Genomic DNA, 93539 nt, shown 5'->3' with positions numbered 1-93539 from the left:
TTGTGCGCCAGTGACTTCCCAAAGACAAGTCGTGTTATTAAAAGTAGCGGTCTCCCAGCATTCTAAGCCTGTAGGCATGGGCAATCCTTGAGTTATTGTTACTAAATATTCATTAGAAAATGTAACACATAAATCATTACTTAAACTAGCAGTGCTTTCACCTATTTTAGTCCTATAGTAACTAGTAGTTGATGTTGATATTATTGTACTTTGATTTATCTGACCAGCAATATCACTCCATGTTATGCCATCTGCACTGACTTGCCATTGATAAAAATAAGAGCTGTAAACCGAGCCATCTGGATCAGCTGTTAATGTAGTTGAATATGTTGTACTTGGAGCAATACATACATTAGCAGAACTAGCATTTGAAGAATCTGTAACTTCTGCATTATCGCCACAGGATTTAAATGCTATATCATCAATGGCCAAATCATTACCACAACCACCTCCTCCATTATTTATCATCCTTAAGATTACCGAGGTTTCGCTTCCTGTATTAAACACAATAGCATATTGATTCCAAATTGGAGTCGAAGTCTCATCTACATTTCCTGTATCGCCTGAACCTAGGGTTACAGTATCTAAACCATTTCTAATTTCAAATCTTACATCAATAGGTATGGCTCCTGCTCCACAAAACGTATTTTCCCTGACTAGATTTATTACCCATGCTGAAAACTCATAAGTTGTATTACGGCAAAGACCAGAAATTGTGGTTTCGTAAAATTCTCCTGCAGAAGCCGCCGCATTTACAACAAGCATTTTGCCATTAGTATCCCCTGAAGTATGGTCTTCTATTTGATGCCAATCAAAACCATTCCCAAATGTACCATCGGAGACGGTATACAATCCATCAAGAGGATAACCACTACTATATCCATAAGTAGTTGTTCCTACAGGCAATGCATTAAAACCAATCCCTGTTCCAAAATCTTCAGTAAAAATGGGGTCTCCTGAATTTCCATTGCAAAAACCCAATTGAGCTTGTACTTTAAAAATAGAAAAACCTAAAAAAACAAATAAGTATATGAGGGTATTCTTATTAATGGCTTAAAATTTTAAACTATTCATAATTATATAAACGTAATAATATGAATATGTTGATTTCTTGAAAACTAAATAAATTAAATGAATAAGAGGTAATTATTCACCCATACAAAAACAATACTAAATGTTACAAGTATTGCATCTGAGCCTATGAAATCTGTAAATAAACTAATTAATAGTACAACAAAATGATTTAAGGTGTTTTTGATATTGAATGTAGAGAAAAAAACTATCGTTTTAAAGCAAAATGAGCTTTAAACTCTTTTCTTAATAGTGAATTTGGATCAGTATATTCAACAACAAACCAATAATCATCACTAGACATGTTAGATCCATTGTAAATACCATTCCAACCTTCGCCAGTTGGATCAATTTGTTTTAATAATTTTCCATATCTATCAAATATATAAATCTTTGCAGATGCTAGAAAATTTATAGGGCTAGTAGGCGCAACAATATTCCAAGTCTCGTTATAACCATCTCCATTGGGAGTAAAATATTTAGGATAGCCAATAACAAATACAGTTCTACTACTTTCGATACAACCCCTTTTATCTCTAACTGTAACTATATGTTCTCCTATAGAAACATTATTAAAAATAGATTCGTCCTGCCATGGGCCAGCATCTAATTGGTATTCAAAATCGCCAATACTTATTGTTGTAACTTGTATAATTTGATTTTCTGAAAACGGATCCGTGGTAACTTCTGCTTCAAATTCTGGTTCTGTTAATACAGTTACTGTTGCTAGCAAACTACTTTCACACATTGTCATTGCATTTTGCACAATAACTTCATATTCACCTCCTTCTACAGGCATATAACTTCCTTGATTAGCACCTACTATGGGGACACTATTTAATAACCATGTGAAATTATATATAGGTGTATTTAATCCTGTATCAATAGTTGTAGGTAATATTATGACACTATTTGTATCAAAACAAAGAAAGTATTCATTTTCCAAAGTAAAATCAGGATCACCAAACACTTCAATAGTTAAACTAACGGGAGATGGACAAAATCCAGGATCTGGTGTAAACGTGTATGTAGTGGTAGCCATATTATTCAATGCAGGACTCCAAGTACCTGGCACACCATTATCTGAAACTGTTGGTAAAGGTGCTAACATATCTCCAATACAAACAGGAAGTATTTGACTAAATATAGGTGCCTGATTAGGGTTTACGGTAATAGTCATGGTCTGGACCGTGGCACACTGCCCTATGCTTGGTGTAAATGTATATGTTGTTGTGATGGTATTATCTAATGCAGGATTCCATGTTCCTGTAATCCCTTCATTGGATGTAGTTGGCAGCGCAGTCAAAGTATCGCCACTACAAATAGCTGCTACTTGATTAAAGGTTGGGATTATTATTGGGTTAACTGTAATGGTCATGGTTTGTTCTATTACACATAGTCCTGAACTTGGTGTAAATGTATAAACAGTTGTCGTTGTATTATCTAGCGTGGGACTCCAGCTTCCCATCACTCCTTCGTTGGATATGGTTGGTAGCGCAGCTAAAGTATCGCCGTTACAAATAGCCGGTACTTGAGTAAAGGTTGGGGTTGTTATGGGGTTAACCGTAATGGTCATGCTTTGTCCCACTGCACATTGCCCCGAATTTGGAGTAAATGTATATGTAGTTGTCATTGTATTGTCTAACGCGGGGCTCCATATTCCCGTTATCCCCTCGTTGGATGTTGTTGGTAGTTCAGCTAAGGTATCACCATTGCAAATAGCAGGTACTTGAGTAAAGGTTGGGGTTGTTATGGGGTTGACCGTAATGGTCATGATTTGTTCAACGGCACACTGCCCCGAACTTGGGGTAAAGGTGTATGTAGTTGTCATTGTATTATCTAATACAGGGCTCCAACTTCCCGTTATCCCTTCGTTGGATGTTGTTGGTAGTACAGCTAAGGTATCACCATTACAAATAGCAGGTACTTGAGTAAAGGTTGGGGTTGTTATGGGGTTGACCGTAATGGTCATAGTTTGCTCTATTACACATTGCCCTGAACTTGGTGTAAATGTATAAACAGTTGTCGTTGTATTATCTAGAGCGGGGGTCCAGCTTCCCATTACTCCTTCGTTGGATATGGTTGGTAGCGCAGCTAAAGTATCGCCGTTACAAATAGCCGGTACTTGGGCAAAGGTTGGGGTTGTTATGGGGTTGACCGTAATGGTCATGCTTTGTCCCAATGCACACTGACCAGAATTTGGAGTAAATGTATATGTAGTTGTCATTGTATTGTCTAACAAAGGGCTCCAGATCCCCGTTATCCCCTCATTGGATGTTGTTGGTAGTGCAGCTAAGGTATCACCATTACAAATAGCCGGTACTTGGGCAAAGGTTGGGGTTGTTATGGGGTTGACCGTTATAGTCATGCTTTGTCCCACTGTACATTGCCCCGGATTTGGTGTAAATGTATATGTAGTTGTCATTGTATTATCTAACGCGGGACTCCACGTTCCCGTTATCCCTTCGTTGGATGTTGTTGGTAGCGCAGCTAAAGTATCGCCGTTACAAATAGCCGGTACTTGAGTAAAGGTTGGGGTTGTTATGGGGTTAACCGTAATGGTCATGCTTTGTCCCACTGCACATTGCCCCGAATTTGGAGTAAATGTATATGTAGTTGTCATTGTATTGTCTAGCGCGGGGCTCCATATTCCCGTTATCCCCTCGTTGGATGTGGTTGGTAGTGCGGCTAAAGTATTGCCACTACAAATAGCAGGTACTTGAATAAAGGTTGGGGTTGTTATGGGGTTGACTATGATGGTCATGGTTTGAGGCATTGCACATTCTCCAGCATTCGGAGTAAATGTATATGTAGTCGTTGTAGTATTATTTACAGCTGGGCTCCAGGTTCCTACTATTCCTTCGTTAGAAGTGGTTGTCAATGCAGCTAAACTTTCACCACTGCAAATCGGTCCCACTGTTGTAAAGCTTGGTAAGGCTATAGGTTCAACTGTTATAGTAACTTCCTCTGTAGTAGTCTCTCCACAAGCATCATTAATAGTAACTGTATAATCGGTAGTGGTAGACGGCGTAAATGTAGGGTTAGCAATATTTGGATCACTAACACCCGCTGTAGGACTCCAAGAATATGAAGCTCCACTAGGCACTGTTGCATCAAGGCTAACGGTTTCCCCTAAACAAATCGTTTCATTTTGTAATGTTAAATTTTCAACAAATGTAATACTGTTAAAGCATAATTGGTGCAAGTTAGAAGACCCTCCAGTTGACCCTACAAATCCAAAAAACACATCATTATCTCCAGAAAATATTGTGTTTTTAATATCACTTGTTAAGCTTGCCCTAAGGACACAATCAAAAAAAACATTAAAAGTTTGAGCCAAAGCATTCCATTGTATTTTAATTTCATGATCTACCCCATCTTCAATATTGGTACTTGTGGCGCTGGCTTGTATAGGTCCAACAAGGCTATTAAAAGTGCTACTATGATTTGAATTACCATCTCTTATAATTGAAATGTGATCCCATGTTGGATCTGCGTTAACTATATTTTGCCAAGTGTCAAATTCAACTATTAGCGACGGTGAGATGCCCTGAAAACCTAAACCTCCACCAACGCCACCTATTTCCGGGTTTGAGTTTCTTTTAAAAACCAAGGCCATACCGTCTGCCCCATTAACATCATTTGTGCCAAAATTATTCTGATAGTATATCGTAAAATCTTCTGAAAAATCTATAGGGTTATTGAACCAGATACCACCTGATTGATTAAGCTCATTTGGGGTTATTATAAAGCAATTACTGCCTTGATTTACAGCGCTTCCAATTGTTGTTGCATTAAGTTGCCCAAATACCTGTGTAGCACTAGTCATAATTAAAAAAACTATAACTAAATTTATAAAGTTTGCTAATGCACAATACTTACTTCTCATTATATAATAAATCAATAATTTATATTTTGTCCAATATATATATAAAAAAGAGATTATATATAATTTAGAACCTATTCAAAACCTATACAAGCAAAAAAATAAGGAAAAAGCCAAAACATGAAACTCATTAAATGATTACTTTCTAACGAATTTTTTAACAAACCTTAACCCAGCTAAAACGTAATTATTATATGGTGATAATATTAATTACATGGAAATAGATTTTAAAATTCAAACATTATCTTAAAGGAAACCCTTTAGCCGCCCACCACGGATGAATTTCAATTTGCAAACGCCCAGCTTTAACCATAGGGTCTGAATTAGCTAAACTATCTGCTATTTTTAAGGTTGGTACGTTGTAAATGGTTACACCCCTTATCTCGCTATCATCGCCAAAAGGACCAGAAATATCGGCATAGCCTAAGTCGTACATTTTGGTTAAATGCTCTAAATGTAATTCTTGAAGTTCTGCAGATTCTTCTTCGTTTTGTCCACGAATGGGACCTTTTTTTAAAAACGCCATAAAATATTGTTGCATTAAAATAGTGTCTTTTGTTTTTTTATCAACAAAATCAAACACTTTATAACCATTGGAAGTTAATTCTTCTTTTAATTGTTTTGTTGATTTTTTTATAGGAACTTCAACAACTTCGGTTATTACTGAATCTATAACTTCTTCAATAGTTTCAACTGTGTCTTTACCTATATCAGAAATGGGTGCTTTAGCCTCTTCTTTACAAGAAAAAACAAGCATAGCGAACAAAAAGGATAACATTATTTTTTGCATATTACATGTTTTAAATTATTACCAATTTATATAAGGGTGTTTACTTAATTGTGAATTATAATATTTTATATCACCTGTAACTTCTTCTCCCAACCAAATGGGTTTTTCAAAAGTTTCATGTTCTGTTTTTAGTTCTATTTCTGCAATTACTAAACCTTGATTATCTCCATAAAATTCATCTACTTCAAAAATATGCGTTCCTGCTTTTACTTCATAACGTACTTTATCAATTATTGTTGGCTCACAAAGTTTTAAAAGTGATTCTGCTTCTTGTTTTGAAATTTCTTTTTCCCATTCAAACCTTGATAATCCATTGCTAGATGACTGTCCTTTTACTGTTATAAAACCTTTTTCACCTCTCAACCTAATACGAACTGTACGTGCTTTATGGGTGTTTAAAAACCCTTGGGTAATTCTTGCTTTTCTGAATGCTTGGTCTTTATAGATTTCAGAGTTTACCAAAAATTTACGTTCTATTTCTATCATTAAAAACCAATTTCAAATGAATACTAAACTTCAATTTAGTAAATAATATTTAATGTCTAAATTTACACTATGTTAATTGATTTACCAATACGAAAAATTATTCATGTTGATATGGATGCGTTTTATGCATCTGTAGAACAATTGGATAATCCTGAGCTAAAGGGCAAGCCCATTGCTGTTGGCGGTGGTGGTAAACGTGGTGTAATAAGTGCAGCAAGCTATGAGGCCAGGAAATTTGGAGTTAAAAGTGCTATGGCTGGGCGCTTGGCTATAAAACTTTGCCCTGAGCTTATTTTTGTGAAAACAAATTTTGATAGATACATCGAAATTTCTAAAAAAATTAGAAAAATATTTTATGATTATACGGATTTGGTTGAACCGCTCTCACTTGATGAGGCGTATTTAGATGTTACTGAAAACAAAAAAGGAAACCCAAGTGCTTCTTTAATTGCTGAAGAGATTCGAACGCGCATTTTAGATGAAGTTGGATTAACTGCCTCGGCAGGAATTTCTATCAATAAATTTATTGCTAAAGTAGCTAGTGATTACAACAAACCTAACGGGCAAAAAACGGTAAATCCAGAGGAAGTTCTTGCGTTTTTAGAACAGTTAGATATCAGAAAATTTTATGGTGTTGGTAAAGTTACTGCTGAAAAAATGTATCAAAAAGGCATTTTTACTGGCATGGATTTGAAGCAGAAATCTTTGGAGTATTTAGATGAGAACTTTGGAAAATCTGGAGCTTCCTATTACTACATTGTAAGAGGTATTCATAACAGCGAAGTAAAACCCCATAGAACTAGAAAGAGTTTAGCAGCAGAACGTACATTTAGCGAGAACCTATCTTCTGAAGTATTTATGCTTGAAAAATTAGAGCGCATTGCAGAAGAGATATCGCGTAGGTTGTTAAAAAGTAAAATTGCAGGTAAAACCGTGACTTTAAAAATCAAATACAGTGATTTTACATTACAAACACGAAGTAAAACATTGCCTTATTATATAAGTGATAAAGATGTAATTTTAGAAACCGCCAAGGATTTATTATATCAAGAAAAGCTCAATAATTCTGTTAGGTTATTAGGAATATCAATGTCTAATTTAAATACTGAAAAGAAGAAAAAACCTGAAATAAAAAAGAGCATTAGTATGCAGTTGCGATTTGAGTTTTAAAATCGTCCATTGTGTTCTTTAATCGATTTATCAATTCATAAATTTCTTCTTCGTTATACGTTGCAAAACCAATTCTTATACAATTATGCTTCAACTTAGCACTATCATAACGCTGCCAATCACCAATTTCTAACTTATGCTTTTTTGCTACTTTAGATATATTCCCCCATGAATACTTTGAATCCAATTTTACCCAAATTGCCATTCCGCCTTTTGGAATTTCAAATTCAAATAAATCCCCTAATTGAGCTTTTAAAAGATTACAAAACAAATCACGTCGTTGTTTATAAACCTTCATTACTTTTCGAATATGTCTATCTAAATCGCCAGATTTTATAAAACTGGCAAAGGTTAATTCTAGTAGTGCATCACCTTGCCTATCTATATAACCTCTTAGTTTAGAAGCTTCATCTACAAATTCTTTTGAAGCTATTAAATACCCAATTCTAAAAACTGGTGCTACCGTTTTACAAACTGAGCCTATATAAATCACGTTTCCGTTTGTATCGTGGCTTGCTAGTGGCAAAATTGGAGCATGATTATAATTAAAATCGTAATCATAATCATCTTCAATAATCGCAAAATTATATCGTCTTGAAAGGTTTAAAAGATAAATTCTTCTTTTTGCTGAAAGCGTTACTGTTGTTGGGTGATGATGATGTGATGTTACATAAACTGCTTTAATTTGTTTTTGTTTACAAAGCTTTTCAATATCATCAGTTACCATTCCGTTTTCATCAACCAAAACACGTTCTATTTTTGCTTTTTGGTATAAAAAAGTTGAATCAGCAGATGTGTAATTGGTGTTTCCAATAACAACAATATCATTATTCTTAAGTAACAATTGCGATGATAACCAAATGCCCATTTGACTACCACGTGTAATCAATACGTTTTCTTTAGTAATATGTAAACCTCTAGTAGTATTTAAATAATCTACCAAAACAGTTCGCAATGTATCATTGCCATATGTTGAGCCATAAGACAAATGATCAAATACATTTTTTTTAGAGGAAACTCTTCTATATGTTCTTGCTATTTCATCTATTGGTGTTAATCTACTATCAGAAACACCATCATTCAAGAACATAAAACCATCAATCTTTTCAATAGTTTTTTTAGATAAAATACTATTCTTATAATAGGAAAAACCTGTTTGAATTTTAAAATCAGAAACTGCAGAATTATCTAATTTTTGTTGATGTAATACAGGTAAGTTACTAAGTACAAAAGTTCCCTGTTTTGGAATGCTTTCTACCCATCCCTGCATCAATAACTCATCATAACAAGCAACAATTGTTTTTCTATGCACATTTAACTGTTCTGCTAAAACCCTACTCCCTGGAAGTTTGGTGTTAGGGATTAAAGTTTGATTTTTAATATATTGTATAATTTGATTTGATAATTGTAAATACAATGGCTGACTACTTTTTCTATCAAATTGAATACTGGTCTTAAACGGAAACATCTGGACTACTTAATATATTTATTCTGGACGACTATAGCGGTCCACAAATGTAGTATTTTTGATATAAATATTTACATATAAATAATATGCTAAAAATAAGACCAAATTGCGAGCACTGTAATAAAGATTTACCAAATACTTCCACTGAGGCTATGATATGCTCATTTGAATGTACGTATTGTAAAACATGTGCTCTCGATGTGTTTGAAAATGTATGCCCGAGTTGTTCAGGAAATTTTGTTGAACGTCCTATTAGACCACAAAGAGAAATTGAAAGAAATCCAGCTTCAATTAAACGCATTTTTAAACCAAAAGATTTAAAAGAGACTAAAATAAATTCGGATATGTTTAAAAATACTTCTCCTGAAAATAGATAGATCATGATAGAAATAAGAAGAGCAACTCCATCTGATGCAACTTATATTGCTTTGTTAGGAAGAATTACCTACTCAGAATCTCATGGAGAATATATAGAAAATAAAAAACATTTACTTGATTTTTTTAATCAACACCATTCGGTTTCTAAAATAAAGGAAGAACTGAATGATGACGATGTCTTATTTTGGATTGTTTTTTCTGATGAATTACCAATTGGTTTTGCAAAACTTTGTTTGAACATGAAACACCCATTAAAATTAGATGTTAATTCTTGCAAACTAGAAAGACTTTATATTCTGAATGATTTTATTGGTTTAAAAATAGGTTCTAAACTACAAAACATTGTATTACAAAAAGCAATGGATTTAAAATACAAAGACATCTGGCTAACTGCTTATTATAAAAATAAAAGAGGGATTAATTTTTATAAAAAAAATGGCTTCAAAGATATTGGAACCATTAATTATTTTGTTGGAGACAGTAATTACCCAAATCAAATTTTTGCTAAAGAATTATAACAATGAAAGACTATTCAAAATCAAAACTAAACAGAATAAAACGTGGGCAAATTAGAGCTACCTATGATGTTGAAAAAATCAATTCAATATTAGATGCTGGTTTTATAGCTTATGTAAGCTATATGTACCAAGATAGAGCCATTACGCTACCAATGGCTTATGGAAGAAAAGAAGATAAAATTTACTTACATGGCTCTCAAGCTAACAGGATGCTTTTAGCATTATTGGAAGCAAAACAAATGAGTATGACTGTTATGCATTTAGACGCTTTAGTTTTAGCACGCTCAGGTTTACACCATTCGGTAAATTATCGTTCAGCTACTTTATTTGGTTCTATTAAAAACCTTGAAGATCCTAAAGAAAAAGAAGATGCTCTTGCTTGTTTTATGGAACATATGATGACTGGGCGTTGGGATGGCATTAGGCCTATGCATAAAAAAGAGTTAGACAGAACTATGGTTGTTGAAATGACTATTGAAACGGCTTCTGCAAAAATTAGAGATGTTGGTGTTGGGGACGAACCAGAAGATTATAATTTAAATGTTTGGGCTGGTTTAGTACCCTTAAAACAGGTAGCTGAATATCCAATACCAGATAAAGGGTTACCACAAAAGATGGAAATTCCGAAACATGTTTTAAATTATTACCAGCAAAATAAATATGACGCTTAATACTTGAAACAAAAGTTAGCAAAAAGGTGCGTTAGCGATTGAAACGACATCCTTTTAAATAGAAAAACTGCCCAAAAGCAGTTTTTCTATTTAAAAGATATAGAGGAAAGCGCGACTATTGTGGTAACGCCCATATATTTATAATAATTTTAAAAGTTACAAGTTTCAATTTCTGTAACACGTAGTGTATTTACCATTCCTTTGGCTTGAATTGGCATGGCTGCTAAACTAATTAGCATATCGCCAACTTCTAAATAACCCATTTTACAGGCTATGCCATTTACATCTTCAATAGTTTCATCTGTACTAACAAATTTATCATAGTAAAACGCTCGAACGCCCCATAACAAACTTAATCTCGTTAAGATACGCTTGTTTGATGTAAATACTAAAATATGACAAGATGGTCTCCATGCAGAAATTTGAAAAGCTGTATATCCACTATTTGTTAGTGTTGAAATGGCTTTGGCATTAATTTCGTTTGCCATATTAGCAGCATGGAAACATATAGATTTTGTGATGTAACGGTTGGTACGAATATGTGGTGGTAGTTGAGGAACTTGGATTAATTTTGAGTTTTCAACACTCTTTAAAATGTCAGACATTTGCCTAATCACCTCAACAGGATATTGACCTACAGATGTTTCTCCAGAAAGCATTACGGCATCAGCACCATCCATAACCGAGTTTGCAACATCGTTAACTTCGGCTCTTGTTGGTGTTAAACTAGAAATCATGGTTTCCATCATTTGTGTCGCTATAATTACCGGAATTCTAGCTTTTTTAGCACGTAGCACCAATTGTTTTTGAATAAGAGGCACTTCTTCGGCTGGTACTTCTACACCTAAATCGCCACGAGCCACCATCAAACCATCACAATGTGCAACAATTTTATCTATATTTTCTACAGCTTCTGGCTTTTCAATTTTTGCGATGATAGGAATTTTATGTTCGCTATGCTTGGCTATTAAATCACGTAATTGCATTAAATCTTCAGCATGACGCACAAAAGAAAGGGCAATCCAATCTACATCTTGACTAATGGCAAAAATAGCATCTTCAATATCCTTTTCTGTTAAAGCAGGTTGTGAAATATCTGTATTTGGAAGGTTTACTCCTTTTTTAGATTTTAGTGGTCCACCTTGAATAACTTTTGCTTTTACCTCTTGTTTTTTGTCAGTTGAAACAACCTCAAAAAGTAATTTTCCATCATCTAAAAGGATGCGCTCTCCTGGTTTTGCATCTTGCGGAAACCTATCGTAGGTCATGTAAACACGCTCTTTTGTGCCTTCAAAACGCTCTCCTGTTGCAAATATTATTTCATCACCTGGATTTACAACAACCTCTTCTTTCATAACACCTACACGCAATTTTGGACCTTGTAAATCGGCTAAAATAGCTGCTGTAAAATTATACTCTTCATTAAGTTCGCGTATCATCTTTATACGCGCCTCTACATCTTTATAGTCGGCATGAGAAAAGTTAATTCTAAATACATTAACACCTTCCTCAAGCATACCTTTTAAAACGTCTTTAGTGCTTGTAGCTGGTCCTAGGGTTGCTACTATTTTGGTTTTTTTTGTTGCTGACATTAGTTAAAAATTAAATTGTCTTTTGATTTTAATTGGTTGGAATCTATACTATAAGCGGTTGCAATTTGTGGTATGGTTAATATACTATCTAAAATATATTTTTCTTTACCAAAACTAAACGCGCTATCTATTTTTAAAAAATAATTTACCGTTTTATATTCTGTCAATAAATAATTTGTTTTTATAATATTTTGTTGTGTGTCGAATAAGGACTTATAATCTATTGTTTGAAGCGTTTCGGTTTTACTTATGTTTGAAACTAAACTCCATGTTACTAACTGCTTTTCATCTTCCCATTCATAAATTGAATATGATGCCTTTCCGTTATCATAGTCTAAATCTAATACTTTTCTAGCAAGTGTAACACCTAAATATTTATTTAAAAGGTATGCTAAACGATAATCTTCTAGCGTGCAATGTATTCCGATTAAAGTGTATAAAACTTCATCAAAAGCATCGTCAAGAATAAGTTTGTGAACCGCCATACCTTGTATTTAAACTTGGTAAATATAGTATTTATAATATTGAGTTGTATTACGTTTATATTAATCTTGATAAGAAATACAACTAAAACGTTGTAGTTGATTGGTTTGAATTTAAAAGGCTTAAATCATCTTGGACATCCTGCTCTGAAATACAAAAAAAGCTCGTTTTGAAGCTTTTTCTTCTGCTTTTTTCTTTGAAGTAGCTCTGGCTTTTGATACAATTTTTTCGTCTATAGATAGTTTTACAGAAAAATGCCTAACATCATCATTTCCAGTATCTTCATAAACATTATAACCAAAAGTTTTCTTTTCTTTTTGGCACCACTCAATAAGTAAGCTTTTGTAACTAATGACTTTACCTTCTAAAGTTTCAATATCTACATAAGGAATGATAACCCGTTTAAAAATAAACTTCTCAGCATATTTATAACCTTTATCCAAAAAAATAGCACCAATCAAAGCTTCAAATAAATTGCCATGGATATTATCTCCAAACTGACCTTGAGGAATCTTACTTTCTACTAAATCAATTAATTTTAAGTCTTTCCCCAATTCATTTAAATGCTCTCTACTGACTATTTTGGAACGCATTTTTGTTAAATACCCTTCATCGCCACTCGGTACTTCAAGATATAAATGGGACGCTATTACTGAACTTAACATAGCATCTCCTAAAAACTCTAATCGTTCATAATTAAAAGGGTTGCCTTTACTATCCTTAATGTTCATAGAACGATGTGTAAAGGCTTTTTTGTAGTATTTTAGTTTTTTAGGCTTAAACCCAAGTATCTTAGCTAATTCCATAAAAAAATTCCCGTTGCGTTTAAAACGGGAATTTAGTATGTTACGAATGCTATTCATTCGGGATTTAGTCTATTTTCTTGAATAATACACAAGCGTTGTGACCGCCAAATCCAAATGTATTACTCATGGCTACTTTTACGTCGCGCTTTTGAGCCTTATTTAAGGTTAAATTTAACTCTGGATCAATGTTTTCATCTACTGTTGAATGGTTAATGGTTGGCGGTACTATACCGTTCTCCATAGCCAATATAACAGAAATAGCTTCTATAGCCCCAGCAGCACCCAAGAGGTGTCCTGTCATTGATTTTGTTGAATTAATATTTATGTTTTTAGCATGACTTCCAAATATCTCTGAGATTGCTTTAAGTTCTGCAACATCTCCTAAAGGTGTAGATGTACCATGTGTATTAATATGGTCTACATCTTCCGGCTTTAGGCCTGCATTTTCTAAACAATTCTTCATTACTGCAATAACACCAATTCCATCTGGGTGTGGTGCCGTCATGTGATAAGCATCAGAAGATAAACCTCCTCCAATAAACTCAGCATATATTTTTGCACCTCTTGCTTTTGCATGTTCATATTCTTCTAGAATTAGTGCTCCTGCACCTTCTCCTAAAACAAAACCATCTCTTGTGCCATCGAATGGACGAGATGCTGTTTCTGGGCTTTCATTTCTAGTAGATAGTGCATGCATGGCATTAAACCCGCCCATACCTGCTATGGTTACTGCTGCTTCGCTACCTCCTGTAACAACAACATCACAATGTCCTAAACGTATTGAGTTTAAAGCATCGAACATCGCATTAGCAGAAGATGCACATGCAGAAACCGTTGTGTAATTTGGCCCCATAAAACCATGTTTTATAGAGATATTTCCTGGCGCAATATCAGCAATCATTTTAGGAATAAAGAATGGGTTAAATCTTGGTGTACCATCACCATCAGCAAAGTTTAAAACTTCTTGCTGAAATGTTTCTAATCCACCAATACCTGCTCCCCATATAACACCAACACGCAGTTTGTTAACGGTTTCTAAATCCAGTTTAGAATCTAAAATAGCTTCATCTGCTGCCACCATGGCGTATTGTGCAAACTTATCCATTTTACGAGATTCTTTCCTGTCAATAAAATCGGTAACAGTAAAGTTTTTCAATTCGCAAGCGAATTTTGTTTTAAACTTTTCGGTATCATAATATGTTATAGGCGCAGCACCACTTTTACCACTTATTAAGCCATCCCAATATTCGTCTTTGGTATTGCCTATTGGTGTTAAAGCCCCTAATCCTGTGACTACAACTCGCTTTAGTTCCATAAAATTTAATGCTTATTTAGCAGCTTCTATATACGATATAGCTTGACCTACTGTTGCAATGTTTTCAGCTTGGTCGTCTGGAATTTGGATATCAAATTCTTTTTCGAATTCCATAATTAATTCTACAGTGTCTAAAGAGTCTGCTCCTAAATCGTTTGTGAAGCTCGCTTCTGTTACAACTTCGTTCTCATCTACTCCTAATTTGTCCACGATAATGGCTTTTACTCTTGATGCAATGTCTGACATAATCTTTTAATTTTAAGTTTTAATTAGTTGGCAAAAATAAAAAACTTTATTTTTAAAACACATCTTTACTTTAAAAATGTGGTTGTAATTTACTAAAATTACTTTTAAGTATTTAGATTTTACCTTCTAATTGTTAATAATTATTCTTTTTTTTGTTTGAATAATATTAACACTATAGTCTGTAAAATGAAACGTATTGTAATTTTTGCGTCCGGAAGTGGTACTAATGCTGAAAATCTAATTAAGTTTTTTCACAACAGCGATAATGCGTCTGTTATTCAAGTACTCAGTAACAATCCCCATGCCAAAGTTTTGGACCGTGCTAAAAAATTAAAAGTTAGTGCGCTTTCTTTCAATAGAATAGCGTTTTCTAAAACAAATGATGTACTTAATATTTTAAAAGCATCCAACCCAGATTTAATTGTTTTAGCAGGATTTTTATGGAAACTTCCGGAACATATTTTAAATGAATTTCCTAACAAAGTCATAAACATACACCCAGCATTATTACCAAAATATGGTGGAAAAGGTATGTATGGCATGAACGTTCATGAAGCCATTGTGGCAAATAATGAAACCGAAACAGGTATAACAATACATTATGTAAATGAACATTATGATGAGGGAAATATTATTTTTCAGACAAAATGTAACGTAAATTCATCTGACATGGTCGAAGATGTAGCTGCAAAAATTCATAAATTAGAAATGGAACACTTCCCTAAAGTGATTGAGAGCTTGTTAAAAAATTAGATTTTTCAAACTAAATTCAAAAGATTCCTTCCTTTGAGGGGATTACAAAAATGTCAAAGAAAAAAAAGAAATATTATACTGTTTGGAAAGGGCATCATACTGGTGTTTTTGAATCATGGGATGATTGCAAGGCTCAGATAAAAGATTTTCAAGGTGCTCAATACAAATCATTTTCAACGTTTGATGCTGCAAAAAAAGCGCTTAAAGGAAACTATAAAGATTACGTTGGAAAAGCAACTAAGTTTAAAAGTGAATTATCAGAAGTTCAACTTAAAAAAATAGGACAACCTAATTACAATTCCATTTCAGTTGATGCCGCCTCTAGTGGTAATCCAGGAAAAATGGAATACCGTGGTGTTGATACAAAAACCAAAAAACAACTCTTTATACAAGGCCCTTTTGAAGAAGGCACTAATAATATAGGTGAGTTTCTTGCACTTGTGCATGGGTTAGCAATACTTAAAAAGAATAACAGCAATCGTATTCTTTATACCGATTCTAGAACCGCTATAAGTTGGGTTAAAAAGAAAACATGTAACACTAAACTTAAACGTAACGACACCAACAAACCTGTTTTTGATTTAGTGGATAGAGCCATAGATTGGTTAAAAAGCAACACTTTTAATACCGTAATTGTTAAATGGGAAACCAAAGCCTGGGGTGAAATTCCTGCCGATTTTGGAAGAAAATAACCTGTATACAATCCTATAAAAGCAATCAAAAAATATTCTTGAATTAGTATTTAAAAGACTTATATTTGCAGCTTAATTTCATGCTTTTTTTATGAGTAAACTAGTAATTGTTGGCACCGTAGCTTTTGATGCTATTGAAACGCCTTTTGGTAAAACCGATAAAATCCTTGGTGGTGCTGCAACTTATATAGGTTTATCTGCTTCTCATTTTAATATTGATGCTGTTGCAGTATCGGTTGTTGGTGGTGATTTTCCACAAGAGTACTTAGATTTATTATCTAACAAAAATATTGACACTTCTGGAATAGAAATCGTAAAAGAAGGCAAAACGTTCTTTTGGAGCGGTCGTTATCATAACGATATGAATTCTCGTGATACTTTAGCAACAGAATTAAACACACTTGCAGACTTTAATCCTGTGGTTCCCGAAGTTTATAAAGATGCTGAAGTGGTTATGTTAGGAAATTTACACCCTATCGTCCAATCTAGTGTTTTAGATCAAATGAGTAGTAAGCCAAAACTGGTTATTTTAGATACCATGAATTTTTGGATGGATTGCGCCTTAGATGATTTGCATAATGTTATAAAACGTATAGACGTCATTACCATAAACGATGAAGAAGCCAGACAACTTACAGGAGAATACTCTTTAGTTGTTGCTGCTAGAAAAATACATGAAATGGGACCAAAGTATGTTGTAATTAAAAAAGGAGAGCACGGCGCATTATTATTTCATAATGAGCATGTGTTTTATGCACCAGCCTTACCACTAGAAGAAGTATTTGATCCCACGGGAGCAGGAGATACTTTTGCAGGTGGATTTGCTGGCTATATTGCTAAAACAGGTGATGTTTCTTTTGAAAATATGAAAAATGCTATCATATACGGTTCAACATTGGCATCCTTTTGTGTCGAAAAATTTGGAACTGAACGTATGCAAAATTTATCAAGTGATGAAATACATAAACGCTTGCTTCAGTTTAAGCAACTAACGCAATTTGAAATAGAATTAACATAAACCAACGCGCTCTAAAATAGAGTGCGTTTTTGATTATAAAATAATTTTAAAGAATAAAGCGAAAATATTTATAATATGAGTGATGCTTTAAAACACGAATGTGGAATAGCCATGATTAGACTTTTAAAACCATTAGAGTTTTATAAAGAAAAATATGGCAGTGCATTTTATGGTGTAAACAAAATGTATTTAATGATGGAAAAACAGCATAATCGCGGTCAAGATGGTGCTGGTTTTGCAAGTATAAAATTAGATACTAAACCTGGTGAACGTTATATAAGCCGAGTCCGTTCTATTGCCCAGCAGCCCATTCAAGATATTTTTGGGCAAATTAACGATAGAGTTAATAAAGAACTCGAAGCTAACCCAGAATATAAAAACGATGTTGCAGCACAAAAAAGAAACATTCCATACATCGGTGAAGTTTTATTAGGGCATGTGCGTTACGGTACTTTTGGAAAAAACAGTGTAGAAAGTGTACATCCTTTTTTAAGGCAAAACAATTGGATGCATAGAAACCTAATTATGGCTGGAAACTTTAACATGACCAATGTTAAAGAATTATTTGGCAATCTTATTGATTTAGGGCAACATCCAAAAGAGTATACAGACACCATTACTATAATGGAAAAAATTGGTCATTTTTTAGATGACGCCGTTAGTAAGATCTATAAAGATTTAAAAAAAGAAGGTTATAATAAACAACAAGCATCGCCACGTATTGCTAAACGTTTAAAAGTTTCCAAAATTTTAAAGCGGGCTGCAAAAAATTGGGATGGCGGTTATGCTATGGCAGGCCTTATTGGTCATGGTGATTCGTTTGTTTTGAGGGATCCCGCAGGTATTCGCCCAGCATATTATTATCAAGATGATGAAATTGTTGTTGTAGCATCAGAGCGCCCTGTAATTCAAACCGTTTTTAACGTTAAGTTTGAAGATGTAAAAGAATTAGAACCAGGACACGCTATTATTACTAAAAAATCTGGACAAGTTGGTATAAAAAAGATACTAGAGCCTTTAGAAAGAAAAGCTTGCTCCTTTGAACGTATTTATTTTTCGCGAGGCAGTGATGCCGAAATATATCAAGAACGTAAAATGCTTGGTAAATTATTAATGCCTAAAGTCCTTGAAGCAATTGATAACGATACCAAAAACACGGTATTTTCATATATTCCTAATACAGCCGAAACCTCCTTTTTTGGAATGATAGAAACGGCAGAAGCTTTTATTAATAAAACAAAAACTTCTGCTATTTTAAATGGGCAACGTTCTTTATCGGCCGCTAAGGTTACCGAAATTTTATCGGAACGTGCCAGAATTGAAAAAATAGCTATTAAAGATGTAAAGCTTAGAACGTTTATAACAGAAGACAGCAGTAGAGATGATTTAGTAGCCCATGTTTACGATGTTACCTATGGTGTTATTAAACCAACTGACAACTTGGTTATTATTGATGATAGTATTGTTCGAGGCACAACTTTAAAAATGAGTATTTTAAAAATGCTGGATCGTTTAAATCCTAAAAAAATTATTGTAGTGTCTTCTGCACCACAAATTCGTTACCCGGATTGTTATGGTATTGATATGGCAAGACTTGAAAGTTTAGTGGCCTTTAGAGCAGCTTTAGCATTGCTTAAAGAAGCGAATAAATACCATATTGTAAAAGAGGTCTATAATAAATGTATAGAGCAAACGGATTTAGACGATAAAAATGTTCAAAATTTTGTTAAGGAAATATATGACCCGTTTACAAATGAACAAATCTCTGATAAAATTTCAGAACTACTTAGTGATGAATCGATTAAAGCTGAAGTTAAAATTATTTTTCAGCCTGTAGAGAATTTACACAAGGCCTGTCCAAAGCATTTAGGCGATTGGTATTTTACAGGAAACTACCCAACAGTTGGAGGAAATAGAGTTGTAAATAGAGCCTTTATTAATTTTTATGAAGGCAATAACGAACGTGCTTATTAATTGTCAAATTGTTATTTTTTTTTAGCTTATCTAACAATAATACATTTAATCCGATAAAAATGCTGTTTGTCTAAAAAATAAGCAGAATATCTAAATTACACATAAATTGGTCTCACCATAACATAAGTAGGTTAAGTTCATGGTAGATTTGGGGCAAAAAAAGGTGAACATCTGTTCGCCTTTTTTTATGCTTTTTAGTTTCGTGATTTATTTTTACGCAGACAAACCTTTTTCTTTCTAAAAAATAAGCTCAATTCCTTTTAAGCCAATATATGAGCCGTTTAACTAAAAAATTTTAGCAATCTGTTTTACGATTATATATTTGTTTCACCATAACATAAGTAGGTTAAGTTTATGGTAGATTTGGGGCAAAAAGGTGAACGACTGTTCACCTTTTTCATTTTATATGCTTTTCCCTCTTTCTCTAAATGTTAAGCATAAAAAAATCGTCTAGAAAAAAGATCTAGACGATTTAATATTTTAAAATATAAAACGCTTTATTTCGCTTCTGCGTAACGTTTTTCAATTTCATTCCAGTTGATTACATTAAAGAATGCCTTTATATAGTCTGGTCGACGGTTTTGATAGTTTAAATAGTATGCATGTTCCCAAACATCAAGTCCTAAAATTGGAGTACCACCACAGCTAACACCTGGCATTAACGGATTGTCTTGATTTGGTGTTGAACAAATTTCAACCTTTCCACCTTTATGAACACATAACCAAGCCCAACCTGATCCAAAACGTGTTCCTGCAGCTTTAGAAAAAGCAGCAATAAATTCGTCTTTAGATCCATAAGCTGCCTCGATAGCTTCTTTTAAATCGCCAGACAAATATCCTCTATCTTCAGGATTCATAACACTCCAATATAATGAGTGGTTATAAAATCCACCACCATTATTTCTAACAGCAGCATTTTCCATATCTAAATTTAAAAGAATATCTTCAATGGATTTTCCTTCTAAATCTGTTCCTTCAATAGCATTATTTAAATTGTTAGTATATCCTTGATGATGTTTTGAATAATGTATTTCCATAGTTCTAGCATCTATATGAGGTTCTAGAGCATCATAAGCATATCCTAATTTCGGTAATTCGAAAGCCATAATTTTTTGTTTTATATTATTAGTATTTATTTTCATTCAAATTTACGGATAAAACAGGTCAATTAAAAATAATAAATTGTTATGAACTCATTGATAGTTTTTATCTTGTAAACAAATTCTACGACATGCAAACCAACCATGCTTTTACTATTTATAACGCCTCTGCAGGTAGTGGGAAAACCTATACACTCGTAAAAGAGTATTTAAAGATTTTGTTTCGTTCTAAAAATCCTGAACAGTTTAAACGCATACTTGCCATAACGTTTACTAATAAAGCTGTTGCCGAAATGAAAGAGCGTATCATTGAAACACTCAAAACGTTTTCAGATAAAGCTATTTTAGAAGCTCCAGATAGTATGTTTAAAACCATTTGCAATGAGCTTGAAATAAAACCTAAATCACTTCACCAAAAATCCAAAAAAACACTAAACTCCATTATACATAATTATGCTGCCTTTGATATTTCAACTATTGATGGTTTTACACATAAATTAATCAGAACTTTTGCTTACGATTTAAAATTGCCTTTAAATTTTGAAGTCGAATTAGACCAAGATGTACTTTTAAATGAAGCTGTTGATAGTCTGATTTCAAAAGCTGGAATTGACAAAGAACTTACCAAGGTTTTAGTAGATTTTGCTATTGAAAAAGCCGATGATGATAAAAGTTGGGATGTGGCTTTTGATTTTAATAAAATCGCCAAACTTTTAGTAAACGAAAATGACATTCCTTTTATTGAAACACTAAAAGACAAAACTTTAGACGATTTTAAAACACTTAAAACACAGCTAAAAAAAGAGTTTTCCGTTTTAGAAATGAATATTGTTCAAAAAGCACAAACTATTTTAACTTTAATTCAAGAAGCTGGTTTGGAGTTTAACGACTTTTCTGGAGGTTATTTGCCTAAACATTTTAAAAAATTAGCTGACAAAATTTTTAATGTCAATTTAGAAGCCAAATGGCAAGAGGATATTGAAACCAAAACCTTGTATCCAAAACGTGTTACTGATGCTATTGCTGGCATTATTGAACAAATCCAACCTCAAATAGCTTCTGCTTTTATGGAAACCAAACAGGCTATTTTTCATCTTAAATTTTTAAAAGGGGTTTATAAAAACATTACACCACTTTCTGTTTTAAATGCCATTAATAAAGAGCTTTCTTTTTTGAAAGAAGACCAAAATAAAATGCTGATTTCAGAATTCAATGCTATTATCAGTAAAGAAATAAGAAATCAACCAACACCCTTTATTTATGAGCGAATTGGAGAAAAGTTCAATCATTATTTTATTGATGAATTTCAAGACACTTCAGTTATGCAATGGCAAAATTTAATTCCGTTGTTAGAAAATTCACTTTCCACAAAAACAGGAAGCACTATGTTGGTGGGCGATGCAAAACAAGCCATTTACAGATGGCGTGGCGGCAAAGCAGAACAGTTTATTGGATTGTTTAATAAAGACAATCCGTTTTACATAAAAAAACACATTAAAAATCTTCCTTCAAATTTTAGAAGCTTTAAAGAAATAATCCATTTTAATAATGGTTTCTTTAAGTTTTTAGCAACCCAAGTTTTTAAAAATGATGAATATAAAACCCTTTACGAAAATGCCCATCAAGATATTACTAAAAAAGATGAAGGCTATGTCGAGTTATCCTTTTTAGATTTTGAAAAAGACGATGATAGAGATGATATTTTTCCAAGTGAAGTTTTAAAAACAATTCGTAAAAGCTTAAAAAACGGTTTTGCATTAAAAGATATTTGTGTTTTAGTAAGAAAGAAAAAGGAAGGTATTGCAGTAGCTAATTATTTGAGTCAAAATTACATTCCTATTATTTCATCAGAAACCTTACTTATTAATAATTCGCCAGAAGTTGTTTTTATAAATGACTTATTGGGACTTTTAATCCAACCAAAAAACAACGAACTAAAAATCAAGGTTTTAAATTTTTTAGCCACGCTATTCAATATTAAGGATAAGCATGATTTTTTTACGAATCATATAAGCTTACCCACATCGGAACTATTCAAAAGTTTTGAGGTTTTTAATATATCCGTATCAAATACCATGTTATTACAACTTCCGCTTTATGATTTGGCAGAAACTATAGTTAGATGCTTTGATTTAGTGAAATCATCAAACGCCTATATTCAATTTTATTTAGATATTGTTCTAGATTTTTCAAAAAAGAAAGGCTCTAATATTTCTGGCTTTTTAGACTATTTTGAAAAGAAAAAAGAAAGTCTAAGTATTATATCTCCTAAAGGCCAAAATGCCGTTCAAATCATGACCATTCATAAATCTAAAGGTTTGGAATTCCCCGTAGTTATATTTCCTTATGCCGATCTAGATATTTATAGAGAATTAGAACCCAAAGAATGGTTCCCTTTAAACAAAGAAAAATACAATGGTTTTTCGCATGCACTTCTAAACTATAATAAGGATTTTGAACACTATGGAAATGAAGGCAAAAACATATATAACAAACATCAATCTGAACAGGAATTAGACAATATTAATTTATTATATGTAACCTTAACTAGAGCTGTTGAGCAGTTATATATTATTTCAAAAAAAGATATTTCATCAAAAGGCGAGGTTAATAGTAAAAAATATTCTGGTTTGCTTATCAATTACTTGCAGCATTTGGGGTTGTGGAATGATTCAGAATTAACATATCACTTCGGAAACCCTATAGCTATAGAGACTAAAAGAACATCTTCTTCAAGAGAAACACATATCCAAAACCAGTTTATTTCTACAGCCAAAGAAAAACACAATATAAAAGTCGTTACTAAATCTGGTTTACTATGGGACACCAATCAACAGAAAGCTATAGAGAAAGGTAATCTTATTCATAATATCATGTCGCACATCAAAACAAAGGATGATATTGATTTTGTGATTAGTGATTTTATAAATGCATCATTAATTAATAACGAACAAGCTTCAGCATTAAAATCAACGGTACTAAAAATTGTTGAACACCCAAAACTTAAAACGTATTACAGTTCAAATAACACCATATATAATGAACGTGATATTATTACAAAAGATGGTGTTATTTTAAGACCAGACCGCGTGGTTATCACTTCGGAAAACAATACTGTAATTATAGACTATAAAACTGGAGCTGAAGACAAAAAACACCAACAGCAATTACAATTATACCAAGATGTATTAGAAACCATGACATTAAACATAAAAAAGAAAATTCTTATCTATATAAATGATGATATTTTAGTTAAAGATATTTAAATTTGCATAAAACGCAAAAATATGTATGGAAAACTGAAAAATCATCTAAAAGCAGAACTTCAAGACATAAAAATTAACGGTCTTTATAAAGAAGAGCGTATTATAACTTCAGCTCAAGGAGCAGAAATTACTCTAAACACAGGAGAGACTGTTTTAAACTTTTGTGCTAATAACTATTTAGGATTGTCATCGCATCCAGATGTTATTCAAGCGGCAAAAGATATTATGGACACCCATGGATTTGGCATGAGCTCGGTTCGTTTTATTTGTGGCACCCAAGACATACATAAAGAACTAGAGGAAAAGATTGCCGATTTTTATAAAACGGAAGACACTATATTATATGCTGCAGCTTTTGATGCCAATGGTGGTGTTTTTGAACCTTTACTTGGAAAAGAAGATGCTATTATATCAGATTCATTAAATCATGCTTCAATAATAGACGGGGTACGTTTATGCAAAGCAGCACGCTATCGTTACCAAAATAGTGATATGGTAGATTTAGAAAAACAACTTGTTGTTGCAAATGAAAATGGAGCACGTTTTAAAATTATAGTTACAGATGGTGTGTTTTCTATGGACGGATTAGTAGCGCCATTAGATGAAATTTGTAATTTAGCCGACAAATATGATGCCCTAGTAATGATAGATGAATGCCATGCTACAGGGTTTATAGGTAAAACAGGGCGTGGAACATTAGAAGAAAAAGGTGTTTTAGATAGAATTGACATTATAACTGGGACTTTAGGCAAAGCTTTAGGCGGCGCTATGGGAGGCTACACTACCGGAAAAAAGGAAATTATTGATATGCTACGCCAACGTTCCAGACCTTACTTATTTTCAAACTCACTTGCGCCAGCAATTGTAGGAGCATCAATAAAGGTTTTTGATATGCTTACCAGTAACACAGAATTAAGAGATACTTTAGAATGGAATACTAATTATTTCAAAAAAGGTATGAAAAAAGCAGGTTTTGATATTATTGATGGCGATTCAGCAATCGTACCTGTTATGTTATATGATGCAAAACTATCTCAAACTATGGCAAATATGTTATTAAAAGAGGGTATTTATGTTATTGGCTTCTTTTTTCCTGTCGTTCCAAAAGAAAAAGCAAGAATACGGGTACAACTCTCTGCAGCTCATACAAAAGCACATCTAGACAAGGCTATAACAGCTTTTACCAGCGTAGGAAAAGCGTTAAACATTATCTAAATTCATTCTAGACTATCGACCAACTACCAATATGTTCTATTTTTTTTTATATTTGTCTTTGTTAATAACATTTAACAACTTACTTTTGTTCACGATTAACACTTAAAAATTAAACTTTTGAATATGAAAAATCTTAGCAGATTATTGTTCGCTATGTTGCTTGTACTTGGTTATAGCAACGCTAATGCGCAAGACCAAAACAACCCATGGCAAATTACTATTGGGGTAAATGCAGTTGATGCTTATCCTTCTGGAGATGGCGTTGTAAATAATGCCTCATTTGGTGATACTTTTGGAGATGAATTCTTTAATGTAGAAGATCACTGGAATATTCTACCTTCTTTATCTTCAATCTCTGTATCTAAGTATTTAAGCGATGGTTTCTCTTTTGGATTAACTGGATCTTTAAATAAAATTAGTAAATGGGGTGATGTACCTGGATTAGCAGCTGGCGTTCCTGAACAAACTAATGAAGTTGATGATTTGTCTTACTACGGAGTTGATGGTACTATTAAATATAACTTTAGAGAAAATAAAACTTTCGATCCTTTCGTAGGCGTAGGAGGTGGATACACTTGGATTGATGAAATTGGAGCTGGTACTTTAAACGGAACTTTAGGTTTCAACTATTGGTTTAGTGACAATATTGGTTTAACTGTTCAAACAGCATACAAACATGCTTTTGAAGATTATTTACAAACACATTTCCAACATACTGCTGGTGTATCAATCAAGTTTGGTGGAACTGACACTGATGGCGATGGCATATACGATAAAGATGATGCTTGTCCAGATGTTGCTGGTTTAGAGGAATTCAATGGATGTCCTGATACTGACGGTGATGGTATTGAAGACAGTAAAGATGACTGTCCTAACGAAGCTGGTTTAGCTGAACTTAATGGATGTCCTGATACTGACGGTGATGGTATAGCTGATAAAGATGATAACTGTCCTACAGTTGCTGGTTTAAAAGCTTTAGCTGGTTGTCCTGATGCTGATGGTGATGGTGTAACTGATGCTGATGATAAATGTCCTAACACTGCAGGTCCTGCTGCTAACAACGGTTGCCCTTGGCCTGATACTGATGGCGATGGTGTTTTAGACAAAGATGATAAGTGTCCAGACGTTAAAGGTACTGTTGCTAACAACGGTTGTCCTGAAGTAACTGAAGAAGTTCAAAAAACACTTAATGAATATGCTAAAACGATTTTATTTGATACTGGTAAATCTTCTATCAAATCACAATCTGAAGCTGTATTAGGTGATATCATAGGTATCCTTAAAGAATACTCAACGGCTAAATTTACTATTGAAGGTCATACAGATAGCGTTGGTAGCGAAAAATTAAACCAAAGATTATCTGATTCTAGAGCTAACTCTGTAAAAGAATATTTAGTTACTAACGGAATTGATGCTTTCAGATTATCTGCTCTTGGATATGGAGAATCTAAACCAATTGATTCTAACAAGACTAGAAAAGGTAGAGCTAATAACAGACGTGTTGAAATTAACTTAGCAAAATAAGCTAATATAATTTTAAAAATAAATAAGTTTAAAAAAACGCTTCGGATATCCGAAGCGTTTTTTATTTTTAGGGCATGGCTACTTTCATTTTTGATGTTTTAAAAGATTTACAAAACAACAACACAAATCTTTCTCAAGTAACCTTTATATTGCCGAGTAAAAGAGCAGGGTTGTTTTTAAAGCATGAACTTCCAAAAGTTATACAGCAAACCGTTTTTTCTCCTCAAATTAATAGTATTGAAGAGTTTGTTCAAGAATTATCCCAGTTAAAACCTGTACCAAATACAGAACTCATTTTTGAATTTTATGATGCCTATGCGCAATTAACAAAAAAAGAGAATCTTGACTCATTTGAATCCTTCTCAAAATGGGCACAAATACTATTGCAAGACTTTAATGAAATAGATCGATATCTTATTCCACAAGAAAACATTTTCAATTACCTAAGTGCCATTCAAGATTTAAATCATTGGTCCTTAGAAGAGCAAAAAACAGATTTTGTTAAAAATTATTTAGCATTTTGGAATAAGCTCTATAACTATTATACACATTTTACTGAACAGCTTTTAAACAAAAAAATAGGCTACCAAGGTCTAATTTATAGAGAGGCCGTTGAAAATTTAGAATCATACATTCAAAGTAATCCCAAAAAACAACATGTGTTTTTAGGGTTTAATGCCTTAAACACTTCCGAAGAAACCATTATACAAGAATTACTTCAAAACAACTTAGCAAAAATCTATTGGGATATTGATAAGGTTTTCTTAGATAACGAAAAACATGATGCTGCATGGTTTACCAGACAGCATAAAGCCCATTGGAAATACTTTAAAAACAATCCCTTTAAATGGATTACATCACATTATTCAAAAGAAAAAAACATATCCGTATTTGGTGTTCCAAAAAATATTGGACAAGCCAAATACATCGGGTCGCTTTTAAACACACTACAAAAAGACAACCAATCATTGCAAAACACGGCAGTTATTTTAGGCGATGAAGACTTGTTGGTTCCCGTACTTAATTCAATCCCTTTAAGTATTAATGCCTTAAACATCACTATGGGGTTTCCGCTAAAGTCTATCCCACTGGCATCGCTTTTTGAAGCCCTTTTTCATTTACACAAAACACCTTCGAACGCCTTTTACTATAAAGATGTTATAAACATTATATCACATCAATTTATAAGGCCTTTACTTTATATCGAAAACATAGATTACGCATCTAAACTCATCGAAACCATTAATAATAATAATCATGTTTACTTAAATAAAGACCGTTTAAGAGATATTGCCGACAAAGCAGGCGATGTTATTGATTTGTTGTTTTCAAGCTGGGAAACATCTGTTAAAACAGCATTAGGCAATTGCTCAAAGCTTATATTAGCTATTAAAAATTATTTAGACATAGAGAAAGCTTCAAATTTACTTTCATTGGAATATATATTCCGCTTTAACGAATTGTTTAATGAGCTTAACCGATTAAATTCAGAGTACCATCACATAAAAGATATTTCAACGCTCCATGGTGTATATAAAGAATTATTAAGTACGGAAAATTTAGATTTTCAAGGCGAGCCCCTAGAAGGCTTACAAGTTATGGGTATGTTAGAATCTCGTGTTTTAGATTTTGAGACCATTATTATTTCTTCAGTAAATGAAGGCGTGCTTCCTGCTGGAAAAAGCAATAATTCTTTTATCCCTTTTGATGTTAAAATTGAAAACAACCTACCTACTTATAAAGAGAAAGACGCTGTTTATACCTATCATTTCTATAGACTTTTACAACGAGCTAAAAATATTTTTATAATATATAATACAGAGGCAGATGTATTAACAGGTGGTGAAAAAAGCCGATTTATTACACAACTGGAATTAGAAGGCATCCATCATCTAAATCATCAAATTATAGCACCTCAAGCACCGATTATCGAACCTATTTTAAATGTTGTTAAAAAAACAGAAGCTTTACAAAAACAACTCATAAAGGTGGCTCAAGAAGGTTTTTCGCCATCCTCATTAACCAACTATATAAGAAATCCCATTGATTTTTATTATCAGAAAATATTAAAAATTAAAGATCACGATGATGTAGAAGAAACCGTTGCTGCAAATACCTTAGGTACCGTAGTGCATAATACGCTTGAGGATTTTTATAAGCCTTTAACTGGTCAGTTTTTAACCGTTGAAATTCTTAATAATTTAAAATCTAATATCGAAGAAAGAGTAACGTTTCATTTTAAAAATGAATATAAAGAGGGCGATATAACCAAAGGCAAAAACCTAATTATTTTTGAAATTGCAAAACGCTACGTTTCCAATTTTTTGAATTTAGAACTAAAAACTATAAGAGATGGCAATGAGATAAAAATTATAGCCATAGAAGCAGATAATGCCATTTCTATTCATATTCCTGAGCTTGACTTCCCTGTTAAAATTAAAGGTAAAGTGGATAGGGTGGATGAATGTAATGGCATGATTCGTATTATCGATTACAAAACAGGTAACGTTCAACAAAATCAGGTTGAAATTTTAAATTGGGAAGACCTTACTAAAGATTATAAAAAGTATAGTAAAAGTTTTCAAATTCTAAGCTATGCTTATATGATGCAGCTTTCAAAAGAAATAAAACTACCTGTCGAAGCCGGTATTATATCTTTTAAAAATTTAGGGGCTGGGTTTTTAAAATTTGCCAAAAAAGATAAACCCGGTAGTTATGCAAAGAAACATACATTAATAACTCAAGAAACCATGGATATGTTTAGTGTAGAATTAAAAAACCTTATTCTCGAAATTTGTAATCCAAAGGAGGATTTCATCGAAAAAGAACTTTAAAAAATGACTGTTTCTAAAAATATAATAATTAAAGGGCAACATAGCAAACCCATACTAACTGATGTTTTTTATATTGAAAACAATCAGTCAAAACCCATTATCATTTTTTGTCATGGCTATAAAGGTTTTAAGGACTGGGGTGCATGGAATATCATGGCAAAATCATTTGCCAAAGCTGGCTTCTATTTCATAAAATTTAATTTTTCACATAACGGCGGAAACGTTGAACAGCCGATTGATTTTCCAGATTTAGAAGCTTTTGGCAATAATAACTACACTAAGGAATTAGATGATTTGCAATCTGTAATGGATTGGATGGATTCAAATTCTGAATTAAAAAAAGAAGCAAATAGTAATAACATTTCACTCATTGGCCATAGTAGAGCTGGTGGTATTGTAACTATAAAAGCTGAAGAAGATAATCGTGTTAAAAAAGTAATTAGCTTAGCCGGAGTTTGCGATTTTGGAAAAAGATCATCCACAACAGGAGATTTAGAACAATGGAAAAAAGATGGTGTTAAATATGTTTTAAATGGCAGAACAAAACAGCAGATGCCTCATTATTACCAATTCTATGAAGATTTTATGGCTAATGAAAATAGGTTAACAATTAAACGAGCCGTTTCAAACTTAAAAATACCATATTTGATTTTACATGGTCATGCAGACACCAGTGTTCTCGTTGAAGAAGCATATCAACTCCATCAATGGAATTCTAATAGTAGGCTAGAGATAATTGAAGGCGCCAACCATGTTTTTGGAGCTTCACATCCATGGAATAGTAAAAGTATACCAGAACATTTAGAATTTGCGAAGACTAAAATTATTGATTTTATTGATAGTAAACTGAATAATAGTTAAATCAATGCCTTTTTTAAAACACTAACTGGATGCTGTGCAATACGCTTAGTGCCATCAAAAACCTGATGGCGACAACTCGTGCCTGATGCAGCAATAATTACAGAAGCTTCCATAGTTCTTATCTTTGGAAATAAACTGTCCTCTCCTACTTGCATACTCACATCATAATGTTCTTTCTCATAACCAAACGAACCTGCCATACCGCAACAACCTGAATTGATGACACTAACAGCAAAGTTTTCAGGTAAATTCAACATAAAAAAAGTAGGCTCCGTGCTACTTAATGCTTTTTGATGACAATGTCCATGTATTTTAATAATTGATGGTTGACTAGTAAATTGACTAGAATGAATATCTCCTTTTAATATGGCATTCTTTAGAAACTCTTCAATAGTAAAAGTGTGTTCAGCAATTTTTTTTGCTACATCTTTGGATTCTGCCAAACGTAAATATTCATCTCTAAATGATAAAATAGCTGAAGGTTCAATACCAATTAGTGGTGTGTTTTTAGAAATTAGAGATGCAAAAATTGAAATGTTTGTATTGGCAATTATTTTAGCTTCATCAAGAAAACCTTTTGAGAGGTGGCTCCTTCCACTCTCTTCATGGTCAATAATGTGTACTTTATATCCCAGTTGATTTAGCAATTCAAAAGTGTCTATCCCAATTTGAACATCATAATAATTAGTAAACTCATCTACAAACAAATAGAGTTCTCCCTTATACAATGATGTGGTTTGGAATTTATAACGGTTAGCACTGTGCCATGCTCTAAATGTTTTAGAAGCAAGTTTAGGAAGGCTTCTTTTTTTAGCAATGCCCAATACGTTTTTTGCTAAAAGCGTCTTTAATAATGTATTGGTTACATGAGGAAAAAGGCTTGCTATTTTATTATATTTTACATTATTTGCCAACATTTTGGTTCTTAATGATGGTGGATTTTCTTTTTGATATTGGTATAAAAACTCAGATTTAAAACTTGCGACATCTACATTACTTGGGCATTCACTTGCACAAGCTTTACAACTTAAACACAAATCGAAAACGTCTTTTAGTTCAGCATGATTGAATTTATTATCCTTATTCGAATTAGTCAAAAATTCTCTTAAAGTATTAGCCCTAGCACGTGTGGTATCTTTTTCATTTCGAGTAGCGCGGTAACTCGGGCACATGGTTCCTCCTGAAGACGATAATTTTCGGCAATCGCCAGAACCATTGCATTTTTCAGCGGCTCGTAATAATCCCTTTGAATCAGAAAAATCCATGAGTGTTTTAATATCTGGTTCTTTTCTGTCAATGGCATAGCGTAACGACTTATCCATGGGATAGGCGTCAACAATTTTACCTTTATTAAATACATTATCAGGATCAAAAGCATGCTTTATACGCTTTAACAAGGCATAGTTTTTTTCTCCAATCATAAGTGGTAAAAATTCACCACGAACAATACCATCACCATGTTCTCCGCTAAATGAGCCTTTATATTTTTTAACAAGTTTTGCTGTTTCGGTAGTGATTTCCCTAAAGAGCGCTACGTCTTTATTTTCCTTTAAATTTAATATGGGCCTTAAATGTATTTCGCCCGCTCCAGCATGCGCATAATAAACGGCCTTTTGCCCATAACGGTCCATCATATTTGTGAATTCGGAAATGTAATTGGGTAAATCTTTTAAATCTACTGCAGTGTCTTCAATACAGGCTACAGCTTTAGCATCGCCAACAATGTTTCCTAATAGCCCAAGACCTGCTTTTCGTAATTCAATACCTTTTGTTATATCTTGATCATATAGTTTTGGAAAGGCATAACCTAAATGGTGCTCTTTTAAATCTTGAATTAAACTGTTAGCCAAAACCTCCACTTTTTCTAAGGACACATCTCTAATTTCCAGCATTAAAATAGCTTGTGGGTCGCCATCAATAAAAAACCTATTTTTTTCTTGCTCCCTATTGTTTTTCGTGCAATCTAAAATGGTTTTATCCAATAACTCACAAGAATAAAGATTATGCTCCATGGCTATTAAAGTGGCCTCTAAACTTTCTTGAACACTATTAAAGTGCGCTATTACAAACAATTCTTCTTTTGGTGGCAATACATCTAATTGTAATGTTATAGCTGTTGTAAAAGCCAAGGTTCCCTCACTGCCGCAAAGTAGTTTTGCAATATTTATATCTTCAGATAATCCATTAGACGAACCTTTATCTAAAAAAGTATCAACAGCATATCCAGTATTCCGTCTATGGATAGATGCTTTTGGGAAGGCTTGATGTATTTCAGATTGAATTTTTGGGTTTGTTAATTCTTCAAAAAGGATATTATAAATAACACCTTCAACGCCGTTACTTAATTGCTTTGCTTTAAACGCTTCAATAGAAAGTGAATTAAATACAGCTTCCGATCCATCAGACAATATCGTTTTTATTTCTATGACTTTATCTCGTGTTACACCATACTTAATGGATGTAGACCCTGAAGAATTATTACCAACCATCCCACCTAGCATACAACGGTTACTGGTTGATGTATTGGGAGAAAAAAACAAACCAAAAGGCTTTAGAAAATGATTCAATTCATCTCTTATAATACCAGGTTCTATAACTACTGTTTTTTGATCTTCATTGAATTCTATAATTTTAGTAAAATGCTTAGATACATCAACAACAATACCTTCTCCAACACATTGTCCAGCTAAAGAGGTGCCTGCTGCTCTAGGAATAAGTGTTATGCCATAGTTTTTAGCAAAATCTATCAGCTTTTTAATATCACTCTTGTTCTTAGGATACGCAACAGCCAAAGGAATCATTCGGTAAACCGAAGCGTCTGTAGCATAAATACTTTTGTGTAACGCATCATAAAAGAGTTCGCCCTTCAATTTTTCCGAAAGTGCTTTTAGGTCGTTTTTAGTTATTAATTCTGGCATGAAGTTTTTATCTGCTACTTGAATTGAATTGGACTAAGGTATTAAACATGTTTTTAATATGAATAAATAATTCTATCTAATTAAACCTATTTTAGATGTAAATTAAAAATTCTGACTTAGAATCTTAACTGTTTTTTATAGATTTTGAAATTGTATAAATTAATTTTATTTATCAATAAACCAATTAGTTAATATAATTACGGAAATTCCATTAAAAGTATTTTATATCTGCAGTAATAAAAACAAAAAAGACTTCCAATTTTCCTGAAAGTCTTTCTATTATTTAGTGGAGAAGATCGGATTCGAACCGACGACCTCTTGACTGCCAGTCAAGCGCTCTAGCCAACTGAGCTACATCCCCTTTTACTGTATCTATAGTGTTTACAATGGTTTCTCCTCTTTTATGAGAAAATGCATTTGGTTGCAAAACTACGCAAATGTATACATTTTAGTGCAAAAACCCACCACCAAAACCCACCACCATTTTTATAATAATTAGAAACTTTATACTAATTCTAGATTCCTAAATAAATAATACATTTAACCCCTTTATATTTGTGAGTTATTTCTGTATATTTGATATAATAGAAATTACAACAAATAACTATGGTAAACATATACAGCCTTAATTTAGTATGTTTTTGATATATAGTTTAAATGGTTTTGAATTAACATATTTCATTATATGGTGGTTTTTGCCAATTTTTGCTTCAATATTTTCAAATTCAGAATTAGGAAAACTATCCTTAAACATTGTATCTAATGTAATAGCATCATTATTACAATTACAGCCTAAACTAGTATTTCCATATTTTAAACTGCCTGGTCCAAATATTTTCTTCCATTTCTTTTTTAACACTAAATCGTCCTTATTATATATCACTGTTAATTTATAATTATCATTCGTTTTAAAATCTTCATTCATTGTTGTTCTTTCATAATATTCAGTAAACAAGTCACTAGAAATAGCTGGAGCAATGAGGCAAACATTAATTTTTTGTTGAGTAGGGGTTTCAAAACTTAACTTGAAATTCTCTATATCTGAATCTTTTAGGTTGAATAAAGATGCCGATACCACCCGAGTACCTAAACTATGACCTATAATATTAATTTCATTAGCTTTTATTTTGGACAACAAATTTCTCAAAGAATAACCCACTTTGTTAGCATTTCCTATTGCCTGATTTTCAAAAAGCTCAAATATTCTCTTATTCGTTTTTAAATTTCTACCAACACAGCAGTCATAAGTAGCATCCCAATAAATTTCTATGAATTTAATATCAGAACCAAGGGCTGCCTGTTCAAGTATTGCCTCTTTTAAAAATTCATTGTCCTCCTGAGAAGAACTGCCGCCATACCTTGAACTTATGGGCTTTCTAAAACCGTGTGTCAGGACAAACACTTTAGAATTTGAATTAATTTTATTATTTAGTAATTGTAAATTTTCATTCACTAAACTAGTTTGAAACGCTCTATAATTAGCTTCTGTAAAACTCTTAAAATCATGATTTAAACCTCTTGCTATTTTTACAAATTTCAATTGATTATTTGAATAATACTCTCTTAATGTAGACTCATTAATAATCATATCTTTATTTGAAATAAACTCTTCGGGGTATAAGCCTCCTTCCTTATCAAAAAACACCCTAAATGTATTCTCAGATGGTTTGAAATAATTAATTTTTTCACCGTATAAAACATTTTGATTTAACTTAATACTGGAATCTTCTGCATCAACGTTATGAGCTTTCCTTTTTAAATTAAACAAAGGGATATCAACATTTAATCCTATTGTGAATCTCAATACGTTTTCATCATTAAACTCATTAGCTTCATTTTCAATATTCCTTAATAAAGGCGCAAATTGAGCACCAAATGACAAGGCAAATGGGGATTTTTTAAATCCTTTGATAAAATATAGCCCAGGAGCAAAAACTTGACTCCATTTTATATTTTCAGGAAGACCTTCAGCGCTATCGTCCTTAAATCGATAACTAAAGGGAGCGCCTAAATCTATTGCTGAAAGAAAAATAGTATTCGAATTTGTTTGTGTATTAATATCCTTTGTCTTGTCTACTTTCCATGAATATGAAAACCCTATAGGTGCAGTAATACCAAAACTGAAGCTATCACTTTCATTAATTTCATATCCACCAAAAATCCCAGGGTAAGCACTAACGTCCCAAGAGTTACTAAATTGCCGTTTTATTCTATATGAACTAACTGGCAGAGCATAAGTATTCATTATATCCTTTACTTCAACCTTGCTTCCCTCTTTAGATGCATTTATTATATCTACCAAAAAGTTACCATAGAAAACAATATGCTTTTTTATTTTATCATTTGTTTGATTATCTATCAAAAACTTATCCAATAATCCAATAGTAGTTAAAAGTGAATTACCATAATCTTTAGAAGCCATAGAATTATATATAGCATTGAAAGAAATAGTTAACTCTTTAAGTTTTGCGGTATCAAACGGCATTTGGACATTGTTTCCTTTAATTATTTCTTCTAAAAAAGAGGCGCTGATAGAATATAAATTGAGTGTTGATGATGCAAAATTAAAATAAGCCTCAAAATTCAGCTTACCCTGTTCATCACTTAATTCTTTTAATTGATTAGAAAGATTCTCAAAATCATTAGTAAGAGTGTAAATTTTAGGTATCAATTCGGTGCGAACTAGGTGTTCTGACAACTGGTAGCTTTTGGGGATGATTTTATTTGATTTAAGCTTAATAAAAATTAGTCCTATAAAATAATCTAACTCTTTTTTTTCTAAAATTTTAATTTCATTAAAACCAACTAATTTTCCATCCTCATTAATTAAGTTATCATAAAAAAGGTCTAATGCACCAATAAACTTATGAAGAGCATAGTTATCATAATCATTATATTGAGTTGCCAATAATTTTATAATTCGTTCAGCAGAATCTCCTTTTTTTATTGCATTGAATAAATCCATTGACATTTTAATACTCTGTCCAAATTCAGTTTTAATAAAGTCTGAATTCAAAAGTTCATTAAGTATATTCTCAGGCATTTCTGCGATGTCCGATTTAAAAGCAGATACCCAAGTTTGACCCAAGGAAGGAGTATCAAAACTATTTTGGCTTTTTAAAAGTAAAAGGGTTTTGGGAAATACTTCTTCCAAATTAATGTTAATGGTAACTTTTTTGCCATCTGAATTTAAAGTTATTATGTAGTCTTTGTCCAATATTTCCTTTAGGTTATCATAGAAGGTTAATGTAAGTTCCTTTTTGGTTCTTTCAACCAAGAACTGTGCAGTTCCGTCTATAATGTTTGTCGTTAAAGATTTACCTGAATTAAGTTGGTCATCTGTGTCCTTAAGTATCTCTAGGTTTATTTTAGAATCAAAATTAATTTTGCTTTTGATAGGGGCATGCTTAGCGATTAGCATTTTATTTTTATAACATGAAGTCACATCTATATCTTCAAAAACTTTTAGAACCATATTCGTGTCAAAGTCGCTTAAATCATTATTAAATGGCTCGGCAAGAAATTTGCCTAACTGAATTACTAAATTCTTTTCCTCATCACCGATGCAATCAGTCACGTCATCAATACTATTAATAAAGGCAATAATATCTTCATTATTCGATAACTCCTTTAAAGCTTTAGCCTCTAAATAAGCACTGTTTTGAGCTTGAATATTTCCACATAACAAAAAGGAGAATAAAACTAATTTGAAGATTTTCATATTGCAAAATTATAGAAAGTTAGAGGACACCAATTTTAGAATCCAGTCAAATATTATATGTTTTTTCAACATTATCAATCGTTAAAAAAATCAAAATAATTGTAATAATAGTCAATAAAACAAGAATAATTGGTACTTATTCCTTCTAATAAACTTCTAAGAGAATTACTAAAGTAATCCTTAATGCACCACTAAAAAACTTACAAAATGTTATTAAATAAACAGTTGGCTTTTCAACAACCAGTAAAAAACTCGTAACTGTTATACTTAAGCGTTTTTCAGCAACTAAATTAGCAAATGAATACACTCATAATTTTACTTACTGCTACTCCAAGACTTAATCAGACTACCTGTCCTACTATAAATTGCATATCTATAATCAATAGTTCCTTTATAACTACCAGCGTTTCTTTCTGCCATAATTTGACCATTTTCAAAAGTGAAATCGCATCCCCAACATTTTATCGGAATAACAATATTCCCTTTCATATCTAACAAACCATAGTCAGTTCCATCCCTTTTTTTTGCATATGAAACAACCTTTTCATCTTGAACACCAACACTTATATATCCTTCATCATGTAATTTCACCCTATAATATTCATTGGGCTTTACAATAATTTTTCCTCGTTTATTAATAACTCCGTTGTTTCCGCTAGAATTCCAATACTCGGAGTATCCCAAACTATTAAATTTTAGCGAATATTTATACCCGTCTACCAATTCCCTACCTTTCATATCTATAAGCGTATATTTTCTATAAAAATTTTCAACTTCTGCCGTTCCTTCTTCAAAATATTTAATACGCTTGTATTTTGAAGATACAATTTCTACCCCCCTTTCAATATCGAGCAATCCTTTTTTTAATTTACTTCCATCTGTGATTTCCGTAATGTTAATATTATTTTCAAGCTTATTAATCCTATCGTATTTGAAATCAATTAACGTTTCAAACGAACTGTTTACAACACCGAGTTTCTTATTTCCAAATCTATCCAATTTACTGTAAACAGTATTTATATTACTATCTCCATATTTATTTTTGTACCATACATTAAACTCACCTTCCGCTACTTTATTAGCCACTCTTTCTTTTTCAGCATCCTCTTTTCTTTTTACCTCTGCTAATCGCTCTCTTTCTTGCCTAACTCTTTCCTTAGCTAATTCTGAATCAATTTTAGACTCATAAGAAGCGATATCCTCAATTATTTCGTCATTAGGGTTCATATTATAGAGCTTATCCAATTCTTTTTTACTTTGGTGAAACTCTTCTAACCCTAAATATGCTTTAACCTTTAAATTTTGAATCTTTGCAGATTTCATTCCTTTTGAAATTGCTTCAATTTCTCTTGTTTTTTCTAGTGTCTCATAATATTTTCCTTGTTCATACAATTTCTCTGCACCTATAAGTTTAACTCTAATTTTATTTACGGTTGCTTGGTCTAGGTTTTGTGATTGAACAAATGAGAAACTGCAAGCTGTTATTAGTATTAGTATTATTTTTTTCATATCAGTCAATTCTTTCTCCTTTAGTATTTATATGGTGATACCCTGTGTTATCTTTTACATAAGCACGTCCATTATCATCAAAACGAGGCATACCGTAGTAACTATACTTTATTGGTATAATCAGTTTACCGTATTTATCAATCCAACCAAATTTCCCATTGACTTCTACTGTTAATAGATTATATTTTTCGAAATCTGGAATTCCTATTTCATCATACTTTGGTGCAACTAGTTCTTCACCTTTTATATTGATTATCCCATATTTATCATTCTTCTCAACTATAGCAATATTATTGTAAAAATTATCCCCATCATCATATTGATATGGTACAACTAATCTCCCGTTTTCATCTATATAACCCGTTTTAATTCTATCTTCAATAACTTTCTGTACGGGAGCAAGCGCACCTGTAAAATCACCAGGTGCCAAAAGAAAACTCTTTAAAACAATAACACCTTTTTTATTTATAAATACACCTCCTGTATTGGCACTCACCGCTATTAGCCCATTATAACAAACTCCAGGAGAGCCAAATAAGTTTTTACCAAGATTTTTAAGTATATCTCCTTTTTCATTAACTATTAAGAATTCTTTATTAAGTATAACAGCAGCTACCCCTTCATTAAAACCCTGAGAACTATTATCATCATAAATAGGCGGTAAAACTACCTCACCATATTTATTTATGTAACTATATTTTCCATTAATTTCAAATTTAGCTAGAGAAATTCCAGGAGTTGTTCTACTTTTTACTGAAAACCGAATTCTTCCATTATATAACCTTTCTTCTTTTGAGTTTACAAACATTTCATCTACCTCATATGAAATTAATGCAATTTCCTTTAGGTCCTCCTGAGAAACATTCATTTCGTTTAGTTTATCTATAGCATAATAACAGTTTATTAATTCTTCAATTACAAAACGTATTGGTTCTTCAATTCCTTTTTCTTTCGATTCTTTCATATCTTTTTTTATAAAACCGTATAAGGTTTTGATATAAAGAATTTGAATTTTAACCGATTCATTATCTCCGATTAACTCAAATAAATCATCAAAAGAATTTAATGATTTTTTAAAATCCCCACTTTCATTAAGCGATTCAATAATGACCATTTTCATTGAAATTTTACTCAATGTTTTTTGGTCTATTTCTTGTGAAAAACCGACTTGAAAACTGCATACTGCAAGTACTAATGTTATTACTATTTTTTTCATAATTATCTGTATCTTGATTTTATACTGTTTTTCCAATTATTTATTTCAATTTTACATTTTTTCCTTTCAATTTCTTTTTCTCTTTTTTCACGTGCTTTTCTTCTTTTAGAGTCTCTTTCATCTCTTTCTTTCCGATTTAGATATTGCAGATAAGATTCTTTATTTGGGTCATGTCCTTTAATCGCAATTAAACGCAATGGTCCATTTGATTTATAACTATCGTAAGAAAAATCAATTTCATAACCATCAATAAAATCTCCTTTTTTATCAACAAAACCCTCTTTATATGCTGTACAAGTCTCGTAGCAAGATTTTGTTTCTATTTTCTTTCTCACTTTAGCATAACCCATTTTATATTCCAAAATACTCCAATTCCTATATGGTATTAAAACCTTTCCCCGACTATTTATAACGCCTGTTAATCCGTTGTTATAATCAATTTTAAAGTCAATATCATCTTCTACTGAGCCTAACAAAGCATCTAAATCTTTTTCATTAGACTTTGACTTGCTTTTACTCGATAGTAAATCATCAAGATTACTCGAGGTTGCTTTTTTGTTTTGTGAGCTACCCGCTAATAAATCGTCCAAATTATTTGAGCTACTTTTTTTTGTAGAACTTGTTCTACCAGATTCATTTAAAAAATCATCCAAACTCTTTGTCTTTTTTGTTTTTTCAACTTTTGATTTAGCTAACAAAGCGTCCAAATTTGAAATCTCATCATCTAATTTAGAAACCTCTATATTGTATTTTATTTTATCGGTATTTTCCTCTCCTTCCTTTTTTTGAAGACCACTTAAACGATTGTTAATGTTCTTAATGTTCTCATTAAGTTTATTTATTCGCCCTTGTAAGGCAGAGCGATAACTAAATTTATGACCTATTGAATTACTAAGAATATCTATTTGTTTTGCCTTTTCTTTTAAACCACTTTCTTGCATTGAATATAATACAGCTTCATTTTCTTTTTTCTTTTGGGCTAATACATTTTTATCTGCATTTAAACTAAACGAGTTAGGGAATAGCCCTTTTGTGTTTTTTTCGTGCTGAGCCTTAGATTTTGCATAATCATCTTCCAGTTTTCTAATCTCCTCTTCTATTTTCTGCACTCTTTTTTGCTCAGTAGTCATCTTTTCCGATTCAAGTGTAACTTCTTGTGCAAATAAATTAATTGAAAATAGTAGAATAAATGTAATGGCAATTTTGAATTTCATAAGTAGCTCAATAACAATTGGATTACCAAGTATACAAAGATTAATAAATAAAACCTATTCCCAATTTCAGTATATTTTAGAACCTTCCTGTCTGAATCATTATTTTTGATGAACATATTATTACAATACATCTATTAAAACAAATTGATTTGACTGACCTACAAAACGTCTTGATTGAAGGCTCTGAAATAGACATATTCGCCTATTTAAAACCTTTATTTATTGAAAACAGCAAGCTTTCAGAAATTGATATAAAAACTTTGAAAGCATATGAAACCACTAATTATGGGATGATTGGTCTCATTGGATTGCTAATTAATAGTAAGGCACGTATTCTTTTAGGTAAAAAACAAGTATATTATTCAGATATACAAAACTGGTGTAATACAATAGAAACTACTTACGAAGATTTAGAGGTAATTGCCGATAAATATTTGGATGATAGTTTTGAAGAAGAACCCGAATTTATTTTAAGAAAAGTAATGTTAGAGTATCCAGCAGATAGTTTTGAAAATTAATAATAATCTATTAAAACCTAATACGAAATTGAATCAAATGGATAATTTTAAACCTGTAGAAGTGCAAATTGAAGAAGCGACAGACGTTAAATGTTTGTTTTATGAGCAGCAAGAAGGTAAATGTTTTCTAATTATAAAAATAGTGGGTACCTGTTCTGTTGGGTCAAGAGGGGAAGATTATGGGCAGTACCTATATCAAAAAATTGGATTGGCACTTTTAAAGTTTCAGCCCATAGCGGTTTTAATAGATATGCAAGAACTAGAATACCAATACGGAGATAGAATCCTTAATTTATTTCAAATATTCTCTGATGTGCTAATTTTTAGTGAAAATCCCCCTATGGCATCCTTTGTATTATCCAATAAAAACAAGAATGGATTGTCTTCATTACTTCAATTTAATATTGAAAATCTACAACCACCTTTTTATTATGATTATGAGGAAGCATTTCAAGATTTATGGGAAAAGTATGACGAAATTTAGTTTTTTAAATCTTTTGCTGTTTTCGCCCCGTAAACAGAGAGAGTTGCTATTAGTGCTTTTAAATCAGCAATATCATAACGTTTCTTATTCTCTTCAATGCTAATAATTGAATTTATATAATCGATAACTGTTTCCTCCTCTCCCCGTTGGTTTATTTCAATCGCATTCAGGTCAATTAATGGACGGTCTTTTTTCACATCTTTTACTTGTCGCCCTAAAGTTAATATGAATGTATCAAAGACAACATTGTGTGAAGAAACAGTAACAACTCTCTTCATAAGATGCTGTGGTGATGGTACACTACCCAATCTGGTCTTTACACAAATAAATTCTGAAGAATGTTTGTTCCAAAAAGCAGCAATAATATTTTTATAGTTTGGTGTTTCTCTCGTTATTCTCAAGAATCTTAGAAAAAGATTTTCAAGATGTTTTCCAACGTCATCATTGGCTCCAAGGCTTTCTACTTTGGAACATGCCATAGAAGCAAAATTTTTCATATGTATTGAAGTGTAATAAGTTTTGTAACCTTCTTCCTCAAAAACAAATTCATAGTCTGGGTCAGTTTCCTTGTTTTGAGCTTGGGCATTAAATGCAAACCCAAAAACTAATACCACTAATAAATACTTAATTCTTTTCATCATTTAGTTTTTTAATTCTTCTGCTGTTTTGTTCAGAGGTTATCTTTTCCAATTCAAGTGTAACTTATTATGCAGATAAATTAATTGATAATAGTAGAAGAAATATAATTGTTATTTTAAATTGCATAAGCAGTTAATTAGTAGTTTGATTTTCAAGTATAAAAAATATTCGATAAAACCTATACTCAATTTAAGTAAATCATAAATTGATTTTATAAAATGAAAAAAGATTAAAAAAAACCGCACCACCATACCCCACTACCAAAATATTTTGGATTGAAAAATACCTGTAAGTAATTGATTATTAAGTGATTTGAAGAAGAGAGAACGAAGTCCTTTATTGACTGCCAGTCAAGCGCTCTAGCCAACTGAGCTACATCCCCTTTTTTCAAAACTATGCAAATGTATACATTTTAGTGCAAAAACCTAATACTAAAAACCCTCTATCATTTCAATTTAAGATTGGTATTTGTAGTATTCGTTCCATAGTAATTTACTAAGACATAAATTAATTCCCGAGAAACTTATATCTAACCCACTTTACTAGGCAGGGGCCTTAAGAAATTTTAAAAAAACTACCCGATAACAAAGGGTATATAATTAATATCGTAATCTGTTTATAATCGGAAAACCCTATAGATTTGGCTTTTGTTCGTTTTCTTTTACTAACTTAGACCTTGCCAACGCAACAGACATAAAATCGTAGACCTTGTAAGCAATAAATAATTTCATGAAGCACTTAATTTTTTTAATAATTACATTCCCTTTTATGGCATCACATATAATCTTCGACTTTAATCAAAAATCAGATCTAAAAAATTGGGAAATTATTGATGATGTTGTTATGGGCGGAAAATCATCAGGTTCTTTTGGTTTAAGCCCTCAAGGTTACGGGGTTTTTCAAGGTTCTATATCATTGGATAACAACGGCGGGTTCTCTTCTGTACACTATAAATTCGAACGAACATTAATTGGGGGTTTCACTAAAATCAGACTTAAAATAAAAGGCGATAATAAAACATATCAATTTAGAATAAAATCCAGTTCGGGAGATTATTATTCCTATATAACTAGCTTTTCAACAACTGGCGATTGGCAAGACATAGAAATTTCTCTAAAAAACATGTACCCTTCATTTAGAGGAAGAAAGCTTGACAAACCAAATTTTTCGGAAGACACTATTGAAGAAATAGCATTTTTAATCGGAAATAAAAATGAAGAAGAATTTAAGCTTCTAATCGATAAAATAGAATTACAGTAAATACGTTACAAAACACCGTTTACAACTAAGAATAGTCTTAAAACTTTCCAAGCTTTAATTAGACCTACCACCAATTTTACTTTAATCCACTCAATACTAATACAGGAATACTACTGTAAAAATCTTTTTTAAGAATGGTGTTCTTTTCCCATTTTTTAGCGAAGAAGCCACGTTTACGTCTTACAACACACAACATATCTGGGTTATGAGATTGGATATGCTCTAAAACACCTTGAAAGGTTGTCGCATTTTCTGTTTTTACAACCTGAGCAACAACAGCCTTTAATTCATCATTCACATCAAAATCACCTTGATTATGGTATGGTGTTTTTACTAATAATAAATCAACCGTAGCCTTAAATTTATCCTTTATAGATTGAAGCGGTTTAAGAACATGGGCTTTTTTAATAATAGCAGATTTAATGGCCATTAAAATAGTTGCTGGCTTTTTAAACGTATAGCCCTCTGGTACAATAAGCGCAGGAACATCCATTTGTTTTATTATTTTACCTGATGTTTTACCTAAATAGACCTCGTGTTTTATAGAGTTTGTTCTGGGTTCGATTAAAACCAAATCAACATCTCCTTTTTCGCAAGCCAATTCTAAAGTATCTATAAGCTTCCCTTTTAAGGTTTTTATAATAACCTCAACGCCTTTTGTATCAATTTTTGAAACCAAATCGTCTAAAAACGCTTTACTTTCCCGTTCTATAATATGGTCAACCTTAATCATAGTTCCAGCCTTGGTATAAACATTATATATCTGTACAATAAAAAGTTTTGCTTTAAAAGCTTCGGCAAAATCTACAGCATACTGCAAATGACTTAATCCATTTTTTGATGCCCCAACAGGAACTAAAATATTTTTCATATCTATAAAGTTTAAAGCTAAAATTACAATAAATTTGAAGCAAAAGTAAAATATTTACAATGATTCGTAAGGCGACATTAGAAGAAATCGATAAAATCCTCCATATAACAAGGGCTTGTGCTGTCTATATGATTGAAAAAAATATTTATCAATGGAATGAATTTTACCCCAACAAACAAGCCTTTTTAAAAGATATTAATCGTAATGAATTGTATGTGTTAGAATTAGAAAACAGTATTATTGGTTGTATTATCATATCCACATTTATGGATGAAGAATATATCCCTATCTCTTGGTTAACACCCAATACTAATAACATCTTTATCCACCGTTTAGCAATTCATCCAAACCAACAAGGTAAAGGTTATGCACAACAGCTCATGCAATTTGCAGAAGACTTCGCTAAAAAAAACCAATATACATCAGTAAGGTTAGACACCTTTTCACAAAACTCAAGAAACCAAAAATTTTATGAACAACGTGGATATAAGCGCTTAGGAGAAATTTTCTTTCCTAAACAAAGCCAATATCCGTTTTATTGTTACGAACTTGTATTGTGAATATAAACATTAGTTTAAAACATATAAACAAACTTGCCATTCCAGCCTTAATTTCTGGAGTGTCCGAGCCTATTTTATCATTAACAGATGCGGCTATAGTTGGCAATATTCAATACAACGCCACAGAATCTTTAGCAGCAGTAGGTATCGTAACCACTTTTATGTCTATGCTTATTTGGGTACTGGGCCAAACACGGAGTGCCATTTCATCTATCGTGTCACAATATGTAGGTGCTAATAAACTAGAAAACATTAAAAACCTTCCTGCCCAAGCTATTTTTATTATTACCTCTTTAAGTATTCTGATTATTGTTAGTACGTATCCGTTTGCTAGAACTATTTTCAAACTGTATAATGCTTCCAATTTAATTTTAGATTACAGCATCATTTATTATAAAATTCGTGTTCTTGGCTTTCCTTTTACTTTATTTACCATAGCTGTTTTTGGGGCCTTCCGGGGATTGCAAAACACCTATTACCCTATGATTATTGCTATTATTGGAAGTGCTGCAAATATCATTCTAGACATTATTTTGGTATATGGTATTGATGGTTATATAACTCCTATGAATATTGAAGGTGCTGCCTATGCGAGTGTTATTGCTCAAATTTTAATGGCTATTTTTTCAGCTTATTTCCTTCTTAAAAAAACAGTTATTCCATTAAAATTTAGTTTCCCATTTAATAAAGAAATCAAACGCTTTATTTTAATGATTCTTAACCTTTTTGTAAGAACTATTGCTTTAAATGTTACCCTATATTATGCCAGTGCGTTTGCAACCAGTTATGGAGCCGAATATATTGCAGCCTATACCATTGCTATAAATTTATGGTTTTTGAGTGCTTTTATTGTTGATGGTTATGCTAGTGCAGGTAACATTCTATCTGGAAAACTCTTTGGAGCAAAAGCCTATGGTTTATTAATTACCCTAAGTAATAAATTAATAAAATATGGTCTTATAATCGGGATAATTTTAGGTCTCATTGGCGCGCTGTTTTATTATCCAATAGGGCGTGTTTTCACAAAAGAACCCGAAGTTTTAAATGCTTTTTACAATGTGTTTTGGATAGTTCTGGTTATGCAGCCTCTATGTACATTAGCATTTATTTTTGATGGTATGTTTAAAGGTCTAGGAAAAATGAAGTATTTACGTAATGTGCTTTTATTTTCAACCTTTATAATATTCATACCCATATTATTTTGGTTAGATAGCTTGGACTATAAATTACATGCCATCTTTATTGCCATTACTGTCTGGATTATTGCCAGAGGCATTCCCTTAATCATAAAATTCAGAAAAATGTTTATTCCACTTTCACAAAATAATTAACTTTGCATAATAGCATAACAAACCATTATGAATCTATTTATTACTTTACTTCTGCAAGTAGATATAGAAGAAAAAATACAAAACGCACCGGATAAGGGATACGAAATAGGTGTCTTTATTGGCTCTATGTTACCTTTTGTGGTTCTTGTATTATTAGCTTACTTAATTTATAGATATAACAAAAATAGAATTAACAAACAATAATATGGATATCATGTCATTTTTGAGCGGCAATGGATTGTTTCTCGTTTTAGCTTTAGTTTTAATAATCGTTTACGCCGTTAACCGCAGAAAAAGAAAATAATGGGCAATAACATTCGTATCACAAAACAATTCTCTTTTGAAACAGGTCACGCTCTTTATGGTTACGACGGAAAATGTAAAAACGTACATGGCCACAGTTATAAACTCTCGGTTACCGTTATTGGCAAACCGATTTCGGATCATACCCATGTTAAATATGGCATGGTTATCGACTTTGGTGACCTTAAAAAAATTGTAAAAGAAGAAATTGTAAATGTCTTTGACCACGCCACGGTTTTTAATAAAAACACCCCGCACGTAGAACTTGCCAAAGAGCTCCAAGACCGCGGGCACAATGTCCTGTTAGTCGATTATCAACCTACCAGTGAAATGATGGTTATAGACTTTTCAAAAAAAATAAAAAAAAGGTTGCCAAAACATATTCATTTGCACTCCTTAAAACTTCAAGAAACCGATAGTTCTTTTGCAGAATGGTTTGATTATGATAATATTTAGGGCGTTACCTTAATCCTGAACTAAATTCAGGATTAAGGTCGGGCTTTTCGCTATATCTTTTTTACAGAAAAAGCAAAAAAGGATACCGCTGCAATCCCTAACGCAGTAAAAAAATTCCATTAAAATTTTAGGTATTTTTACTAAAATCAAAACACCAAAATAGTGCATCTTTCATATTGGGAAATAAAAAACTGGTTAACAAATATCGATTTCACTATTGTAGGTAGTGGTATTGTAGGGCTTAGTTGTGCACTACAATTAAAAAAACAACACCCAAAAGCCAATGTTTTAGTTCTAGAAAAAGGTGTTTTACCTCAAGGTGCAAGTACAAAAAATGCTGGGTTTGCATGCTTTGGGAGCCTAAGTGAAATATTGGACGATTTACAATCCCATTCAGAAGCAGAGGTTTTAGAGCTTATAAAAAAACGCATGGAAGGCCTAAACTTTTTACGCAACACATTGGGAGACCAAACCATAAATTACAAAAACCATGGCGGTTATGAATTATTTACTGAAAGTGATTCCGAATTGTTTCAACTCTGTTTATCAAAAAAAGACGCTATAAACAAAATGCTTAAACCCATTTTTAAAGATGATATTTTTAGTCTGCACGATAATAGCTTCAACTTTAAAAACATAAAAAATCAATACGTTTATAACCCATACGAAGGTCAACTTGACACCGGGAAGATGATGGAATCTTTGATGTATTTAGCATTAAAACAGGGTGTCAAAATTTTAAATAGTATTCAGGTTGAAAGTTTTTCAGAAATCAATGATTCAGTAAAAATAAAAACTAATGCATTTGAGTTTTCAAGCTCGAAGTTAATGATAGCTACAAATGGCTTTGCATCGCAACTCATTAACGAAAAAGTAAAGCCCGCCAGAGCACAGGTTTTAATTACCAAGCCATTAAAAAACTTGCATATAAAAGGGACATTCCATTTAAATAAAGGGTTTTATTATTTTAGAAATATCAATAACAGGATTTTACTTGGGGGTGGACGTCACATTGATTTTAAAGGTGAAGAAACCACAGTACTAAATCAAACAGCAAAGATTCAAAACACCTTAGAAGACCTTTTAAAAACCACTATTCTTCCGGAAACAGCTTTTGAAATAGACCAGCGTTGGAGTGGAATTATGGGTGTTGGAAACCAAAAGAAAGCGCTTGTAAAACAACTAAGCAACAATGTGTTTTGTGGAGTTCGTCTTGGCGGCATGGGCATTGCTATTGGCAGTTTAGTTGGTAAAGAATTAGCAGATTTAGTTTAAATGAATATTAAAAAGAGCTTATATAACCAATGTCAAGAATTTGTTGGAAAGCGATTCCAGATCATTCAAAATACCATTAATGAAATTCAAGTGTCATTACGGTCAGAAACCAAAAGTAGTGCTGGCGATAAGCATGAAACTGGCAGAGCCATGCTACAACTAGAACGTGAAAAAGCAGGCCGCCAATTGGCTGAAATTCAAAAAACAAAGGAACTGCTATTAAAAGTAAATATAAATAAAACTTCTAAAACAATTGGTTTGGGTCAGGTAGTTTACACCTCTAACGCCAACTATTTTATAGCCATAAGCGCTGGAGCTTTACAAGTAAATGATGATTTGTTTTATGCTGTTTCGTCAAACACACCTATTGGGCAATTATTAATAGGTAAACATGTTGGGAATACTGTAACTTTTAGAAATGAAACCTTTAAGATTGAACAGGTCCTATAAACTATTTTTTAATTAAAAGATTTACCTTTTGGTTTAAATTAAGTTTTTCAGGATGCTCAAAAAACACCTTTTCCTCATTCCATTCTGCTTCAATTAAAAAGTAATGGCCTTTATAATACGATTGTTTTACAACAGCTATTACATCTGATTTTTCAACGACTTTTAACTGATTGGCATAAACCATCTCGCCATCAATCTCATTAAACTCCCCAAAAAAAGAAGCGACTAATTTGTTTTCAGGATTATTATACAAATACTGAGGTGTATTATTTGCTATAATTTTAGCATCATGTAAAACAATCATCTTATCCGAATACGATAGCACATCATCCTTATCATGGGTAGCCACAATACAGGTAATGTTTTTTTTCTTTAAATATTTAAACAGGTTTCTGCGTAAGGACTGTTTTTTAAAATTATCAATATGGCTAAATGGTTCATCTAATAAAATCACTTCTGGTTGTTTTGCTATGGCCCTTGCCAATGCTACACGTTGTTTCTGTCCGCCGCTTAATTCTTTAACTTTGGTTTTTGAAAATGGGGTCAATTCCACAACTTCCAAAAGTTCTTTAATGCGTTCTTGCTTTTCTTCAGGGTAAAAATTAGAAAGAAATGCGCCTATATTTTCTGAAACTGAAATAACAGGCATTAAATCGAATTCCTGTGCCACATATTTCATATAATCGGGACCTGTAATGAGATTAAATTTTGGACCTAGAATTTCTTCGTCCTTCCAGTATATATGGCCTTTGTTTAAATCATAAGTTCCATACAGCAATTTTAAAAGTGTGCTTTTTCCAGAGCCACTTTCGCCAATAATAGAAACGTGTTCACCTGTTTTTACACTAAAGTTAATATCCTCTAGAATGTTTTGCTTTTTATAACGGAATGTTACATGTTGTATGTCTAACATAGTAGCTTAACGTACTAAATAAAATTTAGATTTTATTGGCATCCTTAAAATAAGTAGATTTAAGTAAAAACGAATTTTTTAAAACCTTAAACCTAATATATCTATTTAGTAGAAAATAGAAATAAATAAAGTAGGTTGGTGTTAAAGCTGCTAATATTTTATTTTTCTCATAGAGTATAGGCTTTAGTTTTGTTATATAACGAAAGACCAATTCGGGGGTTAATAGGAAGGTGAGGATGTACTTCATAATACCATCGCCTTCTTCTTTCTTATATGAAATCCCGACTTTATTAGTTCCTATATTTTGATAAAACCCAGAGTTTAAGGTTTGGATAAACTTTAAATGTCTACGGTTATGGAACAACCCAGAAATCAAAGCTTTCTTCGAAATTATTCGCTGTATCATTTCTTGGTCATAACAAATAGTCTCCGTGCTTTTTAATAGTGCCAAATGAAAATCAAACATTTGCTTTTGATGGTCTTGGATATAATTATCATACAACCATTTTTCTTCTGCATTGTGTTTTTCTAGTACATAACCATTATTCTTATTCGTATACCCAATAGCACTTCCATGATTGGCTGCCGAAAATTGCTCATAAAATTGGTTATTTGCCATTAAAATATTATCATGATAATTGGTAAATGGCAGTATTGAAAAAATCAAACCATCACGTTGGGTTTTTTCTTTAATATCATACATATACCGCAGCCCTAAATAATAGCCTGTAACTGGTATTTTTTCTTCAAAAAAACCAAAAATAGATTCTTGCATAGTCCCTCCCCAGCCAATATCCACAAGGTGTATACCTTCTTCTTCGACATTGGCATTAAAAGAATTTATATACGCGTTAAAGTCTGAAGTATTAGACTGTTTGTGGTTTTTATAAAATTCCGTAAAGTTTTTATTGGCCTTAAGGTTTGTATATTCTGATGAATTAAAAAAGTCATTTATAGGCTTGTCAATGTCTATATTCAATGCTGTTACAATTGCTTTTTTTATATCATCAGGGCAGTTAAAGAAGGTTAAGAAATCTTGTAGCGACAGTTCTGGATATTCTTTTTTTAAGTATTTAAATTCTTCTTTATCAATAGTCTTTAAGTTTATCTGCATTGATGCCTGCCTTGATATCTTTAGATAATGGGTTTTTATTTTGGCACCATTTTCAATCGAAGCAAAATCTTGATACGAGTCGAATAGTTTTTTTAAATACTGTCCTTCTCTAGAAAGAAAAAACAAGTTTTTAACACCTTCTTTTTTACATTTATAATAGAGCCTTTCTGTAAAAAAATGATAAAAAATAATATACTGTGTAAAAGGCATAGACGATTTTTTAGTGCATGCCTTATATATGGTATTTACTGCTTTTTTTGCTTTCTTATAATCATCACCTAATGCGTTACGTCTGTTCTTCCTCAAATACTTATCATGAGGTAAAAGAAATGCATTGAGCCCATTTTTAGTTGCATTTTCAAAATCGCTTCGTTTATTATCGCCAATCATCATAATATCCTTCTGTTGGATTGAAAGTTGTGAAATAACAGCATTATAAATAGTCCCGCTATGTTTACTTTTTTCAAGTGATGAAGAGCTAAACACATCATCAAAAACATCTAAAATACCATGGTGTTTTAGCATTTTTTTGAATAATGATTTGGAGCCATAAAAATCTGAAACGAGGTATACTTTACCACCATTCGCTTTAAAGTCATTAAGCAGATTTAAGATGTTTTCATTCGGGTATTGAACACTTGTTTCTGCCTTAAGATCTATGCTTTCAAAAGCTTTAACAAATTGTGGTTTGTTAATGTTTTCAATAATATTGTTATTGACTAAACGTTTATAAATTTCACCTATTAATGTTTCATAAGGCACTTCTACATTGTTTCTATCTAACTTATTACACAAATAAGTCATGGATTCTTGCCTTATGAAATAAAGTTCGTCTGTAGTCGTATTAAGACCAAATTCTATAATCATGAATTTAGCCCATATTTTTATGGTATAATTAGGATGAACTGTTCTATGAATAAGTGTATCATAATAATCTGTAAAAAGGACTTTGATGTTTTTGTCTGTTAGATTCTTTTTTAATCGATTCAAATACATAGTCTTATCCTTTTATTTTTTCATTGGTTAGACTTGGCAAAACTTCAAATCCCATGTTGTATAGTGTAAAACCAAAAAGGTCTACATATTGTTCAATGGCCTTGCTTACAGGTGTTCCTGCACCATGGCCTGCATCAGTTTCAATACGGATTAGGGTAGGGTTATTTCCTATTTGTTTGCTTTGTAATTCAGCAGCAAATTTAAAACTATGCGCAGGCACAACACGATCATCATGATCGCCAGTTGTTATTAGTGTTGCTGGATAGTGTACTCCAGATTTCACATTATGTAAAGGTGAATACCCTTTTAAATAATGAAACATTTCTTTATTATCTTCAGCAGTGCCGTAATCGTAAGCCCAGCCGGCTCCAGATGTAAAGGTATGGTAACGTAGCATATCCAAAACACCAACTGCGGGCAAGGCTACTTTTGCCAACTCTGGACACTGTGTCATTACAGCGCCTACCAATAAACCGCCGTTAGAACCACCCCTAAGTGCTAAATATTCTGATGATGTATACTCTTTGGTAAATAAATATTCCGCAGCAGCAATAAAATCATCAAATACATTTTGTTTTTTCATTTTAGTTCCTGCATCATGCCATATTCTACCATATTCGCCTCCTCCACGCAAATTGGGAACGGCAAAAACACCTCCTTGTTCCATCCAAACGGCATTGCTAATACTAAAAGCAGGTGTTAAGCTAACATTAAATCCGCCATAGCCCAATAGAATTGTTGGATTTTTACCATGTAATTCTAATCCTTTTTTATGTGTAATCATCATGGGTACTTTGGTACCATCTTTTGAGGTGTAAAATACTTTATTGCTTTCGTAAGCATCACTATTAAACTCAATGGATGGTTTCCAATATAATTCAATATCTCCTGTTTCAACATTAAATTTATAAATACTTGATGGTGTATTGTAATTAGTAAACGAAAAATAATTTGCTTTTTCTTCTTTTTTGCCACCAAAACCACTAGCTGTTCCTAATCCAGGAAGTTTTACATCTCTAACTAATTTTCCGTTATAATCATACTGTTTTACTCTTGAAATGGCATCGACCATATAATGCGCAAAGAAATAACCACATCCTGCCGACGGCGATAAAACGTGCTCAGTTTCAGGAATAATATCTACCCAGTTATCTGGTGTAGGATTTAATGTGTCTACAGCAACTATGCGCTTATTTGGTGCGTTTAAATTCGTAACCAGAAACAGTTTACTCCCTGAGTTATCAATAACATAGGTGTCTGTATCGGTATGGTTTAAAACAGGAACTAATGTGCTATTTGGTACAGAAAGGTCTTTTATAAATAGTTTATTCCCAGAGGTTGATACTCGTGGTGTGATAACCAAATACTTGCTGTCTTCTGTAACTTTAGCATAAATATAACGGTGCTTTTCTTCGGGGGTTCCACCAAAAATTAAAACATCATTTTTTTGAGCAGTTCCTAATTTATGATAGTAAACTTTGTGTTGGTCCGTTTTAGCAGAAAGCTCGCTACCAAAAGGTTTATCATAACTTGAATAATAAAACCCTTCATCTTTATACCATGATATTTGAGTGAATTTGACATCAATGAGTGGGTCTTCAATAATAGCTTTCGTTTCGGTATTCATGATTAAAATTTTCCTCCAATCACTTCCACCTTCAGAAATAGAATATGCCAATATTGTTCCGTTTTTTGAAAAACTCATGCCGCCTAAAGATACGGTCCCATTATCTGAAAATGTATTCGGGTCTAAAAACACCTCAGCTTTAGCATTCCCTTTTTTTCTATGGTATACATTCTGATTTTGTAAACCATCATTTTTTGCAAAATAGGTATAATTCCCTTCAACAAATGGAGCACCAACTTTTTCGTAATTCCATAAACTAGAAAGACGTTCTTTTAAATCATTTCTAAAAGGGATATGGTCTAAATAACTAAATGTTGCTTTATTTTGTACTTTAACCCAGGCAGCTGTTTCTTCACTCTTATCATCCTCTAACCAACGATATGGATCTTTTACTTCTACACCAAAGTAATTATCTATAGTATCTAGAGTTTTTGTTTTAGGATAATCCACGCTAAGAGGCTTTTTTTCTGCATTGGTTTCATGACTAACCAATATAATAATTAATGTAAAAAGGCTGATTAGTGCTCTTTTCATGATGATATTTTTAATCTGCTCAAAAATAAGGAAAAAAGAGAGAGTATTCGTATTGGAGATAAAGTTTACAAAGCCCTTTTATCTGAATAGGCCAGAAAAAACTATAAGTTCCCGAAACACCTCTTAATCGCAGAAAAGTATCTAATTATAAATATTACTCATTAAGCTTATGCAAAGCTGTTTTAATACTTTTAACTATTTTTCTTAATGCTAAAAACTTAATGACACGCTCTGCGTTGCTAACTCCTATAAGGCTTTCGAGTTTCAAACGTTTTTTATTCATAAAAGACAGCCAAGCACTATCATAATGATGTATTGTATAGCTGTTTTTTGTTTTTAATATTTTATTCGTTTTAAAGTTTTTAGGACTAAAATATTCTGACGGAAACAAATAAAGAGTATTGTTATTTATGATTGTTTTTGAAATGTTTTTAATATCACTTGGGGTCATTAATGCTATCGTCTTGGTTTTCTTGATTTGTGACTGCATGATTTCTGGTAAAACAACAGTATCTAAGCTACCGTCTTCTTTAACAAAGGAACGGTTTTTATAATATTTTAAACATTCTTGAAGCCAATCAGCATTTTTTTCAGCGCCAAAAATAGCAGCTTCAGGAAAACCGTCGTACTGATTTCCAATAAAGTAAGGTAAGCTAAGGAAGTCATCAAACTTTTTTAAAACCTCTACATCGGTATCTAAATAAATACCTCCGTATTTGTAAACAGCATAAAGCCTTATATAATCTGCAGCAAATGCATATTTTTTTTTATCAAATGCCTGCTTTGTCCAAAGCGTAGCATTTATATCAAATTTTTTAGTATCCCAAAGAACAAATTCATAATCTGGAAGTTTGGTTTTCCAAGACTCCATACACTTTTTTATTAATTCTGGATAATCATCGCCGCTTAACCAACAAAAGTGAATTATTTTTGGAATCATAGTCTTTTTCAAAGTTGAAAACAAAAATAAATAATGCTCCTGTAAATTCTATATTTACAGGAGCATTATATGGTTTTAATCGATAAAGAAGCTTTAAACTAAACTATTCTCAATCAAGTATTCAGCAATTTGAACCGTGTTTGTTGCTGCACCTTTACGCAAGTTATCAGCAACAATCCACATATTTAGAGTATTAGGTTGTGTTTCATCTCTTCTAATACGCCCAACAAAAACCTCATCCTTTTCGTGTGCAAAAATTGGCATTGGGTAGGTGTTTGTATCTGTATTATCTTGAACTACAACTCCAGGAGTTTCATGCAATAGTTTTCGAACATCAGCTAAATCAAAATCATTTTCAAACTCTACGTTTACAGATTCTGAGTGCCCTCCAGCCGTAGGGATTCTAACTGCAGTAGCTGATACGGAAAATGTACGATCACTCATTATTTTTTGAGGCTCTCTAGCCAATTTCATTTCTTCTTTAGTGTATCCGTTATCTTCAAAAACATCACAATGTGGCAATGCATTTCTGCCAATAGGATACGGGTAAGCCATTTCTCCATCTACACCTGCAATTTCATTTTCAAGTTGTCGTACAGCTTTTACACCTGTTCCTGAAACGGATTGGTATGTTGAAACCACAACACGCTTCATTTTATATGTTTTATGAAGTGGGTTTAAAGCCATGACTAATTGAATTGTAGAACAGTTAGGGTTAGCTATAATTTTATCGGCTTTAGTTAACTCGTTAGCATTAATTTCTGGAACCACTAATTTTTTAGTTGGATCCATTCGCCAAGCTGATGAATTATCTACAACTGTTGTTCCAACTTCAGCAAACCTAGGAGCCCATTCCAAAGAGGTTTCGCCTCCTGCAGAAAATAAAGCAATATCTGGTTGCATAGAAACAGCTGTTTCTAATCCAACTACTTTAAAATCGTTGCCTTTATAGGTAATTGTTTTTCCTATAGATCGTTCTGATGCGACAGGAATCAATTCTGTTACAGGAAAATTTCGCTCTGCAAGAACTTTAAGCATCACTTCTCCTACCATTCCAGTGGCACCAACAACTGCTACTTTCATATCATTTTATATTTAATAAATTTCTGTGAACAAAACTAAGTATTAATTCCATTTTAAAATCTAAAGAAAGCCCTCATTTTTAAAAAATGAGGGCTTTTTAACAACAAATAACACTTTGTTATATTTTTAACGTTTTGTTATTTTTTTAACAAATCTCTGATTTCACCTAGTAACTCTTCTTGCGATGGTCCTGCTGGTGCTTCTGGAGCTGGCTCTTCTTTTTTCTTCATGTTATTAACGCCTTTAACAATTAAGAACATAACAAATGCTACAATAATAAAGTCAATTACATTTGTTAAAAATGCGCCCCAAAGTACTGAAACTTCACCTTCAAGAACACCTTCTGCATTTGCAACACCTTGTTTTACCACGTATTTTAAATCTTTAAAATCTGCATCGAAAATTAATCCAATTAATGGCGATACAATACCTCCTGTAAATGCCGTTACTACTTCTTTAAAAGCAGCACCCATTACAAAACCAACTGCAATATCGACAAGGTTGCCCTTCATTGCAAATTCCTTAAACTCTTTTAACATAATTATAATTTTTAGTTAGTGAATTGCTAAAATAGTTAAAAACTTTAACATTTGTTAAGTGTCTTCTTTCAAGAAAACCCTTTTAACTCGCTGAGATATAGATGTTATAAGCTCGTAAGATAGGGTGTTAGCTGTTTCTGCTAAATTTTCAGCAGTTGAATGTTCTCCAAAAACAATAACTTCATCGCCTTCTTTACAATCAATATTTGTAACATCTACCATAATCATATCCATGCAAACATTCCCTATAATGGGTGCTTTTTGCCCATGTATAGTTACAAAACCTTTACCATTACCATAGTGTCTGCCAATACCATCTGCATGACCTAAAGGTAAAGTTGCTGTTTTTGTAAAAGATCCATCACTTTTATAAGCCCGATTATAACCTACGGATTCTCCTTTTTCAATCTTATGAATTTGGGAAATCACGGTTTTTAGACTAGAAATAGGCTTTAAATAAGTACTTTCTTTTTCAGAATTCCCAAAACCGTATAACCCAATACCAGAACGTATCATGTCAAAATGAGCTTCGGGATAATTTAAAACGCCTGATGTATTACTCATATGTAATATAGGCATGTATCCGATTTTAGTTTTAAAATGTTCTGCAATAATCTTAAAGTTGTTAATCTGCTTTAACGTAAAATCTCGTTCATTTAAATCTTCACTAGCCGCTAAATGAGAAAATAACGATTTAACGTTTATAGTTTTAGTCGCTTTTACTTTTGAAACCACATAATCAACATCATTTTCCCAAAACCCTAATCGGTTTAATCCTGTATTAAACTTAATATGTACTGGATAATTGATTTGTTTTTCAGCGGAAGCGATACTAATAAATTCATTTAAAATCTTAGCATTGTATAAACTAGGCTCTAAAGCAAATTCAATAAGCTTTTTAAAATTTACAGCTAAAGGGTGTAATACTAAAATAGGCTTGGTTATACCAGATTTTCTAAGCTCAACGCCTTCATTAATATAAGCAACTGCAAAATAATCTACACCTAATTTTTGTAAGTAGTTAGCAACTTCATAAGCATCACTTCCGTAAGCAAATGCTTTTACAACTGCTAAAAATTTAGTGTTAGGTTGTAATTTAGATTTAAGATATTTAAAATTATGATGGAGTGCTTTTAAATCAATTTCAAGCACGGTTTCTTGTGCTTTAGGCATTGGAGTCTTTAGGTTTTGTATTTACTTCTTCGGCATCGGTAACCTTCATGTTTCTGACTTTATCTCGCATCATGGCTTTATAATAAGCCGCTCTACTTAAAGGTTCATACTCATCAACCTCACCTAAAAGCACCAAATTATCGCTTTTAGATTTTCGGTAACTATACTGCGCTAAATTTCCAGTTCGTGTACAAACAGCGTGTACTTTGGTAACATAATCTGCAGTGGCCATTAAAAAGGGCATAGGGCCAAAAGGGTTTCCCTTAAAATCCATATCCAACCCTGCTACTATAACGCGTACACCTTTATTTGCTAAATCGTTACAAATGCGTACAATTTCATCATCAAAAAACTGAGCTTCATCAATACCAACAACATCACAACCATCTGCTAATATAGGAATGTTAGCTGCCGCTGGAACAGGTGTTGAGCGAATTTCGTTGTCATCATGTGAAACCACCATATCTTCATTATAACGCACATCAATAGCAGGCTTAAAAATCTCTACTTTCTGCCTTGCAAACTGGGCGCGTTTAAGCCTTCGGATAAGTTCTTCTGTTTTTCCAGAAAACATGGAGCCACAGATTACTTCAATCCACCCAAATTGTTCTTTATGATTTACTGTATTTTCAAGAAACATTTCGTAATTTTAGCACTAAAACCAAGTCATTATTCGTTTGTATAAAGGTGACGTAAATTTATTAAAAAACAAAAGCCTTGCAGCGCAATAATTAAAAAATTATAAACAATGAAGAAGAAGTTAGAGTCGGAACTCATTAGTATAGCACACAGAATTCTTAAATTGAAGGGAAAAGAAGATGTTGTTAAGATGCATACAGAAGTATCTGTGCTTTATGAGAAACTTTCCGTATTAAAATTTGCACATGACAATTTTGAAGGCGATCTACCAACGATAGGCAGTGACTCTTCATTTTTTGGAATGTTGGACAGCGCCTTTAATAATAAGATTAGTGATAATATTGAAGTTGAAGACAAAATATATATAAATCTTGATGACCGCGAAAACGAAGCTATTATGGAGCCCGTAATGAACAAGATTAAAGATATGGTGGAACAAATGCCCGAGGATCCTGAAGCTATCGACACCTTTTTTGAAGATGCTATACCTAAAGACCCTATAAAAAAACATAATTTAGAAGATATTACTGCTGGCTTTGGAGATATACCCGTTTTTGAACCTGTTTCCAAATCACAAAACGGAACTTCCAACGGAAAAAAGTCTTTGAATGACGCTCTTAAAATTGGTGGACTCAATATTGGACTCAATGATAAAATTGCTTTTATAAAACATTTATTTGATGGTAAAAGTGAAGATTATGATCGGGTATTATCGCAATTAAACACCTTTACCTCCTACCATAATGCTAAAAATTTTATTGTTAATATGGTAAAACCCGATTATAATAATTGGGCTAGAAAAGAAGAGTTTGAGGAACGTTTTATGGAAATTATTGAAGCTAAGTTTAATTGAAAAATTCTTGCTTTCTATCACTAAAATATGAGTAAACTCTTCATAGTACCAACACCTATTGGAAATTTAAAAGACATCACATTTAGAGCCATAGATGTTCTAAAAGAAGTCGATTTAATATTAGCTGAAGACACCCGTACTTCAGGAAAACTTTTAAAGCATTTTGAAATTTCTACCCATATGCAATCCCATCATATGCATAATGAGCATAAAACAGTAGAGAATATCATTCAAAAATTAAAAAACGGGACAACTGTAGCGCTAATAAGCGATGCAGGTACACCTGCTATTTCTGACCCTGGGTTTTTATTATCGCGTGCTTGTATTGAAAACAATATTGAAATAGAATGTTTACCAGGAGCAACTGCATTTGTGCCCGCTCTTGTAAATTCTGGATTGCCAAATGATAAGTTTGTGTTTGAAGGTTTTTTGCCCGTAAAGAAAGGGCGTCAAACTCGACTACTGCTTTTAGCTGAAGAAACCAGAACCATGATTTTTTATGAAAGTCCACATAAATTGGTAAAAACCTTAGGGCATTTTTGTGAGTATTTTGGAGGAGATAGACCTGTTTCAGTATCCAGAGAATTAACTAAGTTATACGAAGAAACCATTCGGGGAACAGCCAAAGAAGTACTGGAGTATTACACAAACAAACCTCCAAAAGGAGAAATTGTTATTGTAGTTGGTGGTAAAAACAAATAGAATTTTATATATCAGAATGAACTTAGAAGCTTTCAAGAATAAATTACAGAAAACCCCAACACAAATTGAGTTTTCCGAAACCATAAACGTTATAGATGAGCATTACGAATTCACATCAACAGCCTTTAAAAATGGAACTTTAGAGAATGCAAAAGGGCAAAATTTAGGATCATGCAAGTTATTTGCATTTGCTAAAGCACAAGAGCTTACTAAAGACGAAACTTTAGCCTGCTTCGGACAACTTTATTTTAATGATGTATTAAAAGACCCAAAAGGTACTGGGCATCAAAATATTAGAAATTTCATGAACACAGGTTTTGAAGGATTAACTTTTGAAGGCATGCCTTTAAAAGAAAAATAAATGCAAGATTTACTCCAAGACATAAAGCAATGTACCATTTGCGAAAAACATTTGGTTTTAGGTCCAAGACCTGTAGTCTCAGCACATCCAAATTCTAAAATTGTAATCATTGGTCAAGCGCCAGGGACTAAAGTGCATGCTTCGGGCATTCCTTGGGATGATGCCAGCGGCAAACAATTACGCAAATGGCTGAATGTTTCTGTTGAAGATTTTTATGATGAAACCAAATTCGCCATAATCCCCATGGGATTTTGTTATCCTGGAAAAGGAAAAACTGGTGATTTACCGCCACGGCCTGAATGTGCTCCACAATGGCATAAACCTTTATTTGATGAACTTAAAGATGTGGAACTCGTTATTTTAATTGGTATGTATGCCCAAAAGTACTATTTAGGAAAAGCAGCAAAGAAAACATTAACCGAAACAGTTAGAAATTATAATGCATACCTACCTAAGTTTTTACCCTTACCACACCCATCACCTCGAAACCGGTTTTGGCTAACACAAAATCCTTGGTTTGAGGTTGCCGTTTTGCCAGTATTGAGGGAACGCGTGCATTTTTTATTTTAAAAGACACTCCATACATAAAAAGGTTTCAATCTAATCTATCTAAAAGTGAAAATGCTCTAAAAGTCTAACAATCTATACATGCTTGCCTTTTTCCCAACCATGTTTACCTAAATACTGCTCACCACTCTCAACCGCGCCATCTTCAATTGAAGTTCCCATGCTATCATTCCATCTATTTAAATATCCAAATAATGAAATAACACCTAGCATTTCAACAATTTCACCTTCATTCCAATGCTCGTGCAAACGCTTTTTAATAGTTTCATCCACTCCATTTGGTACTTGACTAGCCAATAACGAAAAGTCTAAAGCTGCACGTTCTGCTTCGCTAAATGCTGGATGTGTTCTATATTCCCAAATGTTATCCAATTGCTCTTGTTCTGCACCATAACGCTCCGCCGCTCTTATGGCATGTGCCTGGCAATATCTGCAACCCGTAGAATTACTAGACACCCATGCAATCATACGTTTTAAAGCTGAAGTTACTCGTCCCTCATTGGCCATAACCGCTTTATTCAAATTAATAAAAGCCTTACTTATAGCAGGACGACGTTGCATAGTTAAAACTGAATTTGGGCAAAACCCCAAGGTTTCATTAAAAAACTCGGCAAGGTTTTTGGTTTCCAAATCATAATCCGCAGATAAAGGTGTTACTAAAGGCATAAGTTTGTTTTTTAGTCTTATTTTTGAAACTACAAGAAACAAAAAAAATTCATAAAAAATGGCAGTTAATATTACAACAACTTGGTTGGGCGATATGAAGTTTGAAAGTACAAACCCATCTGGTCATAACTTGTTTATAGATGCAGGTCAAGAAAACGGAGGGAAAAGTGAAGGCTATAGGCCAAAAGCATTATTGCTATCTGGATTGGCTGGTTGCGCTGGCTTAGACGTAGCGTCCTTAATAAAGAAGATGAAACTAAAAGTTGATGATTTTAAAATTGACATTGAAGCCAACTTAACTGATGAACATCCTAAATATTATGATAAAGTGGCCATGCATTTTTACTTTCAAGGTGATAATTTAAATGAAAAAAAACTCCAAAAAGCAGTCGATTTATCAGTAGAGAAATATTGTGGCGTTATGGAAATGTTTCGTCAATTTTCAGAATTACAAATAAAAACCCATTTCCATAATAAAAGTATATAAAGTTGAATTTACTTGTTTGTTTTTTTAAACTTTAGTGCATTTTAAAAACTTATAAAATTGCGTTGGACCTTAAAACCTAAACCTCAAGCAGAAAAAGTTGAAGCCTTGCAAAAAGCACTTCAAATTGATTCTATTTTAGCCTCATTGCTAATACAACGAGGTATTGAAACGTATGAAGATGCCAAACATTTTTTTAGACCAAGTCTAGACGACTTACATGATCCATTCTTAATGAAAGATATGGATAAGGCTGTAGCACGAATTGAAAAAGCCATAGCTAATAAAGAAAATATTTTAGTTTATGGCGATTATGATGTTGATGGCACCACATCGGTGGCCTTAATGTCTTCCTATTTAAAAACAAAACACAATTTAGTTTATACTTACATTCCCAATCGATATGATGAGGGTTATGGCATTTCATACAAAGGCATAAACTTTGCTTTAGAAAATGATTTTTCGCTTATTATTGCTTTAGATTGTGGTATAAAATCCGTTGAAAAAGTAGCTCACGCTAAAAAACTAGGTATCGATTTTATTATTTGTGATCACCATAGACCTGGGGATAAAATACCCGATGCTGCTGCTGTTTTAGACCCTAAACAAGACGATTGCGAATATCCTTATAAAGAATTATGTGGTTGTGGTGTTGGCTTTAAATTGGTACAGGCATTGGCTTCAAAAGAAGGTAAAACCGCTAATGATCTAACCGAATATTTAGATTTAGTAGCCTCGGCAATTGGTGCAGATATCGTACCTATTGATGGTGAAAATAGAATACTGGCTCATTCCGGTTTACGTATTATAAATACTAATCCAAGACCGGGCATTAAAGCCATTCTTAATCAGGTAGAAAAAACAGAACTTACCATTACCGATGTTGTTTTTATTGTAGCCCCTCGAATTAATGCCGCTGGACGTATGAAGCATGGCAACTTTGCTGTGGCTCTATTAGTAGAAAATGATAATGACTTAGCTGCTAAATATGCTGCAGAGATTAATGATTATAATTTAGACAGACGTGAAACAGATAAGCAAATTACAGAAGCAGCTCTCAAACAAATTGAAGAACAAAAAGAACAGAACCGCCTTACTACGGTTGTTTACCATGAAAATTGGCATAAAGGTGTTATTGGTATTGTGGCTTCTAGATTAACCGAAACTTATTACAGGCCTACTTTAGTATTTACAAAAAGCGGCAATAAGCTTGCAGCCTCAGCGCGTTCGGTAAAAGGTTTTGATATATACAATGCCTTGGAAGCATGCAAAGAACACATTGAACAATTTGGTGGACATAAATACGCCGCGGGCTTAACCTTAGAAGAAGAAAACTATGAAGCTTTTAAACAAGCTTTTGAAGATGTAGTTGCCAAAACCATAGATAAAAATTTACTAACACCTGAAATTAAGATTGACGCTAAAATAGATTTAAAAGATATAACACCTAAGTTTTATAGAATTTTAAAACAGTTTGCACCTTACGGCCCTAGTAATATGACCCCCATTTTTTTGTCTGAAAATTTAATGGACACGGGCTTCGGAAAATGTGTAGGGGCAGATAAAAAACATTTACGGCTAACGGCTACACAACCTAAATCTTCAAGTAAATTAATTGGTATAGGGTTTAGTATGGGAGATAAATATGATATGATTTCCGAAGGAAAACCATTTAGAGCCGTATATTCTATTGATGAAAATGAATGGCGTGGGAATGTTAGTTTACAAATGAAGTTAAGAGACATTAAGAAATAAAATATGGCAAAAACCGACCCTTATGCAGCCTTACGAATTAAAGAATTCAACATTTTTTTATTATTGCGTTTGTTTTTGGTTTTTGGATGGTCTATGCAATTTATTGTTATTGAATGGCAAGTATACAGTTTAACCAAAGACCCTCTTTCTCTTGGAATTATTGGTCTCATGGAAATCATACCAGCTTTTACCATGGCGCTTTTTGCTGGACATATTGTTGACCAAAAAGAAAAACGGAATCTTTTTGCGCTTTGTATTGCAGCCTTTTCCCTGATTAGTTTAGGATTGTTTTTTTTAACTACTGATGAGGTACTTGGTAACTGGTCTACAAAATCTATTTTATATTCTATTTATGCCCTTGTGTTTTTTGGCGGGTTTTTGCGTTCTTTTTTTGGTCCTATTATTTTCTCTTTAGTGGCTTTAATTGTGCCTAAAAAAATATACCCCAATGCGGCTACATGGAGTACAAGCACCTGGAAAACAGCAGCAGTTTTAGGTGCACTGTTTGGCGGGTTTTTTATTAGTTGGATAGGTGTAGATAATACACTGTGTGTGGTTTTTGTTTTGGTTGTTATTTCATTTTTCATGACCTTTCTGATAAAAAAGAAACCTATTTTGAATAAAAAAATTGGTGAACCTGTAAAAGAAAGTTTAAAAGCTGGTGTGCGATTCGTGTTTAAAAACAAAGCTATTTTAGGCGCCTTAACGCTTGATATGATTGCTGTTTTATTTGGAGGAACTGTTGCTATTTTAGCAATTTTTGCACAAGATGTTTTAGAAGTAGGTAGCGAAGGTTTTGGTATTCTAAACGCCTCCATATCTATGGGTAGCATCGTAACTATGTTTGCTACAACTTATATTCCAATAAGTAAAAATACGGGCAAAAAATTACTAATAGCCGTATTTATATTTGGTGTTAGTATTATCGGTTTTGGGCTGTCTAACATATTCTGGATAAGTGTCTTGATGTTGTTTATTAGCGGTGCAGCCGATGGTATTTCTATGATAATCCGTCAAACCATTCTACAGTTAAAAACACCTGATGATATGCGTGGTCGTGTATCTTCAGTTAACTCTATGTTTGTAGGTTCATCAAATGAGCTAGGTGCTTTTGAAAGTGGTTTAGCTGCTAAATTAATTGGTCCTGTTGCTGCAGTAGTTTTTGGAGGTACTATGACCTTAATTACAGTTTTTGCTATTGGCATTAAAAACCCTGTGCTTAGGGATTTGGATTTAACAAATGATATGAAAGCTCATGAGAGTGGAGATTAAAATTTATTTAACTCCATTTTCTCTCCATCAAAAACCCCGTAGGTGTAATACTGAATCCAATCGCCAAGGTTGATGTATTTTGAGTTTTCGTTTAGGTCTATATTCAGCGGTAAGTGCCTGTGGCCAAACACAAAATAATCACGATGTTTGTCTTCTAATTTACGTTTACAGTATTGCACAAGCCATTCGTTGTCTTCGCCAAGGAATTTGGCATCATCATCGCCAGAAATAAGTTTGTTTTTTACAGATAAATGTTGAGCTATTCGTACGCCTAAATCTGGATGCAACCATCGGAACAACCATTTACAAAATGGATTTGTAAACACTTTTTTCATGCGTTTATAGCCTTTATCTCCTGGTCCTAAACCATCACCATGACCTATAAAAAACGTTTTATCATTAAATGTAAATTCTTTGGGTTTGTGATATACAGGAATGTTGAGTTCTTCTTCAAAATAACCATTCATCCAAAGGTCATGGTTACCAACAAAATAGTAAATCGGTATTCCTGAGTCCGAGATTTCTGCAAGCTTACCAAGTGTTCTGGTAAAACCTTTAGGAACTACGGTTTTAAACTCCATCCAAAAATCAAACAAATCACCTAATAGAAAAATAGCTGCTGCGTCGTGCTTTACTTCATCTAACCATGCTACAAATTTCTTTTCGCGAGGAAAAGAGGCTTCTTTTGTTGGTGCTCCTAAATGATTATCAGAAGCAAAGTATATTTTTTTTCCTTTTGGGATTTGCATGTTGTAAATATAGTATTTTTTTGGTCAGAAGACAGAGGATGTGAATCTGAAGATTGCTTCTATAAAACTGAATTTTGTGGACTGCTACTTTAAAGATTGAGTCTCAATAGTTATTAAGAGGTAACACTATAAAAAAACTCCGAAATTGCTTTCGGAGTCTTAATTATTTATTGTTCTGTTTGTTTTTCTATAACAAAATCTTCCATAAACTTAGTAGTATAATTACCAGCTAAATAATCTGGATGATCCATTAATTGTCTATGAAAAGGGATTGTAGTTTTAATACCTTCTATAACAAACTCATCTAAAGCACGTTTCATTTTATTGATCGCCTCATCTCTGGTTTGCGCTGTTGTAATTAACTTGGCAATCATAGAATCATAATTTGGCGGGATGGCATAACCTGCATATACATGTGTGTCTAAGCGCACACCATGTCCTCCCGGAGCATGTAGTGTTGTTATAACACCTGGCGATGGTCTAAAATCATTAAATGGATCCTCGGCATTTATTCTACATTCAATAGAGTGCAATTTAGGAGTGTAATTTTTTCCTGAAATTGGTACTCCTGCAGCTACTAGTATTTGCTCACGAATTAAGTCGAAGTCTATAACTTGCTCTGTAATTGGGTGTTCTACTTGAATACGCGTATTCATTTCCATAAAGTAGAAATTTCTATGCTTATCAACTAAAAACTCAATAGTTCCAGCGCCTTCATACTTAATATATTCTGAGGCTTTTACTGCAGCTTCTCCCATTTTTTTACGAAGTGCTGACGTCATAAAAGGAGATGGTGTTTCTTCTGTTAACTTCTGGTGGCGACGCTGTATAGAGCAATCTCTTTCTGATAAGTGACATGCTTTTCCACGAGAATCGCCTACAATTTGAATTTCTATATGTCGTGGCTCTTCAATGAGTTTTTCCATATACATATCGTCATTTCCAAATGCCGCTTTACTTTCTTGCCTAGCTGAGTCCCAAGCATCTTTAAGATTTTCTGGTTTAAAAACACCACGCATACCTTTTCCTCCGCCTCCAGCAGAAGCTTTAAGCATAACAGGATACCCTGTCTCTTTTGCTAGTTTTTCACATTCAGCAAAATCCTGAATAATACCTTCACTTCCTGGTACACAAGGTACACCTGCTGCTTTCATGGTTTCTTTAGCATTCGCCTTATCGCCCATGCGATCGATCATATCTGGAGAAGCACCTATGAATTTTATACCGTGCTCTTCACAAATTTTTGAAAACTTAGCATTTTCAGATAAGAAACCATATCCTGGATGGATGGCATCTGCATTGGTGATTTCTGCAGCTGATATAATGTTAGACATCTTTAAGTAAGACTCACTGCTTGGTGCTGGCCCTATACAAACGGCTTCATCTGCAAATTTAACATGCAAGCTTTCGGCATCAGCAGTAGAATAAACAGCCACTGTTTTAATACCCATTTCTTTACAGGTTCTAATAACACGTAGTGCTATTTCTCCTCTATTGGCAATCAATATTTTTTTAAACATAAATTCTTCAAATTTTCAATATTCAAAAAACAAATTCCAAAATTTATATATTGGAATTTGGGAATTGAAAATTGGGATTTATATTAAGATGGATCTACTAAAAATAATGGTTGATCAAACTCTACCGGTGAGGCATCATCAACTAAAATCTTAACTATTTTTCCTGAAACTTCAGACTCTATTTCATTAAAAAGTTTCATCGCTTCTATAACACAAAGCACATCGCCTTCTGCTATGGTTTGTCCTACCTCAACAAATAAAGGTTTGTCTGGTGCTGGTTTTCTATAGAACGTACCAATTATTGGTGATTTTATAGTTATATATTTTGAATCTTCAGTGGCAGCAGCGGCTGGAGCTGCTTCTTCTGAAGCAGGAGCGACTGATGGAGCTGCTGCTACTGGAGCTGCAACTTGCGGTACTGGAGCTGCAACAGGTGCATAATGCACAGCAGTTCCTTCCTCTGATCCTGTTTTAATGGTAATTTTAATATCATCCATTTCTAATTTAACCTCGCTAGCACCAGATTTGGCAACAAACTTGATTAGGTTTTGAATCTCTTTTATATCCATAGTTTTGCTAATTAGTTAGTGGTTAGTTTTTTGAATTATATGCCCATTTTAAATAAATGGCCCCCCAATTAAATCCTCCTCCAAAGGCAGCAAATATAATATTATCGCCTTTTTTGAGTTGTGATTCGTAATCGTTTATAAGTAATGGTAAAGTAGCTGATGTTGTATTTCCATACTTATGGATATTCATCATTACTTTATCCTCTTCTAAATTTATTCTTTGCGCTGTGGCATCAATAATTCGTTTGTTTGCTTGATGTGCAGCAAGCCAATCGACAGTGTCCTTAGTTAAATTATTACGTTCTAATATTTTAACAGTAGCGTCTGCCATATTAAATACCGCATTTTTAAATACTGTTCTACCTTCTTGAAATGCATAATGCCCTCCTTTTTCCAAGGCTTCTGGAGTCAACGCATGAGAAGAACCACCATAAGTCGCTTGTAAAAATTCTCGTCCTGTACCGTCGCTTCTTAGATATTCATCTTGAAGCCCTAAATTCTCATCATTAGGTTCAAATAAAACAGCTCCTGCTCCATCTCCAAAAATAATACAGGTTGCTCTGTCCTTATAATTAATAATAGAAGACATCTTATCTGCCCCTATAAGTAATACATTTTTATAGCGCCCTGATTCAATAAAGCTTGAAGCTACAGACATGCCATATAAAAAACTAGAACATGCTGCGTCCATATCAAACGAAAACGCGTTTATTGCTCCAATTTCTGAAGCTGTGAACGATGCTGTTGAAGCTGCTTTCATATCTGGAGTTGCTGTTGCAACAATAACAAGTTCTATATCTTTGGGATCTATACCTTTTTTATTGATAAGATCTTTTGCTGCTCTAATAGCTAAATACGATGTTCCTTTGCCTTCTTCTTTTAGAATTCGACGTTCTTTAATTCCTGTTCTACTGGTAATCCATTCGTCATTAGTATCAACCATCGTTTCTAGAATCTGATTCGTTAATACATAGTCTGGCACATATGCGCCTACAGCTGTAATTGCCGCTGAGATTTTACTCATACCTTTATAGTTAATTGGACCAAAAAAATTATTAAAATTTGGACAAAAACGTTCAAAATTTTAGGAAAACTACTAAATTTTGACGTAATAATATGCAAATTACATGTTTTTGTCATTTAGAAAAAGTATTTCATAAAAAAAACGCTCACATGTGAGCGTTTTGTTATAGGTATGCATAATTTATTTATGCTACGTTTTCCACTTCTTCAGAGTTATCAATTAATATTTGACCTCTGTAATACAGTTTTCCTTCATGCCAGTGTGCTCTGTGATATAAGTGAGGTTCACCAGTTGTTGGGCATGTAGCAATCTGTGGCGCAGTTGCTTTATAATGTGTTCTTCTTTTATCTCTTCTTGTTTTGGAGATTTTTCTCTTAGGATGTGCCATTTTATATGTTTATTTATCCGTTAATAATTTCTTTAATGTATTCCAACGAGGATCTATACCCTCTTCTTTGTCTTTACTATCTTTAAGCTTTGGGCTTAATTCTTCTAATTTTTCAAGTATATCTGAATCTAATGTGCCATCCTCTACTCCTGGATGAATACGTTTTACCGGTACTGCTAGTATGACTAATTCATATATATACTGTTGTATATTCACTTCATACTCGCCATGTGGTAGAATAAGTATATCTATATGTTCATCGTTATAGGCATTACCAAACTTAACCACCAAATCAAATTCATTTTCAATGGTTTGATTATAAGGTTCGTTAGTTAAGTCACAATTCACATTAACCCATCCTGAAATTTTAAAATGTAGTTCTAATAATGTTGTCTTTTTTTCTAATTCTAGATCAACCTTAATCTTTACATCGTTAAAATCTTCATACTCAAAATATTCAAAGAACGCTCGCTCTACTTTATACTCAAATTGATGTTTTGCTTCCTTTAGCCCTACAAATGGAATTGTAAACTCTTTTAATGGCTTCATTATCACATCTATTTTGAGCCTGCAAATATATAAATTTTTATTTACGCCACAGTACTTATAAACATTTTTTTGTTTATATCTTTAATTGTTTGTTTTTATTTATTTGAACTCGGTTTCAAGCCTTTACGACGTTCGTTTCTTGGCGATTTTTTTAAAGGATTAGCTGTTAGTTGTTCATATCCTGATCTGTTTTTAAATATATGGATGGCACTAAAAACAGCTTCTTTAAAAGAATTCTCATCAGCCGAACCTTTTCCGGCAATTTCATAAGCGGTACCGTGGTCTGGCGAAGTCCTTACTTTACTTAAGCCCGCTGTAAAATTAACACCTTGACCGAATGACAGTGTTTTAAACGGTATGAGACCTTGATCATGATATGAGGCTATAATGGCATCAAAGTTTTTAAAATTACTAGATCCAAAAAAACTATCAGCAGCATAAGGACCATAAACCAATTTCCCAGCTTCTTTTATTTTTTGAAGCGTAGGTCTTAAAATATTATCATCTTCACTACCTATAACTCCATTATCACCTGTATGCGGGTTAATTCCTAAAACAGCAATCTTTGGTTTCTGTATTTTAAAATCTTTTTTTAGGGAATTATAAACTGTATTTATTTTTTGTTCAATTAATTCTGGAGTAATATGAATTGCAATATCTTTAACAGGTACATGATCGGTTAGCAAACCAACCCTTAGCGTATCTGTTACCATAAACATCAAACTTTCTCCTTCTAGTTCTTGCGCTAAATAATCGGTATGTCCTGGAAATTTAAAATCTTCTGATTGAATATTATGTTTATTTATTGGTGCCGTTACTAAAACATGAATGTCAGCATTTTTTAACGCTTTGGTTGCAGCTTCTAACGATTTTAAGGCATAGGCTCCTATTTTAATATCTTCAACACCAAACTCTATTTTTACAGGTTCATTCCAACAATTAAACACATTAACTTTTCCGATAGCCAATTGATTTATATTGTTTATACTGTGGAAATTAATTTGAGATTTAAAATGCGATTTATAAAACATCATGGTTTTTGCCGAAGCAAAAATTACTGGTGTACAAAAATCTAACATTCTTGGGTCTTCAAATGTTTTTAAAATAATTTCTCCTCCAATACCATTTAAATCCCCTATAGATATCCCTACTATTATATTTTCTGCTTGCTTCATTAAAAAAGACAACTTTTGTTTGTAATTTTGATTTGGAATTGCAAATTTAACTAAATAAACAGATAATAGTATGTTTACTGGAATTATTGAAGATATTGGTATAGTTTCTAATTTAAAAGAAGAGCTTGATAATCTTCATATTTCTATTAAAAGCACCATAACTTCAGAATTAAAAATAGATCAAAGTGTTGCTCATAATGGTGTTTGCTTAACAGTTGTTGCAATACATAATGATGAATACACGGTTACGGCAATTAAAGAGACTTTAGACAAAACAAGTATTGGTACTTTAAAGGTTAACGATAAAGTAAATCTTGAACGTGCTATGAAACTAGGAGATAGACTTGACGGTCATATTGTTCAGGGTCATGTTGATCAAACGGCTAATTGCATTGCTATTAATGAAGAAAATGGTAGCTGGGTGTTTACTTTTAACTATGATTCAAAACTAAATAATGTTACTATTGAAAAGGGTTCAATTACTGTTAACGGTACAAGTTTAACGGTTGTTAATTCAAAAAAAGACACTTTTAGTGTTGCCATTATACCTTACACTTACAAGCATACTAATTTCAATACTTTTAAAATTGGCACTGTTGTAAATTTAGAATTTGATGTTTTAGGAAAATATGTAGCTAAGCTTTTAGAGCTTAAGTAGGTAGGTTTATTTAAGTTATTGTTTTCTGAGAACAACACTTTTTTTAATCCCATAAAATAACGCAAAAAACATACCTAACAGAATGCCTCCATCTATAGGAAGTGGTGTTCCTACTGGTGGTGGTGGTAATGGTGGTGGTGGTCCAGGGTCAGCACCTTGAGCAGCACACACAAAACTTATTAATACAAATAAGATTGAGGCAAATATTCTTTTGTTTTGTATTATCATGGGGTCCAAATGTATAAAAAAAAACGAGTTTTAAAAAAAAACATACCTTTTTTTACTAAAAAAACATCCATAAAAAGCAAAAATCATCGATGAAATGCATGTTTTTTGATTTGAATTAACATTAGTTAATAACTGTTTTTTTAATAAAAAAGTATGTGCTTATAAAAAATAATCCCTCATTTTTTATTTTACAAAGCAAATATATATTATTTCTTTCAAACCAAAAAAATTACATTAACCTCGAATCTTAATCTCTATAATTTCTTATAAAATGTTCTTTCATACCCGAATTAGTATTAGTTTTTATAATTTGTACTTAAAATGTTTTTTGGAATAATGGCCATAAATATGATTTCTCTGTAAAATAAAAGCAAACGGATTGATTTTTTACTAAACATTTATCTGAAAACCCAATTAATCTGAAATCAAGACTTAAGCATCTTATTAAGCAGAAAATAACTAAAAAATTTCATTCTGTATAACTTGTATAATTGCAGCTTATAAAAGTTTTAAACTTTAATAAACAACTTTCTCTTATACATTAAATAGGCCAATATTACATAAAATATTGTGACAGTAAGTCCATACAATAGCGAAGAAAATTTAAGACTAAAAACCTCATATTTAAAAAGGTTAATGAAAAGCCAAGAATGCACATTACGATCCTCACCAACCTTTATTAAATACATAGATTTAGATATAAAGCTTGATAAAAAATAAATAGTAATGGCATTCATACCAACATATTTAAAAACAGTTCCGATATTATATTGCTTAATGTCCTTTAAGTAATAAATAACAGCAAGTATTAACGTGCCCCAGCCACTAGTTACTAAAACAAAACTACTGCTCCAAATAGCTTTGTTAATTGGAAAGTATATACCAAAAATATAACCTATAGTCAACAATCCAAAAGCTACAAAAAACAATAGTTTTATATGAGTAAGACCCTCTAATAACTTCCCAATTAAAATTCCTGAAATACAAGTTACAATTGCTGGCAATGTACTTATAACACCTTCAGGATCATAATCTGATTGCCACATATGTTTCCCTAAAATATTTAAATCTAAATAATTAACCCAATTATTTGGCGCTCTATCAAACGTTGGCACCATACCATTTGAAAATGGCATAAAACCAATAAACACCCAATACCCTAATAAAATAAAAATTGAAATGCCTAATAAGCTTTTCCAATTGCAATTAAGGTACAATACAGATGAAATAAAAAACACGATTCCTATTCTTTGTAAAACTCCGAGAAACCGTAAGGTTTCAAACTCTGTAACAAACGGAAAATAGGGTAAAAACAAATTTAGAAACACCCCTAGCCCGATAAGCTTTAAGCTTCTAATCGTTATTTTTTTATATGTGGATTTAGTATTCGATTTATTCTTATAAGCGAAATAAATGGAGATGCCAACAATGAATAAAAAAAAGGGGAATATTAAATCGGTTGGTGTTAGCCCATGCCATTCGGCGTGCAATAAAGGTCCATAAACATATCCCCAGTCTCCTGGCGTATTGACCAAAATCATGGCCATGATGGTAAAGCCTCTTAAAACATCAACAGATTCTATTCTTTTTTTGTTAGACATAACGTTTAAGCCTTCCTATTTTTTAAGACCTACTTTATGCCCCCAAAACGCATAATAAAGAATAATGATATAACATGGTAATAGAATCCAGTACCCAAAAGATGCTGCCTCTGCTGTCGCACTTATTTCATTAACACCACTAAGCATTAAGTTTTCTTTTTTATCATCCACTAAAGCACCATATAACGGTGGAAGAATAGCACCCCCAGAAATAGCCATAATCAATAAAGCCGAAGCTGTTTTGGTAAATTTACCTAAACCAGTTAATGCCAATGGCCAAATAGCTGGCCAAACCAAAGCATTAGCAATACCTAATGCTGCTACGAATAGAACGGATGTAAAACCACTGGTAAACATAATACAGAATGACAAAACAATACCTAAAACTGCACTCGCTTTTAAAGCAAATGCTTGGCTAATATATTTAGGGATTAAAAATACGCCTAATGCATAAGTAGCGACCATGGCCATTAGTGTAAAGAGGGTAAAAAACTTAGCTTGCTCTACAGGAATATCGAGTGAAATTCCATATGAAATAATAGTATCGCCAGCAATAACCTCAACCCCAACATATACAAATAACGCTAAGACACCCAACCATAAATGTGGAAACTGAAAAATACTTGATTTGGTTTTACCTCCTATTTCTGACTCCTTAATTGGTTGTGCTTCTACATGTGGTAGTGGTGCTTTTCTAATTAAAACACCTAATAAAAACAATACAATAGCCATAACTATGTATGGGGTTACAACACTATCTGCCATGGTGTTTAATAAGCCCGCTTTTTCAGTATCACCTACAAGGCTTAGTTTGTCTTTAATCTCATCTATTCCTGACAACAAAATAGCACCAAATATTACCGACCCCAAAGCTCCCGCTACTTTATTGGCAATACCCATAATGGCAATACGCTTTGCAGCACTTTCAATAGGCCCTAAAATAGTTATATAAGGGTTTGAAGCCGTTTGTAACAAAGTCATACCAGTACCTTGTATAAAAATGGCAGTTAAAAACATCCAATAGGTTCTGGCTTCGGCTGCTGGGATAAAAACCAATGCTCCTAATGCCATAATTATTAAGCCTAAAGACATGCCTTTTCTATAGCCTATCTTGTTTATAATATATGAGGCTGGCAATGCCATAACTACAAAAGAAATATAGGATGCAGATGCTACTAAATAGGATTGTGCATCAGTAAGTTCGTTTATAGTTTTCATAAATGGAATCAACGCCCCATTTATCCACGTAACAAATCCGAAAATAAAAAATAACCCTGCTATTATTATAATAGGAATTAAAGTGCTGTTCTTTGATGACTTTTCTTGTGTATTGGACATGCTTATTTATTTGATTATGGGTTAGTTTTTATGCTCTTTATCGTCGTTAATATTAAATATACGCTCCTTTGTTTGCTTTACATAATTTCGTCCTATCGGGATTTTTCTATTTGAAATCTCAACCGTATTGCCCTCTAAAGCAATAACTTTATTAATTGAAATGGTATAAGATCGATGAATACGTATAAAGTTTGATTGTGGCAATTCCTCGGTTATGGCAGTAAGTGATTTATGTACCACATAATCGCCTAGCGTAGTAATAACTTTAATATAGTCTTTAAGGCTTTCAATGTATAAAATATCGTTTAGGTTTATTTTAATTAGCTTTTTATTGACTTTTAAAAAAATATGCGGCTCTTGTTGTAAACTAACATCTGCCGAGGTGTTACTAACATAAACTTGTTGATATACCTTATTTATTGTTTTTAAAAACCGATTGAATGGAATAGGTTTCACCAAATAATCTAAAATATTAAGTTCAAAACTTTTTACCGCATATTCCCGATAAGCAGTCGTAATAACTATTAGGGGCTTGTAACTTAGGTTGTCTATAAAAGCAAAACCTGTCATCTGAGGCATATTAATATCTAAAAAAACAAGATCTATTTTTTCTTGCTCTAAAACACGATATGCTTTTAGAGGATTATTAAATGTTTCAACAATTTCAACATGATCAAAATTCTTTAAATGATTTTCAATCACAGAAATGGCTAAGGGTTCATCGTCAATTATAATGCACTTAATTTTCATTGTACAGGAATTTTTAAGAACAATTTATAGGTGTTTCCTTCAACTTTAGACTCTAAAACAAAGTTATTGGAAAAAAGTAATTTTAATCGCCGTTTTGCATTCTCATTACCAATTCCGCTAGCAATATATTCAGTTGCTTTTGGATTAAAATTATTTATTAAGGTAAATTCCAAATAGCCATTATTCAAAACATCAAAGCTCATTTTTATTTTTAACTGGTCATTTTCTTTCATGCCATGCTTAAAACAATTTTCAACAAAAGAAAGAAATAATAAAGGAGGCACACAAATATCTTCAATACCTCCTGTTATGTCCATTTCGGCATCAACCCTATCATCGAACCTCAAACGCTCAATATCTATAAAATTATTAATATGGTTTATTTCCTTCAGCAAACTAGCTTTAGAGCTTTTAACCTCGTATAAAATGTACTGCATCATATCAGATAATTTAATAATCAATCGTAGTGCATTATCAGATTTCTTTAAAGTTAAAGCATATAAGTTGTTTAAGGTATTAAAAAAGAAGTGAGGTTGGATTTGTGTTCGTAAATATTTAAGTTCAGTACTCATTTGAAGTTTTGCCAAATCTTCATTTCTTTGTTTCTCTATGGTCCAATCAATTACTAATTTAATAGCTGTTACAAATCCTATAACATATAATTCGCCAAGTACCACGGCTATTATATGGTTTAATTCCAAAAATTTTGCAGGATCTTCTGCCTCTGGCCAAATATCTTTAGTTACTAAAAGGTAATTAAGACCAGTTCTAACCAAATAAACAGATACTAGCATTATTGCTAATGAGAACATATAATTCCAATATTTTTTCCGAAGTATAAACTTAGGAATCAAATAATAAACATTTATATAAACGATTATAATATGAATAGGGAATTCTACTAAATTAGATTTTAATGAATACCAATAATCATCGAAATAACTCCCCCATCTTACGACGTTAAAAAAAAAGTAGCCCATCCAAAATATTACATGATATTTGATGGGGATGGTTTCTCCTATTTTCTTATTGAATATTGAAATAATTCTTTCTTTTGAATGGATTTTATTATTAAAAGCCTATTAATTTACAGCAATTTTAGTGATATATTAACTAATTAGCAATTAAATTGACAATTGTTTATTTTACTAAAATCGCTTATCGAACATAAAATGTTGTCTGTGTGTAAAACCATGTCGTTTATATAATTTTTTTTAAAACTATTTTGATAATGAATAGTTTGGCTTAACTAAAAAAATAAAATAATCAAATTATGAAACAAAATTTACGAACACTATTCTTGTTTTCTTTTTTACTATTAATTGTGCAAATTTCATTTGCTCAAGAAAAAGATATAACAGGAACAGTAACTTCAAAAGTAGATGGCATTCCACTTCCTGGTGTGAATGTAACGGTACAGGAAACCTCTAATGGTGCCCAAACAGATTTTGATGGGAATTATACTCTAACAGCAAATGTTGGCGATATTTTAAACTTTTCTTATCTGGGAATGACCAGTGTACAAGTAACCGTTGGAGCATCTAATGTTATTGATGTACAAATGCTAGAAGATGCCACGCAATTAAACGAGGTGGTTGTAACGGCATTAGGTATTAAGAAAGAAAGAAAAACATTAACTTATTCTGCTCAAGATGTTAAAGGCGATGATTTAACACGAGTTAAACAAGTTAACCCAATTAATAGCTTATCTGGGAAATCCGCAGGTTTAACCATTACAAGAAGTGCATCTGGTGTTGGTGGCGCTACTAAAGTGGTTTTAAGAGGAAACTCTTCTACAAGCAATAATGACCCGCTATACGTTATAGATGGTATACCTATGCTTAACAATGGTAACGGTCAAAACGGGGAGGCTCCTGGAACAAGTATTTTTGGTGCCCAAACTGGAAATAGAGATGGTGGAGATATTACCTCTCTTATCAATCCAGATGATGTTGAAAGCATGACCATATTAAAAGGGGCTTCTGCAGCAGCATTATATGGTAGTCAAGGAGCAAATGGTGTTATACTAATTACGACCAAAAGTGGAAAAGATGGCAAAATTAAAGTAAACTTCAATTCAACATTTACTGTTGACAACGTGGTATCTTTACCAGAATTACAAACGGAATATCAATCTTTATCCGTTGGTGGTGCTATAGCAGAAAATGGAAGAGTAACAGACCCTAAATCTTGGGGAGCAAAAACCGGTGGCTTATCAAATACAGTAGATGATTTTTTTAAAACAGGTACTACAGCAACACAAGCTATTTCTTTAAGCGCAGGAAATAAAGTGGCTCAAACCTACTTTTCATTTGCTAATACCTCAGCAACAGGGGTTATGCCAGAAAACCGATTGAACAGAAATGTTTTTAACTTACGAGAAACAGCTAGTTTTTTAAATGATAAAATTCAAGTGTCTGCAAATATTAGCTTATCAGATCAGCGTATTTGGAATAGACCGGGTAATGGTTTATACTCTAACCCTTTAACAGGGCTATACCTTAACCCTGTTGGTATCGATTTAAATACTTATAAAAATAAATTTGAGTATTTTAATGCAGCAACCAACATGATGGATCAATTTGCAACATCATTTGATGAAAACATTCAGCAAAACCCATATTGGTTAATCAACAGAAACCCAAGTAAAGATATTGCTCAAAGAACCCTAGCTAGTGTTAGTGTAAAATATCAACTTAATGATAATTTATCATTACAATCTAGAGGAAGTTTTGATAAATCATTCTTTACTTTTGATAAAAAATTATATGCGGGTAGTGATCTAACATTTGTTCCTACAACTGGACGATACATTCTTGAAAAAACAGAAAACACACAGCAATATTTAGATTTTATTGCTAATTATAACAGAGATTTATCAGAAGATTTTGATTTCAACTTAACACTTGGAACCAGTCTTACTAAGTACAAAATTGGAGACCAAATTCTACTAGATTCTGGTCCAGAAGGATTAAAGTTCCCTAATGAGTTTACAATTGCAAACTTCGAGTCATCTAATGGAATTGCCCAAACAGTTTCCAATAGAGAGGTGCAATCTGTTTTTGGAGCTGTAAACATTGGCTATAAAGATATGTTGTATTTAGATATAACAGGTAGAACAGATTGGTCTTCAACACTAGTCAATACAAATTCCAGCTCATTCTTTTATCCTTCATTTGGTTTAACCAACGTATTGTCAGAAATGTTTGAAATGCCAGACGCAGTTGATTTCGCAAAGGTAAGAGTCTCATACGCTGAAGTTGGTAAAGACATTCCTGCTTTTGCAACCGTGCCTTTAAGAACTATTGGAACAACCGGAACAACCGGAACTGTGGGTTCTGCAAACCAAGCCACATTTGCACCAAGAGAAGGTGAAACTTTAGAACCAGAAAAACAAAAATCTTTTGAAATTGGTACCGAATGGCGCTTTTTTGGAAACAGATTAGGTCTAGACCTAACGTATTACAGTTCTACAACAGAAAATCAAATTTTCTTTATTGCTGCACAACCTAATGTACAAGGCTACACACAAAATATTGTTAATGCAGGTGAAATTTCAAATAAAGGAATTGAATTAGTACTTAATGGCAAGCCTATTGTAAACGATAACTTTAAATGGAATACCGCTTTAAACTTTGCTTCAAACAAAAACAAAGTAGTCTCAGTACACCCATCGCTTGATAATGGAGAAGCTATCTTGACTGCTCCAGGTGTTAATGGTTATGGTTATTCTTTAGTTGAAGGTGAAGATTTTGGTAGTATTCGTGGTCGTTCAGTAATGAGAAACGAAAATGGATTACCAATTGTTACAGATGATGGAAGTGGAAACTTAACCATTGAAGCTTCAGAATTTGAAACTATAGCACATGCTCAACCTGATTTCACTTTAGGTTTAAGCAATACATTCGATTTTAAAAACTTTTCAATAAACTTTTTAATTGATGGTAAATTTGGAGGTGATGTTGTAAGTGTTACAGAAGCTGTTAACGATTTTTATGGTGTATCTCAAGCATCTGCTGATGCAAGAAACGCCAATGGAGGTATGATCAACGTAGTAACTACTAGTGGTGCAAGTGCACAAATGACAGCCCAAGATTATTACACTAAAACAGGAGGTAGAGCTGGCTTACTAGGAGAATATGTGTACAGTGCAACAAATGTAACTCTAAGAGAATTATCTATTGGATATACGCTACCAAAAATTAACGATTTCTTTGATTCTATCAAATTATCATTGATTGCAAACAACCTGTTTTTCATTTATAAAGATGCACCATTCGACCCGAATATTGCTTCTAGTACAGGTATCGGGTTACAGGGTGTCGATATATATGGTCAACCTTCAACAAGAAGTGTAGGATTAAACATTAACGTAAATTTCTAAGAAAAATGAAAAAAATATATAAATACCTACTAGCTTCTTTTATGGTAATTGGTTTTGCTAGTTGTACAGATGATTTTGAAAATATAAATACAAACCCTCATGGTATTACCGAAGAGAGTTTAAGGCAAATGAACAATAATGTTGGTAACGAATTTGGCCCCATGTTTTTAAATGTGTTCAACGTAACACCAGCATGGAATTACCAATTGCAACAAGGATTAATGGGCGATGTGTTTTCTGGTTATATGACTGCACCAACTCCTTTTGCTGGAAATGTAAACAATCAAACCTATGCCTTAGTTGATGGATGGAATGGTTTTCCTTGGAGCGATGCCTATGGAAATGTAATGCCACAGGCTTTAAATGTGAAAAATGCAGTAGATTTAAGTGGAGACCCGAATGGCGCAAAGTTTGTGCATCTAGCAAACATTATTAAAGTTACAGCTATGCATCGAGTTGCTGATATTTACGGACCAATACGCTACACCAAGTTTAATGATTTTGCCACAACAGGTGAATACGACCCACAAGATGTTGCTTATCAAGCCTTTTTTAATGACCTAGGAGAAGCTATTAATGCACTAGAAGCTTTTGAAGGAGAGGGGCAATTCATGCCTTTTGATATGTCGAATTTAGCAGGAGATATTGCATTATGGAGACAATTTGCAAACAGCTTAAGATTACGTTTGGCAATCCGAATTTCTAAAGTTAACCCAACCTTGGCTAAAACCCAAGGAGAGCTTTCACTAGCCAATAATGCTGGTTTAATGGAGAGTTCAGATATGGTAATCAATACAGGCTTCCCGCACCCAATTACAGTAATTAGTGGGTCTTGGGGCGATATTAGAATGGGTGCCGAAATGGAGTCTATCTTAACGGGCTATAATGATGATAGAATTGAAACTTATTTTAACCCTTCAGAAGATGAATCTTTAGCTGGCAATTACAAAGGAATTAGAATGGGAATAGACATCAGTGCCAAAAGCGAATATGGAGATCATGCTTCTATTGGAAGTGTTATTGATGGCGAAACCTTAACGTGGATGACAGCTGCCGAAGTTCATTTCTTAAAAGCTGAAGCTGCTTTAAGAGGGTGGTCTGGAGCAGGCAATGCAAAAACCAATTACGAAGCTGGTGTTACAGCATCCTTTACACAACATGGAATTGGAGGGGTTACCGAATATTTAGCAGATAACGTAAGTATCCCAGCAGATTTTGTTGATGCACTTAACTCCAATAATGATATTGCTTACGCAAGTGATGTAAAAATAGCTTACAATGATGCTGGAACAAACGAGGAACAATTAGAGCAAATTATTACTCAAAAATGGATTGCGATGTTCCCAGACGGACAGGAAGCTTGGTCTGAATTTAGACGTACAGGCTACCCAAGAATATTTCCTGTAGTTGTTAACAATAGTGGAGGAGATATCGATACTAACATTCAAGTGAGGAGAATAAACTTTGTTGAAGGTGAAGTGAATACAAATGGGGATAACGTAAGTACTGCTGTTAGCTATTTAAGCGGTCCAGACCATGGAGGAACGCGTCTATGGTGGGACACGGGAGGACCAAATTTTTAATTGAAAGTTGAATTAGTTTTTAAGTTTAGTTTGATGTTAAGCAAACGGAAAATTCAGGTTTTTCGTTTGCTTTAACCAAAAAGTATTAACCACAAAAAAGTATTACTGTGAAAATTGCAGACCATAAAAATATAGCTTATGCACAAGCAGGGAAGTTTGAAGAAACACGTTTTGAAAAAATACATAATATTATTTTCAAAGATTCTAACGAAGCTTCCATTTTAGTTGCTCAAGAAATTGCTAATTTGGTTAGAGAAAAAGAAAGTCAAAACAAACCTTGTATTCTAGGTTTAGCTACAGGATCTTCCCCTATAAAAGTTTACGAAGAACTTATCAGGATACACAAAGAAGAAGGCTTAAGTTTTGCGAACGTTATCACTTTTAACCTTGATGAGTATTATCCTATGGATAAAAATAACATACAAAGTTATTTTTATTTCATGCATGAGCACCTTTTCAATCATATCGATATTTTACCCGAAAACATTAATATACCAAACGGAAAGGTTAGTGCCGAAGATTTATACCAATCCTGTATCGATTACGAAATGAAAATTAAGGCTGTAGGCGGTTTAGATTTTCAACTGCTTGGTATTGGTAGAACAGGTCATATTGGTTTTAACGAACCTGGTTCTCATCTTAACTCTGGTACAAGAAATATTACTTTAGACCATATAACACGAGTTGATGCTGCACCTGCTTTTTTGGGTATTGATAATGTGCCGAGAAAGGCCATTACTATGGGAATAGGAACGGTACTAAGTGCAAAACGTATAGTCCTTTTAGGTTGGGGTGCTAATAAAGCAGAAATTCTTAAAGAAACCATTGAAGGCGAAATAACCTCTGAGGTTCCAGCAACCTATTTACAACACCACAATAACACCACATTTATTATAGATGAGGGAGCATCCTCTGAATTAACACGAGTAAAAACACCTTGGTTAGTAACCTCATGTGTTTGGGATGAATCTTTAAAGTTAAAGGCTGTGGTTTGGCTTTCTGAACTTTTAAACAAATCCATTTTAAAATTAACAGATAAAGATTACAACAATAATGGTATGTCTGGTCTACTTACCGAAGAGGGCACTGCTTACGATTTAAACATAAAAATGTTTAACAAGTTACAGCATACTATTACAGGATGGCCAGGAGGAAAACCAAATGCAGATGACTCTAACAGGCCAGAGCGCGCCAATATTCCAAAAAAACGTGTAATTATTTTTAGCCCGCACCCAGATGATGATGTCATTTCTATGGGAGGGACCTTTGATAGATTAGTGGAGCAAGGGCACGATGTTCATATTGCATATCAAACGTCTGGAAACATTGCAGTTTCAGATGAAGAAGCATTAAAATTTGCTGAAATCACTCAAACTCTATGTCCTAATTGTGAAGAAACGCAAAGCATTATCAATTTTCTTAAACTGAAAACGGATAATGATATTGATTCTAACGAAGTACGACAACTAAAAGGTTTAATAAGACGAAGTGAATCACTAGCAGCAACACGATATTTAGGACTTAACGATGAAAATGTTCATTTTCTTGATCTGCCGTTTTACGAAACAGGCACCATAAAAAAGAACAATATTTCAGATGATGATATTAGTATCATGTATAGTCTAATTGAAAACATAAAACCTCATCAAATTTATGCAGCAGGAGATTTAGCTGATCCACATGGAACACATAAAGTGTGTTTAGATGCTTTATTTATGGCTCTAGAAGAACTAAAACATAATAAATACATGGATGATTGTTGGGTCTGGCTATACCGTGGCGCATGGCACGAATGGGAATCCTATCAAATTGAAATGGCAGTTCCTATGAGCCCTGATCAAGTCCTAAAAAAACGACATGCTATATTTTATCACCAATCACAAAAAGATGGTGTTATGTTTCAAGGCGGAGATTCAAGAGAGTTTTGGGTACGTGTGGAAGATAGGAATAGGCTAACAGCCAAAAAATATAACGATTTAGGACTGGCAGATTATGCCGCCATAGAAGCCTTTAAACGTTATCATTTCTAAAAAAAGGAGAAGAAGAATGAAACGTACAGGTCTTGTCTTAATCGTTATTTTAAGCCTCATTAGTTGTTCAAATAACGATAAGAAAGCCGCAAATAAATTAGTTGGAACTTGGGACATGGTATATGCCGAAATGATTGAAAATGATTCTTTAAAAATAAAAGATTTAACAAATACTAGGTTTATAAAAATTATAAACCATAGCCATTTTTCTTTTTTCAATCAGGAAAATAATAGTCCAAAAAGCTATTATTCAGGTGCTGGAACCTATACTTTGAATGGAAATAGTTATATGGAAACTTTAAATTTCGCTGCTGTTAGTGCTATTAAAAACCATACGTTTCCATTTACCATTGCGTTTAAAGGAGATACCTTAATTCAATCTGGTATTGAAGAAGTAAAACAAGCAGGGATTAAGCGAAAAATTATTGAAAAGTATATTAGAATCAATTAATGTTTCTTTTCTTAAAACTTAAAATTAAATGAAAAAAAATATACTATATCTTTTACTTTTTAGCTGTTTTTATCAATACGTAAGCTCACAAAACGCATTGTTAGAAAGCTATAACCTGATGCCTTGGCCAAAAGAAATCAAAGAAAACCCTGCTAAGTTTATTATTAATAGCGATGTTACGATATCATTAAGCCCTAATAATAGAGGACGAGTTCGTAACGCCGCTGTTAATTTTTTAAGACGCTTAAGCACTCGAACCGGTGTGTTTTTAGGTGAAGGATTTCCTATAACAAATAAAGAAGGTCATATAAAAATAACATTTGATACCGTTTCTAAGCTAGGTATTGAAAATGATGAATCTTACACATTAGATATAAACGATACTTCAGTAAACATAAAAGCAAAAACAGATATTGGTGCCATTAGAGGTTTAGAAACACTCTTACAGCTAACCCATAATAACGAAACCAACTATTTTTTTCCAGGAGTTAATATAATAGACAATCCAAGGTTTGTTTGGCGTGGGTTAATGATTGACGTGGCAAGACACTTTCAACCAGTTAACGTTATTAAAAGAAATTTAAGAGCTATGGCATCGGTAAAAATGAATGTGTTTCATTGGCATTTAACCGATGATCAAGGGTTTAGGATAGAATCCAAAGTATATCCAAAACTTCAAGAATTAGCTTCAGATGGGCTATACTATACTCAAGAACAAATAAAAGATATAGTTACATATGCTGATAATTTAGGAATTCGTGTTATTCCAGAATTGGATGTTCCAGGACACGCCTCTGCGATTCTAGCAGCTTACCCAGAACTTGGAAGTAAAGATAATTACAACTATACTATCGAACGCAATTCTGGTGTATTTGACCCTACATTAAATCCAACAAAAATTATTACTTATGAGTTTCTAGAAAACTTATTTTCTGAAATAGCGCCATTATTTCCAGATGACTATTTTCATATTGGAGGAGATGAAAATGAAGGTAAACATTGGAATGAAAACAAAGATATCCAACGATTTAAAAACCAACATGGTTTAAAAACAAATCATGATTTACAAACCTATTTCAATATTAAACTTGAAAAAATCCTAAGTAAATTAGGAAAAACATTAATGGGCTGGGATGAAATCATGACTCCAAATATGCCAACATCAGCTGTAATACATTCATGGCGCGGAGAAAATGAGGGGCTTACCAAAGGAGGTTCTTTAATAAAGGCAGCAAAAAAAGGCTATCAAACCGTACTTTCCAACGGTTATTATATTGATAGAATGTTACCCGTAGAGCATCATTATAACGTTGACCCTATAGGCAATGTACAACTAACCAAAGCCGAGCAATCTCGTATTTTAGGTGGAGAAGCCACCATGTGGAGTGAATTGGTTACACAGCAAACCATCGATTCTAGAATATGGCCTAGAACAGCCGCAATAGCTGAGCGTTTTTGGTCGCCACAAGCTATTAATGATGTTAATGCCATGAAAAAACGCCTTGCAACAGTATCTTTTCAGTTAGAGGAATTAGGACTTACACATATTAAAAACAGAGATGTTATTTTAAGAAATATGACCAACAATCAAGATATTTCATCACTAATTACATTATCAAAAATTTGTGAACCTTTAAAAATATACGCAAGAAATAAAGACGGCATAGAATACAAAACCTATTCACCTTTTAATTTGTTTGCAGATGCTTGCGTTGTGAATGCTGAAGATGCTCAACCTTTTATCAATCAGGTTTCTAATTATATTAAGAACCCCAACAAAGCTCATGAAGCTGAAGTTATGCACTACTTAAACAAGTGGTCCAAAAACTATACCCATTTTTCTAAACTTCAAAAAAACCCTAAAATAAGTCCGTTAGAAAAACTGTCTAAAACAATTTCAGACGTGTCCTTAATGCTTTCTAAAGCCATAAAAAATAAAAATATTTCAACCAAAAACCTCAACATCATTAAAGACCATATCAAAGTTTTAAGCAACCCATTTGTAGATGTTGAAGTTGCTATTATTGAAGCTTTAACAAGGCTAACCCATTATTCTGAATCTAACAATTTACAAAATTAACACCCTTTCATTTTAAAAAAAGATACTATGGTTTTAATAGCCGACAGCGGTTCTACAAAATGCGACTGGATACTTTGTGAACATAAAGAAAAAGAACCTATTCGAATAAAAACTAAAGGATTAAATCCAGCTATTTTAACTAAAAAAGAGTTTTGTAACATTATAGATGGTTGCGTTGAACTCAATAAACATAAAGATAAAGTAACCAACATTCATTTTTTTGGAGCTGGATGCGGAACAAAAAAAAATCAAAATAAGGTTAATAAAATATTAGAGTCTTTTTTTGAAAATGCTAAATCCGAAACCAATGAAGACACTATGGCCGCAGTTATGGCTACAACAAAAGAACCTGCTGTTGTCTGTATTCTAGGCACAGGTTCAAACTGTTGTTACTATGATGGAAAAACAGCACATTTAAAATCGCCAGCATTAGGCTATATTTTAATGGATGAAGGTAGTGGCAACTATTTTGGTAAAGAACTTTTAAAAGCTTATTACTATAAGCAAATGCCAAAAAATTTAAGGGTCTTGTTCGAGAAGGATCATAACTTAAAAGAAAAAGAAGTTGTTAAAAAACTATACAAGTCTCCTACGCCTAATAAATATTTAGCAGAGTTTGCACGCTTCTTATTCAAAAATGAAAATCATCCCTTTATAAAACGATTACTTATAAACGGTATGCACACATTTGTTAAAAATCATGTCCAATTATACCGCCAAGAATTAAAAACAGTTCCATTGCATTTTGTTGGTTCTATAGCTTATTATGCACAAGATTATTTAGCGTTAGCCCTAAGTAAATATGGGTTAAAAGCTTCAAGTTTTATTAAAAGTCCAATTGAGAATATCATTAAACAGCAAAGCAAATTGAATTAAAAAACGATTAAAACAAATATAATTCCGAATTAAAGCATAATGAATCAAAAAGCATCTACCATACATATTAATACATACTACGAATTAGTAAGCATTGAGTCCTTTCCAAGTAAATCACTATACAAAACATTTATAAATTGGGTAAGTGGAGAGTTTGAGCTTTTTCTACAAGAAAAAATACAGGATTTGAAAATATTTTTTCCAGGTGGTTGGATTAACATCAATGAAGTAAAAACCCATAGCACTAATTTTACATTTAAAATAATAGTGAAAAGTAAATATCAGGAAAAAGGCATTCAAATAAACAACCAAATAAAAGCTATATTAAGCCATCTAATAAGGCTAAAGGCTTAAAAATCACTACCTAAATTCTTCGTTATAATATGTAGTGGCGTCTTGCAAAAGGAGTTCCAATTCCACTTTTTCCAAAACAATTTTATCAGCATGCCAGTTCAGGTAGTTTATAAAATCATTTAAAATAATATCTCGATACTTTTTAATACTTGAAATATTAAAATACAAACGCCCGGTGCGTCTCACAAAGAAATCTGTGAGGCTATTTGTCATTTCATAATGTATACAAAACCAAAGCTCAGCACGAATTAATCGCTCTAAAGCATTCTTGTTTTCAAAATCTTCAGATTTCTCTAAAATAGTATCAGATTGTTTCCCGTAGGTTGTACATAAATACCAAGCATGGTAACGATCTGTTATACCCAACTTAACCAGCTGATTTTCTATATATAATTGATATTGATTAACGTCATTAGAAGATTCAAGTGTCGGGCTTACCAAAGGAATTGTTTTGGTTGATGATACTTTAAGCTTTTTTTCACCTTTTTCCTTCATAGTTTTTAAAACAACTTCCATGACACGTTGAGCCATTTTACGGTATCCTGTTAGTTTTCCTCCAGCAATGGATATCAATCCACTATCCGAAATAAATAACTCATCTTTTCTTGATAATTCCGAAGGGTCTTTATCTTCTTCGTGAATAAGAGGTCTTAAACCAGCCCAATTGGATTCAATATCTTTAATGGTTACCTGAACATTAGGGAACGTATTATTAATGGCTTCTAAAAGATACTCGGCATCATTTTTAGTAGTAACCACGCGATCTAAGCTTCCTGAATAATTAGTATCTGTAGTACCCACATAAGTTACACGACCTCTTGGGATAGCAAAAACCATTCTACCATCTGGAACATCAAAATATACCGATTGTTTTACTGGAAATTTTTCAAATGGAAATACGATATGTACACCTTTGGTAAGGTGCAAATATTTGTTTTTTACTGAATGATCTTTTGTACGAAGCAAATCAACCCAAGGTCCAGTAGCAGACACATAGTATTTCGCTTTAATCACGTATGTACTTCCTGTATTATGATCAACGCAATTAAGGCTTTTAATTTTAGAATCGGTATTGTAATTAAAGGATTCCATCTCGAAATAATTCATTAAAATGGCTCCAAAAGTGGCTGTTTTTTTTAATATCTCAATGGTTAATCTGGCATCATCCGTTCTATATTCAGCGTAAAGCCCACTGCCTAAAACCTTATTTTTATCAAGCAATGGCTCTTTATTAAGCGTTTCCTCTTTATCTAACATTTTACGCCGATCCGAGCCCTTAACATCTGCTAAAAAATCATAAATTTTAAGACCTATGGCAGCCATCATTTTTCCATAAGTTCCACCTTCTACAATAGGTAACAGCATCTTTTCTGGAAGAACTAGATGCGGAACCAGTTTATGAACAACGGCTCGCTCTGAACCCGATTCTCTTACCAAGCCAATTTCCAATTGTTTTAGATAACGTAAACCGCCATGAATTAATTTGGTCGATTTATTACTTGTTCCAGAAGCAAAATCATGCTTTTCTATAAGACAGACTTTTAATCCTCGCGAGGCAGCTTCCAAAGCTATTCCGGCTCCTGTTATACCGCCGCCAATAATGGCTAAATCAAAATTTGAAGTTAGTAACCTCTCTATTTGTGCCTGTCTATTTAAAATTGAAAAACCTTCTAACTCCTCCATTAATTACATCTTACTTTCTTGAAATCAAAAATAAATATAATTCTGGATTAATGCATAAGTGTATTTAAACCCTATTTTTATAAGATTTTATATATTTAATTTTCTTCTTAATTAAAGTATGTGGATTTTAATAAGCTTATAAAATGATTTGGGTTATTATTTAATGTTAAATTTGTAATACTTTCTTTTTTATGTAATGCTTTTATGAAAACAACCTGTTTTTAAAAAATGTAACCCTAATATTTAAAACAAAAATGAAAGTATTATAATTGACACTATGAATCAAAGTGATAAGGACATTAATTATACAACAACCATAAATTTTAATCTATTATATTAACTAAAGAACCAAGAAAAACCACTCAACTAACAAATAACCAATACAATGAACAAGCAAACATTTTTAATACTAATAACATCAATTACTGCATTAGGCGGATTACTCTTTGGGTATGACACAGGGGTTATAAACGGCGCTCAATTTTACCTTACTAAATATTTTCAATTAGATGCTGGTTTACAAGGCTGGGTAGTAGGTAGTGCCTTATTAGGCTGTTTAGTGGGTGCTATTGTTGCTGGACCGTTAAGTATAAAAATAGGCAGAAAAAGTTCACTTATAATTTCTGCAATATTGTTTAGTCTTTCTGCATGGGGCTCTGGGCTTCCTGGGTTTATGCCAGAATCTGTATCTCTTCTTGTTGTATTTAGAATAATTGGTGGATTGGGGATTGGTATTGCATCTATGAATGCGCCTATGTATATTGCTGAAATTGCACCTGCTGAAAGGCGTGGTAAATTAGTAACCTTCTATCAATTAGCAATTGTTGTTGGCTTTTTTGTTGTGTTTCTTGTAACTTATTTTATAGGAAACCGTTTAACAGAGGCTCAAAATTTAGAGTTTGGGTGGCGTCAAATGTTTTGGTCAGAATTAATACCAAGTGGATTGTTCTTAGGGGCCTTATTCTTAGTTCCTAAAAGCCCTCGATGGCTTTCGTTAAAAGGAAGAGATGAAGAAGCTTTAGCCATTTTAACAAAAATTCACGGCGAAGATAAAGCAATAAAAGAAAGTGAAGAGATAAAAAAATCATTAAAAAAAGAAACAAAAGGCGAAAAAATCAACTACTTCTCTAAAGGAATTTTTGTAATTATACTAATAGGATCCGTCTTTTCTATATTACAACAATTTACAGGGATAAATGCTGTATTATATTATGGTGCCGATATTTTTGAGAAAGCCCTTGGTTTTGGTAAAGAAGATGTTTTAAAACAACAAGTATTATTAGCATTTGTAAATTTAATTTTTACGTTTGTAGCTATGGCTACTGTAGACAAATTTGGAAGAAAGCCCTTAGTTTATATTGGAGCTACAGGCATGTTATTAGGCTTTTTACTTCTAGGAATTAGCATACAACAACAGGCTATTGGTTTCATATCTTTACTTGGCGTATTAATATTTATTGGTTCATTTGCTTTATCCATGGGGCCGGTGGTTTGGGTTGTTTTATCTGAAATGTTTCCAAATAAAATTAGAAGTGTAGCTATGTCTGTTGCAGTAGCTGTACAATGGGCTGGTAATTACTTGGTATCGCAATCTTTTCCAATGGTAACAGCGAGTGATATTAATAATAATGGTTTTTGGAATGGATCATTACCATACTTTATTTTTAGTGCTTTTATCCTTCTTATAATCGTATTTACATATAAATTTATTCCAGAAACAAAAGGAAAATCTCTTGAGGAAATAGAGGCTATTTGGGAAAAATAAATTTAACCTAGAACACGATTTTTTAAATAATTAACTCTTAAATAAGGTTTAATTAGACCTTATTTAAGAGTTATTATTATTGTTTTAGAAATGTTATTTGAAGCATTTCCAACATGTATTATATAATCGCCTTTTTCTAAATTCCAATCAGAAATACTTTCGTCATAAAATGCTAATGTATTTGCTGGAATGTTAATGTTGACTATTGAATCTTCTCCTGATTTTAATTTTACTTTTTGAAATCCTTTAAGCTCCTTTAAGGCGCGTTTAACCATTGAATTTGGTTTTCCAACATAAACCTGAACAACCTCAGCACCATCTTTAGCTCCAGTATTAGTTACCAAGCAAGATATATTTATAGTACTATCTGACGTATATACTGCTTTATCTGTTTTAATATCAGATAGACTAAAAGATGTATATGAAAGACCATAACCAAAAGCATACAATGGTTTTATCTTTTTAGTATCGTGCCATCTGTAGCCTACTAAAATATCTTCTTTATACTGTTGGGTCATGTCTACACCCGGATAAGATGTTTCGCCAAAAAAATGGGCGCCATTATCTTCTAGCTTTGCTGGGAATGTAAACGGTAATTTTCCGGAAGGGTTTACATCGCCACTAATAACATCGGCTATGGCATGTCCAGACATACTCCCTAGGTACCAAGTTTCGACTAATGCATCTACTTTGTCCAGCCAAGGCATTTCAACAGCGTTACCTGTTAGTAATACAAAGCCAATATTTTTATTGACTTTGTAAATGGCATTCAATAAATCTTCTTGTCCAAAAGGCAAACCATAATCGACCCTGTCATCACCTTCACAATCTTGCAAATGGCTTTTGTTTAAACCACCAACAAATAATACAATATCTGCTTTTTTAGCCGTTTCTATGGCTGCTATCCTTAAAGAATCCTGATCCATTGTTGGAGGTAAAACTTTGTCGTATACAGAAGCTCCCGTTTCATAACCCATAGCATGTAAAATGGTAGCATTTTTATAACGCGCTTTTATGCCTTCTAAAGGTGATATTTCAAACTTTGGTTTTAACTCAGAAGAGCCGCCTCCTGCTGTCATTGATCTTGTAGCGTTTTCCCCAATAACAGCAATAGTTAAATTTTTGTCATCTTTAATAGGAAAAAAGTTGTTTTCGTTTTTTAATAAAACAATGCCTTCTGTGGCTACCTGTCTTGCAACATCATGATGTGCTTTCGTATTTGCATTACCAAGTGAACGGTTAGAACTCATATTGGTTCTAAACATTAAGCGTAATATTCTAGTAACTTTATCATCAACTACAGACTCCGCTATTTCGCCCTTTTTAAGGCTTTCTAAAAATGGGGTGGCTAAATGATATAGCGAGTAAAAATCTCTAGTGGTTGTACCTAATCCATCTGTACCTGTTCCCATTTCTATGTCCAAACCATAGTGTGCCGATTCATAAGTACTATGTGCTGAACTCCAATCGCTAATAACAACACCTTTATAATTCCAATCTTGTTTTAAGATTTTTGCAGTTAATAATTTATGATGCGTGGTATACTGTCCTCGAAACTTATTGTATGCTCCCATGATAGCCCAAACACCAGCATCTTGAACGGAAGCTTTAAAGGCCGGTAAATAAATTTCGTGCAATGCTCTATTACTTACTTCTACATTTATTCTATCTCTCCAATGTTCCTGATTATTCAATGCATAATGCTTTACGCAAGCCGCTACACCATTTTTTTGAACACCTTTAATGTAAGGGACAACCATTGTAGATGCTAGAAAAGGGTCTTCGCCCATATATTCAAAATTACGTCCATTTAAAGGGGTTCTATAAATATTAACTCCTGGACCTAATAGGACATCTTTTTTTCTATATCTGGCTTCTTCGCCTAAGCTAAAACCATAGTCGCCTGACAGCTCAGGATTAAAGGAAGCTGCTAAGCACGTTAATGCCGGAAATGCTGTTATAGAATCGTTAGTCCAACCTGCATATGCCCAATCGTCCCAACTTATTTCGGCCCTTACTCCGTGAGGGCCATCGGCCATCCAAATTTCAGGAATGCCTAAACGTTCTACCCCTTTTGTACTAAACTTTGACTGTGCATGGCACATGGCTACTTTTTCTTCAAGCGTTAATTTTTTGAGTATCTCTTTAATTTTTACCTCTGTATCCTCAGACATAGAATTTTGTATTAATTTATTGCTGTTTAAAGTTTGAGTATCTGATTGACCATAAATCGATATGTGAATTAAAAATATGTATATAAATAAAACAGATAATCGGTTGCTGGACTTAAAAGTGGTTTTCATAAAAACGGATAACTTAATGAGTTAAAATGAAAGCAATAGGTTATTTGAGTTTCCATAACTTTCAATAAAATACTTAAAGTTAAATGTTTTCGACAAAACGAATACAGTAAACACTAAAATATTTATTGTGTTAGTAGTGTTTTAGAAGAAATGATTAACACTTATTGGGTTTTCTTATTATCCATAGATGTATTTTGCGTCTGTTTTAAACTAATAACTAAAAAGCCTCATGTTTTCCTGAGGCTTTACAATCTCTATGTCCAATCTCATCTAAATTCAATTTAACTGCGCTCCTTATAACCTTCCAGAATATTTTTAAACAAAAAACCCTTCTAAAAAGAAGGGTTTTAAGGGTGGTCCCACCTGGGCTCGAACCAGGGACTTTCTGATTATGAGTCAGATACTCTAACCAACTGAGTTA

General features: G+C 32.9%; 77 protein-coding genes, 2 tRNA genes and 1 pseudogene (1 of these 80 running past the window's edge). 37 read left to right on the top strand and 43 right to left on the bottom strand.

Annotation, left to right across the window (positions count from 1 at the left end):
• From ABD941_RS08325 to ABD941_RS08310, 4 genes and pseudogenes are all read right to left on the bottom strand, one after another.
• Positions 1 to 981, bottom strand: a pseudogene (locus tag ABD941_RS08325) (T9SS type B sorting domain-containing protein); the annotation flags it as partial.
• 298 nt (positions 982 to 1279) lie between these two features.
• Complete coding sequence (locus ABD941_RS08320; protein ID WP_345273649.1) at positions 1280 to 4900, bottom strand: lectin-like domain-containing protein; 3621 nt, start codon at positions 4898 to 4900, stop codon at positions 1280 to 1282.
• A 298-nt stretch (positions 4901 to 5198) separates the two neighbouring features.
• Positions 5199 to 5747: a YciI family protein gene (locus ABD941_RS08315; RefSeq protein WP_345273648.1), complete on the bottom strand. Its 549-nt coding sequence runs from the start codon at positions 5745 to 5747 to the stop codon at positions 5199 to 5201.
• An 18-nt stretch (positions 5748 to 5765) separates the two neighbouring features.
• Positions 5766 to 6233: a CYTH domain-containing protein gene (locus ABD941_RS08310; RefSeq protein WP_345273647.1), complete on the bottom strand. Its 468-nt coding sequence runs from the start codon at positions 6231 to 6233 to the stop codon at positions 5766 to 5768.
• Between the two features lie 69 nt (positions 6234 to 6302).
• On the opposite strand from ABD941_RS08310, the gene dinB reads away from it, so the two are divergent.
• Positions 6303 to 7403: a DNA polymerase IV gene (gene dinB / locus ABD941_RS08305; protein WP_345273646.1), complete on the top strand. Its 1101-nt coding sequence runs from the start codon at positions 6303 to 6305 to the stop codon at positions 7401 to 7403.
• Here dinB and pdxR read toward each other — a convergent pair.
• On the bottom strand, positions 7375 to 8871 hold the full coding sequence (pdxR, locus tag ABD941_RS08300) for a MocR-like pyridoxine biosynthesis transcription factor PdxR (protein WP_345273645.1): 1497 nt from the start codon (positions 8869 to 8871) through the stop codon (positions 7375 to 7377). The two genes, dinB and pdxR, sit on opposite strands and share 29 nt — an antisense overlap.
• A gap of 86 nt (positions 8872 to 8957) precedes the next feature.
• On the opposite strand from pdxR, the gene ABD941_RS08295 reads away from it, so the two are divergent.
• Genes ABD941_RS08295 through ABD941_RS08285 form a run of 3 tightly spaced genes read left to right on the top strand, consistent with a single transcriptional unit; the run spans position 8958 to position 10438 of the window.
• Positions 8958 to 9248, top strand: coding sequence for a DUF1272 domain-containing protein (locus ABD941_RS08295; protein ID WP_345273644.1), 291 nt, complete (start codon positions 8958 to 8960; stop codon positions 9246 to 9248).
• A 3-nt stretch (positions 9249 to 9251) separates the two neighbouring features.
• Positions 9252 to 9767, top strand: a complete 516-nt coding sequence (locus ABD941_RS08290) for a GNAT family N-acetyltransferase (RefSeq protein ID WP_345273643.1) — start codon at positions 9252 to 9254, stop codon at positions 9765 to 9767.
• A gap of 2 nt (positions 9768 to 9769) precedes the next feature.
• A complete protein-coding gene (locus ABD941_RS08285; RefSeq protein ID WP_345273642.1) occupies positions 9770 to 10438 on the top strand; it encodes a pyridoxamine 5'-phosphate oxidase family protein in 669 nt (222 codons plus the stop codon).
• Positions 10439 to 10587: 149 nt separating this feature from the next.
• On the opposite strand, the gene pyk is transcribed toward ABD941_RS08285, so the two are convergent.
• From pyk to ABD941_RS08260, 5 genes are all read right to left on the bottom strand, one after another.
• On the bottom strand, positions 10588 to 12030 hold the full coding sequence (gene pyk / locus ABD941_RS08280) for a pyruvate kinase (RefSeq protein ID WP_345273641.1): 1443 nt from the start codon (positions 12028 to 12030) through the stop codon (positions 10588 to 10590).
• On the bottom strand, positions 12030 to 12515 hold the full coding sequence (locus ABD941_RS08275) for an IPExxxVDY family protein (protein ID WP_345273640.1): 486 nt from the start codon (positions 12513 to 12515) through the stop codon (positions 12030 to 12032). Before ABD941_RS08275 ends, pyk begins: the two co-directional genes overlap by 1 nt.
• A gap of 120 nt (positions 12516 to 12635) precedes the next feature.
• Positions 12636 to 13376, bottom strand: a complete 741-nt coding sequence (gene rnc / locus ABD941_RS08270) for a ribonuclease III (RefSeq protein WP_345273639.1) — start codon at positions 13374 to 13376, stop codon at positions 12636 to 12638.
• Positions 13377 to 13383: 7 nt separating this feature from the next.
• The gene (fabF, locus tag ABD941_RS08265; RefSeq protein ID WP_345273638.1) at positions 13384 to 14634 is read right to left on the bottom strand and encodes a beta-ketoacyl-ACP synthase II; all 1251 of its coding nucleotides are present in this window, start codon (positions 14632 to 14634) and stop codon (positions 13384 to 13386) included.
• A gap of 12 nt (positions 14635 to 14646) precedes the next feature.
• On the bottom strand, positions 14647 to 14880 hold the full coding sequence (locus tag ABD941_RS08260; RefSeq protein ID WP_007647141.1) for an acyl carrier protein: 234 nt from the start codon (positions 14878 to 14880) through the stop codon (positions 14647 to 14649).
• A 186-nt stretch (positions 14881 to 15066) separates the two neighbouring features.
• Between ABD941_RS08260 and purN the strand changes: the two genes are divergently transcribed.
• The 4 genes from purN to ABD941_RS08240 all read left to right on the top strand — a co-directional run bounded on the left by purN (position 15067) and on the right by ABD941_RS08240 (position 19317).
• Positions 15067 to 15633 (top strand): phosphoribosylglycinamide formyltransferase, encoded by a 567-nt coding sequence (gene purN / locus ABD941_RS08255; protein WP_345273637.1) that lies wholly within the window; start codon positions 15067 to 15069, stop codon positions 15631 to 15633.
• Between the two features lie 50 nt (positions 15634 to 15683).
• Positions 15684 to 16325: a ribonuclease H1 domain-containing protein gene (locus tag ABD941_RS08250; protein ID WP_345273636.1), complete on the top strand. Its 642-nt coding sequence runs from the start codon at positions 15684 to 15686 to the stop codon at positions 16323 to 16325.
• A gap of 91 nt (positions 16326 to 16416) precedes the next feature.
• Positions 16417 to 17343, top strand: a complete 927-nt coding sequence (locus tag ABD941_RS08245; protein ID WP_345273635.1) for a PfkB family carbohydrate kinase — start codon at positions 16417 to 16419, stop codon at positions 17341 to 17343.
• A gap of 75 nt (positions 17344 to 17418) precedes the next feature.
• The gene (locus tag ABD941_RS08240) at positions 17419 to 19317 is read left to right on the top strand and encodes an amidophosphoribosyltransferase (protein ID WP_345273634.1); all 1899 of its coding nucleotides are present in this window, start codon (positions 17419 to 17421) and stop codon (positions 19315 to 19317) included.
• Positions 19318 to 19814: 497 nt separating this feature from the next.
• On the opposite strand, the gene ABD941_RS08235 is transcribed toward ABD941_RS08240, so the two are convergent.
• Positions 19815 to 20423, bottom strand: a complete 609-nt coding sequence (locus ABD941_RS08235) for a superoxide dismutase (RefSeq protein ID WP_345273633.1) — start codon at positions 20421 to 20423, stop codon at positions 19815 to 19817.
• 125 nt (positions 20424 to 20548) lie between these two features.
• Between ABD941_RS08235 and ABD941_RS08230 the strand changes: the two genes are divergently transcribed.
• The 5 genes from ABD941_RS08230 (at position 20549) to ABD941_RS08210 (ending at position 30117) form a co-directional block, all read left to right on the top strand.
• Positions 20549 to 23683, top strand: coding sequence for a UvrD-helicase domain-containing protein (locus tag ABD941_RS08230; protein WP_345273632.1), 3135 nt, complete (start codon positions 20549 to 20551; stop codon positions 23681 to 23683).
• Between the two features lie 21 nt (positions 23684 to 23704).
• Positions 23705 to 24898, top strand: coding sequence for a glycine C-acetyltransferase (gene kbl, locus ABD941_RS08225; RefSeq protein WP_345273631.1), 1194 nt, complete (start codon positions 23705 to 23707; stop codon positions 24896 to 24898).
• Between the two features lie 123 nt (positions 24899 to 25021).
• A complete protein-coding gene (locus tag ABD941_RS08220) occupies positions 25022 to 26422 on the top strand; it encodes an OmpA family protein (protein ID WP_345273630.1) in 1401 nt (466 codons plus the stop codon).
• Between the two features lie 74 nt (positions 26423 to 26496).
• Positions 26497 to 29256 (top strand): PD-(D/E)XK nuclease family protein, encoded by a 2760-nt coding sequence (locus tag ABD941_RS08215; protein ID WP_345273629.1) that lies wholly within the window; start codon positions 26497 to 26499, stop codon positions 29254 to 29256.
• A 3-nt stretch (positions 29257 to 29259) separates the two neighbouring features.
• The gene (locus ABD941_RS08210; protein ID WP_345273628.1) at positions 29260 to 30117 is read left to right on the top strand and encodes an alpha/beta hydrolase family protein; all 858 of its coding nucleotides are present in this window, start codon (positions 29260 to 29262) and stop codon (positions 30115 to 30117) included.
• Here the strand turns inward: ABD941_RS08210 and ABD941_RS08205 are convergent.
• The 6 genes from ABD941_RS08205 to ABD941_RS08180 all read right to left on the bottom strand — a co-directional run bounded on the left by ABD941_RS08205 (position 30114) and on the right by ABD941_RS08180 (position 40695).
• Positions 30114 to 33035 (bottom strand): FAD-binding and (Fe-S)-binding domain-containing protein, encoded by a 2922-nt coding sequence (locus tag ABD941_RS08205; RefSeq protein WP_345273627.1) that lies wholly within the window; start codon positions 33033 to 33035, stop codon positions 30114 to 30116. The two genes, ABD941_RS08210 and ABD941_RS08205, sit on opposite strands and share 4 nt — an antisense overlap.
• Before the next feature lie 287 nt (positions 33036 to 33322).
• Positions 33323 to 33396: transfer RNA gene (locus ABD941_RS08200), tRNA-Ala, on the bottom strand.
• Between the two features lie 264 nt (positions 33397 to 33660).
• Positions 33661 to 36756: an alpha/beta hydrolase gene (locus ABD941_RS08195; RefSeq protein ID WP_345273626.1), complete on the bottom strand. Its 3096-nt coding sequence runs from the start codon at positions 36754 to 36756 to the stop codon at positions 33661 to 33663.
• 315 nt (positions 36757 to 37071) lie between these two features.
• On the bottom strand, positions 37072 to 38265 hold the full coding sequence (locus ABD941_RS08190; protein WP_345273625.1) for a WG repeat-containing protein: 1194 nt from the start codon (positions 38263 to 38265) through the stop codon (positions 37072 to 37074).
• Position 38266: 1 nt separating this feature from the next.
• Entirely contained in the window at positions 38267 to 39481 is a 1215-nt protein-coding gene (locus tag ABD941_RS08185) for a WG repeat-containing protein (RefSeq protein ID WP_345273624.1), read from the bottom strand.
• A gap of 2 nt (positions 39482 to 39483) precedes the next feature.
• A complete protein-coding gene (locus ABD941_RS08180) occupies positions 39484 to 40695 on the bottom strand; it encodes a hypothetical protein (protein ID WP_345273623.1) in 1212 nt (403 codons plus the stop codon).
• 149 nt (positions 40696 to 40844) lie between these two features.
• Between ABD941_RS08180 and ABD941_RS08175 the strand changes: the two genes are divergently transcribed.
• Positions 40845 to 41213, top strand: coding sequence for a hypothetical protein (locus ABD941_RS08175; protein ID WP_345273622.1), 369 nt, complete (start codon positions 40845 to 40847; stop codon positions 41211 to 41213).
• A gap of 37 nt (positions 41214 to 41250) precedes the next feature.
• On the top strand, positions 41251 to 41697 hold the full coding sequence (locus ABD941_RS08170) for a hypothetical protein (RefSeq protein ID WP_345273621.1): 447 nt from the start codon (positions 41251 to 41253) through the stop codon (positions 41695 to 41697).
• On the opposite strand, the gene ABD941_RS08165 is transcribed toward ABD941_RS08170, so the two are convergent.
• A complete protein-coding gene (locus ABD941_RS08165; RefSeq protein ID WP_345273620.1) occupies positions 41694 to 42335 on the bottom strand; it encodes a hypothetical protein in 642 nt (213 codons plus the stop codon). The two genes, ABD941_RS08170 and ABD941_RS08165, sit on opposite strands and share 4 nt — an antisense overlap.
• Positions 42336 to 43065: 730 nt before the next feature.
• On the opposite strand from ABD941_RS08165, the gene ABD941_RS08160 reads away from it, so the two are divergent.
• Positions 43066 to 43596 carry a CIA30 family protein gene (locus tag ABD941_RS08160; protein ID WP_345273619.1) on the top strand — a complete coding sequence of 177 codons (531 nt, stop codon included), beginning with the start codon at positions 43066 to 43068 and terminating at the stop codon, positions 43594 to 43596.
• A 76-nt stretch (positions 43597 to 43672) separates the two neighbouring features.
• On the opposite strand, the gene ABD941_RS08155 is transcribed toward ABD941_RS08160, so the two are convergent.
• A complete protein-coding gene (locus ABD941_RS08155) occupies positions 43673 to 44467 on the bottom strand; it encodes a universal stress protein (protein WP_345273618.1) in 795 nt (264 codons plus the stop codon).
• A gap of 59 nt (positions 44468 to 44526) precedes the next feature.
• On the opposite strand from ABD941_RS08155, the gene ABD941_RS08150 reads away from it, so the two are divergent.
• From ABD941_RS08150 to ABD941_RS08130, 5 genes are all read left to right on the top strand, one after another.
• Positions 44527 to 45027, top strand: coding sequence for a GNAT family N-acetyltransferase (locus ABD941_RS08150; protein WP_345273617.1), 501 nt, complete (start codon positions 44527 to 44529; stop codon positions 45025 to 45027).
• On the top strand, positions 45024 to 46358 hold the full coding sequence (locus ABD941_RS08145) for an MATE family efflux transporter (RefSeq protein WP_345273616.1): 1335 nt from the start codon (positions 45024 to 45026) through the stop codon (positions 46356 to 46358). The genes ABD941_RS08150 and ABD941_RS08145 overlap by 4 nt, the downstream gene beginning before the upstream one ends.
• A gap of 303 nt (positions 46359 to 46661) precedes the next feature.
• Entirely contained in the window at positions 46662 to 47117 is a 456-nt protein-coding gene (locus ABD941_RS08140; protein ID WP_345273615.1) for a 6-pyruvoyl trahydropterin synthase family protein, read from the top strand.
• A gap of 162 nt (positions 47118 to 47279) precedes the next feature.
• On the top strand, positions 47280 to 48392 hold the full coding sequence (locus ABD941_RS08135) for an NAD(P)/FAD-dependent oxidoreductase (protein ID WP_345273614.1): 1113 nt from the start codon (positions 47280 to 47282) through the stop codon (positions 48390 to 48392).
• Positions 48393 to 48842, top strand: a complete 450-nt coding sequence (locus ABD941_RS08130; protein WP_345273613.1) for a 3-oxoacyl-ACP synthase — start codon at positions 48393 to 48395, stop codon at positions 48840 to 48842.
• Position 48843: 1 nt separating this feature from the next.
• Here ABD941_RS08130 and ABD941_RS08125 read toward each other — a convergent pair whose 3' ends face one another.
• The 8 genes from ABD941_RS08125 to ABD941_RS08090 all read right to left on the bottom strand — a co-directional run bounded on the left by ABD941_RS08125 (position 48844) and on the right by ABD941_RS08090 (position 58401).
• Complete coding sequence (locus tag ABD941_RS08125; protein ID WP_345273612.1) at positions 48844 to 49755, bottom strand: ABC transporter ATP-binding protein; 912 nt, start codon at positions 49753 to 49755, stop codon at positions 48844 to 48846.
• A gap of 25 nt (positions 49756 to 49780) precedes the next feature.
• Positions 49781 to 51865: an HAD family hydrolase gene (locus tag ABD941_RS08120; protein WP_345273611.1), complete on the bottom strand. Its 2085-nt coding sequence runs from the start codon at positions 51863 to 51865 to the stop codon at positions 49781 to 49783.
• Between the two features lie 4 nt (positions 51866 to 51869).
• A complete protein-coding gene (locus ABD941_RS08115) occupies positions 51870 to 54026 on the bottom strand; it encodes a prolyl oligopeptidase family serine peptidase (RefSeq protein ID WP_345273610.1) in 2157 nt (718 codons plus the stop codon).
• Between the two features lie 154 nt (positions 54027 to 54180).
• A complete protein-coding gene (locus ABD941_RS08110) occupies positions 54181 to 54978 on the bottom strand; it encodes a glycosyltransferase family 32 protein (RefSeq protein WP_345273609.1) in 798 nt (265 codons plus the stop codon).
• Between the two features lie 81 nt (positions 54979 to 55059).
• Positions 55060 to 56049, bottom strand: a complete 990-nt coding sequence (locus ABD941_RS08105) for an aspartate-semialdehyde dehydrogenase (protein ID WP_345273608.1) — start codon at positions 56047 to 56049, stop codon at positions 55060 to 55062.
• Positions 56050 to 56186: 137 nt separating this feature from the next.
• Positions 56187 to 56588 carry a large conductance mechanosensitive channel protein MscL gene (gene mscL, locus ABD941_RS08100; protein WP_345273607.1) on the bottom strand — a complete coding sequence of 134 codons (402 nt, stop codon included), beginning with the start codon at positions 56586 to 56588 and terminating at the stop codon, positions 56187 to 56189.
• A gap of 54 nt (positions 56589 to 56642) precedes the next feature.
• Positions 56643 to 57761, bottom strand: coding sequence for an alanine racemase (alr, locus tag ABD941_RS08095; RefSeq protein WP_345273606.1), 1119 nt, complete (start codon positions 57759 to 57761; stop codon positions 56643 to 56645).
• On the bottom strand, positions 57754 to 58401 hold the full coding sequence (locus ABD941_RS08090; protein ID WP_345273605.1) for a thymidine kinase: 648 nt from the start codon (positions 58399 to 58401) through the stop codon (positions 57754 to 57756). Before ABD941_RS08090 ends, alr begins: the two co-directional genes overlap by 8 nt.
• Positions 58402 to 58509: 108 nt before the next feature.
• Here ABD941_RS08090 and ABD941_RS08085 point away from each other — a divergent pair, with 108 nt between their 5' ends.
• From ABD941_RS08085 to ABD941_RS08070, 4 genes are read left to right on the top strand one after another with little or no spacing between them, the layout of a single operon-like run.
• Positions 58510 to 59253, top strand: a complete 744-nt coding sequence (locus ABD941_RS08085) for a hypothetical protein (RefSeq protein WP_345273604.1) — start codon at positions 58510 to 58512, stop codon at positions 59251 to 59253.
• Between the two features lie 27 nt (positions 59254 to 59280).
• The gene (rsmI, locus tag ABD941_RS08080; RefSeq protein WP_345273603.1) at positions 59281 to 59955 is read left to right on the top strand and encodes a 16S rRNA (cytidine(1402)-2'-O)-methyltransferase; all 675 of its coding nucleotides are present in this window, start codon (positions 59281 to 59283) and stop codon (positions 59953 to 59955) included.
• A 16-nt stretch (positions 59956 to 59971) separates the two neighbouring features.
• On the top strand, positions 59972 to 60316 hold the full coding sequence (locus ABD941_RS08075; protein ID WP_345273602.1) for a HopJ type III effector protein: 345 nt from the start codon (positions 59972 to 59974) through the stop codon (positions 60314 to 60316).
• Positions 60317 to 60886, top strand: coding sequence for a uracil-DNA glycosylase family protein (locus ABD941_RS08070; protein WP_345273601.1), 570 nt, complete (start codon positions 60317 to 60319; stop codon positions 60884 to 60886).
• A 72-nt stretch (positions 60887 to 60958) separates the two neighbouring features.
• On the opposite strand, the gene ABD941_RS08065 is transcribed toward ABD941_RS08070, so the two are convergent.
• The gene (locus ABD941_RS08065; protein WP_345273600.1) at positions 60959 to 61549 is read right to left on the bottom strand and encodes a carboxymuconolactone decarboxylase family protein; all 591 of its coding nucleotides are present in this window, start codon (positions 61547 to 61549) and stop codon (positions 60959 to 60961) included.
• Positions 61550 to 61607: 58 nt separating this feature from the next.
• On the opposite strand from ABD941_RS08065, the gene ABD941_RS08060 reads away from it, so the two are divergent.
• Genes ABD941_RS08060 through ABD941_RS08050 form a run of 3 tightly spaced genes read left to right on the top strand, consistent with a single transcriptional unit; the run spans position 61608 to position 65060 of the window.
• Complete coding sequence (locus ABD941_RS08060; RefSeq protein ID WP_345273599.1) at positions 61608 to 62036, top strand: OsmC family protein; 429 nt, start codon at positions 61608 to 61610, stop codon at positions 62034 to 62036.
• A 57-nt stretch (positions 62037 to 62093) separates the two neighbouring features.
• Positions 62094 to 63788, top strand: coding sequence for a single-stranded-DNA-specific exonuclease RecJ (recJ, locus tag ABD941_RS08055; protein ID WP_345273598.1), 1695 nt, complete (start codon positions 62094 to 62096; stop codon positions 63786 to 63788).
• A gap of 3 nt (positions 63789 to 63791) precedes the next feature.
• Positions 63792 to 65060 (top strand): MFS transporter, encoded by a 1269-nt coding sequence (locus ABD941_RS08050; RefSeq protein WP_345273597.1) that lies wholly within the window; start codon positions 63792 to 63794, stop codon positions 65058 to 65060.
• Here ABD941_RS08050 and ABD941_RS08045 read toward each other — a convergent pair.
• The 7 genes from ABD941_RS08045 to pdxA form a co-directional block, all read right to left on the bottom strand.
• The gene (locus ABD941_RS08045; RefSeq protein WP_345273596.1) at positions 65057 to 65809 is read right to left on the bottom strand and encodes a UDP-2,3-diacylglucosamine diphosphatase; all 753 of its coding nucleotides are present in this window, start codon (positions 65807 to 65809) and stop codon (positions 65057 to 65059) included. The genes ABD941_RS08050 and ABD941_RS08045 overlap by 4 nt on opposite strands.
• A gap of 167 nt (positions 65810 to 65976) precedes the next feature.
• The gene (gene accC, locus ABD941_RS08040; RefSeq protein ID WP_345273595.1) at positions 65977 to 67329 is read right to left on the bottom strand and encodes an acetyl-CoA carboxylase biotin carboxylase subunit; all 1353 of its coding nucleotides are present in this window, start codon (positions 67327 to 67329) and stop codon (positions 65977 to 65979) included.
• A gap of 83 nt (positions 67330 to 67412) precedes the next feature.
• Positions 67413 to 67898, bottom strand: coding sequence for an acetyl-CoA carboxylase biotin carboxyl carrier protein (gene accB, locus ABD941_RS08035; RefSeq protein ID WP_345273594.1), 486 nt, complete (start codon positions 67896 to 67898; stop codon positions 67413 to 67415).
• A 22-nt stretch (positions 67899 to 67920) separates the two neighbouring features.
• A complete protein-coding gene (locus ABD941_RS08030) occupies positions 67921 to 68922 on the bottom strand; it encodes a beta-ketoacyl-ACP synthase III (RefSeq protein WP_345273593.1) in 1002 nt (333 codons plus the stop codon).
• 184 nt (positions 68923 to 69106) lie between these two features.
• Positions 69107 to 69310 carry a 50S ribosomal protein L32 gene (rpmF, locus tag ABD941_RS08025; protein WP_345191141.1) on the bottom strand — a complete coding sequence of 68 codons (204 nt, stop codon included), beginning with the start codon at positions 69308 to 69310 and terminating at the stop codon, positions 69107 to 69109.
• Between the two features lie 9 nt (positions 69311 to 69319).
• Entirely contained in the window at positions 69320 to 69859 is a 540-nt protein-coding gene (locus ABD941_RS08020) for a YceD family protein (protein WP_345273592.1), read from the bottom strand.
• A gap of 95 nt (positions 69860 to 69954) precedes the next feature.
• Positions 69955 to 71034 carry a 4-hydroxythreonine-4-phosphate dehydrogenase PdxA gene (gene pdxA, locus ABD941_RS08015; protein ID WP_345273591.1) on the bottom strand — a complete coding sequence of 360 codons (1080 nt, stop codon included), beginning with the start codon at positions 71032 to 71034 and terminating at the stop codon, positions 69955 to 69957.
• A gap of 70 nt (positions 71035 to 71104) precedes the next feature.
• On the opposite strand from pdxA, the gene ABD941_RS08010 reads away from it, so the two are divergent.
• Positions 71105 to 71692, top strand: coding sequence for a riboflavin synthase (locus ABD941_RS08010; protein WP_345273590.1), 588 nt, complete (start codon positions 71105 to 71107; stop codon positions 71690 to 71692).
• Between the two features lie 15 nt (positions 71693 to 71707).
• Here the strand turns inward: ABD941_RS08010 and ABD941_RS08005 are convergent, their stop codons facing one another.
• From ABD941_RS08005 to ABD941_RS07985, 5 genes are all read right to left on the bottom strand, one after another.
• Positions 71708 to 71920: a hypothetical protein gene (locus tag ABD941_RS08005; protein ID WP_345273589.1), complete on the bottom strand. Its 213-nt coding sequence runs from the start codon at positions 71918 to 71920 to the stop codon at positions 71708 to 71710.
• A 509-nt stretch (positions 71921 to 72429) separates the two neighbouring features.
• Positions 72430 to 73521, bottom strand: a complete 1092-nt coding sequence (locus tag ABD941_RS08000; RefSeq protein WP_345273588.1) for an acyltransferase family protein — start codon at positions 73519 to 73521, stop codon at positions 72430 to 72432.
• Between the two features lie 15 nt (positions 73522 to 73536).
• Positions 73537 to 74859, bottom strand: coding sequence for a sugar MFS transporter (locus ABD941_RS07995; protein WP_345273587.1), 1323 nt, complete (start codon positions 74857 to 74859; stop codon positions 73537 to 73539).
• Between the two features lie 21 nt (positions 74860 to 74880).
• Entirely contained in the window at positions 74881 to 75609 is a 729-nt protein-coding gene (locus ABD941_RS07990; RefSeq protein WP_345273586.1) for a LytR/AlgR family response regulator transcription factor, read from the bottom strand.
• Entirely contained in the window at positions 75606 to 76421 is an 816-nt protein-coding gene (locus ABD941_RS07985; RefSeq protein WP_345273585.1) for a sensor histidine kinase, read from the bottom strand. The genes ABD941_RS07990 and ABD941_RS07985 overlap by 4 nt, the downstream gene beginning before the upstream one ends.
• 461 nt (positions 76422 to 76882) lie before the next feature.
• On the opposite strand from ABD941_RS07985, the gene ABD941_RS07980 reads away from it, so the two are divergent.
• From ABD941_RS07980 to ABD941_RS07950, 7 genes are all read left to right on the top strand, one after another.
• Entirely contained in the window at positions 76883 to 79993 is a 3111-nt protein-coding gene (locus ABD941_RS07980; RefSeq protein ID WP_345273584.1) for a SusC/RagA family TonB-linked outer membrane protein, read from the top strand.
• Positions 79994 to 79998: 5 nt separating this feature from the next.
• Entirely contained in the window at positions 79999 to 81576 is a 1578-nt protein-coding gene (locus ABD941_RS07975; RefSeq protein WP_345273583.1) for a RagB/SusD family nutrient uptake outer membrane protein, read from the top strand.
• 107 nt (positions 81577 to 81683) lie between these two features.
• Positions 81684 to 83606 (top strand): glucosamine-6-phosphate deaminase, encoded by a 1923-nt coding sequence (nagB, locus tag ABD941_RS07970; protein WP_345273582.1) that lies wholly within the window; start codon positions 81684 to 81686, stop codon positions 83604 to 83606.
• Positions 83607 to 83622: 16 nt separating this feature from the next.
• Positions 83623 to 84057 carry a hypothetical protein gene (locus tag ABD941_RS07965; RefSeq protein ID WP_345273581.1) on the top strand — a complete coding sequence of 145 codons (435 nt, stop codon included), beginning with the start codon at positions 83623 to 83625 and terminating at the stop codon, positions 84055 to 84057.
• A gap of 28 nt (positions 84058 to 84085) precedes the next feature.
• On the top strand, positions 84086 to 86137 hold the full coding sequence (locus ABD941_RS07960; RefSeq protein ID WP_345273580.1) for a beta-N-acetylhexosaminidase: 2052 nt from the start codon (positions 84086 to 84088) through the stop codon (positions 86135 to 86137).
• A gap of 27 nt (positions 86138 to 86164) precedes the next feature.
• Complete coding sequence (locus ABD941_RS07955; RefSeq protein WP_345273579.1) at positions 86165 to 87013, top strand: N-acetylglucosamine kinase; 849 nt, start codon at positions 86165 to 86167, stop codon at positions 87011 to 87013.
• Positions 87014 to 87052: 39 nt separating this feature from the next.
• Complete coding sequence (locus ABD941_RS07950) at positions 87053 to 87367, top strand: hypothetical protein (RefSeq protein ID WP_345273578.1); 315 nt, start codon at positions 87053 to 87055, stop codon at positions 87365 to 87367.
• Positions 87368 to 87373: 6 nt separating this feature from the next.
• Here ABD941_RS07950 and ABD941_RS07945 read toward each other — a convergent pair whose 3' ends face one another.
• Entirely contained in the window at positions 87374 to 89050 is a 1677-nt protein-coding gene (locus tag ABD941_RS07945) for a glycerol-3-phosphate dehydrogenase/oxidase (protein WP_345273577.1), read from the bottom strand.
• A gap of 385 nt (positions 89051 to 89435) precedes the next feature.
• Between ABD941_RS07945 and ABD941_RS07940 the strand changes: the two genes are divergently transcribed.
• Positions 89436 to 90815: a sugar porter family MFS transporter gene (locus ABD941_RS07940; protein ID WP_345273576.1), complete on the top strand. Its 1380-nt coding sequence runs from the start codon at positions 89436 to 89438 to the stop codon at positions 90813 to 90815.
• Positions 90816 to 90874: 59 nt separating this feature from the next.
• Here the strand turns inward: ABD941_RS07940 and ABD941_RS07935 are convergent, their stop codons facing one another.
• The gene (locus ABD941_RS07935) at positions 90875 to 92989 is read right to left on the bottom strand and encodes a beta-glucosidase family protein (protein WP_345273575.1); all 2115 of its coding nucleotides are present in this window, start codon (positions 92987 to 92989) and stop codon (positions 90875 to 90877) included.
• 483 nt (positions 92990 to 93472) lie between these two features.
• A tRNA-Ile gene (locus tag ABD941_RS07930) sits at positions 93473 to 93539 on the bottom strand (it continues 7 nt past the right edge of the window).

The organism is Flaviramulus aquimarinus (assembly GCF_039543205.1).
Taxonomy (GTDB): Bacteria; Bacteroidota; Bacteroidia; order Flavobacteriales; family Flavobacteriaceae; genus Flaviramulus_B; species Flaviramulus_B aquimarinus.
Note: the sequence above shows the minus strand (reverse complement) of the source record. Positions and strands in the feature narration are given on the sequence as shown.

Coding starts and splice junctions, on each gene's coding strand:
- ABD941_RS08010 (WP_345273590.1), top strand. CDS start 71,105: ATGTTTACTGGAATTATTGAAGATATTGGTATAGTTTCTAATTTAAAA.
- ABD941_RS08020 (WP_345273592.1), bottom strand. CDS start 69,859: ATGAAGCCATTAAAAGAGTTTACAATTCCATTTGTAGGGCTAAAGGAA.
- ABD941_RS08085 (WP_345273604.1), top strand. CDS start 58,510: ATGAAGAAGAAGTTAGAGTCGGAACTCATTAGTATAGCACACAGAATT.
- ABD941_RS07980 (WP_345273584.1), top strand. CDS start 76,883: ATGAAACAAAATTTACGAACACTATTCTTGTTTTCTTTTTTACTATTA.
- ABD941_RS08215 (WP_345273629.1), top strand. CDS start 26,497: ATGGCTACTTTCATTTTTGATGTTTTAAAAGATTTACAAAACAACAAC.
- ABD941_RS08065 (WP_345273600.1), bottom strand. CDS start 61,549: ATGCCTTTAGTAACACCTTTATCTGCGGATTATGATTTGGAAACCAAA.
- ABD941_RS08115 (WP_345273610.1), bottom strand. CDS start 54,026: ATGAAAAGAGCACTAATCAGCCTTTTTACATTAATTATTATATTGGTT.
- ABD941_RS08155 (WP_345273618.1), bottom strand. CDS start 44,467: ATGAAAAATATTTTAGTTCCTGTTGGGGCATCAAAAAATGGATTAAGT.
- ABD941_RS08000 (WP_345273588.1), bottom strand. CDS start 73,521: ATGTCTAACAAAAAAAGAATAGAATCTGTTGATGTTTTAAGAGGCTTT.
- ABD941_RS07965 (WP_345273581.1), top strand. CDS start 83,623: ATGAAACGTACAGGTCTTGTCTTAATCGTTATTTTAAGCCTCATTAGT.
- ABD941_RS08170 (WP_345273621.1), top strand. CDS start 41,251: ATGGATAATTTTAAACCTGTAGAAGTGCAAATTGAAGAAGCGACAGAC.
- ABD941_RS08030 (WP_345273593.1), bottom strand. CDS start 68,922: ATGAGTAAAATCTCAGCGGCAATTACAGCTGTAGGCGCATATGTGCCA.
- ABD941_RS07990 (WP_345273586.1), bottom strand. CDS start 75,609: ATGAAAATTAAGTGCATTATAATTGACGATGAACCCTTAGCCATTTCT.
- mscL (WP_345273607.1), bottom strand. CDS start 56,588: ATGTTAAAAGAGTTTAAGGAATTTGCAATGAAGGGCAACCTTGTCGAT.
- ABD941_RS08140 (WP_345273615.1), top strand. CDS start 46,662: ATGGGCAATAACATTCGTATCACAAAACAATTCTCTTTTGAAACAGGT.
- ABD941_RS08070 (WP_345273601.1), top strand. CDS start 60,317: ATGCAAGATTTACTCCAAGACATAAAGCAATGTACCATTTGCGAAAAA.
- ABD941_RS07975 (WP_345273583.1), top strand. CDS start 79,999: ATGAAAAAAATATATAAATACCTACTAGCTTCTTTTATGGTAATTGGT.
- ABD941_RS07950 (WP_345273578.1), top strand. CDS start 87,053: ATGAATCAAAAAGCATCTACCATACATATTAATACATACTACGAATTA.
- ABD941_RS08150 (WP_345273617.1), top strand. CDS start 44,527: ATGATTCGTAAGGCGACATTAGAAGAAATCGATAAAATCCTCCATATA.
- ABD941_RS08165 (WP_345273620.1), bottom strand. CDS start 42,335: ATGAAAAGAATTAAGTATTTATTAGTGGTATTAGTTTTTGGGTTTGCA.
- ABD941_RS08210 (WP_345273628.1), top strand. CDS start 29,260: ATGACTGTTTCTAAAAATATAATAATTAAAGGGCAACATAGCAAACCC.
- ABD941_RS08205 (WP_345273627.1), bottom strand. CDS start 33,035: ATGCCAGAATTAATAACTAAAAACGACCTAAAAGCACTTTCGGAAAAA.
- ABD941_RS08235 (WP_345273633.1), bottom strand. CDS start 20,423: ATGGCTTTCGAATTACCGAAATTAGGATATGCTTATGATGCTCTAGAA.
- ABD941_RS08075 (WP_345273602.1), top strand. CDS start 59,972: ATGAACTTAGAAGCTTTCAAGAATAAATTACAGAAAACCCCAACACAA.
- ABD941_RS07945 (WP_345273577.1), bottom strand. CDS start 89,050: ATGGAGGAGTTAGAAGGTTTTTCAATTTTAAATAGACAGGCACAAATA.
- ABD941_RS08260 (WP_007647141.1), bottom strand. CDS start 14,880: ATGTCAGACATTGCATCAAGAGTAAAAGCCATTATCGTGGACAAATTA.
- accC (WP_345273595.1), bottom strand. CDS start 67,329: ATGTTTAAAAAAATATTGATTGCCAATAGAGGAGAAATAGCACTACGT.
- ABD941_RS07985 (WP_345273585.1), bottom strand. CDS start 76,421: ATGTTCTCATTAGCAATAATGCTAGTATCTGTTTATTTGGTTAGAACT.
- ABD941_RS08295 (WP_345273644.1), top strand. CDS start 8,958: ATGCTAAAAATAAGACCAAATTGCGAGCACTGTAATAAAGATTTACCA.
- ABD941_RS07995 (WP_345273587.1), bottom strand. CDS start 74,859: ATGTCCAATACACAAGAAAAGTCATCAAAGAACAGCACTTTAATTCCT.
- fabF (WP_345273638.1), bottom strand. CDS start 14,634: ATGGAACTAAAGCGAGTTGTAGTCACAGGATTAGGGGCTTTAACACCA.
- ABD941_RS08290 (WP_345273643.1), top strand. CDS start 9,252: ATGATAGAAATAAGAAGAGCAACTCCATCTGATGCAACTTATATTGCT.
- pdxR (WP_345273645.1), bottom strand. CDS start 8,871: ATGTTTCCGTTTAAGACCAGTATTCAATTTGATAGAAAAAGTAGTCAG.
- ABD941_RS08185 (WP_345273624.1), bottom strand. CDS start 39,481: ATGAAAAAAATAGTAATAACATTAGTACTTGCAGTATGCAGTTTTCAA.
- dinB (WP_345273646.1), top strand. CDS start 6,303: ATGTTAATTGATTTACCAATACGAAAAATTATTCATGTTGATATGGAT.
- ABD941_RS08315 (WP_345273648.1), bottom strand. CDS start 5,747: ATGCAAAAAATAATGTTATCCTTTTTGTTCGCTATGCTTGTTTTTTCT.
- rnc (WP_345273639.1), bottom strand. CDS start 13,376: ATGAATAGCATTCGTAACATACTAAATTCCCGTTTTAAACGCAACGGG.
- ABD941_RS08230 (WP_345273632.1), top strand. CDS start 20,549: ATGCAAACCAACCATGCTTTTACTATTTATAACGCCTCTGCAGGTAGT.
- ABD941_RS08090 (WP_345273605.1), bottom strand. CDS start 58,401: ATGTTTCTTGAAAATACAGTAAATCATAAAGAACAATTTGGGTGGATT.
- ABD941_RS08190 (WP_345273625.1), bottom strand. CDS start 38,265: ATGAAAAAAATAATACTAATACTAATAACAGCTTGCAGTTTCTCATTT.
- ABD941_RS08195 (WP_345273626.1), bottom strand. CDS start 36,756: ATGAAAATCTTCAAATTAGTTTTATTCTCCTTTTTGTTATGTGGAAAT.
- ABD941_RS08250 (WP_345273636.1), top strand. CDS start 15,684: ATGTCAAAGAAAAAAAAGAAATATTATACTGTTTGGAAAGGGCATCAT.
- ABD941_RS08245 (WP_345273635.1), top strand. CDS start 16,417: ATGAGTAAACTAGTAATTGTTGGCACCGTAGCTTTTGATGCTATTGAA.
- pdxA (WP_345273591.1), bottom strand. CDS start 71,034: ATGAAGCAAGCAGAAAATATAATAGTAGGGATATCTATAGGGGATTTA.
- ABD941_RS07960 (WP_345273580.1), top strand. CDS start 84,086: ATGAAAAAAAATATACTATATCTTTTACTTTTTAGCTGTTTTTATCAA.
- rsmI (WP_345273603.1), top strand. CDS start 59,281: ATGAGTAAACTCTTCATAGTACCAACACCTATTGGAAATTTAAAAGAC.
- ABD941_RS08240 (WP_345273634.1), top strand. CDS start 17,419: ATGAGTGATGCTTTAAAACACGAATGTGGAATAGCCATGATTAGACTT.
- ABD941_RS08220 (WP_345273630.1), top strand. CDS start 25,022: ATGAAAAATCTTAGCAGATTATTGTTCGCTATGTTGCTTGTACTTGGT.
- ABD941_RS08285 (WP_345273642.1), top strand. CDS start 9,770: ATGAAAGACTATTCAAAATCAAAACTAAACAGAATAAAACGTGGGCAA.
- ABD941_RS08130 (WP_345273613.1), top strand. CDS start 48,393: ATGAATATTAAAAAGAGCTTATATAACCAATGTCAAGAATTTGTTGGA.
- ABD941_RS08050 (WP_345273597.1), top strand. CDS start 63,792: ATGGCAAAAACCGACCCTTATGCAGCCTTACGAATTAAAGAATTCAAC.
- kbl (WP_345273631.1), top strand. CDS start 23,705: ATGTATGGAAAACTGAAAAATCATCTAAAAGCAGAACTTCAAGACATA.
- ABD941_RS07940 (WP_345273576.1), top strand. CDS start 89,436: ATGAACAAGCAAACATTTTTAATACTAATAACATCAATTACTGCATTA.
- ABD941_RS08105 (WP_345273608.1), bottom strand. CDS start 56,049: ATGAAAGTAGCAGTTGTTGGTGCCACTGGAATGGTAGGAGAAGTGATG.
- pyk (WP_345273641.1), bottom strand. CDS start 12,030: ATGTCAGCAACAAAAAAAACCAAAATAGTAGCAACCCTAGGACCAGCT.
- ABD941_RS08180 (WP_345273623.1), bottom strand. CDS start 40,695: ATGAAATTCAAAATTGCCATTACATTTATTCTACTATTTTCAATTAAT.
- ABD941_RS07955 (WP_345273579.1), top strand. CDS start 86,165: ATGGTTTTAATAGCCGACAGCGGTTCTACAAAATGCGACTGGATACTT.
- ABD941_RS08005 (WP_345273589.1), bottom strand. CDS start 71,920: ATGATAATACAAAACAAAAGAATATTTGCCTCAATCTTATTTGTATTA.
- ABD941_RS08320 (WP_345273649.1), bottom strand. CDS start 4,900: ATGACTAGTGCTACACAGGTATTTGGGCAACTTAATGCAACAACAATT.
- ABD941_RS08045 (WP_345273596.1), bottom strand. CDS start 65,809: ATGCAAATCCCAAAAGGAAAAAAAATATACTTTGCTTCTGATAATCAT.
- ABD941_RS07935 (WP_345273575.1), bottom strand. CDS start 92,989: ATGTCTGAGGATACAGAGGTAAAAATTAAAGAGATACTCAAAAAATTA.
- ABD941_RS08120 (WP_345273611.1), bottom strand. CDS start 51,865: ATGTATTTGAATCGATTAAAAAAGAATCTAACAGACAAAAACATCAAA.
- ABD941_RS08060 (WP_345273599.1), top strand. CDS start 61,608: ATGGCAGTTAATATTACAACAACTTGGTTGGGCGATATGAAGTTTGAA.
- accB (WP_345273594.1), bottom strand. CDS start 67,898: ATGGATATAAAAGAGATTCAAAACCTAATCAAGTTTGTTGCCAAATCT.
- purN (WP_345273637.1), top strand. CDS start 15,067: ATGAAACGTATTGTAATTTTTGCGTCCGGAAGTGGTACTAATGCTGAA.
- ABD941_RS08125 (WP_345273612.1), bottom strand. CDS start 49,755: ATGTTAGACATACAACATGTAACATTCCGTTATAAAAAGCAAAACATT.
- rpmF (WP_345191141.1), bottom strand. CDS start 69,310: ATGGCACATCCTAAGAGAAAAATCTCCAAAACAAGAAGAGATAAAAGA.
- ABD941_RS08310 (WP_345273647.1), bottom strand. CDS start 6,233: ATGATAGAAATAGAACGTAAATTTTTGGTAAACTCTGAAATCTATAAA.
- ABD941_RS08275 (WP_345273640.1), bottom strand. CDS start 12,515: ATGGCGGTTCACAAACTTATTCTTGACGATGCTTTTGATGAAGTTTTA.
- alr (WP_345273606.1), bottom strand. CDS start 57,761: ATGCCTAAAGCACAAGAAACCGTGCTTGAAATTGATTTAAAAGCACTC.
- ABD941_RS08160 (WP_345273619.1), top strand. CDS start 43,066: ATGAAGCACTTAATTTTTTTAATAATTACATTCCCTTTTATGGCATCA.